We start from the raw sequence: 113,823 nt of genomic DNA, 5'->3' as shown, positions 1-113,823 counted from the left end.
GCAGCACCTCTTCGACGTAATGGGCAATCATTTCGGTCGGGGTGCCGGAAGGGTTTCCGGGAAAGCTGCGGTTGAGATTGCCATCGTCGATGGGCGAACAGCGGCGCCCGGCCTCGGCGGCGGGCGCGTTCAGTGCCGGGATAAGGATCAGCCGGCCACGGATGTCGGACGGGTCAAGCTCTCGCGCGAGGCGGGTGACCGCAATCTGACCTTCGTATTCGTCGCCGTGGGTGCCGCCGGTCATCAGCACTGTCGGCCCGGGGCCATTGGCAAGACAGACGATCGGCACGCCGATCCAGCCATAAGCGCTGTCATGGGTGGAATGCGGCACGCGCAGGTAGCCTGCCTGCCGGCCTTCGGCGTCCAGATCCACTTCGGCGGTGATATTGGTCACGTCCCGGCCCCTTTGCTGGGGCCGAGACTAGGCGGGCAGCGGCGCGGAGGCCAGCGTTCGGATATTCAGGTCAGATATTCAGGAAAGGCTGTGCCAGACGCGCGAGGCCCTTGAGCCGCAGCGGCGCATCGGTGACGGCCAGGCAGATGCAGTCCTGTGAGATGTCCGCGACCGGGGTATGGTGCAGGTCCGCATTGGCGATCTCGATATCACCGCGGGCGAAATAGCCTTCGTCGTCCTGGAAGGCCCCTTGCAGCACCAGCGTCAGTTCCAGCCCGCGGTGGCCGTGATCGGGCATGGCCGTTCCGGCGGGAATGTAGAGCAGCCGGGCGGTGGCATCGGGGGAGGTCTTGAGGATCGCCTGCTTGACGCCCATGCCCACGGGGCGCCATTTTACCGCGTCCAGAGAGCCGCCGATATAGTCCAAGAGCGGGCCCGGGGCGACCGGGTCCTGCGGCATCTGGATGTCGCGGGGCGCGGGGGTGTCCATCGCCCGGATCATCTCCAGCGTCGCGTCGAGGCAGCCCTCGTCCAGCTTTGCGGCCTCTGTCCCATCCAGCACGGCGCCGCCGAGGGCGTCATGCGCCTCGACCGCCGCGCGGCAGTCGTCGCAGAGCGAGACATGGGTGGCGATGATGAGATTGACGGCCTCGGGCAAGGTGCCCGCGGAATACCCTATGATAAGGCCGTCGGTCAGGTGGTGTCGGATCGTCGTCATCGAAGCATCACTTCCTGTCCATAGCGTGTCTGAGGCGCTGAAGCGCCAGTCTGATGCGGGACTTGATCGTGCCGAGCGGAAGCCCGGTGGCCTCGGCGATCTCGGTATGGGTGAGATCCCCGAAATAGGCCTTTTCGATCAGGTCCCGCTGTTTCGCGGGGAGAGAGGCGAGGGCCTCTCCCAGGTGTTTCGTTTCCTGTTGCAGGCCCAGCCGGTCTTCCTGGTGGGGCTCTGCCTCCGGGCCCCAGGGAAGATCCTCGGGCTCGGGCCGTTTCTGTCTGCGCAGGGCGTCGATCCGCCGGTTGCGCGCGATGGTGAAGATCCATGTCGCGGCCGAGGCGCGCGTGGGATCGAATTGTGCCGCCTTTTGCCAGACGGTGGCCATGACGTCCTGGACGCATTCCTCTGCCTGCGCGGCATCGGCGCCAGAGCGCATAAGAAAGGCCTTAACCCGGGGCGCGAAGTGCTGGAACAGCGCGACAAAGGCGGCCTCGTCGCGGTCGTCGCGGATGCGGATCAGCACCGCTGCCCAATCCGGGGCGTTTTCGTCTGCGGTCCCTGTGGTCACGGGTTTTGCCTTGTCACGATCATTGCCCCTCACATGCCGCGTGATCGGCGCCGTCGCAATGGGCGTAGCGTCGCGGGTGTCGAGAGGTTCAGTCGCGCCAAACATATACAGTTTACGCGGGCGGATCGGGATCGGATCACCCTGTTCGAAAAAAGTTTTACGGGACGTTTTTCATCCGCGCCGGGGTCCTGGCCGTATCAACCTTGAACGACCGCAAATCCAGGGGACAGGACAGACCATGCCATTCGAAGCCAGCACCACCACCGCACGCAGGATCGCCGTGATCGGTGGCGGGATCTCGGGCATGGGCGCGGCCCACATGCTGGGCGAACAGCACCGCGTCACCCTGATCGAGGCAGAACCGCGGCTGGGTGGCCATGCCCGGACGAAACTGGCGGGCAAACATGGCACCCAGCCCGTGGATACCGGGTTCATCGTCTTCAACTATGCCAATTATCCGCTGCTGACCTCGCTGTTCGACCGGCTGGAGGTCCCGGTGGCGAAATCGGACATGAGCTTTTCCGCCAGCCTGCGCGGCGGGGCGATGGAATACGGGCTGCGCGACCTGCGGGCTGTCTTTGCCCAGAAGCGCAACGCGCTGAACCCGCGGTTCCTGGCGATGATCCGGGACATCATGAAGTTCAACTCGCGGGCACTGGACGCGGCACGCGATCCCTCGGTCTCGCTGGGGGATTTCCTGGAGGGGATGGGGACGGGCGACTGGTTCCGGGACTATTACCTTCTGCCGCTGTCCGGCGCGATCTGGTCGACGCCGACCGACAAGATACTGGATTTCCCGGCCTATGCGCTGATCCGCTTTTTCGAGAACCACGCCCTGTTGAGCCATACCGGCCAGCACCAGTGGTACACGGTGCAGGGCGGGTCGGTGGAATATGTCCGCCGGCTGGGCGCGGCGCTGATGCGGCAGGGGGTGGACCTGCGGCTGGGCGCAGCGGTTGGCGGCGTGAGGCGGACCGCCGCCGGAGTCGAGGTGCGGCTTGAGGGCGGTGAGTGGGAAAGTTTTGACGAGGTGGTCTTTGCCACGCATTCGGACGACACGCTGCGGCTGTTGTCGGATGCGCGTCCGGCGGAACGGGCGGCCTTGGAAAAGGTTGCCTATCAGCCCAACCGCGTGGTGCTGCATTCCGATACCTCCCTGATGCCCCGGCGCCGGGCCTGCTGGTCGTCCTGGAATTATACCGAGGCGCCCAGGAAAGAGATGAACTGCATCGACCTGACCTATTGGATGAACTGCCTGCAGCCGATCCCGCAGGACGATCCTCTGTTCGTGACGCTCAACTCGACACGGCTGGTGCGCGACGAGCTGATCCATGACGAGGTCACGCTGCGGCACCCGGTGTTCGATCTGGGCGCCTTGCAGGCACAGCGCGAGATCGCGGCAATGAACGGCGAAAGCGGCACCTGGTTCTGCGGTGCCTGGATGAAGAACGGGTTTCACGAGGACGGGCTGGCCAGTGCCGCCGAGGTGGCAGATGCCATCCTTGCGCGGGGGCCGGTCAAGGAGGTGGCATGAGCACTGTCGACCTAATCCGGGGGCATTCCTACCACGGGCGCAAGGGGGATGTGGCCAATGCCTTTCGCTATTCGGTGGATTACGTTCTGCTGGATGCAGAGGCGCCGGTGGACGGCCCGCGTCTGTTCTCTCGCAACCGGGGCAACCTGACGTCGGTGCAGGATCGGGACCACGGCGGCCCGCCGGGCCAGGGACAAGGTCCCGTCTGGGCGCGCGAGGTTCTGGAGGCGCATGGGATCACTTTTGACGGGCCGCTGAGGCTATTGGCACAGCCGCGCCTTTTGGGCCATGTGTTCAATCCGGTCTCTTTCTGGCTGGCCTACGATGGGGGCGCCCTTCGCGCAGTGATCGCCGAGGTGACGAATACCTTTGGCGACCGGCATTCCTACCTTTGTGCCCATGCGGACGGGACACCGATCACCTCCAGCGACCGGATCGAGGCCAAAAAGCTGTTCCACGTCTCGCCGTTTCAGCCCATCGAGGGGGGCTATGTCTTTCGTTTCGACATCCGCGCGGATCGCCTCGGGGTCTGGATCGACTTTACCCATGACAAGGGCGGCGTGATTGCCACGCTCTGCGGACCGCGCGTGCCGCTGACCGACGGGGCCATTCTGCGGTCGGCCCTGCGGCGGCCGTTCGGTGCCCGGCGGGTGCTGGCGCTGATCCACTGGCAAGCCCTGAAACTGTGGTGGAAGGGCGCGCGCTATCGCACCCGCCCCAAGCCGCCGGAACAGGAGGTCAGCGCAGGCCCCGCACCCGAGGCCATCAGAAAGGCATCATGATGAGTGTATTTCTCTATACCCTTTTGGGCGCCGCGATCCTTCTGGGGCTGGTTCTGTTGCGCCAGCGCCGGTTCGGTTTCCTGGCGCAGAGCCCTGCGGACTATGCGGATGACACGGGCCCGCAGTTCGATGTGCGCACCCATCTGAACGGCCCGCTGATCTGCGAGGGCGTCATCTACGGTCCGACGGGGCGCGTCACCTCGCGCTTTGTCGGAGAGTTCGAGGCCCGGTGGGACGGCAACCAAGGCGTCATGGACGAGCATTTCCGGTATGAATCCGGTGCCGAACAACACCGGCAGTGGCAGCTGACGCTGGGCAACGATGGGCGCATCCGGGCCACTGCACCGGATGTCGTGGGCGAAGGCGAGGGCCACCAGAGCGGCGCCACCGTGCGCCTGTGCTATCGCATCCGTCTGCCCGAGGACGCGGGCGGGCATGTGCTGGATACGGTCGACTGGATGTACCTGGCGCCGAATGGAACCATCGTGAACCGCTCGCAGTTCCGTAAGTTCGGCTTCACCGTGGCCGAGCTGGTGGCGACGATGCGGCGCAAGGAGGCTGTGTGAGGGACTGGAACGGCAAACGTTACTGGCTGGTGGGGGCCAGCGAGGGGCTGGGCGCGGCCCTGGCGCAGCGGCTGAGCGAGGCGGGAGTCGAGCTGATCCTGAGCGCGCGCAGCGAGGACAGCCTGCGGGCGCTGGCGGACAAGCTGCCGTCGCCGGCGCAGGTTGAAACCGTCGACGTGACCGATGCCGAGGCGCTGGAGGCGGTGGCAGAGAAGATCGGAGAGGTCGACGGGGTGATCCAGGTGGCGGGCGCCTATTGGCCCTTTGGCGCGCAGGACTGGGACGCGGAGCGCGCCAACATCATGGCGGACGTGAATTTCACCGGGGCGATGCGGCTGGCGGGCGTGGTGGTGCCGCGCTTCGTGGCGCGCGACCGGGGGCATTTTGTGCTGACCGGATCGCTGTCGGGCTATCGGGGCCTGCCGGGAGCGGCGGCCTATGTCTCGTCCAAGGCGGGGGTCATGGTGCTGGCGCAATCGCTTTACGCCGACCTGCGCAAGACCGGGGTCGAGGTGCAACTGCTGGTGCCGGGCTATATCAAGACGCGCCTGACCGAGAAGAACGATTTCACCATGCCCTTCATCATGGAGCCGGAGAAAGCGGCGGAGATCTGTTTCCGGCACATGTCGGGGCGGGGGTTCCAGCGCGCCTTTCCGCGCGGCTTTTCCTGGCTGTTCCGGGGCAGCCGGTTTCTGCCGGACTGGCTGTACTATCGGCTGTTTGCGTAAGATCAAGGTTTGACTCCTCTTTTCGCGTCATCTCTTGTCGATGACAGAAGAGGAGACGCGAAATGCAGAACATCAGCCCAAGGAAGGTGGCCGCGGTCATCGTCATGGCGCGCGAGCTGAGCCGCGCCGAGGGTGAATTGCGCGGGTTGATCGACCGGATGGACGAAGAGGAACAGGCGGCCCTGGTGGCGGTCATGTGGGTCGGTCGCGGCGCTTTCGACGCCGAGGACTGGGACGAGGCCTATCAGACCGCTCGGGCCGAGGCGACGACGCCGACGGCGGATTACCTGATCGGCACGCCGCACTTGGCCGACAACCTGGAATCGGGACTGGAGGCCTTCGGGTTCGATGCCACTGGCGAAGAAGACGACCTGATGCGGCGCGGCGCGTGATGGGGCTGGGCGGCAAGGCGCTTGGAAGCGCCTTGTCCAAGCGATTTCCAAATCGCTTGGCCGCCCTTACCGCAGCGCGCGCCCCTTGAGGATGGCCCCGTCTCCGAACCGGGCCCGGATTGCATCCGTGGCCCGTTCGGCGCGGGCGCGGGTTTCGGCCTGCGGGTCCAGCAAATCGCCCGAGACATCCGCCTGCGCCTCTGGCACCAGGTCGGAAATTCCCGCCCCGATCAGCCGGTAAGGCTGTCCGGGCGGCATCTGGTCGAAAAGCCCGCGCGCGGTGCGATAGATCCGGTCGGCGATCTGGGTCGCACCCGGCAGGGCGGTGCGGCGGGTGACGATCCGAAAATCCGATTTGCGCAGTTTCAGCGTTACCACCCGGCCGGCCACGCCCTTGGCCTTGGCGCGGTCCGCGACCTTTTCCGCCATCCGCCAGAGATGCCCGTCCAGGATCTCGGCATCGGCGGTGTCCTCGTTGAAGGTGGTCTCGTTCGAGATGGATTTCATCGGCGCGTTGCGGGTCACGCGGCGTTTGTCCTCGCCCCGGGCGAGGTGCCAGAGCCGCTCTCCCATCGCCCCGAAACGGGCGGTCAGGTCCCGCTGTTCCCAGCGCAGCAGGTCTTCGAAGGTGCGGATTCCGGCCTTTTCCAACGCGCCCTGCGTGGCCTGTCCGACGCCCCAGATCAGGCGGATGGGCTTGGGCCGCAGGAAATCCTGCGTCTCTGCCGCACCGATCACCGCAAAGCCGCGCGGCTTGTCCAGATCCGAGGCGATCTTGGCGAGGAACTTGTTGTGGCTGAGGCCGATAGAGCCGGTCACGCCCAGTTCCGATTTCATCCGTTCCACCAACCGGGCCAGCATGACGGCGGGCGGCGCGCCGTGCAGGCGCGCGGTACCGCTCAGGTCGAGAAAGGCCTCGTCCAGCGACAGGGGTTCGATGGCGGGGGTCAGGTCCTCCATCATGGTGCGAATCTGCTTTGACACCTCGGCGTAGACCGCCATCCGTGGCTTGACGACCACTGCGTCGGGACAAAGGTCCAGCGCCTTGAACATAGGCATGGCGGACCGCACGCCGCGAATCCGGGCAACATAGCAGGCCGTCGAGACGACACCGCGGCGCCCGCCACCGATGATCACCGGTTTGTCGGCCAGTTCCGGGTTGTCGCGCTTTTCAACGCTTGCATAAAAGGCATCACAGTCCATGTGGGCAATGGAGAGATCCCAAAGCTCGGCATGGGAAATGACCCGCGGCCGCTCGCAGGCCGGGCAGCGGGGTCCGGTGTCGAACTGGGTCAGGCAATCGCGGCACAGGCTGGGCATGGGTCCAGTATAATGCGCCGCAGAAAGGGACGCCATGAGCGATCCGAGACAGGTGTTCACGGGCGCCAAGCTGATGCTTTTCGCGGGGGCGGACCTGGTTGTCCTGCGGCGCGACCGCAAACCCTCGATTCCCTGGCCGGGGTATCTGGATTTTCCGGGCGGTGAGCGTGACGGGCGGGAAACGCCCGAGGCCTGCGCCCTGCGCGAAACGCGTGAGGAACTGGGCCTGACGCTGGCGGTGAGCGACCTGAAGAAGGCGCATCTGCGCGACGACGCGGGCAAGGTCAGCTGGTTCTTCGCGGCGCATCTGCCGGGGGACATCGTCGATGACGTTGTCTTTGGCGACGAGGGCGAGGAATGGCTGGTGATGCCGCCCGCGGATTTCATCGCCACGGACGAGGCTATTCCGCATTTTCGCGACATCCTGAGAGATTACCTGGAAAAAAGGCCGGGACCCGCAGAATAACGCGGGCCCCGGCAGGACGCCGCCGCACCCGAGGGACAAGGGGGCGCGGCGGTGCGGCTCATACAGGCGTGTAAAGAGCCGAACCCTGGGGAAGGGGAAAGGGGCAGATCAGGCGGCGGTGGGCATCTCGACGGCAGGCAGGCGCAGTTGCAGCCGTTCGGGCGTGCCCAGCGACAGGCGGGCGCGCATCCAGAGCCCGCGCGCGGCCTCTTCGAAATCGGTGGTGACGGGCGCCGCGTATTGGCTGGCGACCCGCAGAAGGCCTTGGGGGGTGACGACGGTGACCAGGGCCTCGAAGCATTGTTCGGCGGCGTTGTAACGCACTTGGTCGATGCGGGGGGTCCACGTGCTCATATCGGTCTCCTAACCTCATGCCCTGTTTTTCGGGCTTACATCCAAGAGGTAGGGTCAGAATGACCGCGTTTCATCGGGGCGACAGGTCAGGAATACCCCCGTCGCAGGGGGTTTCTCGCGGTTTTTCGCCTGTTTCTGGGGCTTTGGGCATCAGTTTGCCGGCGCCCGGAGGGCGTGGGAACGGCGGACGGGGTCATGCGTTGATACAGGCTGCGGTGCGGTCCTTGCCTGAGCCGCATCAGCGGGCTTCCCTCTCTATCCGTGCTCTGCGATGCTGCGCGCAACGCATTTCCAGGAGAGACCTATCATGGACAATCAAGTGGCGATGGATTTTGCCGGCGCCAATATCGTCTGGCTGCTGCTGGCCGCTTTTGTCATTCTCTGCATCCTGCTGGGGGTGCGGATCGTGCCGCAGTCCGAGAAATTCGTGGTCGAACGCTTTGGCCGGCTGCGCACGGTGCTGGGGCCGGGGATCAACCTGATCGTGCCCTTCATCGACAAGGTGCGGCACAGGATCTCGATCCTCGAACGGCAGCTGCCCGACGCGACGCAGGATGCCATCACCTCGGACAACGTGCTGGTGCAGGTGGAAACCAGCGTGTTTTACCGCATCCTGGAGCCGGAAAAGACCGTCTACCGCATCCGGGACGTCGATGGCGCCATCGCCACCACGGTGGCCGGGATCGTCCGCGCCGCGATCGGGCGGATGGAACTGGACGAGGTGCAGTCGAACCGCAGTGAGCTGATCGGCGAAATAAAGAGCAACGTCGAAGACGCGGTGGACAACTGGGGGATCGAGGTGACGCGGGCCGAGATCCTGGACGTCAACCTGGACGAGGCCACCCGCCAGGCCATGCTGCAACAGCTGAACGCCGAGCGCGCCCGCCGTGCCCAGGTGACAGAGGCAGAGGGCCAGCGCCGCGCCGTCGAATTGCAGGCCGATGCCGAGCTTTACGCCGCCGAACAGGCCGCCAAGGCCCGCCGTATCACCGCCGATGCCGAAGCCTATGCCACGCAGGTCATCGCCAAGGCGATCCAGGACAACGGGATCGAGGCGGCGCAATTCCAGGTGGCTCTGAAACAGGTCGATGCGCTGACGGCGGTGGGCGCGGGTGAGGGCAAGCAGACGGTCATCCTGCCCGCCAATGCGCTGGATGCCTTTGCCGATGCCTTCAAGATGCTGAAAGGCGGGCGCTGATGGCCTGGGGCTGGAACATCTGGTGGATCTGGATCGCCGCGGGGATTGTCCTGGCGATCCTGGAACTGTTCGCGCCGGGGTTCATCTTTCTTGGCTTTGCGCTGGGCGCATTGGCGATGGGCGTGCTGTTCCTGCTGGCCGGTCCGGGCGGCCTGTTCATCGGCGGCTCTCTGTCGCTGGCGCTGCTGACCTTTGCCGTGCTGTCGGCGCTGGCCTGGCTGGCCATGCGCCGGTTGGTGGGGGTGCGCAAGGGTCAGACGCGGGTCTGGGATCGCGACATCAACGAGGATTGAGGCCGGGCTGCGCCCGTTCAGTTCGCGCGCTGCGCCTGGGGTGAGGCCATTTCAGACAGGATCGCCTGTGCCGCCGCGCGCGGATCGGGCGCGCGATGGATCGGGCGGCCGACAACGATGTGGTCGGCGCCGTCGCGGATGGCCTGTGCCGGGGTCGCGATGCGTTTCTGATCGCCCACATCGGCGCCCGCGGGCCGCACGCCCGGTGTCACGATCAGCCGTCCCTCGGACTGGGGCAGGGCGCGCACCAGCGCCGCCTCGTTCGGGGAGCAGATCACCCCGTCGGCCCCGGCCTCAAAGGCACGGCCCGCGCGGGTCTGCACCAGGCCGGGGATCGGCCCCTCGGCAATCATGGCCGCGTCCAGATCATTGCGGTCGAGCGAGGTCAGGATGGTGACGGCGAGGATCTTGGTGTTCGACCCAGCCGCGCCTTCCTTGGCGGCGCGCACCACATGCGGATCGCCGTGGACGGTCAGGAAATCCAGATCGAACTGGGCCACGCCGCGCACCGCGGCCTCGATCGTGGCGCCGATGTCGAACAGCTTGAGGTCAAGGAAGATGCGCTTGCCGTGCTCGCCTTTCAGCTCGTTCGCCAAGGCCAGCCCGCCGCCGGTGAGCATGCCCAGCCCGATCTTGTAGAAGTTCACGGAATCGCCAAGGCGGTCGACGAGGTCGAGCCCTTCGATCACGTTGGGGACGTCGAGGGCGACGATCAGGCGGTCATCGGACATTTGGCGGGCTCCTGCGCTGCGGTTCGGGATCACATGAAAGCCCTTGCGCACAAGGTCAAGATGCCGCGCGTTGCTATTTTGCAACGGCTCTCACTTGAACAGATCGCGACCCGCGACCATCTTGGAAGCGAGGCCCCGAAACGCCCGCGTGCTGCAAGGCCAGGCGCGATGCATTTGAAGGGGGCGCTTGATGGAAGGAGACAGATATGAACTTGGAGAAGTTCACGGAACGTGCGCGCGGATTCATCCAGGCCGCGCAGACGATTGCGATGCGGGAAAGCCACCAGAAGCTGGCGCCCGAACACCTGCTCAAGGCATTGCTGGACGATGAAGAGGGGCTGGCCACGAACCTGATCACCGCCTCTGGCGGCGAAGCTGCCCGCGTGGTGCAGGTGCTGGACACCAAGCTGGCCAAGATCCCGAAAGTGTCGGGCGACGCCGGGCAGGTTTACCTTGATTCCGCCACCGGCAAGGTGCTGGACGAGGCAGAGAAGCTGGCCAAGAAGGCCGGGGACAGTTACGTGCCCGTCGAACGGATGCTGACCGCGCTGGCGATGGTCAGCAGCCCCGCGAAAGAGGCGCTGGAGGCCGGCAAGGTCACGCCGCAAAAGCTGAACGAGGCGATCAACGATGTGCGCAAGGGGCGCACGGCGGATACCGCCAACGCCGAGGACAGCTATGAAGCGCTGAAGAAATACACGCTGGACCTGACCGAACGCGCCCGCGAAGGCAAGATCGACCCGATCATCGGGCGCGACGACGAGATCCGTCGCACGATGCAGGTTCTCAGCCGCCGGACCAAGAACAACCCGGTCCTGATCGGGGAACCCGGCGTGGGTAAGACCGCGATCGCCGAGGGTCTGGCCCTGCGGATCATCAATGGCGACGTACCCGAAAGCCTCAAGAACAAGCGCCTGCTGGCGCTGGACATGGGCGCGCTGATCGCCGGGGCCAAGTATCGCGGCGAGTTCGAGGAGCGGCTGAAATCCATCCTCTCCGAGGTGACCTCGGCCGCTGGCGAGATCGTGCTTTTCATCGACGAGATGCACACGCTGGTCGGTGCGGGCAAGGCGGATGGGGCGATGGATGCCTCGAACCTCTTGAAACCTGCGCTTGCGCGGGGTGAGCTGCATTGTGTGGGCGCCACCACGCTGGACGAGTACCGCAAGCACGTCGAGAAGGACGCGGCCCTTGCCCGGCGGTTCCAGCCGGTCATGGTCGAGGAACCGACGGTCGAGGATACGATTTCGATCCTGCGGGGCATCAAGGAAAAGTACGAGCTGCACCACGGTGTGCGGATCTCGGACTCGGCGCTTGTGACCGCGTCGACGCTGTCGCACCGCTATATCACCGACCGCTTCCTTCCGGACAAGGCCATCGACCTGATGGACGAGGCGGCCAGCCGCCTGCGGATGGAGGTCGACAGCAAGCCCGAGGAACTGGACGCGCTGGACCGTGACATCCTGCAAAAGCAGATCGAGGTCGAGGCACTGCGGAACGAGGATGACCAGGCCTCCAAGGACCGGCTGGCCAAGCTGGAAAAGGACCTGTCCGAGCTGCAGCAGAAGTCGGCCGAGATGACCTCGCGCTGGCAGGCTGAGCGTGACAAGCTGGCTTCGGCCCGCGACCTGAAGGAAGAACTGGACCACCTGCGCGCCGAGCTGGAATCGGCCAAGCGTGACGGCAATTTCGCAAAGGCCGGTGAGCTGCAGTACGGGCGCATTCCCGAGCTGGAGCGCAGGCTGAACGAAGCCGAAACCGAGGAATCGGACGTGATGGTCGAAGAGGCCGTCGGCCCCGAGCAGATCGCGGCGGTGGTCGAGCGCTGGACCGGTGTGCCGACCTCGAAGATGCTGGAAGGCGAACGCGAAAAGCTGTTGCGGATGGAAGACGAGCTGCACAGGCGGGTCATCGGCCAGAACCAGGCGGTGACGGCGGTGGCCAATGCGGTGCGCCGGGCGCGCGCGGGTCTGAACGACGAGAACCGCCCGCTGGGCTCTTTCCTCTTCCTTGGCCCGACCGGCGTCGGCAAGACCGAGCTGACCAAGGCGGTTGCGAACTATCTCTTTGACGATGACAACGCGATGGTGCGCATCGACATGTCTGAATTCATGGAGAAACACGCGGTTGCCCGTCTGATCGGGGCGCCTCCGGGCTATGTCGGCTACGACGAAGGCGGTGTGCTGACCGAAGCCGTGCGGCGCCGGCCCTACCAGGTGGTGCTGTTCGACGAGGTCGAGAAGGCGCATCCGGACGTGTTCAACGTGCTCTTGCAGGTGCTGGACGACGGTGTGCTGACCGATGGTCAGGGTCGGACCGTGGACTTCAAGCAGACGCTGATCGTGCTGACCTCGAACCTTGGGTCCCAGGCGCTGAGCCAACTGCCCGAAGGCGCGGATTCGAGCCAGGCGCGGCGGGACGTGATGGATGCGGTGCGCGCCCATTTCCGGCCCGAATTCCTGAACCGCCTGGATGAGACCATCATCTTTGACCGGCTCAAGCGCGAGGACATGTCGGGGATCGTGGACATCCAGATGGCGCGCCTGCTCAAGCGGCTGGCGGCCCGCAAGATCCGGCTGGAGCTGGACGACGATGCCAAGACCTGGCTGGCGGACGAAGGGTACGACCCGGTGTTCGGGGCGCGCCCGCTGAAACGGGTGATCCAGCGCGCGCTGCAGGATCCGTTGGCCGAGATGCTGCTGGCGGGCGACGTGGCGGACGGTGACGTTGTGACCGTCTCTGCCGGGGCCGACGGGCTGATCATCGGCGACCGGGTGGGGGCCTCGAACCGGCCCAAGCCGGACGATGCCGTGGTCCACTGACCCTTGGCGACGTAGATGAGGAAAGGCGGGGGAAACCCCGCCTTTTTTCGTGCCCGGGTGCACAGCACGGCCATCGTTTCAGGGGACCGGCCTGCACAGACAGGGTCACGCGGTTTCGGGGCACCGCCGACAGCCAAAGCCAGAGCGGTCGCGCCGTCAGGACGTTTCCATGTTGAGCGGGTTGTCCACCAGCTTGCGCCACCCGGCGACGATCGTCTTGCGGTCGGGCAGGCTGTCCTCCAGGTCGGCCAGGACCTTGTCCTGATAGGCCTCCATGGCTTTCATCACGTCCGCCTTGCTGCTGCCGGGCACCGGAATGTTCTTGCCGTCCTTGTCGTTGGTGTATTCGTACTTGATCCGGTTCAGGTGCTTGTCGGCGTCGACTGCCTCGTCGGCATAGTAGCCGACAGAATAATGATGGCGGAAGACCACGCCATGTTCGACGCCGTAGACCACGCGGCCTTTGCGCTTTTCGCGGATCTTTTTCCAAACGGCATCGGCATGGTCCGCGTATTGCTGGGCATATTTTGCGACCGAGCCGGTCTTGGGGACGCCATAGCTGGACTTCAGCGGATTGAAATCCTCATCCCTGTTGGTCGGATCGACATTGGCGATCTCCTGCAGGATCGACAGATGCATCCCCGCCCCGAGCAGGAAGACCGGGAAACAGGCCAATTGATAGTTCTCATCCGTCAGCGTTCCCAGCATTCCGTTCGTGCCGATGAAGAAGGTGTTGGAGTAATCGTGCAAATGGTAGTCGAACAGGTTCTTTCGGTCCTGCTGAACCCGAAGGTCCGATTGCAGGCGGGCTGGCGCGTAGACGTTGGTCAACTCATTGCGCAGCGCAACGAAGGTTCCGGCGATTTCGTCGATGGTCTGTTGCTTCAGCTCTTGTTGCATCAGCTTTTGCATCCCCTCGAAATAGGCGTCGAGGGTCGATTTCTTGTCGTCCGGGAACAGCGCCCCGAGAATGGTGTCGATGATCGCCCCGGCAATGGCCCCGGCGATCACGCCGCCTGCTATCTGGGTCAGGTTGCCGCTGATCGCCTTGAGCGCGTCCTTGGCCATCTGGTCGGCCAGCTTCTTTGCCACGTCCACGGCGATGCTGTGCGGCAGAGAGGCCGCGGCCAGCACCATCACGGGCGGCTCGTCCAGCCCAAGCAGTTCGTCAGTTGGCTCTGCCGCCGCCGCGCTGTCAAAGCGCAATGCCCCGGTCTGCGCATCCACGACGACATTCCGGAACACATACAGCAGCCGTGCCATCGACGTTTGGCGGTCGATAAAGACCGTTCCCGGCGGAAACACTTCCCAAGGATCGGACAGGAAAGCGAAACGTTCATGAACCAGCGTTTCACCGGGGAGCATCGGAGAGGCGGCGTTCAACTCGTCTATCGCGCAGCGCACGCGCAGTTTCAGCATCGTGTCATCGGAATGCGACAGCACCGGATGCTCATAGCTGAGCGGAACGTCTGAGGCGTCGACATAGGCCCCTTCGACCCCGACTATGGTTGCCGCAGGATCACCCAGAGCGTCGAACCCGGCCTTCAGTTTCTGGATGGTATAGGTTTCTCGGTCCACACCATTTTCGACGGAGGCAACCATTGTGCTGATTGATGCGCGCACGGGGGGGGCTGCAAACATGGGCATGGGAAATCCTGATCAAGGTATGTTCGGAATAGCGGCAAATTGGAAGCCTGCCCCATTGGGAGAGTTCGATCAACCGGTTTCTACCTTAGGTGTAAAAGCTTGGGCGCCTCCGCGAATTTGGGCAGATTGAAAACGATCACGGCGGCAGTCGTGCCATAAAGCCTTTCAGCGTGACCTGGCGCGCCCAAAGGTTGATTTGATGCGCAAATCGCGGGTGGTTCAGACATACATCCCATTCTTGCGCGTCCGGAAACCGCAAAAGGGTTTCGATTTTCGTGCCCCGCGTGGCGGGCCGAGGTCGGGCGCTCTAGACTGCCGGGGTAATGTACGGGTGAGACCATGCGTATTCTGGTACATGCCGGGTTCCACAAGACCGGCACAAGCAGCCTGCAGTCCTGCGCAGCCGCCAATGCAGAGCTGCTTTCGCCACGTCTGAACCTTTTGCTGCCCGGCGATCTGCGCCCAGTTGCCCAACTGGCGCGGAGCTATGAGATCCGACCGGCAAAGAGAAAGCTGAAAAGGATGCGGTCGGAACTGGATGCGGTCCTGCCGCCGCCCGGCAAGCCTTTGCTGATCACCTCCGAGGATCTTTCCGGGCTGGTTCCCGGGCGCAGGCCCGGGACGGGCTATGGCCATGCGCCCGATCTTTTGCACTGCGTCGGGACGACTCTGAAGACCCGCTATCCGGACGCCGAAATCACGATCTGGTTCACCACGCGCGAGGCAGAGGCCTGGATGAAAAGCATCTACTGGCAAAATCTCCGCGGGCATCGCATCACCGAGGATATCGACACCTACCGCGCGCGGCTGAGCGATGCGCTGCCGCTGGAGGATCGGGTCGACGCGGTGCGGGCCAGGCTGGGGGAACGTGCGCGGGTGGTGAGCACCGGGATCGAGACCTGTCGTGACAGGGCCGTCGGACCGCTTTCGGCGGCACTCGACCTGCTGGGGCTTCCTGACACGGAACTGAGGCCGGCACTTCCGGTAAACGTGCGCCCCAGGGATGGTATCGAGACCCTGTTGAGGCTGAACAGGTCGGATCTTGACGAGGACGCGCTGGCCCGCCGCAAGCGCCGCTACCTGCGGAGACATTCTTTGGGTCAGGCAAAGAGGCACCAGGGCTAGACGCGGCCAGGGTCACCTCGACAAAGGAGAACGGCCCGCACGATGTGCGGGCCGTCTTTGGTATTGGCTGACTGCCGATCACATGCCGGGCATGATCACCTTGTCGATGACGTGGATCACACCGTTCGAGGCTTCGATGTCGGCGGTCACGACGGTGGCGTCGTTGACCATCACCCCGTTGTCGAGGTCGATGGTGATTTCCGAGCCTTCGACGGTTTTCGCCATCATGCCATCGCTGAGGTCGGTCGACATGACCTTGCCCGCCACGACGTGATAGGTGAGGATCGCGGTCAGCTGGTCCTTGTTTTCAGGCTTCAGCAGGTCCTCGACCGTGCCTTCGGGCAGCGCGGCAAAGGCGGCGTCGGTCGGGGCGAAAACGGTCAGCGGACCTTCGCCCTTGAGCGTGTCGACCAGGCCCGCGGCAGTGGCTGCCGCCAGCAGGGTTTCAAAGCTGCCCGCCTCCTTGGCGGTATCGACGATGTCCATCGAATGACCGCCGGCAAAGGCCGGAGCGGCGAAGGCGAGTGCGGTCGTGGCGGCGAGGAAAGTTCTACGGATCATGGAAATCCTCCATTGGTTTCGCATTTGCGATGTGTCCGTCACATCGTAAAGGTCTACGGGAGGATCAGCGCGCTGGATGAGGCGGAATTTCTGCACGGGCGGCTTGACGATCGGGGGCCGGCAACTAAGCCGGAAGAAAAGAAATTTTCCAATTACATCTTTGTGAATGAACAGCAAGAAAACACCGGCCAACGACACTGGCCGGTCTGCCGTTTCCCGTGAGACCAAGAGGTCCCGGGACAAGCCCGGGACTGCGTTGTCGCGTGGCGGCTCAGTCCAGGCCGATGGCGGAGCGGGCGATGCCGTCCAGCAGCGCCTCGACCTTTTTCATCTCACCCTCGGGGAACTCGCGGAACCCGATGGTGGTGGTGTCGGGTGTCTCTGGCCGGACGATGACGAAGATGTCATAGGGGCAGAAGACCACGTTCATCGGGTCCGCTTCCATCACCTCGCGGCTGATCTTGGCAGAGCAGAAGCTGAAGATGTCCGCGTTGGTAAAGATGGTGACGTCAGACCCAACGTCCCCCTTGGTCCGTTCCAGCATTTCGCCGGTGTGGCTGACACTGTCGATGACGAGACCCTGATCGAGGATCGCGTTTTCCAGGCCGAAGACAACATCGTCAAAGCTCTGATCGGTGGCGTAGCTGACGATGCCCTGGGCCATTGCCCCGCTTGCCACGAGCGCAAGCGCGGCGGCGCCGATGAAATGTCTCATGCTCTCTCCCTTTCACGAAATGGGCAGACGGGCTGCCATTCGTCTGTGATGGTGGCAGAGTATCGATTCAATAACAGCATGACCTTGAGACAAATCAACACATTCGGGGGGTAGAATATGGAATACGCGATGGCCGCGCTGCAATATCTGGCGCTGTTCTTCGTCTTCATGATCGGGGTGGCGGTGGCGCTGGTCGTCGTGATGTACGTCATCGACAAGACGCAGACGGGGGATGCGATCCGCAGGAACTATCCGGTGATCGGGAGGTTCCGTGCCCTGTTCACCGAGTTGGGAGAGTTCTTTCGCCAATACTTCTTTGCGATGGACCGCGAGGAGATGCCGTTCAACCGGGCGCAGCGCAACTGGATCTACAATGCCAGTTCCAGCAAGGGGAACACGGTGGCCTTTGGCTCGACCCGGAACCTGAACGTGCCGGGGACGCCGATTTTCATGAACGCGGTCTTTCCTCCGCTGGACGATCAATATGCCTCGACAGAGCCGATGATGATCGGGCCCTACTGCCGCGAACCGTATCTTGCGCCCTCGATCTACAACATCTCGGGCATGTCCTACGGCGCGATCTCGAAACCGGCGGTGAAGGCGCTGAGCCGGGGGGCCAAGCAGGCGGGAGTCTGGCTGAACACCGGGGAAGGGGGGCTGTCGCCCTACCACCTGGAGGGCGGTTGCGACATCGTCTACCAGATCGGCACGGCCAAGTTCGGCGTGCGCGACCAGGACGGCAACCTGAGCGACGCCAAGCTGAAGGAGATCGCCGCCAATCCGAACATCAAGATGTTCGAGATCAAGCTGAGCCAGGGCGCCAAGCCGGGCAAGGGGGGTATCCTGCCGGCGGCCAAGATCGACGAGGAGGTCGCCACCATTCGCGGTGTGCCGATGGGCAAGGACGCGATTTCGCCCAACCGGCACCGCGAGGTGGATGATTTCGATGGGCTTCTGGACCTGATCGGCCACATTCGCGAGGTCACTGGCAAGCCGGTGGGGTTCAAGACCTGCATGGGCTCGGCCGATCCGTGGTTTTCCTTCTTCAAGAAGATCAAGGAGCGGGGGGAGGAAAGCGCGCCGGATTTCATCACCGTGGACGGGGGCGAGGGCGGCACCGGGGCGGCACCGCTTCCGCTGATCGACCTCGTCGGCCTGCCGCTGCGCGAGGCGCTGATCCGCATGGTCGACCTGCGCGATCTTGCCGGGCTGCATGACCGCATCCGCATCGTGGCCAGCGGCAAGCTGGTCAATCCCGGCGACGTGGCCTGGGCCATCTGCCTGGGCGCGGATTTCGTCACCTCGGCGCGGGGTTTCATGTTCAGCCTCGGCTGTATCCAGGCCCTGAAGTGCAACAAGAACACCTGCCCGACCGGGATCACCACGCATATCCCCTCTTTGCAAAAGGGGCTGGTGGTGTCCGAGAAGGACAAGCGCGTCGCGGCCTATGCCAAGGCGGTTGTCGGCGAGGTCGAGACGATTGCCCACTCCGTCGGCGTGGGTGAGCCGCGCCAGATGCGGCGGCGGCATGTGCGGGTGGTCAAGGATGATGGTTCGTCGGTGCAGATGAATGAGATCTACCCCTCGGTCCGGCTGGGTGACGACGGTGCCGCCGGAAACCGGGTTTTCGAAGAGGCCATTCGCCGGATGCAGGTGGACGTCAGGGCGCCCTGATCGCACAGGCGGGCGGCCTTCCCCCCGGCTGCCCGCGACAGCGCCAATTGTGGTATACAGCGTCCGGTGTCCGCGGTCCTTGGCCAAGTTCCTGTCGGCCATCGACTGCTCCACCCCTGGCGGCGGGAACACTGCCGCCGCTCCGATGGGCCGGCAGGTGGTGGACTGGCTGAAAACAGCCTGACAATGCCGTTGAGGTTGCGCCGCGTGATCCCAGGGAAGGGTTGGAGCCTTGCCCTGCTCTCATGCTGCCCTGCATCAAGGGCCTGGACGGTTTCCCGATCCTTCGTCCTTCATGACCCACTCACCAGCAGCTTCCCCCCGATCGGGCGTAGATCCGGTTCCTATCCTTCCGCCGCTGATACGAAATCCAGCCCGATATCCAGTGTCGGCGCGCTGTGCGTGATCCAGCCGAGAGAGATCAGGTCGACGCCGCTGGCTGCGACCGCAGCGGCGGTGTCGGGGGTGATGCCGCCAGAGGCTTCGGTGATGGCGCGGCCCGCGACCATGTCCACGGCCTCGCGCAGCGTCTTTGGGTCCATGTTGTCCAGCAGAACCGCGTCGGCGCCGATCTCCAGAACCTCGCGCAGCTGGTCCAGCGTATCGACCTCGATCTCGATCTTGACCATGTGGCCGGTCGCGGCGCGCGCCGCCTCCAGCGCCGGGCGGATGCCGCCCGCGATGGCGATGTGATTGTCCTTGATCAGCACCGCATCGGCCAGCGAATAACGATGGTTCATGCCGCCGCCCGCGCGGACGGCGTATTTTTCCAGAGCGCGCAGGCCCGGCGTGGTCTTGCGGGTGCAGACAATGTTTGCCCCTGTGCCTGCGACCGCCTGAACCAGGCCCGCCGTGACACTCGCGATCCCTGAAAGGTGCCCCATGAAGTTGAGCGCCGTGCGTTCGGCGGTCAGCAGGCTGCGGGAGGGGCCTTCAAATGTCGCGATGCGGGTGCCGGGCGTGACGGGCGCACCGTCCTGCAGGTGGCGCGTGACCACGATGGCCGGATCGACCAGCGCACAGGCCAGCTCGGCGCAGTCCAGCCCGGCGATCACGCCGGGCTTGCGGGCGACGGCGGTGACGACCGAGCGGTGCCCGGCAGGGATGACCACCGCCGAGGTGATGTCCCCGGCAAGGCCAAGATCCTCTTCCAGCGCGGTGCGCAGGGCGGGTTCGATCACCGGGCGGGGCAGGGGGACAAGCGTCATGTCAGGCACTCCGGGGCAGGGATTGGGCCGTCTGCTGTTCCGCAACGGCCATGATGTCGTCAAGGGTCATCCGGCGTGAGGCGCTGCCGGTCCGGGGCGCGGGACAATCGCTCCGCGCATGGGCGCCGCGCGATTCCTCGCGCAGCAGGGCAAAGACCGCAATGGCCAGGCCGATGATCGCCGGGTCGGCGGATGGCCCGTGGCCCTGGGCCAGTGGCGCCAGATCGGCCACCGCGCTGCGTAGCCCGTGGTCATCGCGACGCAGACCCAGCCTGTCCGATACGATCCGGCGGACGGCGGCGGTCTCTGCCACGGGCGGAAGCGGTGTGGGCACAGGGCGTTTCCCGCGTGGCCCCGTCGCCGCGTGGCCAGCGATGTCCCGCGCGGCGCGTTGCGCCATGACAACCGCCTCTAGCAGCGAGTTGCTGGCCAGCCGGTTCGCCCCGTGCAGGCCCGTCGCGGCGCATTCGCCGATGGCCCAGAGGCCGGAAAGACTGGTCCGGGCGTGACTATCCGTATGGATGCCGCCCATGTGGTAATGCGCGGCCGGGCGCACCGGGATGGGCTGTTGCGCCGGGTCGATCCCGGCGGCCTGACACAGCCGTGCGATGCCGGGAAAGCGATTGGCAAAACCTGCACCCAGCGCCGGACGCGCGTCCAGGAAGACGCGGTGGCCGCGCGCGATCTGGGTTGCGATGGCGCGGGCCACCACGTCGCGCGGGGCGAGCTCGGCGCCCGGGGTGCCCTCCATGAACCGCTCACCGTGTTCGTTGACCAGCACCGCGCCTTCGCCCCGGACCGCCTCGCTGACCAGGCCCAGCGGCCTGCCCCGCGCATTCAGCGCGGTGGGATGGAACTGCACGAATTCCATGTCCGACAGCTGCGCCCCGGCACGGGCGGCCAGCATCACGCCTTGGCCATAGTTGCCCACCGGGTTGGTGCTGGCATCATACAGCCCGCCCAACCCGCCGGTGGCCATCACGACTTGCGAGCTGGACAGCAGGCGACCGTCATTCAGCAGAACACCGCGCATCTGCCCGTCGCGCTGGACCAGCCGGACAGCTTCCGCCCCGGTCAGCACGGTGATCGAGGGGCAGCGGGTAACAGCCTCGGCCAGGGCACGGATGAGCGCCGCCCCGGTGCCGTCGCCATCGACATGCAGGATGCGCTTGCGGGAATGCGCCGCCTCCAGCCCACGGGCGAAGTCGCCGTCCGGGGTGCGGTCGAAGCGGACGCCATAGGCCTCCAGCGCGGCGATTGCCTCGGGCGCGCCGCTCAGGATCGTCTCTGCCACCTCGGGGTCGCAAAGACCTGCGCCTGCGGCCAATGTGTCGGCCAGGTGCAGTGCCACGCTGTCATCGGCGCCAAGACAGGCGGCGATGCCGCCCTGCGCCCACTGGCTGGAGCTTTCCTGCCCCAGCCCGGCGCGCGATATCAGCACCACGGGCCGAGGCGCCAGGTCCAGCGCGCAGACCATCCCGGCGATGCCGCCGCCGACAACCGTGATCCGGTCGCCGCACTGGCCAGGACGGGTCATTTGACCGCAAGCATCCGTTCAACGGCCCGCCGGGCATCCGCAGCGATGGAGGCATCCACCGTGACCTCGTGGTGGTTCTGTTCCAGCGCCTCGCGGATGTTGCCCAGGCTGATGCGTTTCATGTGCGGGCACAGGTTGCAGGGGCGCACGAATTCCACGTCCGGGTGATCCACCGCCACGTTGTCGCTCATCGAACATTCGGTCAGCAGGACCACGCGGCCCGGCTTTTTCTCACCGACATACCCGGACATGACGGCGGTCGAGCCGGAGAAATCCGCCTCTGCCACCACGTCGGGCGGGCATTCCGGGTGCGCCAGGATGGTCACGCCGGGATAGGCCTCGCGCATGCCGCGCACGTCATCCGCGGTGAACAGTTCGTGCACCTCGCAATGGCCGTTCCAGGCGATGATCTCGACGTCCGTTTCGCGGGCGACGTTCTGCGCCAGGTATTCGTCCGGGATCATCAGGACCTTGGGCACGCCCAGCGACTCGACCACTTCCTTGGCATTGCCGGAGGTGCAGCAGATGTCCGAAGCCGCCTTTACCGCGGCGGAGGTGTTCACATAGGTGATGACCGGCACGCCTGGATGCGCCTGCCGCAGCAGGGCGATGTCCTCGGGCGTGATCGAATCGGCCAGCGAACAGCCGGCGTCCATGTCGGGGATCAGCACGGTCTTTTCCGGGTTCAGCAGCTTGGCCGTTTCGGCCATGAAATGCACGCCCGCCAGGACGATCACGTCGGCCTCGACCTCGATCGCCTTGCGCGCCAGCGCCAGGCTGTCGCCCACGATATCGGCGACGCCGTGAAAGATTTCCGGCGTCTGGTAGTTGTGCGCCAGGATCACCGCGTTCTTTTCCCGTTTCAGGTCAAGGATGGCGGCAATGTCGTCCTCGTAGCGGATCCAGTCCGGTTCCGGGACGATCTTGCTGACCCGCTCATAGAGGTCGGGAAGGCGAAGGTAGGTCATGACGGCTCCTTATACTCTGGATGAGTACATCTGGAGCCGCTTGATATTCTCAACTAGAGTTTATGTCAATGCCGTGACACGGGCAGTCTGGGACCGGCCAATGCCTGGGCCTGCAGGACCGTCGGCCGGTACCTGTACAGCTTGGCCGGACGCCCCCCTGTTCCGCTGGACATCTCGCCGGTTTCCTCGACCAGTTCCTGCTGGTCGATCTGGCGGCGAAAGTTCGGCTTGTGCAGGCGCAGACCCGACAGCGCCTCGACCGTGCGTTGCAGGTGCAGCAGCGTGAAACTGTCCGGCATCAGTTCGAAGACCACCGGGTGATATTTGATCTTGGCGCGCAGCCGCGCGATCCCGGTGGCCAGGATGCGCCGATGATCCCCGGTCATGGGGCGCCCGAACCTCTCGATCGCGGGGCGCGAGGGGCTTTCGGCCAACCCGGCCTCGTACATCAGTTCATAGCGTTGCAGGGCGAGATCCTCGTTCCAGGGCAAGCCATTTTGCCCGAACAGGAAATCGACACGCTCGCGGCGCAGGGCGTCTGCCCCGGCCCAGCTGTCCAGCCGGTCCGTGATGCTGTCCAGCACCAAGGGGCGGCGGTCGCGGTGGTCCTCCCAGGGGAAATACTCGTACCAGCCATGCCACTGCGGCTGGCCGGTGCCCGGTGTGACCTGTTCCCGCACCAACCCGAGGTAGCCGATAGAGATCCGCCGGACCCCGCCCGCCTCGGTCGGGGCCTCGCGGTCGCGGTCGGCAAAGGTGTAGAGCTGTTCGAGGTAGCCGACCGGATGTCCTGTCTGGCTTTCGATCCAGTCACGCAGCCCGCTTTGCAGGCTGCGGTGCTGCGACTCGAAGGGGCCGGAGGGCAGGGCCTCACCCGCGCGCAGGGTCATCACGCGCGGTTCGTTGTCCGTCACGGCCACGAGGACGGCGATCAGATCGGCATTTGCCAGCCCCGCGCGCAGTTGGACGCCTGTCATGCTCAAGTCTTCCAGCCAGGATGAATACCCAGGTTCCTGTCAGAAGTCCCGGCGCGAGACAAGCCGCGAGGTCCCCAAAGCGGGCCTGTCGTCGTTCAGACCCGACGCAGCTGGCGCAGCCGGGCGCGGTGGGCGGCGGCGATATGGGCCCGCATCGCCTGTTCCGCCGCGTCTTGGTCGCGCGCCTGCAGGCCCTCAAGGATCGCCGCGTGTTCGCGCAGGGCGTCCTCGGCGCGGTCTTCCTCGCGCAGGGTGGTCGGGCCAAGGATCAGCAGCGTGGTATGGATCGAGGCGACCGCCTTCATCAGGAAGCGGTTGCGCGCGGCGTCCAGAAGCGCGGCGTGGAATTGCCGGTTGAGCACAAATGGATCGCCGTCCCCGGCTGCCATCGCGGCGTGTATATCGGCCAGTTCCGCCAATTCCACCTCTGACGCGGCGCGAGCGGCAAAGCGCGCCGCCGTGCCTTCCAGCACCGTGCGCATGTCGTAGAGTTCCGAGATTTCCGCATGGTCCAGCCTGCGGATCGCCGCGCCGACGCGCGGCACATGGGTCACGACACCGTCGCTTTCCAACTGGCGGATCGCCTCGCGCACGGGGGTCCGGGAAAAACCCAGCCGTTTGGCAAGCTCGACCTCCATCAGCCGGTCTCCCGGCATCAGGTGACCGGCGCGGATCTCGTCCAGGATCCGGCGATAAGCCTCTTGCCCCTGTGAAAGCTCCAGCGGTTTCTCGTCGGTCATGCGGCGCTCCTTGCATGAATTGAATACCCGTGTATACACAAGGATGCAAGACAGGAGTGCATCATGCCCGAGCGTCCCCGTACCGCCACCTCCCGCCGGATCGAAACCGCGTTGACCGCCGCGGTGGGGGTCGCGCTCTTCACGCTCCTTGGTCTGCCGTTGCCGTTTCTCTTTGGCCCGCTGGCCGCCTGTCTGCTGGCGGCACTGGCCCAGCGGCCCCTGAAGGGATTCGGGCAGGTTTCAAAGGGGTTCCGCACCATCCTGGGCGTTGCGGTGGGGGCTTCGCTGACGCCGGACGTCGTGGCGGCCCTGCCCAGCATGGCCGCCTCGCTGGCCTTCATCCCGCTGTATATCCTTGTCATCGGGCTGATCGGTGTTCCCTATTTCCACCGGGTCCACGGGTTCGACCGTGTCACTGCCTGGTATGCGGCCATGCCCGGGGGGCTTCAGGACATGATCATCTTTGGCACCGAGGCGGGCGGCGACCCCCGGGCGTTGTCGCTGATCCATGCCACCCGCGTGATGATCATCGTCACCGTGGCGCCGATGATCCTGACCTTCGGTTTCGGTTCGGCGCTGACCAACGACATCGGCGCCCCCGCCACCGAAATCCCGCTGCGCGAGCTGTTCCTGATGGCCGCCGCCGCGTTGATCGGCTGGAAAGGCGGCGAGCGGATCGGCCTGTTCGGGGCCTCGATCCTGGGGCCGATGATCGTGACGGCGGTGCTCAGCCTCACCGGCTTCATCCATGCGCGTCCCCCGGCAGAGGCGATCCTGGCGGCCCAGTTCTTTATCGGCGTCGGCATTGGCGTCGGCTATGTCGGGATCACCCTGGGGGAGCTGCGCCGGGTGGTTCTGGCGGGTGTTTTGTTCGTGCTGATCCTCGCCGTTCTGGCGGCGATCTTCTCGGAAATCGTTGTTTTGCTTGGCCTTGCGCCGCCGGTCGAAGGGTTCCTGGCCTTCGCTCCGGGCGGGCAGGCGGAAATGACCGTGCTGGCCATCGTCGCGGGGGCTGACCTTGGCTTTGTCATCGTGCATCATCTGACCCGCGTCTTCCTCGTGATCACCGGCGCGCCGCTGGCGGCCCGGTTCCTGATGAAACCCCGAAAGGATCGTCCATGAGCTTCACCACCCGCCCCGAACTGCAGGGCACCTTTGGTGTCTGTGCCTCGACCCACTGGATCGCCACGGCGGTCGGGATGCGTATGCTGGAAGCGGGCGGAAACGCCTTTGACGCCGGGGTGGCGATGGGCTTTGCCCTCAACGTGGTCGAGCCACACCTGAACGGCCCGCTGGGCGACATGCCCGCGCTGGTCTGGCCCGCAGGGGCCGAGGCGCCGCAGGTGATCTGCGGGCAGGGCACGGCGCCCGCCGGGGCGACGCTGGAGCACTACCGGGACGAGGGGCTGGAGCTGATCCCCGGCTCTGGCCTGCTGGCGACCGTGATACCGGGCGCCTTCGACGCCTGGATGGTCATGCTGCGCGACCACGGCACAATGACCCTGCGCGAGGTGCTGGAACCGGCGATCCATTATGCCGAAAAGGGCCACCCGGTGCTGGCCAGCGTTTCGGCGATGATCGGCCAGAATGCCGATCTGTTCCGCGACCATTGGCCGACCTCTGCCGAGACATGGCTGCCGGGAGGAGAGGCGCCCGCCCCCGGTGCAATGTTCCGCAACCCGGAACTTGCCGCGTTCTGGCGCCGCCTTCTGGACGAGGCCGAGACGGCAGAGGGCCGCGAGGCCCAGATCGAAGCGGCGCGCACAGCCTTCTACGAAGGCTTCGTTGCCGAGGCCATCGACGACTACCTGCGGGACGCCTGCGTGATCGACGGAACCGGGACCGCCCGCAAGGGCGTGCTGACGGGGCAGGACATGGCTGGATGGCGCGCCACCACCGAACCGGCCGTTTCCGTCGACTACCACGGCTGGCAGGTCTGGAAGGCGGGGGCCTGGTCGCAGGGGCCGTCGCTGCTGCAATCCCTGCGCCTGCTCGACGCGCTGGACTTTGGCAACGAAGATCCCTTTTCGGACGTTGCCGTGCACCGCATCACCGAGGTGCTGAAACTCTCGATGGCCGACCGCGAGGCCTATTACGGCGATCCCGACCACAGCGCCGTGCCGCTGGAAACGCTGCTGTCCGCCGACTATGCGCGCGTCCGGGCCGGGCTGATCGGCAGCATGGCCAGCCTCGACCAGCGCCCGGGGAGGATCGACGGGATGGACGGGCAGGCAGAGGCATTCATCGCGCGCGCGGCGCGGATGCGGGCAACCGATGCCGGGATCGGGGGGGGAGAGCCCACCTTCTCGCATCTGGCCCCCTCGCCGGAGGCGCCCAAGGGGCCGGACGAAGGCGATACCGTGCATATCGACGTCATCGACCGCTGGGGCAACATGATCTCGGCGACGCCTTCGGGCGGCTGGCTGCAGTCGAACCCGGTGGTGCCGGGTCTGGGCGTGCCGCTGAACAGCCGCGCACAGATGTTCTGGCTGGAGGATGGCTTGCCGACCTCGCTGGCGCCGGGGCGCCGCCCGCGTACCACGCTGACCCCCTCGATGGCGCTGCGGCCCGACGGCACGCGGCTGGCCTTTGGCACGCCGGGCGGCGATCAGCAGGACCAGTGGCAGCTGATCTTCCTGCTGCGCCTGGTCCACCAGCAAATGAACCTGCAGGAAGCCATCGACGGGCCGCTGTTCCACAGCCAGCACCTGCAGGCGAGCTTTTATCCCCGCGGGTGCAAGCCCGGCGTCCTGATGATCGAGCCGAATTTTCCGCGAACCACGCTGGAGGCGCTGCGCGCCCGCGGGCACCTGCTGACAGAGGCCGCGCCCTGGTCCATCGGGCGCCTGACCGCGACCAGCCGCAGCCCCGAGGGCCTGCTGAAGGCGGCGGCGACGCCACGGTTGATGCAGGCCTACGCGGCGGGGCGCTGACCCCGCTGGCTCTCAGCGCAGCAGCGGCAGGGTGAGGACGACGCCGAACCCGTCGTCTGACGGTTCCACGGTCAGCGTTCCGCCGTGCCGCAGGGCCACCGCCTCGGCAATCGACAGGCCCAGGCCGCTGCCGGGGCCGGAGCGGGCCTGACCGAAGCGCGACAGGATCTTGGGCACGTCGCTGGCGGCCACGCCGCGCCCGTCGTCCCGCACCGACAGCGTGATATCCTTGTCCGCCCGAAGGCTCAGGGTGACGCGGGTCAGGTCCTCGCCGCCGTGGACCAGCGTGTTGTCCAGCAGGTTGGCCAGCGCCTCGCCCAGCATCACCCGGTCGCCCAGCAACAGCACCGGACCGGGTGGCAGATCCGTGTCGAACCGCAGCCCCCGCGCCTGGGCGCGGGGGGCAAAGGCGTCGGCGGCGGCTGTGGCGAGCTCTTGAAGGTCCAACTGCTCAAACCCGCCTGTTCCGCTTTCGGCCCGGGCGCGTTCCAGTGTCAGCAGGCGATTGGCCAGTTGTCCGGCATTATTCGCCGCCTTGGCCATGTCGGCGGCCCGTTGATGTGCCGCCTCAAGCGTGGGCGCGGTCAGGATCGCCGCCGACAGCGCCTGCAGGCCCGCAATCGGGTTGCGCAGCTGATGCGCGGCGTCCGAGACGAAATTCGACTGCGCCTCCATTGTGGCGCCGAACTGGGTGAACAGGGTGTTTAGGCGCCCGACCAGGCCCTGCGTCTCGACGGGAACGGTGCGGCGGATCGGGCTGAGATCCTCTGGCGAGCGGCGCGAGATCGCCTCTTCGAGATCGGTCAGCGGTTTCAGCCCGTGCCGGACCCCGAACCAGACCAGCAGGGCCACCGCCAGGATCAGCGAGGCGATGACCACCCCCGCGCGCAACGCCAGTTGCAGGGCAAAGCGGTTGCGGGCCGCCATGCTTTGCCAGACCGTCGTGGTGAAGGTGCCGGAAATCGCCCCGATGGTCGCCTCTGTCTTGAGCCGCAGAACCCGCACCGGTGTGCCCTTGTACAGGGCGTCGGTGTACAGAAAGGCCACGTCCTGCGGCAGGCGCCGGGTGACGGGGATCGGCGGCACGGCATAGCCCACCACCAGCACCCCGTCCGGCGCGTAGACGTGATAGCGCACCGGACCGCCCGCGGTGTCGCCCAGCAGTTTCTCGGTTTCCGGAGAAATCGCGTCGCCGTCCAGCAGCGCCACGTCCCGCGACACGGCAAGGGCGGTGAACATCAGGTTGCGGTCAAAGAACTCTGCCGCCGTGCGCCGTGCCGCCTCGACCCGCCAGGTGCCCGCGACGATACCCAGCGCCACCAGCGGCGTCAGGATGATGAGCAGCAGGCGAAGCCGGAGAGACCGCCTCACGCCCGTTCCTGCAGACTGTAGCCCAGGCCGCGGCTGACCCGGATGTCCAGAGCCGCCGGGACCAGTTTCTTGCGCAGCCGCGAGACATGCGCTTCGACCGAGGATTCACCGACATCGGCCCCGGTGCCATAGACATGTTCCAGCAGGTCCGACTTGGACACCACCCCGCCACGCGCGCGCAGCAGCGCCTCAAGCACCGAGACCTCGCGCCGGGGCAGGGGCAGCGGCGTGCCGTCGATCTCGACCTGCCGTGTTTCCAGCATGAAGCGCAGGGGGCCGATCGACAGTTCGGTCTGGGCGGTCTGACCAAGGCGACGGGACAGCGCGCGCACCCGGGCCTCCAGCTCTTCCATCTCGAAAGGTTTGACGAGGTAATCGTCGGCGCCCGCGTCCAGCCCCTGCACCCGTTCCGCCGTTGTATCGCGGGCGGTCAGCAGCAGAACAGGGCGCTGATCGCCCCGGTTTCGCATCTCTCGCAGGATCTCCAACCCGTTGATCCCGGGCAGGTTGATGTCGAGGATCACGATGTCATTGGCGTCATCGCGCAGGAAATCGGCGGCGGCATTGCCGTCATGCAGAAGGTCGGTGGCATGGCCCCGATCCTGCAACCGCCAGGCGATTCCCTTGGCCAGTGCCTCGTTGTCGTCGACAATCGCGATCCGCATTTTTCCCGGTCCGTCAGCTTCACGCAAGCTTCGCAGCATAAATATTCATCATCAAGCGACGAATCATCGCTGGATGGAAAGGGCGCCCGGCCAAGGGCGCCGACATGGGAGGATACCAATATGACGATCAAGACCGCCATCGTCGCGGCCGGCTTTGCCGTGACTGCAACCCTGGGCGCCGCACAGGATCTCGACCTGTCGGGCAAGACCGTGGATTACGTGATCCCGTTCTCGGAATCCGGTGGTTCGGCCAAATGGGCCAACTTCTACGCCCCGCTGATCTCCGAGGCGCTGCCGGGCAATCCGACCGTCGTGGTGAAATACATGCCGGGCGCGGGGTCCACCAAGGGCGCCAACTGGTTCCAGGCCCAGACCTGGGAAGACACCGAAGGCACCGTGATCTTCGGCACCTCGGGGTCGACCCAGTTCCCCTACCTGCTGGGCGATCCGCGCGTGCGGTATGAATACAGCGACTGGAACGTCGTTCTGGCCTCCGGCACCGGCGGTGTCGCCTACCTGCCCCCCGCGATGGCCGAGAAACTGGATGGGCTGGATGCCTCCGGCCTGGCGGGCGAGGATTTCATCTGGGGCAGCCAGGGCGCCACGCGTCTTGACCTGGTGCCGCTGCTGGCATGGAAGATGCTGGGCATGAACGTCGAGCCGGTCTTTGGCATCAAGGGCCGCGGCGACGGCCGCCTGATGTTCGAGCGCGGCGAAGCCAACGTCGACTACCAGACCTCTTCTGCCTACCTGGCCAACGTCACGCCGCTGGTGGAAAACGGCAGCGCTGTGCCGTGGATGACCTGGGGTGCGCTGGACGACAACGGCGACATCGTGCGCGACCCGACCTTCCCCGACATCCCGACCTTCAAGGAAGTCTGCGAGGCAACCGAGGGCTGTAAAACCTCGGGCGAGGCCTGGGACGCCTGGAAGGCCTTCATGATCGCGGGTTTCCCGGCACAGAAGATGATCTTCCTGCCCAAGGGATCGCCGGACTGGGCCGTGGATGCCTATACCGAAGCGCTGAACAAGGTGCTGGCGCGTGACGATTTCGCCGAGATCTCCGAGGCACGCCTGGGCGTCTACCCGCAGATGACCGGCAAGGGCGCCAAGAACACGCTCAAGCTGGGCACACGGGTGCCGGCAGAGGCCAAGGCATTTGTCGTCGACTGGCTGCAAGAAGACTATGGCGTCACGCTGAAATAACCCAATTGGCGGCGGCTACCCGAAGCGTGGCCGCCGCCTTTCTGATCTGCCGACCCGCGCCTCACTGAGAGGCGGCGCGTCACGACCTCACGGAGAACATGATGGACCTTATTGCTACGGCGCTTCCGGCGCTGCAGGAGGCCTTTGCGCTCATCCTACAGCCGGAACAGTTGCTCTACCTCACGTTTGGTGTCCTTCTGGGATTGTCCGTCGGGGTCTTTCCCGGCCTTGGCGGGATCGCGGGCCTCAGCCTTGTGCTGCCTTTCATTTTTGGCATGGACCCGGTCTCGGGCTTGGCACTGATGGTTGGGTTGGTCGCGGTTGTGCCAACCTCTGATACCTTTGCCTCTGTCCTGATGGGGATACCCGGTTCCTCGGCCAGTCAGGCGACGGTGCTGGACGGCTTCCCGCTGGCCCGCAAGGGCGAGGCCGCGCGTGCGCTGGCCGCGGCCTTCATCTCGTCGCTTTTCGGTGGATTGCTGGGCGCGACGATCCTGACCTTCTTCATCCTGATCGCCCGGCCACTGGTTCTGGCCTTTGCGCTGCCCGAGATGCTGGCGGTCACGCTGCTGGGTCTGGCGATGGTGGCGATCCTGGCCGGGCGCATCGCGCTCAAAGGGGTCGCGGCGGCCTGCCTTGGTCTGCTGGTCGGCACCATTGGCGAGGCGGGGCACGGCGGGTCGCTGCGGATGGTGCCCGAGTCCTGGATGTTCGCGGCCACCGGTTCGACCACCTTCGAGAGCTATCAATACCTCGCCGACGGCATCAAGCTGGTGATCGTGGGCCTTGGCATCTTTGCCATCCCCGAGATCATCAGCCTGCTGCGGCAGAACCAGGCCATTGCACGCGGCGCGCAGCTTGGGGCCGGTTGGGCGCAGGGCCTGCGTGACTGGTGGGCCAATATCTGGTTGTCGGTGCGCTGTTCCGCGATCGGGGTGATCGTCGGGGTCATTCCCGGCCTCGGCGGGTCGGTCGTCGACTGGATCGCCTATGGCCACACGGTGCAGACCGCCAAGGACCGGTCGAAGTTCGGGTCGGGTGATATTCGCGGCGTGATCGGGCCGGAAAGCTCGAACAACGCCAAGGAGGGCGGCGGCCTCGTCCCCACCCTGATCTTCGGCATCCCCGGCTCCGGCTCGATGGCCGTCTTCATCGGCGGGCTTGCGCTGCTCGGCTACGAGGCCGGGCCGCAGCTGGTGCAGAACAACCTCGACATCACCTATACGGTGGTCTGGTCGCTGGCGCTGGCCAACGTGCTGGGCGCGGGCCTGTGCATCGGCCTGTCGGGCCCCATCGCGCGGCTGACCACGATCCGCTTTACCCTGCTGGCGCCGTTCCTCTTCATGATGATCGCCTTTGCGGCCTTCCAGTCGCGGCAGTCGCTGGGGGATCTGGTGGCGCTCTTTGCTGTCGGCCTGCTGGGGATCTTCCTGCGCCGGTTCGACTGGTCGCGCCCGGCCTTTCTGATCGGCTTTGTCCTCTCGACGCAGGCCGAGAACTTCTCGGCCAATGCCAACCAGATCGCCGGGTTCAAGTTCAAGCAGGGCTGGGCCGAGGGGCTGGGCTATGTCGCCACGCCCATCGTGATCGTGATCGTGCTGCTGACCGTGGTCTCTATCTACTTCGGCATCCGCCAGTCCAAGCAGATCCGGTCCGAGGGCGACGTCGCCACCGGTGCCAAGCGCGCGCCGCTGATCTTCCTGCTGGCGATTCTGGCCTATGTCGCGACCGCCTGGGTCAACGCCTTTTCCATCAACATGATTTCGGACAAGATCTTTCCGCTGGCGGTGGCAAGCGTCGGCCTGCTGGCGCTGGTCGCGCTGCTGGTGCGGATGATGATGGCCGGCGAAGGCGATGAGATCTTTGCCGACCGCGAGGCCTCGGGCGAGGATGCGGAGGCACCGCACTCGCTCTGGGGGACGCTGGCCTGGTTCGGGGCGCTGCTGCTGCTGACCTCGGTTCTGGGCTTCGTGTTGGCGCTGGCGCTGTTCATGGTCGCCTTCTTCCGGCTGCGCGCCGGGCTGAACTGGGTCTGGAGCCTGGGTCTGACGGCGGCGGGCATCGCCTTCATCTGCTTCCTCGCGGGCATGTTGAACCGTGACTTCCCGCCGGGCCTGCTGCAGAACTACGTCAATCTGCCGTGGCCACTGACATGACGTTGACCCTGCTGTGTCTTCCGGGTGACGGCATCGGCCCCGAGATCGTGGCATCGACGCAGGCTGTCGTCCGGGCGGCCTGCGCCCGGGCGGGGGTCCCGGTGGACCTGCCGGAGGCAGAGATCGGCTTTGCCGCACTGGCCCATGAGGGGACGACCATCCCCGAGGCCGTGATCGACCGGTCCCGTGCCGCCGATGGCGTCCTCCTTGGCCCGGTGTCGCACAATGCCTATCCGCCGGTGGCCGAGGGCGGGCGCAACCCCTCTGGTGTGCTGCGCCGGGCGCTGGAGCTTTATGCCAACATCCGGCCCGCGCGGTCTCACCCGGCGGTGCCGCGTCCGGTGGCGGCCGAGGTCGACATGGTGGTTGTGCGCGAGAACCTCGAAGGGTTCTACGCCGATCGCAACATGCACATGGGCCCGGGAGAGTTCATGCCGACCCCGGATGTGGCGCTGGCGATCCGGCGCATCACCAGAGAGAATTCGCGCCAGATTGCGCGGTCCGCCTTTGAGCTTGCCACCCGGCGCGGAGGCCGTGTTGCCGTCATCCATAAGGCCAACGTGCTGCGGGTTTCGGACGGGCTGTTCCTGGAAGAGGCCCGTGCCGTTGCCGCCGATCATCCCGAGATCGAGGTCGAGGAGATCCTGATCGACGCCGCCGCCGCGCATTTTGTGCGCGACCCGGCGCGGTTCGACGTGGTGCTGGCGACGAACATGTACGGTGATATCCTCAGCGATCTTGCCGCCGAACTGGCGGGCGGTCTGGGGCTGGGCGCCTCGCTCAACCACGGCGCCACGCATGCGGTGGCGCAGGCACAGCACGGATCGGCGCCAGACATCGCAGGACAGGATCGCGCCAATCCCGGCGCGCTGATCGGATCGGCCGCCATGCTGCTGGATCGCCTTGGCCAGCCCGGCGCGGCGGGTCTGATCCGCAACGCCCTGGACACCGCGCTGGCCGCGCCGGGGACGCGCACCGCCGACCTGGGCGGCGCGCTGGGCACCGCCGCCTTTACCGAAACCCTGACTCGCCTGATCGAGGACGCCGAGACATGAAACAGACCGCCATTCCCTATCTCTTTATCCGCGGCGGCACATCGCGCGGGCCCTATTTCAATGCGGCTGACTTACCCCGGGATCGTGATCAGTTGTCCCGGGTCCTGATCTCTGTCGTGGGCGCGGGCAATCCACGCAACATCGACGGGATCGGCGGGGGCAACGCGGTGACGACCAAGGTTGCGATGCTGTCGCCCTCGGACGATCCCAAGGCGGACGTGGACTATTTCTTTGCCCAGGTCGCGGTGGACGAGGAACTGGTGGATTATGCGCCCACCTGCGGCAACATCCTGGTGGGTGTCGGCCCCGCAGCGATCGAGATGGGGATGGTTCCGGCGCAGGACGGGGTGACGCCGGTGCGCATCCGGGCCGTCAACACCGGCGCACTGGTCGAGGCAGAGGTGCAGACCCCCGGTGGCGTGGTCAACTATGACGGGGACACCGCCATCGACGGCGTGCCGGGTACGGCCGCCCCGGTGGCGCTGAACTTTCTCGACGTGGTGGGATCGCGCACCGGCGCGCTGTTCCCGACCGGCAAGGCGCGCGAAGAGATTGACGGCGTCGAGGTCAGCCTCGTCGATGTGGCGATGCCGATGATGATCGCCCGCGCCGCCGATTTCGGCATCACCGGCTATGAGACCCAGGACGAACTTGACGCCATGCCGGACCTGTTCGCGCGCATGGAGGCGGTCCGGCTGGAAGCAGGCCGGCGCATGGGCTTTGGCGACGTGTCGAAATCCGTGACACCCAAGATCGGCCTTTTGGCCGCCCCGCAGGGCGAGGGGCATTTCTGCGCCCGCTATTTCATGCCCTGGACTAGCCACCCGACGCTGGCGGTGACCGGCTCGCAGTGTCTGGCCGCCTGCGCGTTGGCACCTGGCACTGTGGCCGAGGGTCTGACCCGGCCCTTTGTGGACAGCCCCGTGACCGTGCGGATCGAACACCCGATGGGCGTGATGGATGTCCGCGTGCGTTATGACCATGACGGTGGGTTCAATTTCCGCTCTGCCGGGGTGACGCGCACCGCCCGTCTGATCGCGCGCGGAGAGGTCATGGTGCCGGCATCGGTCTGGGGCGGCCTATGATCCACACCTACGACATCCTTGCCCGCACCATCGCGCAAGAGGATCCCGGCACCTGCTTTGCCTTGTTGGGGGACGCCAACATGGCGCTGGCGACGCGCCTGGCCGAAGAGGGCTGCGGGTTCATCTATGTCCGGCACGAACATTGCGCGGTGGCCGCGGCAATGGCCCATGCCCGTAAGACCGGCGGCGTCGGACTGGCGACCGTCACCTGCGGGCCGGGTGTCACCCAGTTGATGACGGCGCTGCCCGCAGCCGTGCGGGCGCATCTGCCCCTGGTGGTTCTTGCCGGAGAGGCGCCCTTGAAGGCGGGTTGGTACAATCAGGCCATCGATCAGGCGCCCTTTGTCACGGCTTGCGGTGCGGCCTATGTCGCCGCGCATTGGCCCGCGCGGATGCCCGTCGTGATCCGCGATGCCTTTGCCCAGGCGCGTCGGGAACTGCGTCCGGTTGTCGTGGGGCTGCCCTTTGACCTGCAGGAATTGCCCTGGGACGGTCCCGGCGACCTGCCCGCGCCCTCGGCCAGCCTGATCCCCGCCGCAGGCCCGATCCCGCCCAATCCCGATGACCTGTCCCGCGTCGCCCCCGTGGTGGCACAGGCAGGCAAGATCGTCGTCATGGCCGGCATGGGTGCGGTCGAGTCCGGGGCGGGTGAGTCCGTCCATGCGCTGGCCCAGCATCTGGACGCGCCCACGGCGACCACCTTGCCCGCGCGCGGGCTTTTGCATGAGGATCCCTGTTGCCTGGGCGTGGCGGGGGGCTTTTCCCCGGAAATCGCGCGCGAGGTGCTGGGTGAGGCCGACTTGATCATCGCCATTGGGTGTTCACTGGCGCGGCACAATGCCGACGCGGGCAAGCTCTGGCCCCGGGCGCGGGTGCTGCAGGTGGACATCGACCCGGTCAGCCAAAGCCAGGGGCGCTTGGCTGCCGACCTGCACCTGCGCGCCGATGCGCGCCTTGGGGCCGAGGCGCTGGTGGAGGCCGTGCCCGCTCGCCAGACCCGCCAAAGGGGGCAGACACTTGCCCGGCGCATCGCGACCGAACCCGCCGACAGCGCCAGATTCGACATCGCCCCGGGCCAGCACGATCCCCGCGACGTGGTCGCGGCGCTGGAGTCCGCGCTGCCGCAGGGCTGGCAGATGGTCAATTCTTCGGGGCACTGTTCCTATTACTTCGCCCAGATGAACCGGCCCTATGACCAGTTCCTGACGATCCGCGAATATGGCGCCATCGGAAATGGCACCAGTTTCGCGATGGGGGTCGCCGCCGCGTGCCGCGGAACGCCGGTTGTCCTGTTCGACGGGGACGGCAGCCTGTTGATGCATATGCAAGAGCTGGAAACCTATGTTCGCCACCGCTTGCCGATCCTGACCGTGGTCCTGAACGACGGCGCCTATGGCTCGGAGATCCACAAGCTGCGGGCCGAGGGGCTGTCGGATGCGGGCGCCGTCTTTGGCCAGACCGACCTGGCCGCCATCGCACGCGGGTTTGGCGCGGCGGGCACCCGCGTCACGGATCTTGCCGACCTGCCCGAGCTTGTCGCGGCATTTGGCGCCGATCCCCGGCCGACGGTCCTGGACTTTCCCGTGAGCGATCAGGTGGTGTCTCCGGTGATAAGGCGTTCACACGGGATCAAATGACTTGGCGGCTCGGGAAATTCGGTATACCGTGGCATACAAAAGTGGAGGATCCCATGTCGTACGAGACTCACCTGGCCAGTGCCCGAACCGCGCTGGAGGCTGCGCGCCAAGAGCTTGCCCGCGAAATCGCCACCTATCCCACGCCGATTTCCGGCTGTGACGCCCAGTTCACCCGCCTTTTGAGCGACAGGAGCCGCATCGCCGACACGCTGGCCGCGCTCGCCTCTGCCCCCTTTGTGCCGACACCGCGTGTCATGGCCCCCGGCCAGAGGGTGGAAAGCCGGTGAAGGTTCATATCCTCGACGACTGGTTCGACACCTTGCGCACCCTGCCGAGCTTTGACCGGCTGCAGGGCCATGACGTCACGGTCTGGACCGACCACACCGAAGACATCGACATCCTGGCCGACCGCCTGCAAGAGGCAGAGGCGCTGGTCCTGTTCCGAGAGCGGACCCCGGTCACCGCCGCCCTGCTGGAACGGCTGCCGGGCTTGAAGCTGATCTCGCAGCGCAGCGTCTATCCCCATGTGGATGTCCCGGCCTGTACCGAAAACGGCGTGCTGCTCTGCTCCAACATGCATTCCGACACGCCCTCGATCGCGGCGTCGGAACTGACATTCGCACTGATGCTGGCCTCGGCCCGGCAGATCCCGCAGCAGATGGCCAGCCTGCGCGCGGGCCAGTGGCAGATGGGGGTGGGCCAGACGCTCGCCGGGCGGCGGCTGGGCCTTTATGGCTATGGGCGGATCGCCAAACAGGTCGCCGTCTATGCACAGGCCTTCGGGATGAAGGTCTGGTGGTGGGGATCGGACGAGGGGCGTGCCCGGGTCCGGGCCGATGGCGCAGAGCTGGCCCCCGACCGCGCCAGTTTCTTCGCTGACAGCGACTTTGTCAGCCTGCATGTGCGCCTGAAACCCGCTACGCGCGGGATCATCACCGCCGAGGATCTGCTGGCCATGAAACCCTCGGCCAGTTTCATCAACACCTCGCGGTCGGGCCTTGTCGCGCCGGGCGCGCTGGAAAAGGCGCTGGAGGTGGGGCGCCCCGGGCGTCTGGGGCTGGACGTTTTCGACACGGAACCGCTGACCGATGCCAATGATCCGCTGGTCAATCATCCCTCGGTCATCGCGACCCCGCATATCGGCTACGTCACCGAGGATGAGCTGGATATGCAGTTCGCGGATATCTACGACCAGATCAACGCCTATGCCGAGGGCGCGCCGATCCACATGATCAACCCCGACGCCCGGGGCGCGGAGTGACAGAGCTTCTTTACGCCGGGCTTGAACCGGGGACGTTTTGGGTGCTTGTCGCGGTCAGTTTCGTGTCCTCCTTCATCACCGTCGCGCTGGGCATCGGCGGGGGCGCCCTGCTGTTGGCGGTCATGGCAAGCGTCATGCCTCCGGCGGCGCTGATCCCGGTGCACGGGGTGATCCAGGTGGGATCGAACGCGCTGCGTTTGGCGGTGCTGTTTCGCCACGTGCATTGGCCGCCGGTGCTGACCTTCCTGATCGGCACGGTGATCGGGGTGGCGCTGGGCGGGGCGCTGGTGGTCAACCTGCCGCCGGGGGCGATTCTGATTGGGGTCGGCGGTTTCGTGATCTGGTCGGTGCTCAGCCGCCCGCCCGCATGGTTGTCGCGCCTGCCGGTCGTGACCGGGCTGATTTCCAGTTTCCTGACCATGTTCTTTGGCGCCACCGGGGTTTTTGTCGCCAATTTCACCAAGTCCCTGAACCTGCCCCGACAGGCGCATGTCGCCAGCCACGCGGCCTTCATGACGGCGCAACACCTGGCCAAGGTGCTGGCCTTTGGCCTGCTGGGGTTTGCCTTCGGTCCCTGGCTGGGGTTCCTCGCGGCGATGATCCTGGCCGGGTTCCTGGGCACGCTGGGCGGGCGCCTGATCCTTGACCGGCTCAGCGATCACGGATTTCGCCGGGTGCTGGACGTGGTGCTGATCCTGATCTCGATCCGGCTGATCTGGACCGGCCTGTCCTCGCTCCTGTGACGCCGCCCGCTCGGGCGTCGACGGATCGGAATCGCTTCGCTAGGCTTGGATCAGGGCCGGGGCGTGCGGCCCGAGTCGGGGCAACGGCAAGGGGACAGAGACGATGAGAACAGCGGGACTGGCACTGGCGGGATTTCTGTCGGCGGCGCCGGCCTGGGCCGAGTTCACCACCGGCGATGCGCTGGTGATCGGGAACGCGCGCTATGGCGAGACCGTGACGGCCTTTGGCCCCGATGCGGTGCGGGCGGTGGCCAGGGCGCTGCGCCTGCGCGGGCAAGAGGTCGAACAGTTGGCCAATGGCGGTGCTGACGCGATGCGGCAGGCCCTGGACGGTTTCGTGGCCGCGATCGACGAGGGCGAGACGCCGCTGATCGTGGTGCTGTCGGGCCTGTTCGCCTTGGACGACGGCGGGCCAGTTCTGCGCCCGGCGGGCCGCGAGGCGTCCGAGGCTGCGGGTCTGTCGCTTGCGGCGGTGCTGGAGGTGCTGGCCCAAAGCCCGCGCCGGGCCTTTCTCGTGCTGGGCGAGGCCGGTGAGGGGGCGGGCCTTGAGGCGCTGAAGATCCCCGAGGGCGTGACCGTGATCCGTGGTCCCGCCGCCAAGGTGGCAGAGTTTGCCGCCCGTGAAATGGCGCAACCGGCCTTGCCGCTGGAGAAATCCGCCGACTGGTACGACTTGGCGCTGTCCGGCCATGTCAGCGAAGACCTGACGATCCTGACCCATACCGAGGTGCGACCGCCGAGCGAGGCGGAACAGGCTGCCGCCCGGGACCGGATCGCCCGGCTGGACGAGGCAGCCTGGCAGCGCGCCGTCGAACGCGGGGCGTTCCAGGCCTATCTGGACAGCTATCCTGAGGGCATTCACGCCGAGGCGGCCCTGCAAAGGCGTGACGGCGAACCCGCGGTCAGCCCGGCCCAGGCAGAGACGGCCCTGGCGTTGGACGCCGGTGCGCGCAGGGCAATCCAGCGCAACCTGGCGCGGCTGGGGCATAGGACACGCGGCATCGACGGGATCTTTGGCCCCGGCACGCGCGGCGCGATCACCGCGTGGCAACGGCAGATCGGGGCCGCTCCGACCGGCTATCTGGATGCGGCGCAGGTTGCGCGGTTGGCAAAGGAGGCGGGGCAGGCGCCTGCGCGCTCAGCGCCCCGGCCCCGGCGGGCGCGCAACGTCGTCTCGGCGCAGGAGGCCGCAACCTGGAACATGGCGCGGGGGCAACAGGGGTTGCGCGCCTATCTTGGCCAGTACCCCGACGGCGCCTTTGCGGCGCGCGCGCGGGTCAAGCTGAGCAACATGCAGCGCGGCGTGCGCCAATAAGCGGTCAGCGCGCCCGGGCCGCCTTGCGGGCCCGCTTGGCGGACAGCATCTCTTTCAGGACCTCGGGACGGGGGCGCCAGTCATAGCGGTCGTCCGCCCGGGTCTTTTGCCAATGCAGGGCGCCGCCGTTGCGCCAGGGGTCCAGCACCACGCCGTCATAGATCGTGCCGCCGCGCGGGCTGATGACCGCCGTGTGATGGATGATCCGGAAGGGTGAGCGGGGCGAGATCGCGCGCAGCGCCGACAGGGTGCGAAAGTTCTCTTGGCTGAGGCGGCGGTGCATGTCCTCGGCCCAGTGGTTGCACAGCCCGCGTTCGCGCTCGCCGCTGTGGACCTTGGCGTTATGGATCAACGGCGGGTCGGTGATGCCGTAGTCCTGCGTCAACTGGCGGGAATAGGTATAGGCGATCCGCGCGGCGCGGTCGGCCTCTCGCGGGTCGACGTTGGGGCCGAGCCCCCGGATTTCCGCCGCCAGAGCGTCGATGTCCCGCTGCCCGAATTCCGGGCTGACGGTGGTGCAGCCACCGACGGCCAGCATGGCCAGCGCCACCAGCATCATTGCGAAACGCTTTGTCATGGTTATCCCACCCGAAGTTCCCAGCAGCATCGCCCAAGGCCATAGCCCCGGCGCGCCGGATGTGCCAGACCTCGGGCGGGTTTTGCGCCCTGCGTGATGCAGCGACGGCGCGGAACGCTACAGGGCAAAGGCCTTTTGTGCCGCGGGCCGGGCCAGAAGGCGATCTACATAGGCCCTGAGGTTGGGCATCCCGGAATAATCGACGCCAAATCTCTCGCACATGATGCAGGCATGTCCGGTGATCGTGTCGGCGGCGGTGAACTCTCCGGCCAGGTAGTCACGGTCGGCCATGTGGGCATCCACCGTCTGCACCATGCGCGTCATCAGTTTCAGCGCCCGCTTGGCGTGTTCCTCGGACCGGCGTTCGGGTTTCAGGATGATGGTTTCCACGACGTAGTTGTTCATCGGTCCCATGATCATGCCTTCGCCGTAGTGCAACCATTGCAGGTACTGAGGAAAGGCCGGGGACTCGACCGGCGGCACCAGCTTGCCGTGCCCGTGGCGCGCCACCAGGTACTCGGCGATGGCGGGGGATTCAAAGATCCGCACGTCGCCGTCCTCCAGCACCGGGATACGGCCGTTGGGGCTGATTTCCAGGAACTCGGGCGCGCGCATGGCCGGATCGCCCAGTTTCTCGAAGCGGTGCAATTCGAAATCCAGCCCCAGTTCGTACATCAGCCAGGCGGTCCGCACGGCGCGGGTGTCGGGAGCGAAATAGAGTTTCATCAGGGTCTCCGGTTGATGGGGCGCGCGGGTCCCCTTTGGTGATGTCCGGGCCGGACGGTCGTCTTGCCGGTTTGCGCGTTATTGGGTAGCGGTTGGGGCAGGACAGTCAACCGGCAGGTACCGCCCATGATCGACGCCCATTTCTGGCCCACGCCCAACGGGTGGAAAATCTCCATCGCGCTGGAGGAAATGGGGCTCGACTATCGCGTGGTGCCGGTCAACATCCTGCGCGGCGAACAGTTCGACCCGGAGTTCCTGAAGATCAGCCCGAACAACAGGATGCCCGCCATCGTGGACCATGCGCCCGAAGGCGGCGGCGCGCCGATATCCGTGTTTGAGGGGGCCGCGATCCTGATCTACCTGGCCGAGAAGACGGGCCAGTTCCTGCCCGCCGACCTGCGCGGGCGGACCGAGGTGCTGGAATGGCTGATGTGGCAGGCCGCCGGGGTCGGGCCGATGTTCGGGCAGGCGGGCCATTTCAAGTTCTACGCGCCGGAGCCGAACCCCTACGGTCTGGAACGCTACACGACAGAGGCGCTGCGTCTCTACGGCGTGCTGGACCGGCGGCTGGAAGGGCGTGACTACATCTGCGACGCCTGTTCGATTGCCGATTTCGCGACTTGGCCCTGGGTCGTCACCTATCGCAAACAGGAAATCGACCTGGACCAGTTTCCCAATGTCCGCCGCTGGTATGACCTGATGAAGACCCGCCCGGGGCTGCGGCGCGGCTATGACCTGGGCAAGGACCTGGGCAAGCCGCAGGGCAAGTGGGACGAGGAGGCGCGAAAGCACCTGATGCCGCGCAGCACGCAGGAGAGGGGATAGCCGCGTATCACCCGGCGCGCAAATGGGCCAGCATGGTTTCGGCACCGGAAACCTGTACTGGCACGCCCGGTGGATTGTCCCTCAGTCCCGGTTCGGAAAAGAGCGCGGTGATCTCGCCGTCCTCGACCAGCATGGAATAGCGCCAGCTGCGCAGGCCCATGCCTTGTGCCGACCGGTCGACCAGCATGCCCATCTGCCGGGTGAAATCGCCATTTCCATCGGGCAGCATCATGACTTTTTCGATCCCCTGTGCGCGCGCCCATTGAAACATGACGAAGGCATCGTTGACCGACAGGCAGATCACGCGGTCGATCCCATGCTCGCGAAAGGCGTCGTAGTGGCCTTCGTAGCCGGGCAGATGGGTTTCGGAACAAGCGGGGGTAAAGGCCCCGGGCAGCGCGAAAAGCACCACGCGTTGACGGTCGAACAGTTGGGCGCTGGTCACGTCCCGCCATTCATAGGGATTGTCGCCGCCCGGGGCCTCGTTGCGTTGGCGGGTGTGAAAGACGGTTTCGGGGACGCGCTGCGGGGTCATGTCCGGGCTCCTGTTGCAGGTCGGTACGGCCTGACCCAAAGTAGTCTCTCCGGGCCGACGGTAAAGCGCCCAAGTTGACGAGAGAGACGATGCCCGACCTGCTGCCCGATCTTCCCGGCTATGGCGCGCTGCGCGCCTTCGCTCCTGCCGCGCGTGGCCCGCGCATGACCAAGCTTTTGCGAGACCTGGATGCGGCGATTTCCGCCTGTGACCTGCGCGACGGGGCCACGGTGTCGTTTCACCACCACCTGCGCAACGGTGACGATGTGCTGAACATGGTGATGGCAGCGCTGTCACGCCGGGGGCTGAAGGATCTGCACGTCGCGGCCAGTTCGATCTTTCCGGTGCATGCGCCCCTTGTCGATCACATCCGCAACGGCACTGTCTCACGCGTCTCTGCCGCCTTCATCTCGGGCCCGGTAGGAGAGGCGATCTCGACCGGTGTGCTGCCGAACCCGGCGGTCCTGATGACACATGGCGGACGGGCGCGGGCGCTGGATGCGGGGGAGATCGTGATAGACGCGGCTTTTGTCGCTGCGCCGGCCGCGGACGAGATGGGCAATGTCTCTGGCAGCACGGGACCGACCGCCTGTGGCACGATGGGCTATCCCATGACCGATGTTGCGGTCGCGCGCCGCACCGTGGCCATCACCGACACGCTGGTCCCCTACCCGGCGCCCGCCATCGACATCCCGCAAGGGCAGGTGGATCACGTGGTACAGGTGCCGCGCATCGGCGATCCCGGCGGCATCGCCTCTGGCACGACGCGCCCGGCAGAAGACCCCGTCAGCCTCTCCATTGCCGACAGCGCCGCGCGTACCATCACCGCCAGCGGGCTGCTGGCCGAGGGGTTTTCCTTTCAGACCGGGGCCGGGGGCGCCTCGCTGGCGACCGCTGCCGCGGTTGGCCGGCAGATGGCGGAGCTTGGCGTCGCGGGCAGTTTCTGTTCCGGGGGGATCACCGGCTTTCACGTCGAGATGCTGCGTGCGGGGCTCTTTCGCGGTTTGATGGACGTGCAGTGTTTCGACCTCGACGCGGTGCGGTCCTACCGCGACGATCCCCGGCACCAGGCCATGTCGGCAGCCACCTATGCGGCGTCCCATATTGGCGGGGCGGTGGTCGACCGGGTCGACGCGGTGGTGCTGGGCGCGGCCGAGGTCGATCTGGATTTCAACGTCAACGTGACCACGCGGGCGGGCGGCATTCTGATCGGCGGGTCCGGCGGGCATGCGGATACGGCTGCGGGCGCGCGGCTTTCCATCGTCACGACTCGCCTGACCGCCGCCGGTTTTGCCAAGATCGTGCCGCAGGTGGGCACGCTGACCACGCCGGGCCAGACCATCGACGTGGTGGTGACTGAGGCGGGGCTGGCGGTGAACCCGGCGCGGGACGAGCTGGCGGACCGGCTGCGCCGGGCGGGCCTGGCCGTGCGTCCGATCGAGGACCTAGCGCGCGAGGCCGCCGCCGCCGCGCGCCAGCCGGTTCCGCCCCGGGTCGACGGGCGGGTGGTCGCCATCAGCGAATACCGAGACGGCAGCGTGACCGACCTTGTCCGTCAAATCGGCCCGGACTGACACTTTGCCGTGACACGGCGCTGGTATTCCGTGCCGAAACCGCGACAATCGCGGCGGATGCGCTATGGTTCTTGGCGGGTTCAGGCCGCTGTCCGCACGACAAGACGGAATGCGGTGTTCAACAGGGAAAGAGGTTTCAGGATGACAACAGACATCCAGTTCAAGCGGTCCTGGCGTGTTTGGGCCGGGGCCTGTGCGCTGGCGCTGATGCTGCCGGTGGCTGGGTTTGCCCAGGATGCCGCACCGATCCAGGTCGATACGATGCGCCTGACGTCGGAACAGCCGGTCACGATGGATACCTTCTTTGGCACGGTTCAGGCCAGCGACATGCTGGGCCTGTCCTACGAGGCGGGCGGCTGCGTGGTCGAGGTCTCGGACAAGGCCAAGCGCGCGCGTGTCGCCTCTGCCGGGCAGGTGCTGGTGCGGCTGGATGACAAGCGGTCCATGCTGGCGCTGCGCACCGCAGAGTCGCGGGTTGCCGAACTGGCCGCCACCATCGAAGAGCGCGAGTTGGACATTCAGTCCGCCATTGCCGATGACAAGCGCCGTCAGCAGGAACTGGACCTGACCACCGCCGAATACGAACGCAACAGCACCATGCTGGGCCGTGGCCTGATCAACGAGACCACGATGGAAGGGGTCGAGCGCCGTTTCATGGAGGCGCAGTTTGCAGCCGACCGCGCGCAAGAGGCCATCGCCACCGCCCGCGCCGCCAAGCGCCGCGCCGAGATTGCCCATGAGATCGGGCAACTGGATCTGCAGACCGCGCAGCTCAACCACGAACAACTGGTGCTGACCGCGCCCATCGACGGGGTGCTGGTGGGCTTTGAAACCAACGTGGGCGATTGCGTCTCGGCCGGGGAGCGCGCCGCACAGATCTATGCGCCCAGCGAGAAATCCGTGGATGTCTTCATCCTTATCAGCCGCCTGTCCGCAAGCGGTCCGGCGGGGATTTCCGATGGGTCTGCCGTGCGCATCACCCGCGTGAATGGCCAGGTCTGCGCCGGGACGATCACCCGTTTCGACACCGAGGCGGACCTGGAAAACCAGTTCGTCAAGGCCACCATCGAGGTTGACGAGACCTGCGCCCCCGATCTGTTCCTGAACGAGGCGGTCGAGGTCGAGGCGATGCTGGACTCCAGTGACGATACCTTCGAGATTCCCACCGACGCGCTGACCAATGGGGACACGGTCTTTCTTGTGGACGAAGAGGGGGTGACGTTGCAGGAAGTCGCGGTCGAGATCCTCAAGACCGGACCGCGTGAAACCATTGCGCGCATTCCCGGCGGGGCCGGGCGGCTGATCGTCAGCGATGCCCTTGCCGGACTGGGCGAGGGGCAGACGGTGGCGCTGCGTTGATCCTTTTGCGGTGATCCCGCCCGGTCAGGGCGGGGTCAGCGTGCCCCGCATGGTCGCGGAATAAAGGAAATCCTCGAGATCCTCGGTGTTGATTGGCTTGGTCATCAGCACCGTCTGTGCCGCGTCGCACATCTGGCGCAACTCGGTCGAGCGGTTGGCCGACATCAGGCGCGCGGGCAGGGCCGGATCGCGTGCCCGCAACTGCCGGACCAGGGCCAACCCGTCCTGACCTTCGCCCAGGTGATAATCCGCCAAGAGCGCATCCGGCAGGATGCCGATGTCATGCAGCAGGGCGCGCGCCTCCTCGACGCTGCCCGCGTCCAGCACGCTGCCGCCCCAGCGTTCGATGAGCAGACCCAGCGCGCGGCGCAATTCCTCGTCGTTTTCGACCAGCAGCACGATCAGCCCGCTGTCACGCAGACGCTGCCGGGCTGCCGGGCTCTTGCGGGGGACGGGCATCTCGTTCGGGCCGCTCACCCGTTGCGCGCTGAAAAAGAACCGCGTGCCGCGCCCCAGCTCCGAACTCACGCCAAGCGGATGGCGCAGCTGCGCGCAGGCGCGTTCCACGATCGCCAGGCCAAGGCCCAGCCCCTCGTTCACGCTGCTCTTGCTGTCCAGCCGCTCGAACTCGCGGAAGATCCGTTCCTGGTCGGCCTCGGCGATGCCGGGCCCGGTGTCCCAGACCTCGAACCGGATCGTGTTGCCCTGTCGCCGGGCACCCACCAGCACACGGCCTTTTTCGGTATAGCGCACCGCGTTGGCGATCAGGTTTTGCAGGATGCGGCGCAGGAACCCCGGGTCGCTGGCCACGCTGCCCGAGGCCGGAACCACCCGCAGGTCCAGCCCCTTGAGCGCGGCGAGGGGGGCGAATTCGTCTTGCAGCCGCTGCAGGAGCTGGTTCACCGAAACGGAGGTGATGTCGAGGCTGGCGGCACCGGAATCGAGTTTCGAGATGTCCAGCAGCGCGTCGATGATCTTTTCGACGCTGTCCATCGCGCTCAGCGCCTTGGTGGCATGTTGCCGCGTGATGTCATCCCCGTCGCCCTCGGCGATCCCCGAGATATAGAGCTTTGCCGCCGACAGCGGTTGCAAAAGGTCGTGGCTGGCCGCCGCGACAAAGCGCGACTTGGAGGCATTGGCCCGTTCCGCCGTGACCAGCGCATCCTCCAGTTCCAGCGTGCGTTCCATCACCCGCCGTTCCAGCAGTTCATTGGCCTCTTCGAGTGCCCGCGCCGCCTGGCGTTCGACGGAAACGTCGGTAAAGGAGATCACGAACCCCCGGTCGGGCATTTCCTGCGCAAAGACGTCCAGGGTGATATCGCTCTCGGCCCGGATCTCGAACCGCAGGGCCTGGCGCCCGCGGTCCTGGTGGGCCCAGGCGCGCAGGTCCTCGGCGGTCATGACATCGGCGTCAAAGCGGGTTTCCAGCTGTTCTATCAGCCGATCGAAATCCACGCCCAGCCGCAGCGTGGCGATGGGCAGGGACAGCATCTCGCCGATCTTGTCGTTCCAGCCCACCAGCCGCGCGTCGCGGTCAAAGATGCAGACCCCCTGGTTGAGGTGATCCAGCGTCGCCCGCAGCATCCGCGCCTGGCTGTCCAGCAGCTTGCCGCGTTCCTGCCGTTCCAGCCGCATGATGTCGGTCACGTCGGTCTGCAGCACCACGGTGCCGCCGTCCGGCGTGCGGTGTTCGCTGACCTGCAACCAGCGGTCCCAGATCAGGCGCACGTTGAAGATCGCGTGCCGGTCCTTGTGCCGTTTCAGCCGCTGTTCCGCCCATTGCGCGGGGCTGACGACCTCCGGCAGTTGCAGGAACCGGCTTTCGCTGACCGCCTGAACGTAATCGGCAAAGGGCAGTCCCTCTGCCAGGCGCGGCTGCACGTCGTGCAGCGGCAGGCTGAACCGGCTGTTCCACATCACCAGCTTGTCGGCGCTGTCGAAAAGGCCAAACCCCTCCTGCACCGCCTCGATCGCGTTGGCCAGGTTCTTGCGGGCGTGTTCGGCCTCGTGCTTGGCGCGGGCCAGGGCGGCGTTTGACTGGTTCAGCAGGTCCAGCGTGTATTCCAGGTCGCGGGTGCGCTGGCGCACCTGGTCTTCCAGCATGGCGGCGCGTTCGAACTGGGCATAGGCGGCGCCGGACTGGTCTGTGTCCTGTTCGACCCGGCGCATCAGCGCCTCGCTGATCCGCAGCAGTTTTTCGTTCTGACGTTCCAGAGGGTCGTTGGGGTTGATCAGGAAATGCGTCATGTCTCCCTGCATGGACCCTCCGGGGCATAGATCGCGACTCCGGTCATGGTCTGGTTGACATGCATCCCGTTGACCTGCTCGCCATAGGTGGAAAACCCGGTGACCCTGTGCCGCGTCAGCACATCGTCAAGGGGCCGTTTCAACTGGCGTTTTTCTGCCTCTATCCGGCGCAGAACGCAATCGCAGGCCAGGATCGCCTGGGGTTTTTCACCCCGCGACAGCTCGCTCAACTGCTGGTCCAGGTGGTCGACGATATGGGCCGCTTCGGCCAGCGTCAGCACCAGTCCCTCGTCGATGGCCGAAAAGAATTCAAGCGCGCCGTCCTCTGTCACGCGCTTGATGGCGCGGACATGGTGGCTGCCGCCCAGGCGCACCACCATCGGGCTGTCGGCAAAGGTGAAGGTGTCGATCTGGTTCGGATCCTTGCCCAGGAGGCGCCCCAGTTCGCGCGCCGCCGGTTCGGCGTTGATCTCGTGCACCAGGCGGCGCGAAGGATCCGCGCGGGTCACCACCATGCGCAGGTCGGTGGGGGTGAAATGGTTGACGCTGAACACCCGCAGCCGGCAGGTGCTGCGCACCAGGGCCATGACGGCGGCCTTTTCGTGGCAGACCCCGTTCAGCGCGACGAAGGTATGTTCGAACCGCACCCCGTCCCCGGCAGAGCCGCCGAACAGCTGTGTCGGTCCCAGCCCGGCGGTGAGGGACGAGGCCAGCCTGTCCTCCTGCATCGACAGGCCATCGACCATGAGAAAGGCGAATTCCTCGGTCATCTCGGGGGCGCGGGCGCCCAGCTCGGCGCGGGCACGGATCGTGCGCTGGGTCATCTCGTTGCTGGGCAGGTTTTCCAGGTCCTCGTACAGCAGGACCTCGGCTTCGAAACAGCGTTGCGGCAGCGCCATCGCCACCACCTGTTCCTCGACATAGCCGGCGCCCATCGCGATCTCTCCGGCGGTGGTGCAGGCCATGACCGGGGCATCGCCCAACCGCGACTGCAGGCCCGTCACCAGCGTCTGGAAAGGCGTCGAGGGGCTGCAAAATATCATCACGACGGCAAAGGGGCCATCCCCCAGCCCTTCGGCAAGCCGGTTGATCAGGTCGGGTGCGTCGCAATCGGCGCGGGCTGTCCGCAGAACGGCGTCGTTATCGACACCCCCCTCGGACGGAGAGGCTCCTCCGTCCATCGGTTCTCCTCCCCAGGTGTTCTGTTTTTATTCGGAACAGACTACGGAGTGTCCGGCTGCTTTGGCAAGAGGTTCGAAAAGCTGGCCTCGCCCGCGATCAGGACGGCTTGCGTGCGGCTCTGGACGCCCAGCTTGCGCATGATGGCGGTCACATGGGCCTTGACGGTGGTTTCCGCGATAGAGAGGTCATAGGCGATCTGCTTGTTCAGCTTGCCCTCGCAGATCAGTTGCAGGATGCGTGCCTGCTGGTTGGTCAGCGTCGACAGGCGCGAGACCGCGTCGTCGCCCGCATCCGCCGGCTGCCCGGCATCGCCCACGTCGACGAACCCTTCGGGGACAAAGACCTCGTCGCGCGCCAGCGCATCGAAGGCCTGGCGAAAGACGCCGCGCTGGCTGTGCTTGGGGACAAAACCCTTGGCGCCCGCGCGCATCACCGACGTCACCATGCGGTTGTCCGCCATCGAAGAGACGACGACCACGGGAATTGCCCCGGCGGCGGTCTTGAGCCGGATCAGCCCGTCCAGCCCGTTCACGTCCGGCAGGTTGAGATCCAGCACGATGACATCCGGTTCGGCGCCTTCATCCAGGGCGTCCAGCGCATCCTCGAGCAGGCTGGCGGTCTCGATCTCCTCGATCCCGGCCACGGTCTTGAGCGTCATGGCCAGCGCATCGCAAAACAGCGGGTGATCGTCCACGATCAGCGCAGAGGCGAAATGCCGTTGATGGTCCGTTTCGGGCAACGTTCTCCTCCCCCTTTGAACGCCGGTTTCTTGGTATACCTTACGATCCTAGCAAAGCGCCAGAGCCACGGCACCTGTGCTAAGGTCTTAGGAGGAGGGGGCGTGCCGGCGGACATGCAAACGGCGTGACCGGGTCACGCCGCCTGTCGGACCTTTGGCTTTGGGTCAGCCGGTCCAGTTGGTCGCCTGGGCAAAGATCAGGAAGGCGATGGCGATCCCGATCCAGGTGACGAAGAGCGGCAGGAAAAAGCGGATCCAGCGGTCCCATCCCACGCCGGCCAACGCCAATGTCGCCATGAAGTAGCCGGAGGTCGGGTAGAAGATATTCGAGAGCCCGTCACCCAGCTGGTAGGCCAGCACCGCGTTCTGCCGTGTCACCCCGATCAGGTCCGAAAGCGGCGCCATGATCGGCATCGTCACAAGCGCCTGGCCGCTGCCCGACGGAATGACGAAGTTGAAGCCAAGCTGCGACAGGAACATGCCCACCGCCGAAAGCGTGTCGGGAAAGCTGCCGACGAGGCCGCCAAGCCCGTGCACCAGCGTATCCATCACTTGGCCTTGTTCGAACATCACCGCAACCGCCCGGGCCAGTCCGACGATGATCGCGCCCATCAGAACGTCGCGAAAGCCCTCGTTGAAGGCGTCGCAGATGCGCGCGGTGTTCAGCCCGGCGACCAGCCCGACAACAACGCCCATCAAGACGAAGAGGCCCGCCATTTCCAGCATGAACCAGCCGCGGGTCAACACGCCCCAGACCATGATCGCGAAAAAGCCCAGCGTGACCAGCCCGGCCCAGGCCTGGCGCTGGCTAAAGCGCATCGGCTCGGCCGAGAAATCGTGGCGGTAGGTGCCGCGCTTCGTCTCTTCGCGGGAATCCCCGACCATCAGGCTGTCATCGGGGTTGGCGCGGACGCGGCGGGCATAGCGGATCGTGTGCAGCACGGCCACAACCAGCAGCACGACAAAGAGCGTGGCGCGCAGACCGGCACCGGAATACAGCGGCAATTCGGCGATTGTCTGACCCAGCCCGGTATTGATCGGGTTCAGCACACCCGCCGTGAACCCGGCCGTTGTCGCCAAAAGCGCGGTTGCCGCGGCGGTGATCGAGTCGTAGCCCAGCGCAATCATCAGCGGCAGGATCACGGGCACGTAGACCAGGGCCAGTTCCTGGGTCCCGATCAAGGAGGCCACGACGGCAAAGAAGGTCATCAGCACCGGAAACATCAGCAGGCTGCGCGAGGAAAAGCGCCGTGCGAGTTTGTCCACCGCCACGTCGATCAGGCCGGTCCGGCGGACCACCATGAAGGTGCCGCCGATGATGAAGGTGAAAAAGACGACGGTCGCGGCATCCACCAGCCCGTTCGGGACCGCTAGCATGAACTGTTCCAGTCCCACGGGCGTGGCCGGAACCTCGCGGTAGCTGGCCGGGTCGATGGCGCTGCGGCCATTCGCCAGCGTCACCCGATCATACAGACCTGCCGGAATGACGTGGGTCAATGCGGCGGCAATGGCCGTAAAGACGAAAAGGATGACGTAGATATGCGGCATCCGGAATCCGGGTGCCTCTGTCTCGTCCACGTCGGTGTTCTCGGCGGTCATTGTCTGGTCCTCCCTCGACCTTGCTGCGCAACGGGGCGCGAAGATCGTCTGATGTTGCAATATCTGACATGTTAGTTAAAATATTTATTGATATGCCATAATTGCTTTCAGAAGGGTCTGTTTGCATATTTTTGAAAGTGGTGGGAAATATAAAGAAAACCGGAGGGAAACATGACAGAGGCAGGAGGTGAAGCGCAGAGCAGGCGCGCCTTTGGCGCCCTCATCGACGCGCTGAGAGGTGGAGAGTTGCCGTCGAGCAGCTTTCACTCGATGCAGCAACTGGTGAGCGTCCTGGGATTTCCGATCTCGTCGATTCGCGAGGCGGTCAAGCGGGCCGAGGCCCAGGGCCTGGTCGAGATCCTGCCAAAACGCGGCATCCAAGTGATGTCTGCGGACCTCGACTCGACGCGGAACTGCATGGATATGCGCGCGACGCTGGACAAGGAAGGCGCGCGCCGCCTGCTGGCACGCGGCAAGGGGCGTGACTGGTCCGGGTTGCGCGCGGCGCATGAGGCCCTTCTGGCCCGCGCGCAGGCCGGGATCGGCGCCGCAGAGGCTGTCGATGCCATCGACGTGGATCTCAGCCTGCATGACGCGCTCGCCGAAGAGCTGGACAATCCGCTGCTGCGGCGCTGCTACGAAGAGAACCGCACCCGCATCGCCATCATCCAGAACACGCGGCCCTTCCTCGCCGATCGCGTTGCCTCGGCGATGGAAGAGCACCTGGCCATTATTTCAGCCATCGAGGCCGGGGACGAACCGGCGGTGATGGAGGCGATCGACCTCCATTTCCTGCAAACGCTGCGCTGGTGGGGAATCCACGGCTGAGCGGTTCCGCGTGACGCGGTGCCGGGCCGTGACCGTGGATCACCTGTCGCCGAACATGTCCCCCAGTCCGCCCAGCACGGACCCTTCGCCCTTGCTGCCGCCCGGACCCGCGGCGCGCAGCACGCGGTCGGCCAGCCGCGAGAAGGGCAGGCTTTGCAGAAAGACGGTTCCCGGGCCGCGCAGCGTGGCCAGAAAGATCCCCTCGCCGCCGAACACCATGCTCTTGAGGTTGCCGGCCCGTTCGATGTCATAGTGCACGCCGCTGGTCATCGCCGCCAGACAGCCGGTATCGACGCGCAGAACCTCGCCCGCCTGCAATTGGCGCCGGATGACGGTGCCGCCGATATGGATAAAGGCCATGCCGTCGCCGTTCAGACGCTGCAGGATGAACCCTTCGCCGCCAAAGAACCCGGCCCCCAGCTTGCGCTGAAAGGCGATGTCGGTGGTCGTGCCGAAGGCGGCGCAGAGAAAGGCGTCTTTCTGGCAGATCAGTTCTTCGCCCATCTCGGCCATGTTCACGGGAATGATCTTGCCCGGATAGGGCGCGGCAAAGGCGACGCGCTTTTTGCCCTGCCCGTTGTTGGTGAAATGGGTCATGAAGATCGATTCGCCGGTCAGCACGCGCTTGCCGACGTTCAACAGGGAATCCATGAACCCGGCGGACGGGCGTCCGCCATCGCCCAGACGGGTTTCAAAGCCGATCCCGTCGTCCATGTAGTTCATGGCCCCGGCCTCGGCGATCACGACCTCGGAAGGGTCGAGTTCCACCTCGACGATCTGCATGTCATCGCCAAAAATCTCGTAGTCAACTTCATGACACCGCATTTCAAACTGCCTTTCAGGTATGGGCAAAGGGAATCCCCCGAAGGCTAGACTGGTGGTGCGCGCCCAGTCCAGTCCGGACATCCTTACGGTCTTGCAAGACCATCGGGGGGACTGGCGATGTGGTTGGCCAAGTCTCTTTGACAGGAGGAATCGAGAGTCCAGCTCCCCGTAAACGCGCTTGGTATGCTTATCTTCTGCGCCCAATTTCGAAATGCCCGCAATGCGGTTTCTATTGGCCCTTCACTTGATCTGCCTGCCCCCGGTGCGGATATGATCCGGCAAAAGGACATTCCTTTGTGGTTTGGGCCGTTCTGACACTCGGCCTGGTCTTGATGGTCTTCGTGGTGCCGGGTCTGCTCTTGCTGCTTGCCTGGATCGCAGATGTTCTGGACATTCCTCTGTCGTCCAGCAGTCCCATGTAGGTGTTCGGAACCTGCCCGAGGTTCAGGTTCTCGTGCTGACGAAAAAAGGGCGCCCCGCGGGACGCCCTTTTCCTCATGCCTTGTGCTGGCTTACTGCAGGCTGGCCAGTTCCTTGGGCAGCTTGAAGGTCCAGACGGTGCCACCCTGGTTGAGGTAGTTCACCTTCTTGGCAACCTCGCCACCCCAGAGCGGAACCGCGCCGCCCCAGCCGGAGACGATCGTGACATACTGCTCGCCGTCCATTTCCCAGGTGACGGGCTGACCCACGATGCCCGAGCCGGTCTGGAACTCCCAGAGAATCTCGCCGGTCTCGTCGTCCAGAGCGATGAACTTGCCCTCGGGCGTGCCGGTGAAGACGAGGCCGCCACCGGTGGTCATCACGCCACCCCAGAGCGGTGCGTCGTTCTTGTATTCCCAGACCAGGTCACCGGTGTCGGGGTCGATCGCCTTGAGCGACCCGATGTGGTCCTCGTAGTTCGGCTTGATGGTGAACCCGGCCCCCAGATAGGCGGCGCCCTTCTTGTAGGTGATCGGCTCGTTCCAGATATCCATGCCCCATTCGTTCGAGGGCACGTAGAAATTGCCGGTCTTCTGGCTGAAGGCCATCGGCATCCAGTTCTTGCCACCCAGGAAGGAGGGCGAGGCAAAGATCACGTCACCCTTCTTGCCATCGGCGGCCGCGGTGGGATCGCCGGGGCGGTTGTCCTCGTTGAAGATCGGGCGGCCGTTTTCATCAATGCCGTCGGCCCAGGTGATGTCCTTGACGAAGGGCGTGGCCGAGATGAACCCGCCATCCTCTGCGTCGAGCACGTAGAAAAAGCCGTTCCGGTCGGCGGTGGCCAGGCGCATGTTGCCGTCGCGGTCGTTGTAGGCGACCACTTCGTTCACGCCGTCATAGTCCCAGCCCTCGCGCGGGGTGGTCTGGAAGTGCCACTTGATCTCGCCGGTCTTGGGGTCGATGCCGATGCGGCTGGCAGCATAGAGGTTGTCGCCGGTGCCGTCGTTCTTTTGCCCCGCATCGCGCAGCCAGCTGTTCCAGGGCGCCGGGTTGCCCGCGCCAAAGATCAGCGTGTCGGTGCGTTCGTCGTAAGAGCCGCCCAGCCAGGTGGCGCCGCCGCCGGTCTTCCACATGTCGCCCGGCCAGGTCGCGTTCAGCGTGCCGGTCATGGTCGAGGGTTCGCCGTTCAGCATGCCCATGTGACCTTCGATCACCGGGCGTTCCCAGACCAGGTCGCCGTTTTCGATGTTGCGGGCCTGCACGGTGCCGACGATGCCGAATTCACCGCCTGAGTTGCCGGTGATGACCAGCCCGTCGACGATCAGCGGCGCGGCGGTATAGGAATAGCCGGCCTTGTAGTCCGCGATCTTGTCGCGCCAGACGACATCGCCGGTGTCCTTGTTCAGCGCAACGATGCGCGCGTCCAGCGTGCCGAAGATGATCTTGTCGCCGTAGATCGCGGCGCCGCGGTTGACCACGTCACAGCAGGGCAGGATACCTTCGGGCAGGCGGGCGTCGTACTGCCACAGTTCCTTGCCGGTTTTCAGGTCGATGGCGTAGAGCCGCGAGTAGGAGCCGGTGACATACATCACGCCGTCATAAATGATCGGCTGGGCTTCCTGCCCGCGTTGCTTTTCACCGCCAAAGCTGAAGGCCCAGGCGGCCTGAAGATACTTGATATTGTCCTTGTTCAGCGTGTCCAGCGGGCTGTACCGCTGCAGATGGCGGCCCATGCCGTTGGTCACGACCTGTGTCGTGATGGTCTGGTCGTCGGCCAGATCGGCCTCGGTTACTTGTGCCGTGGCAGCTGTGCCGGTCAGCAGGATGCTGGCAGCGGCTGCCAGAATGAATCGGTTCATGAGATTTCCTCCCTTCATCGCCCAGGCGACGTGGATACACGCGCCCCTCTCCCGGGCGCTGGAGACAGTATTCAGGGAAGCCGCGTGGCGAGGTATTGCACAATGGTCGTAAGACTGCCGCGCGCTTGACAAGCGGTGTCGGGCATGACGCGCGCGTGACTCGAACCAGGGGAGAGCGCGGCGCGGTCACAACGAAAAAAAGGGCAGCCCGGGGGCTGCCCTTTGCGTTGCGGTACCGGGGGCGATCAGTCGGAAATCGCGCCGTTGTCCTGGGTGGTGATGCTGACCAGGTAGGACAGGATGAAATCCTGCACAGTGCGGTCTTCGATACCCACGTGACGCATCTTGGTGCCGGGCATGAACCCGTCGTTGTCTTCCATCCAGGCGCGCAGGGCGGCGGGCGTCCAGACGATGCCAGAGGCCTCGAGCGCGATGGAATAGTCGTAGTCGGGATAGCTGCCCGCGGCGCGGCCGATGACGTTTTCCAGCGGCGGCCCGTAAGAGGCATGGTCGGCGTCGACCGCGTGGCAGCGGCGGCATTCGCTGTCGAACAGGGCCTTGCCGGCGGAAATCTTGATCTCCTCGAAAGTATCGGCGCAGGCCGGCCCGGCGATGAGGGCGGCGGCGAGAATAAGGGCGGTCTTCATGTCAGATCTCCAGTGAGGTGCGCGATTCCCTGGTCCTGGCGCGATCCTCTGCCGTTCACGGGCAAAAGCCATCCACTGCTTTGGTCGTATTCCTGCGCGCCGGGCGATTGATCATGATCATGGACGGTGTACCCGGCTGTGTTTGTCCGCACGCGGACCGGCCCTGTCCACCCGCAGAGTCCCGGCAAGGCGCCCGGACTCCCCGAGGGATCGTTGCCCGCGGCGGCAAGGGTCCCTTATCCAGGGCCTTGCGGGGTGGCCGGCGCAGACCCATCCTCTGCGCCGGTCTCTTTGCCCCCGCGGCGGGGTGTCCGACTAGAAGAGCGGCGCGTATTTCCAGTTGTCCGCGTCGGGTGTTACCTCGTCGAGGTCATATCCCGCGCCCTGCAGGCGCCGGGCGACCGGCAGGCCCGCCTTTGCGGCGCGGTCTACCATCGCGCGGCCCGCAGCCTCGTCCCGGGCGACGCCATGCCCCCGGATCAGCGCCAGCCCATAGTTGAACTGGCCGACCGGATCGCCCGCCTCGGCGGCGCGGCGGTCCCATTCGGCGGCGGCATCGGGGTCATAGTCACCACCCAGGCCGTTGTTCTGCAACTGGCCCATCCAGGTCATCGCTGCCGTGTAGCCGCCCTGTTCGGCGCAGAGCCGAAAGATCTCGCGCGCATCGGCGTGGTCGCCCTTCTTGGTGAAGTGATAACCCGAGGCGCAGGTGGTCATGTCGGTCTGACCACGCCGGATGTTGTCGATCACCCGGTCCATGCCCATTTCGGGCGGGTTGAGAGTGCCCAGGTCCTCCTCGGCCCAGGCGGCGGTGGCGAGTGTGGCGCAGATCGCCAGCGTCGTCATGCGCATCGCATCCTCCTTTCGCGGCTCACGGCGCGGTTTGCCGCCGCGATACAGTGTAACTTAGCGTGTCGGGCCGCAGTGACCATCACCCGACCCCGTGCAGGGCGATCAGGGGCGCAGCGCGGCGCCCCAGGGGAAGCGCCCAACCTTGATGGTCTTGATCGCCTCGCGCTTGGCCACGTCGATCACCGTCACGTCTCCCGAGATACCATTTGTGGTGAACAGCAGCGACTTGTCGCTGTTGAAGGCCATGTGCCAGACGCGGCGCCCGACGAGGATGTATTGTTCGACCTCGAAGGTCTCGGCGTTGACCACAGCAACGTGGTTGGACGGTCCCAGCGCGACAAAGGCGGTCTTTTCCTCGCCGTCGAATTCGAAGCCCACGGGTTGCACGCGGTCGGGGTGGACGCCCTTGACGGCAAAGTCGATCTTGGCCAGCTCTGCCTTGGTTTCGACGTCGAAGACGCTGACCGTGCCGCCGATTTCCGCAGACACCCAGAGCTGCGTCCCCCCGGCGGCGAATTCCGCGTGGCGGGGGCGCGAATCGACCAATGTATTGGCGACCAGTTCGCGGGTCTCGGTGTCGATCCAATGTGCCATGTTGGTGGTTTCCGACGTGGTGATTGCCAGCTTGCCATCGGGCGAGACGGCCATGCCCTCGGGTTCGATGCCCACGTCGATCTGGGCGACGACGGTGCGGCTGACCACGTCGACGACGGTGGTGATCGCGTCATCCTCATTGGCGATGTAGAGGTGCCGGTTGTCCGGATGCAGGACAAATTGTTCCGGGTCTTCGCCCGAGGGCAGGTCGAACAGGACCTCGCCGGTGTCCGGGTCCATGACCTGAACCGTGTCGCTGTCCGAGGCGCAGATGTAGACCACGCTGTGATCGTGGCTGAAGGTGATGCCACGCGGGCGATCCCCCGTGGGAATGGTGCGCACCACCTCGAGCGTGGCGACGTCGATCACGCTGATCGTGTCGTCCTTTTCGTTGGTGACCCAGATTTCCTCGGCGGCGACAGGCGCGCCCAGCAGGCAGGCGGCAAGGCAAGCGGTGAGGGTCTTGTGGGTGTTTTTGCCAAGAAGAAACATCATGTCGGTCCTCACTTTCCGAATGCCGGGCAATCGGATTCGGGGGCGTCGCGGCCCAATGTGTCGAGTTCGTTGACCTGGTGGAGGAAGCCCTCAAGCGGGGCCTGCGCCACCACGGCGCGGCGTGTGACCAGCGGAATCGGCTGGCGCAGCTGGCCGTTCCAGTCGCGGAACGACAGCGGGCGCCCCTTGAAGCCGGCCAGTTCGAAATCCGGGCCCAGCAGGTAGGCGCGCAGGGTCGCGGTGTCGGCGGCGCCGGTGCGGGTGACGGCCTCTCCGATTGCACGCACGGCGGCCCAGGCGGCATAGTCGCGCGACCGCATCGGGCGCGCGGCCAGGTCGGTGAAGCGGGACTGCAGCTGTGCCGCGCCCCATTGTTCCACCACCTGCGCCCAGGCCACGGGCACCAGCCCTTCGGAGCCGGCAACGGGGCGGGGCGTCCAGGTGTTGTAGGCGATGTAGCGGCCGAAATCATGGATCTCGTCCGCGATCAGCAGGACATCGTGATCCTTCAGGTCCTGGGTGAAGAGCGGCACTTCCTGGCTGGCGGTGCGCCGCATGTCGGCGTCGAAGGCCCATGTCTTTTCCGACTTCAGCCGCATGCCGAACTTGGTCAGGCTGTTGCGCAACGCTTCGGCAAAGGCGGTATCGTCCGGGTGCGTGCCGGTGATCATGGCCAGGTCGTCCCAGCGGCGGTTCAGCAGGAACTGGGCCAGGGCATCGGTGCGCATGGCATTGCTGGGCAGAGTGTGCAGCAGGTTGGCGCGGCAGTCCGCGCCGCGCAGGCGGTCATCGGGTGCGGCACTGTTGAAAATCAGGGCGCCCGCCGCCTCGGGCAGGTCGGCCAGGGCCAGGGCCGCATCGGCGGGGGCGTCCAGCACGATCAGGTCGGTGGTCGCCAGTGCCGCCCGTGCTGCCGCCGCGAGATCGCCGCCGACGGGCACCTCTGTCACCTCCAGCGCCCAGGTCTGGCCCAGAAACCGACCCGTCGTGGCATTGTCGGCCAGGCCCAGTTCGGCGCCTTTCAGGCCAAGGTCCCCGGGAATCGGGTCGAGGTTGGACAGGACGGGGGGCTGTTCGACCTCTTGCCGGAGGTAGTGAATCGTTACAGAGACATCGGCAACGGCCGCCGATGCGCTCAGGCACAGGGCCGTGGCCAGGCGCAGAAACATTGGTGAAGTCCTCCCTTGGCACGAAAGTATGCACCGCACCTGCGAGCGGAATAGGACCTTGGTCGTGGTTCCGCGTGGCTTGGGACTTAGGTCCAATAGCTTCGGTGCGAGACGGCCCCCTAAGAAAAGGGCAATCGCACCGAGGAGGAAACACGCACATGACCCGCAAGACCATTGCACTGAGCCTGGCCTTGATGTTCGGCGCCACGATTGCGCTGTCGCATGGGGACGTTGCCCCGCAGCCCGTCAATACCGACGCCCTGCCAGAGGTGGGCGACGAATGGCTGACCGAAAACCCCTACCGGGACCACGGAGACGAAGTCTACTGGACCGCTGTCGAGATCGGCTCTTCCGGTTACAACCAGAACTGCGCGCGCTGCCACGGGCTCCAGGTGATCTCGGGCGGGCTGGCGCCCGACCTGCGGTTCTTGGAGGCCGAGGAATACGGCGACGAATGGTACGTCGAGCGGTTCCGCCACGGCTATACCCAGAACGGCACTACCAAGATGCCCGCCTTCGGCGAGCTGCTGGGCCAGAAGGCGGCCTGGGCGATCCGCACCTATATCGAGGCGCGCCCGGACGATGAACAGGTGGCCGAACTGACGCCCGAGCTGAAGGTGCTGCGCGACCAGCTGGCCGCCTGGTCCGAGGATGCCTCTGGCGCGGATCCCGATGGCATGAAGGCCAAGCTGGACGAGATCGCAGCGGGCATCGAGACGCTCAGCGGCGCGCCCGTGGCCGACAGCGCGGCCTACCGCGCGTCTGCGCTGATCGACGGCACCTCCGAGGGGTATCGTCACGCGGCCGAGGCGCTGACCATCGGCCTGTCGGCGGCGCACTGACATGATCGCGGCGCGCCCCTTGCTGAAACTGTGCCTGTTGGCCGGCCTCTGGGCCGGTATCGCGGGCGCCGTCCAGGCGCGCTGCGAAGACTGGGTGCCACAGCCGAAACCCCAAAACGCCAGCCGCGACATCGTCGGTCAGGACATCGACCAGATCATGGAGCGCGGCTGGATCGAATTTGCCGTCTACGAGGATTACCCGCCCTATTCCTTCGAAGAAAATGGCAAAGCGCGCGGCGTCGACATCGAGATCGGGCGCCTGATCGCCGAGGATCTGGGGGTCGCGCCGCGCTTCAAGTTCGTGGCGGCGGGCGAGAATCTGGACGCCGACCTGCGCAACTACCTGTGGAAAGGGCCCTTGGTGGGCGGTGCCGTGTCCAACGTGATGCTGCGCGTGCCCTACGACAGCGCCTTTACCTGCCGGGTCGAACAGGTGGCCTTTACCGGCCAGTATCAGACCGAGGGGATCGCCATTGCCTATGACAAGGCGGCCTACCCAGAGGAAAAACCGGTTCCGGCCTATTTCCGCTTTGATACCGTCGCGGTGGAAAACGACTCGATTGCCGATTTCTACCTGACATCGCTGGCGGGGGGGCAGTTGAACGCCAATATCCGGCGATTCCCGACCACCGCGCAGGCGATGGCGGCGCTGGCAGAGGGCGAGGTGAAGGCGGCGATGGGGCCGCTGGCACAGCTGGAATACGGCCTGACCGAAAACCTGGCCGTGCACCAGCCGCCCTTGCCCGGCTTCTCGGTGGGCAAGTGGACCATCGGATTGGGTGTGAATTTCCGTTATCGTCCGCTAGGTTATGCCGTGGACGATGCGATCTATGCCGCGCTTGACGACGGGCGTATCGCGGCGATTTTCGAAAGCTACGGGTTGAGTTTCACGCCACCTGAGCGTTGAGTAATCCGTAGGGAGACAGGAGAACGGGGCTGCCTTGCGGCACCCGTCACAAGGAAGAGGGTTGAGAGATGCAGATGAGTGACAGCCGCGAGATCGCGGCCTCGCGCGACGTGGTGTGGCAGGCGATCCTCGATCCCGAGGTGCTCAAGGCCTGCGTGCCGGGCTGCACCGAGATGACCGGATCGGCCGAAGAAGGCTTCGAGGCGACCGTGGTGCAGAAAGTCGGCCCGGTGAAGGCGACCTTCAAGGGCCAGGTCACACTGGCCGACGTGGACAAGCCGAACTCGGTCACGCTGAACGGCGAGGGCAAGGGTGGGGCTGCCGGTTTCGCCAAAGGCGGGGCCAAGGTCGACCTGGCAGAGACCGCCGATGGCGGCACCCTGCTGACCTACGAGGTCGAGGCCAAGGTTGGTGGCAAGCTGGCGCAGCTGGGCAGCCGGATCATCGACGGCTTTGCCAAGAAGATGGCGGACCAGTTCTTTCAGAACTTCCAGGACGCGGTCGAGGGCCCGGCAGATCCGGACGCGGCGGAGCCCGGCGCGGATGGCGATGAAAACCACAAGAAAGGCTGGTTCAAACGGCTCGTGAAGGGCTGAACCGGCAGTATCCAGATACCCAGACAAGACATTTTATCCAGGGAGGATAGCGATGGCAGAAGTAACCATGACGGTGAACGGGAAATCCGTCACCAAGTCGGTCAAGGGCAACACGCTGATGACCGATTTCCTGCGCGACGAACTGCGGCTGACCGGCACCCACGTGGGCTGTGATACTTCGCAGTGCGGCGCCTGCAACATCCACGTCAACGGCAACCTCGTGAAAGCCTGCACCATGTTCGCGGGCGAAGCGGACGGCGCCGAGGTCTCGACCATCGAGGGTCAGGCCAATGCCGACGGGGCGCTGAACGTGATCCAGCAGGCCTTCCAGGATCATCACGGGCTGCAATGCGGATTCTGCACCCCGGGCATGGTCATGGCGGCGGCCTCGCTGCTCAAGGAAAACCCCAAGCCGACCGAGGCCGAGGTGCGTGACTACCTCGAAGGCAACATCTGCCGCTGCACCGGCTACCACAACATCGTCAAGGCGATCCTGGCCGCGTCCGGACAGGACGTCTCGGGCATCGCGGCCGAGTGAGGTGAGGCGGGCGCGTGCGATTTGTTGTCGAACTCGGTCTGATCGGCGGGATCTTCTTGGCGATCTCCTTCGGTTGGGATCGTGTCGTCGACTGGATCGACCCTGCGCCCCATTGGCTGAATCTCGTCGAGCTGCCGGGCCCGATTCTGCTTTTCGTCTTCGCATACGCTGCGGGGCGTTGGCTGAGGGCCCGGGATCGCAAGAAATGAGTTATCGGACCTCGGTCCGTCACCCCTAGGGAGGAATACCATGCCGAAGGATCATGGCATTGGCGCAAGCCCGAAGCGGCGCGAAGACGTCCGCTTTCTGACCGGCGCCGGCAATTACACCGACGACATCAACCTGCACGGACAGGCCTATGTCTACTTCCTGCGCTCGGATATGGCGCATGGCAAGATCAACAAGGTCGATACCGAAGAGGCGTCCCAGATGCCCGGCGTCGTGCGCATCTTTACCGGCGCCGATTTCGAAGGCGTCGGCGGTCTGCCCTGCGGCTGGCAGGTGACTGACAAGAACGGCGACCCGATGAAGGAACCGGCCCACCCGGTCCTTGCCCAGGGCAAGGTCCGTCACGTCGGTGACCCGGTTGCCGCCGTTGTGGCCGAGAGCCTCGAAGAGGCGCGCACCGCCGCCGAGGCCATCGAGCTGGACATCGAGGAACTGCCCGCCGTCGTCGACATGAAGGCCGCGCTGACCGATGGCGCCACCAAGGTGCACGACGATCTGTCGGACAACCTCTGCTATGACTGGCAGTTCGGCACCGACACGGAAACCACCGACAAGGCCTTTGCCGAAGCGGCGCATGTGACCACGCTGGAGCTGGTCAACAACCGCCTCGTGGCCAACCCGATGGAGCCGCGCGTGGCCGTGGGCGACTATTCCCGCGCCAACGATGAATCCACGCTCTACACCACCTCGCAGAACCCGCATGTGATCCGTCTGCTGATGGGCGCCTTTGTCCTCGGCATCCCGGAACACAAGCTGCGCGTCGTGGCGCCCGACGTGGGCGGCGGTTTCGGCACCAAGATCTTCCACTATGCCGAAGAGGCTTTTTGCACCTTCGCGGCGCGGCAGATCAACCGCCCGGTGAAATGGACGGCCAGCCGGTCCGAGGCTTTCATGTCGGACGCGCATGGCCGTGACCACGTGACCAAGATCGAACTGGCGCTGGACGCGGACAACAACTTTACTGCCGTGCGCACCGACACCTACGCCAACATGGGTGCCTACCTGTCGACCTTCTCGTCGTCGGTGCCGACCTGGCTGCACGGCACTCTGATGGCCGGCAATTACAAGACGCCCGCTGTACAGGTGAACGTCAAGGCGGTCTTTACCACCACGGTTCCGGTCGATGCCTATCGCGGCGCCGGCCGCCCCGAGGCGACTTTCCAGCTGGAGCGGGTGATCGACAAGGCCGCGCGCGAGCTGGGGGCCGATCCCATCGCGCTGCGCCGCCAGAACTTCATCACCGAGTTCCCCTACGAGACACCCGTCGCCGTGGCCTATGACACCGGCGATTACGGTGCCACGATGGACAAGATGGAAGAGCTGATGGACATCCCGGGCTTTGCCGCCCGCCGCGCCGAAAGCGAGGCCAAGGGCATGCTGCGGGGCCTGGGCGTCAACTGCTTCATCGAGGCCTGCGGCATCGCGCCGTCGAACCTCGTGGGTCAGCTGGGCGCGCGTGCGGGTCTGTATGACGCGGCGACCGTGCGGGTGAACGCCACCGGCTCGATCAGCGTCATGGTCGGCGCACACAGCCACGGCCAAGGTCATGAAACCGCCTTCCCGCAGGTGGTTGCAGAAATGCTGGGCATCGACGAATCGATGATCGACATCGTGCATGGCGATACCAGCAAGATCCCCTTCGGCATGGGCACCTATGGCTCGCGCTCGATCGCGGTCTGCGGCTCGGCCATGGTCCGCGCGACAGAGAAGATCATCAACAAGGCCAAGAAGATTGCCGCCCACCTGCTCGAAGCCGCGGAAACGGACATCGAGCTGAAGGACGGTCAGTTTTCGGTCGCGGGCACGGATAAATCCGTGGCTTGGGGGGATGTGACGCTCGCCGCTTACGTGCCGCACAACTACCCGCTCGAGGACATCGAACCGGGGCTGGAGGAAACCGCCTTCTACGATCCCTCGAACTTCACCTACCCGGCGGGCGCCTATGCCTGCGAGGTCGAGCTTGACCCCGAGACCGGCGAAGTGACCATCGAGAAGTTCGTTTCGGCGGATGATTTCGGCAACGTCATCAACCCGATGATCGTCGAAGGCCAGGTGCACGGCGGCATCGCCCAGGGCATCGGCCAGGCGCTGCTGGAAAACTGCGCCTACGACGAGAACGGCCAGCTGCTGAGCGCGTCCTACATGGACTACGCGATGCCGCGCGCCGACAACTTGCCGCACATGGCGAACTATACCGTGGACCACTCCTGCCAGACGCCTTGCACGCATAACCCGCTGGGTGTGAAGGGCTGTGGCGAGGCCGGAGCCATCGGCTCGCCGCCGACGGTCGTCAACGCGGTGATCGACGCGCTGCAGTCCGGCGGTCACAAGGTCGAGCACATCGATATGCCCGTGTCGCCCTCGCGCGTCTGGGCGGCGATGAACGGATAATCCCCGCCCCCGGCCCTGGATAATAGGGCCGGGGGAGATCAACAGGAGGATAAGAGATGTATTCTTTCGACATGGTACGGCCCAGCAGCGTGGCCGATGCGGTTTCGGCCCTGGGCCAGGACGAGGCGCAGGCCCTCAGCGGCGGCCAGACCCTGATCCCGACACTGAAACAGCGCCTGGCGATGCCGTCGGTGCTGGTCAGCCTGTCCGGCATCGAAGAGATGAAGGGCGTCTGCCGCGAGGACAACGGCGACCTGACCATCGGCGGCGGCACCACCCACGCCACCGTCGCGGCAGAGGCGGCGGCGCATTACCCGGGACTGGCCAAGCTGGCCGGCGGCATCGGCGATCCGGCGGTCCGCAATCGCGGCACCATCGGCGGCAGCCTTGCCAACAACGACCCGTCCGCCTGCTACCCGGCGGCGGCGCTGGGCTCGGGCGCGACCATCGTGACCAACAATCGCGAGATCGCGGCGGACGACTATTTCCAGGGCATGTTCACCACCGCGCTGGAAGAGGGTGAGATCATCACCTCGGTCCGTTTCCCGGTGCCGGAGGCGGCGGGCTACGCGAAGTTCGAACAGCCCGCCTCGCGTTTTGCGCTGACCGCTGTCTTCGTGGCGAAATACGCCGACGGCGTGCGGGTCGCGGTGACGGGGGCCTCTGAAAACGGCGTCTTCCGCTGGACCGAGGCGGAACAGGCGCTGTCGTCCAACTTCTCGCCCGACGCGGTGGCCGGTCTTTCGGTGCCCGCCGATGGCATGATCTCGGACCTGCACGGCACCGGCGCCTATCGCGCCCACCTTGTCGGCGTGATGACCAAGCGCGCGGTTGCTGCGGCCAGCTAAGCCAGCTTCAAGAACTTCGAACCCCCGGTCCCAAGCCGGGGGTTTTTCATGCCAAGTGTTTCTTTGGGCCAAAAATATCTCCGGGGGAGTCGACCGCAGGGAGACGGGGGCAGCGCCCCCTCTACACCGTCCGCAGATTGCCCTCGGCATCAACCAGCAGGACACGGATATCCCCGGGCGCCTCTGCCTTGATCCGTTTCACCTCGGCCAGGTCGGCAAAAACAAGCGCCGTGGACAACCCGTCCGCCAGCGCTGCGGACCCGGCTTCGACGCTGACGGTCGACCAGCGCGGCGCGCTTTCTTCAATCGGGTCCAGGATATGGCCATTGTCGCCCAGCATCAGGGCAGAGGGGCTTGAGGTCGCAATGGCCCGGCTGGTCAGATCCCGTGTCGTGACAAGGCCCGCCACAGGATCGGAAATGCCAACGGTCCAGGGCCCGCCCAAGCCGCGCATCTCTCCGACCTGTACCAGCGCGCGTTCAAAGCCGTGCGCCTCCAGCACCCCGGTCACGAGGTCGGTGGCAAAGCCCTGTACGATCCCGTTCAGTGTCAGGGCCTGTCCCGGCGCCAGTTCGATTCGGGCCACGGAGGTCCGGACACGGCGCCACCCGATGGACTGTCGCGCCGCCGCGACATCCCCGCCATTGGCCAGAGCCAGCCACAACGGTTGCACCGTCGGGTCAAAGCGGCCGAGGGTCATTCGGTTCAGCTCGCCCACCAGCCCGAGGAGAAAGTGCATGTTCGGCGAAGGCCGTGGCAGAATGCCGTCGCGGTTCAGTTGCGACAGGGCCGACGCGGGATCGTACAGGCTGAATTCTGCCTCGATCTCTTGCAGCAGGGCGGTACAGTCTTTCAGCGCCGCCACAGTCCGCTCTGCCGGGCCAAACAGCGCAATCGACACTTCGGCACCCAGCGCCTGCCCTGTCCAGCGGCGCTCTTCGGCGGCCAGCCCCTCGGGAACAAGCGCCATCGCCGCGCTGATTGTCAGAAATCGCCGCCGTTTCATGCCGCCCTCTTCCTGTCGCGTGCCTTCAGCACCAGTGGCACGCATTGCGCGGGATCATCGTGGATCTTCACGCAGTCGAGGCAGCCAAAGCACTCGGCATAGTCGACCCGGCCCGATCTGGGGATCGCCTGGTACTTGCACCGGACCGCGCACAGCTGGCAGGGGCTGCCGCATTCCGCGCGCCGCGCGATCCAGTCGCGCCCGCGCAGCAATCCACCCAACGCCATCAGCGCGCCCAGCGGGCAAAGGTAGCGGCAGAACCCCTTGAAGACGACCGCAGACAGCACCAGCAGCCCCACCGCATAGGCGACGTAGTACCACTCGCGGAGGAAATAGGTGGTGACCGCGGTCTTGAAGGGTTCGACCTCCACCGCCGTGTCCAGCGCGCCCGGGGCCACGAAGATCAGCGCCACCAGACCGGCCAGCACCAGGTATTTGAGCCGTTTCAGCCGCGTGTCCCAACGCGCGGGAACCGTCACCTCTGGCAGGCGCAGCAACCGGCCAACGTGATGGGCAAATTCCTGCATCGCTCCAAAGGGACACAGCCAGCCGCAGAACAGGGCGCGCCCCCAGAGGACAAACCCAAGGATCGCCGCGCCCCAGACCAGCAGTGAGAAGGGATCGTAAAGCAGGAAGGCATAGCTGCCCCCCTCCCAGGCGGTGCGGATCACCCCGATCACCGTCACGATGGACAGTTGTCCCTGTCCCCACCAGCCGACAAAGCCGGTCATGACCGCAAGGATGCCCAGACGGACCGGCGTGAACCCTGCCAGCCCCGCCAAGGCCGACTGCCGCCAGAACAGGACCGGCAAAAGCACCGTTAGCCCCAGCGCCAGGGCGATCATGTCCGCCTGCCGCTCGCGCAGCGCCGCCCGCCAGGGCGGCAGCGACCGTGGCGCCTTGGCCCGGGCAAAGAACCGCGCGTCGGTCGACTGGGTCGAGGACAGCGTCACGCTGCCGACCTGCGGCATGAAGGAGCCGTGCGCGCGCACCGCCTCGACATGCAATGTCCAGGGTTCTGTCGGGTCAAAGCCCAGCCGCCGGTCGGTGCGCAGGATCATCGCCGTGCCGTCTTGCAGGGCCTCCGGCAGGTCGTCGCGCAGCGAAAACAAGAGGTCGCTGTCGCGCAGGGCCACCGGCAGGCCGAACTGCTCCGCGCTGACGAGATCGGGCGCGGTGTTGCGCACGAACTCTTCGGTGATCAGCCCGTGTCGCCCGGTTTCGACCAGCAAGATCGGCTCTGCATGGTCCGAGATCGTCAAGAAGGCCTGCAGCTCGGCCAGCGACTCCGCGTCCAGAACCGCCCGTGCGATCGAGGGCGGGCCGATATCTACGATCCAGAGATCCAGGTAGGCACCGTCGGGGTCGGCCTCTGCGCCGGGATCGTCATCTTCCCAGAGCGTGCCGGCAAAGGCCTTGTTCACCTCGGCATTGCTGACCAGGTGCCGTGTCGCAAGCCCCTGTTCCACCAGATCTTGCCAGGTCAGGTCCTCATCCACTGCGGGATCTGGAAAGGCGGGCGGGCCGCTGGACACGCCCTGCATCTTTTCCCGGGCCACCTGCAGCGTTGCGGCCAGGATGGATTCATGTGCGATCCGCACGCTGGCCGTCGCCTTTGTCACCCCGTCCAGATAGACCAGTGCGCTGCTGCCCTGCGTCTCGCCATAGGGTGTGCCGACGACCAGCGGGGCAGAGATCGACTGCCCCCGGTACTGGGTAAAGAACTGTTCAAAGGCGGCCTGCCCAAGGCCCGAGACAAAAATCGGCTCATTATGGCCGATCAGCTGGACGTCGATGAACTGTCCTTCGAGGTCCAGCATGACCAGCACGTTGATCGGCGCGCCGGAAAAGCCGGGCAGGGGGGCCAGGGGTTCGGTCTCGAACACATAGCCCGCGGTCTGTCCGCCCGCATTCTCCAGTGTCCAGACACCTTTATCGTTGACGGGGTCCCCCAGCAGGAAAGGCGGAATGACCCGTTCGGCCAGCGCCTCTCGGCTCATCAGGTCGGCCCGGGCGGTGCCGGTCAGCAGGCAGAGACAGGTCAGAAAGGTGAGGATCACGCGCATGGCCGCGACCCTAGGCCCGCCCGAAACGCGCCCCTATGCGACCTTGGTCGGATTGGGGTGGCCTGACGCAAAGGTGATTGATCTACGACCTTAGGCGAAGTGATCCGCCCACGCCCGCCATGCTAGCCTTTGCGGCATGGTACGACAGGGAGGGTCCGCCATGTTCATCCGCACCGTGTTTGCCGCGCTGATTGCCGTTGCAGGCAGCGCCGCCGTCGCTCTCGACGATCCGCAGACCGTTCTGCAGGATCCGATGGGGTCCGGCATGTGGAATTACCACCAGAAGGGGCTGCTGGGCGATCCCGCCGACATCCGCTTTGACGACCGGGTGGTGCTGCGCGCGCCGGACTCTGCCGAGGACAGCCTGAACGTGCCCCTGCTGGTGGATGCCACCGCGATCCCCGACGTGAAACGCATCGTCATCAGCGCCGATTACGGCCCGATCCCGCATATCCTGACCTATTATCCCGAACAGGCGGAACCGAAACTGGCCCTGCGGTTCAAGATCGACCAGGCCACCGCCATCCGCGCCAGTGTCGAGACGCAGTCGGGCAGCTGGCATATCGGCTCGACCTATATCGACGCGGCGGGCGGCGGCTGTACCGCGCCCGCCAATGCCTATGCCTCTGACGACTGGGAAGAAAAGCTGGGAGAGGTTCACGGGCGGCTCTGGTCCGCCTCGGGGCGCGCGCGGCTGGTGGTGGATCACCCGATGGACACCGGACTTGCCGATGGCATCCCCGTCTTCATCATTCAGGATCTGTCCCTGCAGACAGAGGACGGCACCCCGCTGGCGCGGCTGGAACTGCACGAACCAGTGAACGAGGACCCGGCCTTTACCTTCTATTTCGATGCGGGCGCCTTGCCCGCTTCGGTCAAGGTCATGGGTCGCGACAACAACGGAAACCGCATTCGCGGTGTCCTCAGCGAGGGCGAACTGAACTGATGCTGACCCGCCGCACGACCCTTGGCCTGCTGGCAAGCCTGCCGCTGGCTCCCCGCGCCTTTGCCCAGGCGCGCCTCAGCTACGATCTGACCGCCAAACCGCTGGCCGATGGCATCTGGATGGTCGAAGGCGCGACCGAGTATTTCTCGATGGAAAACGGTGGTGCCATCGTCAACGTCACCCTGATGAAAGGCGACAGCGGGCTGATCCTTTTCGATACCGGGTCGTCCCGCCGCTATGGAGAGGCGCTGGCCAGCCTTGCCCGCAGCCTGGACATCCGCGGCATCTCGGCGGTGGTGAATACCCATCACCACCCGGACCATTTCTTTGGCAACCAGATCTTTGCCGACCGGCCCATTCACGCGCTGGGCGGCACCCGGCAGGCGGCGCTGGACGAAGGTGAGGCATTCGCCGACAACATGTACCGCCTGCTGGGCGACTGGATGCGCGGGACAGAGGTGGTGCCGCCCAGCGACGTGATCGCGGGCGGAGAGCTGGCACTGGACGGGCGCGATTTCCTGGCCCTTCCCCTGGGCGGGCACACAGGCGCGGACCTGGCCCTGATGGACCGTCGCACCGGCACGCTGGTGGCGGGGGACCTTGTCTTTTACAACCGCGCGCCCACCACCCCCAGCGCCGACATCCCGCGCTGGCAACAGGCGCTGGAGGCTCTGCAGGCCGAGAAACCGGCACTGGTCATCCCCGGCCACGGCCCGGCGGACCCGACCGGAGCGTCGATCACCCAGACCCGTGACTATCTCGGCTGGCTGGACGGAACCCTGCGCGCAGGCGCCCGCAGCGGGTTGGACATGGTGGAGCTGATGGAAACGCCCTTGCCAGACCGTTTTGCCGGGATGGGCGCCCAGCCGCAGGAATACCAGCGCTCCGTCGCGCACCTGTTCCCGGGGATCGAGCGCGAGGAGCTGCCGCGCGGAAACTGAAAGGTGCGGGTCCGCCCGCCTTAGTCCACGTCTACCGGCACCGGGTCCACCGGGGCCAATGTCTCTCCGATGTCCAGCCAGCCATCCGTGCCCAGCCGGAACCAGTAGACGCGGGAATAGCCAAGACCGGCGATCCGCTGGGCCGCGTTCCAGCTCATCCAGCAATCCGCCACGCAATAGACCAGCAGGGCCCGATCCCTGTTGCCCGCCGTGACCCGGGTCAGGTTATCCTCAAGGTAGCGCTGCATGATGTCGGACAGCCGTCCGCGCCCCACCTCGGGCAGCCAGACCGCCCCCGGCAGCGACAAACGCTGTTCCGACACCAGCCAAGTGCCCTCCAGCTCGTCGAACCGCGATTGCTGCGCGGCAAAGACATCCAGCGCCACGGCGCCCTCGGCCAGCAGTCCGCGCGCTTCGGCCGGAGAGACCAGAACCGCCGGGGCGGGAATGTCGTCGGGCGTCGGTGCCCGTTGCCGACCGATGCGATAGCCCGTCTCGGGGTCGAACAGCTCGGGCCGGCGGGCCTGATGCTCGGTGTAGGGCGCGGCGGCCAGCGGCGCCGCGCACAGAAGGGTCAGCAGGAAAAACAGGCGTTTCATGGTCGCAGGATAGGCCGGCTGCCGCCGCTGCGAAACCCGCCCTTGCCATCCGCGCCGCGAGACGGGAAAACACCCGCGCGCCCCGGCGCACACAGGCATTTGACAAGGCAAGGATAGACGAGATGGCCCCCAAATTCGGCACAAGCGGCCTGCGCGGCCTGGTGGTGGAGCTGACAGAGGACCTGGTGCGCGATTACGTTACCGCCTTTCTCTCGGCCTGCCCGCATGGGACCGCAGTGCATGTGGGCCGCGACCTGCGCCCCTCCTCTCCGCAGATCGCGGACTGGGTCATCGCCGCCGTGCGCGACGCGGGCGTCGATGCGGTCGATTGCGGCGTGGTGCCGACACCCGCCCTTGCCCTATCGTCGCTGGAGGCAGGGGCCGGCGCCGTCATGGTGACCGGCAGCCATATCCCCGCCGACCGCAACGGGCTGAAATTCTATGTGCCCACCGGTGAAATCTCGAAAGAGGACGAGGCCCGCATCAATAGCGCCCTGGGACAGGCCCCGACCGGGGCGACCGGCGCCTTGGTCACCGCCGATGCCCGCGCCGCCTATGTCGCCCGCTACACAGGGGCCTTTGGCGCAGGGGCGCTCAAGGGGCTGCGTGTCGGCGTCTACCAGCACAGTTCGGTCGCGCGTGACATCATGGTCGAGGTGGTCGAGGCGCTGGGCGCCACCGCGCTGCCCATCGCCCGCTCTGACACCTTCATCCCCGTCGACACCGAGGCGCTGGACCCGGAGACCAAGCAACTCTTCGCCGGGTGGTTCTCCGATCACCAACTGGATGTGCTGATCTCCACCGATGGCGACGCCGACCGCCCGATGCTGGTCGACGATGCGCAACAGGTGGTGCCCGGGGACGTGCTGGGTGCCGTGACGGCGCGGGCGCTGGGTGCCCGGGTGGTCTGTACCCCGGTCTCCTCGAACACCATGATCGAGGCCGAGGGCGGTTTTGATTTCGCCACGATCCACCGTACGAAAATCGGCTCGCCCTTCGTCATCGCCGCGATGGAAGAGACGCTTCGGGACGACCCTGCTGCCCGCGTTGTCGGCTACGAGGCCAACGGCGGCTTCCTGCTGGGGTTCGAGGCCGATGGCCCTGCCGGCAAGATGGCGCCGCTGATGACCCGTGACTGCCTGCTGCCGATCCTCGCCCCGCTCAGCGCCGCGCGCGCCGAGGGCAAACCGCTGTCGCAGTTGCTGGACGCGCTGCCGCCGCGCTTTACCGCCGCGGACCGGATCCAGGGGATCGAGAGCGCGACCTCCAAGGCCTTCATCGCGGAGCTTTCCGGCGATGCCGGCGCGCGCGCCGCCTTCTTTGCCGACAGCGGGGCCATCACGGAACTGGACGAAACCGACGGGTTGCGTGTCACCTTTTCCAGTGGCGATGTGGTCCACCTGCGCCCCTCGGGGAACGCGCCGGAATTCCGCTGCTACGCGGAGGCCGGGACGCGCGAGACCGCAACCGCGCTGGTAGAGAGCTACCTGGCGAAACTGGGCGAGACACTGTCCGCCTGAGCGGTGCGCCCGGCCGGACTGTCGTGGGGGATATTTAGACCAAGAAGAAACGCAAAGTCGTGCTTCTTCTTGGTGTCAAATACCCAATCCGGCTTGCCGCCCCTGACAGGCTTGGGGCTCAGGCGCCCTTGGTCAGCGCGTCCACCGCAGCCAGCCCCTTGAGCAGCCGGGCGAGGTCTGTGACCGGAACCATGTTCGGCCCGTCGCTGGGGGCGGTGTCGGGGTCCTCATGCGTCTCGATGAAGACCGCGGCGCAGCCCACGGCGACGGCGGCGCGGGCTAGCGGTTCGACGAACTGGCGCTGCCCGCCCGAGGAAGTGCCCTGTCCGCCGGGCAGCTGCACCGAATGGGTCGCGTCGAAGACCACCGGGTAGCCGGTTTCGGCCATGATCGGCAACGCGCGCATGTCCGAGACCAGCATGTTGTAGCCGAAGGAGGCGCCACGCTCGCAGAGCAGGATCTTTTCGTTTCCGGTCGAGGCGATCTTGGCGGCAACATTTGCCATGTCCCAGGGCGCGAGGAACTGCCCTTTCTTGACGTTGATTGCGGCGCCGGTTTCCCCCGCTGCCAGCAAGAGGTCGGTCTGGCGCGACAGGAAGGCGGGGATCTGCAGCACGTCCACCGCGGAGGCCACGACCGAGCATTGCTCTGGCCCGTGTACGTCAGTCAGCACCGGAACACCGAATTCCTTGCGGATGGTGGACAGGACGCTCAGCCCCTCTTCCATGCCGATCCCGCGCTTGCCCGAGAGGGACGACCGGTTCGCCTTGTCGTAGCTCGCCTTGAAGATCCAGTTCACGCCCGCCGCCGAGGCCGCCTCGGCGATCCGCTCCGCCAACATCCGGGCGTGATCCAGGCTTTCGATCTGGCAGGGACCCGCGATCAGGGTGAAGGGGGCGGCGTTGGAGACCGTGTAGTTGCCGATGGTGACATCCGTCATGTCATGCCTTCCTTTGCAAGGACGCCCTCGATCCGGGCTACGTCCACGGGGTTATTGAGTTCCCAGAACACCCGGCCTCGCGCTTCGACCGGGACGCAGGTCACGGGCATGCCGTTTTCGAGAAACCTCAGCTGTTCCAGCCCTTCGGCCTTTTCAAGCGGCCCCTCGTCCCAGCCCATGTAGGCGCTCAGCGCCGCCGGGCGATAGGCGTAGACGCCGACGTGGTGCCAGACCTCTGGCGGGCGCTCCAGCGAGCCGACAAAGGGCAGCACCTCTTTCGAGAAGTAGAGCGCGGTGCCATCGGCACGGGCCACGGCAGTGGTGCCGCCGACGCGTCCGTTCTGGCGGTCGGTCACGAAATTGGCCAGGGTCTCGGCATCGCAGCGCAGGATTGGCGTGGCCATCTGGACCGTAGGGTCGTCCATGCGCGCGATCAGCGCCTCGACGAACCAGGGCGGGGTCAGCGGCGCGTCGCCTTGCAGGTTGACCACGCAGCCGGGCGCCTGCGGCAATTGTGTCACGCCCTCGGCGCAGCGTTCTGTGCCATTGCGGGCTGTCTCGGAGGTCATCAGAACCTCGGCACCGAAACTGCGCGCAGCCTCGGCGATGCGGGCGTCATCGGTCAGGACATAGACCTCATCGGCCCCCTGGACCGATTTTGCCGCCTCCCAGCTGCGCCGGATCAGGGATTTCGCCTCGCCCGTGGCGCCCTTGAGGTCCACCAGCGGCTTGCCCGGATAGCGGGTCGAGGCATAGCGGGCGGGGATGAAGATGACCGCGCTCATGCCACGCCTGCCCGCAGCGCGTCGTGGATGTGCAGCAGGCCGACAAGCGCCTCGCCTTCGGTGACTAGCAGGACGGTGCGTTTCGTCGTGTTCATGATGCCCAAAGCCTCGATCAAGAGCGTGTCGGGGGCGGTGACCAGCGGTCCGCGCGTGGCGACCTCTCCGGCGCTGCGCTCCATCAACCCCGACATGTTGCGGCGCAGGTCGCCGTCGGTGATGATGCCGGTCAGGCGCCCGTCTTCGACCAGCGCGGCGACGCCGAACCCCTTCTGGCTCATCACCAGCAGGGCTTCGGACATCGGGGTATCGGCACCGACTACGGGCAGTTCCTCGCCCCGGTGCATGACGGCGGAGACCCGCAGCAATTGCGCCCCCAGCGTGCCGCCCGGGTGAAAGGCGGCAAAGCTCGCCCGATCGAACCCGCGGTGCTGCATCATTGCCACGGCCAGCGCATCGCCCAGGGCCATCGCCATCGTGGTCGACGTGGTGGGCGCCATGCCGATGGCGCAGGCCTCGGGCGCGTCGGGCATCAGCAGGGTGAAATCGGCGGCGCGGGCCAGCGTGCTGTCGGGGCCCTTTGTCATGGCCACCAGCGGCACAGAGAATCGCGCGCAATGGGCGATCATGTCGGCCAGTTCCCTGGTTTCGCCGGAGTTGGAGATCAGGATCACAGCGTCAGCCGGCGTGATCATGCCCAGGTCGCCGTGGCTCGCCTCGCCCGGGTGTACCCCCTGCGCCGGGGTTCCGGTCGAGGCAAAGGTGGCGGCGATCTTGTTGGCGACGTGGCCGGACTTGCCCATGCCGGAGACGATCACGCGCCCCTGCACCTGCAAAAGACGGGCCACGACGGCATCGAAACTCTCTGGCAGTTCGTCGCCCAGGCGCGCCAGCGCCGCGCTTTCAGTGGCAAGGACGGTGCGGGCGACCGCGGAAGGGCTGTCTGTCATGCGGCTCTGCTCGGGTAACATTGTGCCGCCTGCATTAGCGGCTCTGCCAAAGCTTGTCCAATCGCGCAACAGATTGCCGCTCTCAGGGTGGCCCGCGTTGACATTTCCCCGGACTCGCCCGCATGACGGCGGCATTGGATACCAGGCTAGGGATCGCCAAAATGAAGATTGCCATGATCGGAACGGGCTACGTCGGCCTCGTCTCCGGAGTTTGTTTTTCCGATTTCGGTCACGAAGTAGTTTGCGTCGACAAGGACCCCCGCAAGATCGAGATGCTGGAGCGTGGAGAGGTCCCGATCTACGAGCCGGGGCTGGACGTGCTGATGCACAAGAACGTCGAGGCGGGGCGCCTGAGCTTTACCCTGGATCTGGCCAGCGCGATCGATGGCGCCGACGCGGTCTTTATCGCGGTGGGCACACCGACGCGCCGGGGCGATGGCCACGCCGATCTGACCTACGTCATGGCCGCGGCCGAGGAAATCGCGAAGGCCGCCAAGGACTATGTGGTGATCGTGACCAAGTCGACCGTTCCGGTCGGCACCAACCGCAAGGTCAAGGACGTGGTCGCCGCCGCCAACCCGGCGCTGGATTTCGACGTCGCCTCGAACCCCGAATTCCTGCGCGAAGGCGCCGCCATCGACGATTTCATGAAACCCGACCGCGTGGTCGTGGGCGTGGAAACCGACCGGGCCGCCGCAGTGATGTCCGAGATTTATCGCCCGCTCTACCTGCGTGATTTCCCCATCGTTACCACCGACCTGGAGTCGGCGGAGATGATCAAATACGCGGCCAACGCGTTCCTTGCGACCAAGATCACCTTCATCAACGAGATCGCGGCGCTTTGCGAAAAGGTGGGCGCCGACGTCAAATCGGTGTCCAAGGGCATGGGCATGGACGGCCGCATCGGCAACAAGTTCCTGCACGCCGGTCCCGGCTATGGCGGCAGCTGTTTCCCCAAGGATACCAAGGCGCTTGCCCGAATCGGTCAGGAACACGCCAGCCCGATTTCGATCGTGGAAACGGTCATCAAGGTCAATGAGGACGTCAAGCGCCGCATGATCGACAAGCTGAGCGACCTCTGTGATGGCGGTTTCAACGGCAAGACGGTGGCCGTGCTGGGCGTGACCTTCAAACCCAATACGGACGACATGCGCGACGCGCCCTCGCTGACCATCGTGCCCGCCCTTGTGGGCGGTGGTGCCAATGTCCGCGTGGTCGATCCGCAGGGCAAACGCGAGGGTGAGCACCTGTTGCCCGGCGTCAGCTGGATGGAAGACCCATATGCCGCTGCCGAAGGCGCCGACCTGCTGGTGATCCTGACCGAATGGAATGAGTTCCGCGCGCTGGATCTGACGCGTATCGCAGGCAGCATGGCGCAGGCCCGCATGGCCGATCTGCGCAACATCTACGCCCTCGCCGATGCCGAGGCCGCCGGATTCACCGGCTACGAAAGCATCGGCCGTGCCGGCTATGGCAGCTGAGCCTTTCGTCAGGGATTGATCCGGGAACGCCGCTCCTCTCCGGGGCGGCGTTTTGCCTTGCACGTCAGGGTTGTCTTGCACTCGATACTTGTTGCCCGTGCACCACAGGCATGGGCCTAAGACGGGTCGCAGGGCCGTTCTGACGCGGCGCATGGCTTTGCGTAACCCGTGCTGTCGACTACGCTTTCCGAAAAACGACAAGAGGCAGAGCAGGCATGGGAACGGGCTATCGCGGCACGTTCGTCATCTCCTGGGCGCAGACGGAAATCGACGGGGTGCAGGATGCGCCCGAACCGGCATTGCAGGTCGGGGCCGCCTGGTCCTGGTTCGGAGAGCCGGTGCGGGTGGACGGTCCGGCGTCCCTCCTTCCGTTGGGCGAGAGGGCGGACCAGGGCGAAGACATCAGGCCCCGGGCGGCGCGCATGGTGCGTCGGCTGGTGGGCGCAGCATTGGCGGCGGAACGCCCACGGGGCGCCGACCTGCGCGCGGCTGGGCAAGATGTGCCAAGCGGTGACTCGACCTTTGTCGTCACCGACGGACGCAAGGGCTATACCGTGACGCTGCTTCCGGTGGGGCCGCATGTGCCGCCGCTGTTGATGTGCCTGGATGAACTGCCGCCCGCCGGTGTCGACCTCTGGGTGGTGCACCATGTCCGGTCGGCGCAGACAATGTCTGCCCAGGCGGATCCGGGCGGCGTGATCTGTTTTACGCCCAGGACACGCATCCTGACGCCGCGCGGGCCGGTGCCGGTCGGCCTTCTGCGCGAAGGCGACCTGGTGCAGACCAAGGACAGCGGCGCCCAGCCGATCTGCTGGATCGGCAGCCGCCGGATGTCCGGCGCCCGCCTGTTCGCCATGCCCGCCCTGCGCCCGATCCGGCTGCGGGCCGGGGCGCTGGGACTGGGCCAGCCCAACAGCGACATCCTCGTGTCGCCGGATCACCGCATGGTGGTGCGCGGTGCACCTGCACAGGCGCTGTTCAACACGCCCGAGGTTCTGGTCACGGCGCGCGACCTTGTCGATGGCAAGGGTGTGGTGCAGGACAGCACGGCCAAGGAGGTGACCTATGTTCACCTGCTCTTGCCCCGGCACGAGGTGCTCTTTGCCGATGGGGTCGAGACCGAGAGCTTTCACCCGGCGAACACGGCGCTTTCCTCGCTGGATGACGAGGACCGCAAGCGCCTGTTGCAGACCCTGCCGGGCGTGGCCTCGAACCCGCAGGGCTATGGTGCCTATGCGCGGCGCAACCTGTCGGCCTCGGAGGCGGCGATCCTGATGCACGAGGCGGCCTGAGACGGCCTGCGCGACGCTGTCCCGGGCCTGCCCCGGGACCTCTTGCCACCTATGGGCCGGACGGTCCGGCGCGCAGCGGTCAGTCGCGGATTTCGTCCAGTCCCACGCCCCAGAGCGCGGTCTTGTCGACCCAGCCCCGATAACCATCGGCGGTCAGGCGGCACCAGTCCGGCCCGCAATCGCCCAGTCGCGCGATCACCCCCAGTTCCAGCCGGGCCACCACCACGCTGTCCGGGTCGGGACGCCGGTACAGGCTCAGCATGTCCTGCTCCACGATCACCGTGCGGGCGCCTGACAAGAGCGAGTAATGCACCCAGCCGCCGGCCCCGTCGCGGTCGCGGACCCGGCGCCAGTGGCCGTGTTCGGCCGTGATCTCCAGCGGCATCCCGCGCCGTTTGTAGACCCAGTCGATCCGATGCGTCAGCGACGGCCCCCGGCGGACGTTGCCCTCCGAGGCCTTGAGCGAGACGTAGCGCGGCAGGGGCAGGTTCGTCACCGGCCCCCGGTCCTGTCCCGCCGGTCCCGGACCAGCCAGAAACAGCAGCGTCATCGCCGCGGCGATCGCTTGTTTGAACATGGTTTTCAAGTCCTGCTCAGTTTTTCCGGCGGGGTTCTTGTGCCCCGTCCTTTCCTGACGCAGTCTACCGCCCAAGGGACCCGCAGGGGAAGTTTGGGGAGAGGCTGAATGCCATCAAAACGTCTGAGTGTTGTCGTGACGCGACGCTTGCCCGAAGTGGTCGAGACGCGGCTCACCGAGCTGTTCAACGCGAAGCTGCGTGCCGACGACACGCCGATGACTCGCGGCGAGCTGATCGACGCGGTGCAGGAGGCCGACGTTCTGGTGCCGACGCTGACGGACCGGATCGACGCCGGGCTGATCGGTCAGGCCAGTGAGCGGCTGAAACTGATCGCCAATTTCGGCGCGGGATTCGATCACATCGACGTCTCTACAGCGCGATCGCGCGGGATTCTGGTGTCGAACACGCCCGGCGTGGTGACAGAGGATACCGCCGACATGGTCATGGCCTTGATGCTGGGCGTGACCCGTCGCATCCAGGAGGGACTGGCCGTCATGCAGGGCGGCGACTGGGCCGGCTGGGCGCCCACCGCCCTGTTGGGGCAACGGCTGGGCGGGCGCCGGTTGGGCATTCTCGGTATGGGCCGGATCGGGCAGGCGGTCGCGCGCCGCGCCGCGGCCTTCGGGATGCAGGTGCATTACCACAACCGTCACCGGCTGCGCCCCGAGATCGAAGAGGCGCTGGAGGCCACCTACTGGGAAAGCCTCGACCAGATGGTCGCACGGATGGACATGATCAGCGTCAACTGCCCCTCGACGCCCAGCACCTACCACCTGCTGAACGCCCGCCGTCTGCAGCTGATGAAACCCAGCGCGGTGATCGTGAACACCTCGCGCGGGGAGGTGATCGACGAGAACGCCCTGACCCGGATGCTCAAGACCGGGCAGCTGGCCGGCGCGGGCCTGGATGTCTACGAACATGGCATTCAGGGCAACCCCGAGCTACGCAACATGCCCAACGTGATGATGCTGCCGCACATGGGATCGGCCACCGAAGAGGGCCGGATCGAGATGGGCGAAAAGGTGATCATCAACATAAAGACCTTTGACGACGGCCACCGCCCGCCGGATCAGGTTGTGCCCGCGATGCTGTGACCCTCTGGGCAGGGGACAAGAGGAATTTCGATTCATGTCCTGTTGTCAGGGGCTTGTGACCCTGTCCGGTCGGTCCTAGACACTGTTGGTATGAAAGACATCATTTCGAATCGCGCCTTGGGGGCGCTCTTGTGCATCGCCGCCGTGGCAGGATGTGCCGCGCAGGTGCCCGGGCCTTCGGTGCCGTTCCGTGCGGGGGCGAACCTCGACGCGGCGCGTGGCGCCTTTGATGCCTGCACCGGGGCGGCTGCGAAGAGTGGGCAAAGCACCTTGGCCGGTCATTACGTCGGCAGCGTGCTTTGGGGCGGTGTGATCGTCGGGCCGATTGTCGTGGCGTCGAATGCGCCCAACCTGCGATACAATGGCGAAGTCTCGGGCATGGACCGATGCCTTGAGCAGCGCGGCTTTGTCCGGCGTGATCTGACACCGCAGGAAATCCGCGTGCTGGAATCGGCGGATCGGGCGACCCGGCGCGCGATGCTGGATCACCTGGTGGGTGGCGGCACGCTGGAGAGTTTTGGCCGAGGGTAGGCCCGCGACCCGAGCGATACGACGCATGGACAGAGGCGGCGCGCGGGTGTCTGAATCGGTCTACCAGACAGGAGACCGGATATGACCCAATGCGCGCTTTGCAAGGCCGAAGAGGCGACGCCCTATGCCGTGGCTCCGCACCCCGATGAGGTGGCCCTTTGCGCGACCTGCCGCGCGGGTGTGGAAAACGGGCCCGAGGATGGCCCTCACTGGCAATGCCTGAACGAGGCGATCTGGAGCACCGAACCCGCCGAACAGGTCCTGGCCTGGCGGTTGCTGAACCGGCTGAACGCGGCCTGGGCGCGTGACCTGCTGGACATCGCCTATCTGGAACCCGAGGTGCTGGACTGGGCAAAGGCCGAGGATGCACCCGGCGAGACCGTCGTTCACCGCGACTGCAACGGCGCCATCCTGTCGGACGGGGACACGGTGACGCTGATCAAGGCGCTGCCGGTTAAGGGCGCCGGGTTCACCGCCAAGCAGGGCACCGCCGTGCGCAAGATCTCTCTGGAGCCGGACAACGCAGACCATATCTCGGGCCGGGTCGAAGGACAGCGGATCGTGATCCTGACGAAGTTCGTCAAAAAGGCCTAGGGCCGCCCAAGCGCATATCAGGTCTATCCCCGACTCGGTTCTACTGATTGACTGTCAATCAGTAGACGCAACCAGGGAGTGTGTATGATGAGGATTGCGCGAATAGCCACGCTGTTGATGTTGACGGCGGGCGCGGGGTGGGCCCAGCAAAGCACGGATACAGTCGCCCCCGAGGCGGCCACGGTGGATGGCGGCGGCTTTGCCGCGCTGTCGCCAGAGGTCGCCGCGGCGCTGGAGGCCAAGGAGGCCGGGCAGCCGGTCAAGGCCCAGACATGGATGGTGGCGGCGGCCAACCCGCACGCGGTTCAGGCCGGGGCCGAGGTGCTGCGCGCCGGCGGCTCGGCCGCGGATGCCATGATCGCCGTGCAGACGGTTCTGGGGCTGGTCGAGCCGCAAAGCTCGGGCATCGGCGGCGGCGCCTTCCTGGTCTGGCACGATGGCGAAACGGGCGAGATCACCACGCTGGACGGGCGCGAAACCGCGCCTTTCGCGGCCACGCCGACCCTGTTCCAGACTGACGATGGCGAGCCGATGGGCTTTTGGGACGCGGTGATCGGGGGCCGGTCTGTCGGCGTGCCGGGCACGCCCGCGCTGATGCAGGCGGCGCATGACAAGTGGGGCAAATCCGATTGGGCGGGGCTGTTCGATGCGGCCACGCGGCTGGCGGACGAGGGGTTCGAGGTTTCGCCCCGCCTCAGCCAGCTGGTCCTGGCCAATGTCCCCGCGCTGACACGCTATGAACCTTCGGCCAATTATTTCCTGCCGGACGGGATGCCGCCCGTGGCCGGGACGGTGCTGAAGAACCCGGATTATGCCAATGTCATGCGGCGCATGGCGAGCGAAGGCGCGCAGGTGATCTATCAGGGCGAGATCGCGCAGGACATCGTCGAAACGGTGCGCGGATTCGATCCAAATCCCGGTGTCATGAGCCTGGCCGACCTGGCCGCCTATGAGGTCAAGGAACGTCCGGCGGTTTGCGCCCCGTTCCGGGGTCTGGAGGTCTGCGGCATGGGCCCGCCCTCCTCGGGCGCGCTGACCGTGGGGCAGATCCTGGGAATGCTGGATGCCTCCGAGCCTGGCGCCGCGGATGATCCGCAGACCTGGCGCCGGATCGGCGATGCCTCGCGCCTCGCCTTTGCCGACCGGGGCCGCTACATGGCCGACAGCGATTTTGTCCCGATGCCGACCGACGGGCTGGTCGACCCGGCCTACCTGGATGAACGCGCCCGCCTGCTGGACGGCGACGATGCCTTGCCAGAGGTGGCGCCGGGGATGCCGGCCTGGGACCACGCGATGCTCTTGGCCGATGACGAGAGTATCGAGTTCCCCTCGACCTCGCATATCTCGATCGTTGACCAGTACGGGAACGCGCTGTCGATGACGACGACCATCGAGAACGGCTTTGGCTCGCGCCTGATGACCAACGGGTTCCTCCTGAACAACGAGCTGACGGATTTCTCTTTCCGGTCGCATCAGGACGGGGTGCCCATTGCCAACGCGGTGGCACCGGGCAAGCGGCCGCGGTCGTCCATGTCGCCGACCATCGTGCGCGAAGAGGGCAAGCCGGTGCTAGTGATCGGATCGCCCGGCGGGTCTCGGATCATCGGCTATGTCGCGCAGGCGATCATCGCGCATGTGGACTGGGGGATGGATGTGCAGCAGGCGGTGGCCATGCCGCATGGCGTCAACCGGTTCGGCACCTTCGACCTTGAGGCCGGGACGTCAATGGCCGACATGGCGGCAGCCTTGGCCGAGATGGGGTTCAACACCGATGTGCGTGACCTGAATTCCGGCCTGCATGCCATCGCCATCGGGGCGGACGGTTTGCAGGGCGGTGCCGATCCGCGCCGCGAGGGGATCGCGCTGGGCGAGTGACACGGTTCAGCCGGACAGGCGCAGGCAAGCCCCGCTATGGCGGGACTTGTCTGCGTACATCCGCGCATCCGCCTTTTTCAGCAGCATGTCCACGTCGTTGCCGTCACGCGGGGCCGTGGCCCGGCCAAAGGCGGCATCGATGCGGGGCAGCACGATGTCGGCAGCGCCGGACCGTTCCAGGGTCATCGGTCGGGCCAGTGCCGCGCGCAACTCATTGACGCAGGCCAGCAAGGCCCTCTGGTCGGTGTCCGGGCGCCAGATGCCGAATTCATCGCCGCCCAGGCGCGCGGCGCCGACACCCTTTGGCAGGGTTTCGCGCAGCCGTCGGGCGACCCTGCTCAGCACCTCGTCGCCGACGGAATGGCCGTACTGGTCGTTGATCGGCTTGAACCCGTTGAGGTCGATGTAGATCAGGCCGACCGTGCCCTGCGGATTGTCCAGCAGAAACTGACCTTTCTGGCGGAAACTGCGGGCATTCATCAGGCCGGTCAGCGGATCGGTCATGGCGAGGCTGGACAGCCTGCGGGCCGTGTGCCGCAGCCGGTCGCGTTCCTCTTCGGTCTGGTTCAACCGGCGGCGGGTGCTGTCCTGCTTGCGTTCCAGCGAGGTGAGTCGAGCGGCGAAAAGGTTGGAAGGGTCGGATTGCAGCATCACCAGCGCCGTGTCCGTGCCGGGCAACGGGTCGATCCGCCAAGCCTGGAAGGTCATAGGATCCTCGGCAAAGGTCAGGCGCAGCGGAATGCCGCGAGAGGTGGAAATGGCCTGTTTCAGCCCCTTTTGCAGGGTTTCGGCGTCTTCACGCGCCAGGCTGGCCAGTTGCATACCGATCTCCAGCCCGGGAAGGCCGCGTGCGTGGCGGTTGGCCAACAGGACGTTCCACTGATCGTCCAGCAGCATCATCGCGCGCGGGGCCCGTTCGACCGCCTGGCCGATCACTGTCAGGGCCACGTCCAGCGCGGCGTCGGACCCGGTCATCCCGGCGACCTGTCCCAGGACGGACGCGGGGCCCGGATGGTGGCATGCAAGGGGGCGTTCATGCGAAGAACTCGTAGATGTCGCCATCCTCACTACGGGTGAGGTGGACCGTGACATGGCAGCGGGAATGCCCCAGGGACAGCGCCTCGTCGATCTGGACCGAAGCATAGCCATTGGCCTGAGCGGCAATGCGGCCAAAGACATTGGTGGTCATCATGCAAAGCGAGGGCCTTCCCTCGACTCGCGCTCCGAAAGGACAGGTGGAGGCGGTAAAGACCAGCTTGTCCGCTCCCGCCTCGACCAGTTCGAAATGCCCGCCGATCCTTTGCTTGAGATCGCAGAGGATGCGGCCGATCTCGGTCGGTTTGCCGGGCAGCACGCCTGCATCGTCCCGGTACAGGTCGGCGATGTTGCGCCCCATGTCGTCCCCGACGCGCGCCACGAAGGCCGAAGCCTCGTCCATGCCCACGACTTCCTGAAGGGTGCCGGACAAGGCTCCGACAATATCCGCGAAGAATCCCTTCGGGTTCAGATCGTCAATGTCGGGCTTCGGGGGCGTCGGGGCCATTGGGGCTTCCAGAAAATGGATAAACTAGGTTAACAGAACCTCAAAAAGGTTAATATGACGTAAACCTTTTGCCACCGTGCAGGGTCTCACGGAGTTGTCAACTCACCCTTTCCGGGGGGCTCCGCCGACAGGACCGCCGGCGGAGCATTGGTCCGGGCCTAGCCCAGTTCCTTGTAGGAAATCTCGCGCGTATCGGCACCCGGCCCCATCTTGGACCGGCGCACCATGAGCCGGTTCAGCGCCTGGATATAGGCCCGCACCGAGGCGACAACCGTATCGGTGTCCGCCGACTGGCCGGTGGCGATGATGCCATCCTCTTCAAGCCGCACCGAAACGGTGGCCTGGGCGTCGGTGCCCTCGGTCACGGCGTGCACCTGGTAGAGTTGCAGCAGCGCCTTGTTGGGGTGCAGCTCTCGTACCGCCTTGAAACAGGCATCGACCGGGCCATCACCCTGGCATGTCGCGCTCTGGTCCTGCCCGTCGACTTCCATCTCAAGCTGCGCCTCGGCGGGGCCGCCGGTGCCGCAGACCACCCGCAGGTTCACCAGTTCAAGGCGGTTGGCGTCGCCATCCGTCGTTGCCGTGACAAGGGCGAGAATGTCGTCGTCAAAGACCTCTTTCTTGCGGTCGGCAAGATCCTTGAACCGCACGAAGATGTCCTTGAGCTGGTTGTCCCCCACCTCGACGCCAAGCTCCTTGAGCTTCGCGCGCAGCGCGGCACGACCGGAATGCTTGCCAAGCGGCAAGGAGGTGCCCGCCAGCCCGACGTCCTCGGGGCGCATGATCTCGAAGGTCTCGGCGTTCTTCAGCATCCCGTCCTGGTGGATGCCGCTTTCGTGGGCAAAGGCGTTCTTGCCGACGATGGCCTTGTTGAACTGCACCGGGAAACCCGAAACGGTCGAGACGCGGCGCGAGATATGCATGATCTTCCTGGTGTCGATCTCGGTGTAGTAGGGCATGATATCACCCCGCACCTTGAGCGCCATGACCACCTCTTCGAGGGCGGTGTTGCCCGCGCGTTCGCCAAGCCCGTTGATCGTGCATTCGATCTGGCGCGCGCCGCCGGCGACAGCGGCCAGCGAGTTAGCCGTCGCCATGCCAAGGTCGTTGTGGCAATGGGTGGCAAAGACCACCTCGTCGCCGCCGGGCACGGTTTCGATCAGGCGCCGGATCAGGTCGGCGCTTTCCACCGGCGCGGTATAACCCACGGTGTCGGGGATGTTGATCGTGGTGGCGCCCGCCTTGATTGCGATCTCGACCACGCGGCAGAGGTAATCCCACTCTGTCCGCGTCGCGTCCATCGGCGACCATTGGACGTTGTCGCAAAGGTTGCGGGCGTGGGACACGGTCTCGTGGATTCGCTCGGCCATTTCGTCCTGGGTGAGGTTCGGAATGGCGCGGTGCAGGGGCGAGGTGCCGATAAAGGTGTGGATGCGCGGACGCTCGGACTGTTTCACGGCCTCCCAGCAGCGGTCGATGTCGGGCAGCTGCGCGCGGGCAAGGCCACAGATCACGGCCTGTTTGGACCGTTGGGCGATTTCGGACACGGCGCGGAAATCGCCCTCGGAGGCGATCGGGAAGCCGGCCTCGATGATGTCGACGCCCATGTCGTCGAGCAGCTCGGCGATCTCGAGCTTTTCGTCATGGGTCATGGTGGCGCCGGGCGATTGTTCGCCGTCGCGGAGAGTGGTGTCGAAGATGACGACGCGGTCTTTTTCGGTGCTCATGGTCTTTCCTCAGCTATGCGGGCGGAACGCCTTGGCGTTCCGGATTGTCTTGGGGGGATGACCTGCTGACACGCGCGAGGGTTCCGCAAAGGCGGAGGGATGACGGCCCCTGATCTGGCCTGATGTGTCTGTCATCGGAAAGGTCCCAACTCGTGTGCGTGCAGGTCCCGGCGCGTCACACATCTCCTCTGAGCACGCGCGCCGAGGGGGCCACGCTCAGAGGCGAGTTAGCAGTAGACCGGCGCCAAGCGCAAAGACCGCCGAAAGGCGGGTCTGAAGGGCGTTATGGCGGGTCCTGATCATGGCGGCCACTATACGGAGCAAATTCCAAATGAAAACCCGTTTTCGTCGGGAAAAATCGACATGGCCCAAAACAACCTATAGACGATTCTATCGCAAATTTCGCTATTTTAGATAGAAGTCAAGAATTCACCTGAAGGAGAATTTGCTGAACAATATGCTCTCGGAAATTGATTCCACGGGTTTGGAGGACCCTCACCATGAAACGAATTTTTCTTTTGTTGTCAGCTTTATGCCTATCGTCACCGGCGGTGGCGCAACCGATCTACAGCGATGGGGTGACGCAATACGCCAGCGTCCAGTCCCAGCAATGGGTGAATTGTGCGAAGGAGGGGAAGGACTGCGAACCCGGCACGAACGACCTGGTCATCACCCGCTACGGCATCAGCGAAGATTTCACTTTCTTCATCACAAAGGGCCTGGGCAAGGTGCCCTGCAAGAACTTCTGGGGCGACCCGTCGCGCGGAACAGACAAGGAATGCGCTTACATTCGCGAAAACCTGTTTGGGGTGCCGCCGGATGAAACCTTTTCCAAGGTCGCAAGCGAGGGCAAGGATTTCAAAAACCCGAACGGTGAATTCCGCTGGGTCCGCTACGGCAGCGGGAGCAAGTGGGTCTACACACTGATCGGCGGGTCCGACAGCCAGAAGATCGCCTGCACCAATGACTATTTCGGGTTCGACCCGGTCAAGGGCACCGACAAGGTCTGCCAGATGGGTGATGCCTATACCCTGGGCTATGGCGATGTCATCGAATGCGCCACCGAAGGTCGCGAATGCCAGATGAACGTGGGCGATGTCGTCATGGTCCGCTACGGGGCAAAGGATCGCTATGACATCCGGTTCATCCACCACACCGGCAATGCCTTCCCCTGCGAGAACAACTTTTTCGGGGTCGACCCGATCCACACCGGCAAGCGTTGCTATTACCAGGCGCAGAAACCGCTGTCGGTGAACACGGTCGGGCGCTGGGAAAAGGTGATTTCCTGCGATGGCAAGAACTGTCCGATTACCCACGAGATTTCCGTCGGAACGACCAAGACCAACAGCTGGACCACGACCCAGCAATGGGGGATCACGGTCACGGAATCGATGGAAGCGGGGCTGACCATCCTGGGCACCGGGGTCAAGGCGTCGGCTTCGATCTCGCAGTCCTACGCGGCCTCTTTCGCCTTTACCTCGGCGCTGTCGAAATCGGTGACGCAGAATTACACCGCCACCTGCGATCCCAGCGGTGAGTATTCCAGCCGCGCGCTCTGGCAATTCTCGACCGGGACCGGGGAAACCTGCCTGGAATCCGGGACCTGTGACGGGGCGACCTTCACGGCGGAATACCTCTGTGTCGGCGATGCGCCCGCGGATTTTGCGGGACCGGCCTGCATCCCGGGGTACTGCGCAAACGAACTCTGCACCGTCTGCACCTACGAGGACGCATCGGCAGAGTGATGCCAAGGGGCTAGGCACAGATCGTCGGGGCGCCTTCGGGCGCCCCGTTGGCCTGCAAAGCTGCGTTTGCCTTGTGAGGCACATCAGGCATACTTGCCCCGAGGCAAGACAATCGGGGCAGAGCCATGAAAAGAATTCTGGCGGCACTGCTGGTGCTGTATGCAGGGGCCGCATTGGCGCAGGGCCGGGATGAGGCGCGCGTCTACGTCTTTGGCAATTCGCTGGTCCATCACGAGAGCGAGACGTCGGACCATACCAACGTGCCCCACTGGTTGAACCAGATGGCCAAGGCCGATGGCCGGGGGCTGGCGCTGGATGGGCAATGGGGGTTCCTCAGGAATTTCGCCGACAGCCTGCCGCCGACGGCGAACTGGTCCTTTCCGGGGGTACAGGGTGCCTGGTCGCCGGGGCAGGGGCCGTTCCGCGACGGGAAATACGACGCGGTGATCGCGACGCCCGCGAACTTCATCCAGTACCAGCTGCCGGACGTGCCCTATGACGGCGACAATCCCGACGGTGAAAGCCCGCTGGGTGCGCTGCAGCGCCTGTTCGACTGGGTCGAGATCAACAGCCCGGACACGCGGCTTTTCATCTACGAGGGCTGGTCGGACATGGCCAGTTTCTCGCGCGGTTTCCCGCCTTCGAACCGGCAGTTGCGCCGCTACCACGATTTCAACGCGGGCGAATATCACCAGTGGTATCGCGACCTGCTGAATGTGCTGTCCGTCACCCGACCGGACACGCAGGTCGAGGTGATCCCGGTGGCGTCGATCCTGGCCGGGTTCTTTCAGCGAGGCGGCCTGCTGGAGGGGCTGCCGGCAGAGGCGCTGTATACCGACAATGCGCCGCACGGGACGCCGACGCTCTACATGTTGGCGGCGATGGTCACTTATGCCTGGGTCTACGATGCCCCTCCGCCGGACGGGTTTTCGCCCCCCGCGACGCTGCACCCGGATGTCGTGGCCAATTACGCCAAGCTGGCCGAGGCGATCTGGGAGCAGGTGCCGCAGCGAGAGGCCGCGGCCCCCGCGCCCGCCGATCCGCCAACCGAAGAGGCCCGTGCGCCCGACCTGCCTGAACGGCAGCCGATCTCGCTGCCGCCGCGCGGGGTCAGGCCGCAGGGTGCCCCGGCGCTGGGGCTAGGCCTGAACGGCATTTCCGACTGGTCGACGCAGCATCCCTTTCTGGACCTGATGAAATCCTCGCGCGGTTGGGTCGGCAATATCGGTGACCGATGGGGAGCCGTCAGCACAGAAGAACTGCGCGCCGGCGGCCACCTGGACGTAAACGACTGGCCGTTGCGGATGCCCGAGGGCGTGGACGCCATCGAGACGGTGATCCTGACGAACCAGCCCAAAGGCGCCGACTCGCTGCGCGGTGATTATGTGCTGACCTATGAGGGCAAGGCCGAGTTCAAACTGGTGGGCCGCGCCCGGCGGGTCCGGACCGAGCCGGGCCGCATGACCTTCAGCTACGAGCCGGGCGAGGGCCTGGTGGCGCTTTCGATCACGGCGATCGACCCCGACGATCCGATCCGCAACATCGTCATCCTGCGAGAAGAGCACGAGGCGCTGTATCGCGCCGGGGCGCTGTTCAACCCCGATTTCCTGTCCCGGATCGAGGACGTCCGCGTGCTGCGCTTCATGGACTGGATGATCACCAACGGCTCTCCGGTGACGGGCTGGGACACGCGGCCGACGATGGCCACGGCCAGCTGGTCGGAATGGGGGGTGCCGGTCGAGGTCATGGTGCGGCTGGCCAATGTGACCGGGGCCGATCCCTGGTTCAACATGCCCCACCTGGCCGACGACGACTACGTCCGGAGCTTTGCCGAGGTTGTGAAACGCGACCTCGACCCGCGCTTGAAAGCCTATGTCGAACTGTCAAACGAGGTGTGGAACCCCGGTTTCCCGCAGGCGGCCTGGGCACGCGGGCAGGCAGAGGCGCTCTGGGGCGCGACGGACCAGGGCTGGGCCCAGTTCTACGGTCTGCGCGCGGCGCAGGTCATGGACATCTGGACCGAGGTTTTCGGCGAAGAGACTGATCGCCTGGTGCGGGTGATGGCGACGCATACGGGCTGGCCCGGTCTGGAACAGGAGATCCTGCAGGCACCCTTGGCCTTTCTGCGGCTGGGGCGCATGCCGGTCGAGAGTTTCGACGCCTACGCGGTGACCGGCTATTTCGGCTACGAAATGGGCGGCGAGGAAATGGCGCAGCGCATGGACGGCTGGCTGGACGCCGCCGCCGACCTTGCCCGGGACGCGGGTGAGGCCGAGGGCCTGCAACGGGTCGCCCTGCGGGAATTCGTCAAGGACCGCCAGTTCGAGGCCGCCATCGCCCCCGTGGCCGAGGCGCTTGAGAAAGGCTCGCTGCGGCAACTGGTCGAAGAGATCTTTCCCTATCAGGCCGGGGTGGCCCGCAAACACGGGTTGCGGCTGATCATGTATGAGGGCGGCACGCATCTTGTCGGGCACGGGGCGCGGGTCAACGATGAAAGGCTCACCGCCTTTTTCGAGGAATTCAGCTATACCCCCGAAATGGCCCGCCTGTATGAACTTCTCCTGGCCGGCTGGGTCGACGCGGGCGGGGTGCTGTTCAACGCGTTCGTGGATGTGGCGCCCGCGTCGATGTGGGGCAGCTGGGGCGCGCTGCGCTACCTGGAGGACGAGAACCCGCGCTGGGACATGCTGATGGCCTACAATGCTTCAGGCCCGAATGGCTGGGAGCCCCGCGACGATCGCGTTTTCCTGAACGGAACCCGGGTCCTGGGCGGTGAGGGCCGGATCGAGGGGACACCGCAGGAAGACTACCTGACCGCCGGGCCGGGGGATGATGTTCTGGTCTCCGGCGGCGGGGCGGACGTGCTGCACGGCGGGCCGGGGCTGGACCGCGCGATCCTTGTCGGATCGCGGGAGAGTTATGAAATGACCCGGGAAAACGGCATTGTCCTGGCCCGCGCTGAAAACGGCGTGCTGCGCCTGGCCGGGATCGAGGAAGTGGTCTTTGACGCGGCGCCAGAGACCGTGGTCCCGATGGTCGACCTGTTGCCCTAAGGCGCGCGCCGCACAAGCTTGCGGTCACAGGCCGCCGGACATGCCCGCGACAGGCCTTTCCGAAACAGGGGGGGCGGCATGGCGGTTTGACCGGGTGGGATCCTGTTCACCGGGAAAACCGCGGGGTCAAATGACGATGGCACGAACGACCCGGAGGAATGATGTCCCTTGTCGCGATTCATCCGATCCCGGCGGACGAGGTCATTGTCTGACCCGTGCCTGATCTGGGCAGCCCGTCCATGACCACCTGCGCGGCCAGACCGGGCGGGCTGGCGCCGTTCTCGTCGCGGGGTCAGTTGCCAGAGGTGTGAGGGGCCAGAGGGCGGCGGGGTGAACCCCGCCCTACGCCTCGCGGCCGGGGTCGGAGTTTCGCAGGCGCTCGATTTCTTCGACCAGCACTTCTGCGCCCAGCGAGGCCCGGAAGTTCTCGACGATATGCTGGCGCCCGGCCTCTGACAGGCGCATGAGCGCGTCGGGATCGCCGACAAGGCTGCGGATCGTGCGGGCCAGCATCCCGGGGTTCTTGGGTTCCACCAGGTAACCGGTGGATCCGTCGGTGATCAGCTCCGCCACGCCGCCCGCATCCGTGCCGATGGTCGGCACGCCCATCGACATCGCCTCCATGTAGGCGACGCCCAGCGGTTCATGCCAACTGGCCAGGACGAACAAATGCGCCTCTTCCAGCTTGTCCTTGACCTCGCCCGCGTCGATGGCGCCCAAGAGCTTGACGTGATCCTGAAGGCGCAGCCGCTTCAGCGTCTCTTCCAGTTCGATCCGATAGCCGGTGCCGCCGTCGTCGTCCTCTCCGGCGATCTCGACCCGCACGTCGACGCCCTGGTCAAGCAGCTGGCGTGTGGCGGCCATCAGGTCCTGGTGGCCCTTGACCACGTTCAGGCGCCCGCAGGTGAAGATACGGATCGGACGGCCATGTTCGGGCGGCTGGTAGGGGGTGCGGCGCTGCAGCTTGTCGGTGTCGACGCCCATCGGGCGGATGACGCGCCTGTCCGGCAGCGATCCGGCCAGCGTCTCCTCGATCTCGGCCAGGATCTTGCGGGTGATGATGGTGGCGAAACTGGCGTGCCGCCATTTCACCCGCTGGCCGGGGCCATAGTCCGACAGTGGCCCGTGCAGCGTCAGCGAATAGCGCGGGCCGCCCATCAGATGCGCGAAACAGGCGATCAGCGCGACGCGGCCGCAGGAATGGGCGTGGATGTGATCCAGCCCGCGCGCCGCCGCCTCGCGCCGCAGCCGCTCGGCGGCGGCCATCGTGATCAGCGCGTCGCGGGCGAAGCCCGGTCCCTGTCGCAACATCCACAGCGGCAGGCCCTTGGCGCTTAGCTTGGCCAGCGCGACAGCGGCGGGCAGCGGATCGACACGGCCCAGGTAGGTGGTGCGCGCGATGGCCCGATCGGACCAGTCGTGCGAAATGAGACGGCGTGGCGGCTTGCGGGTCGAGAAGACATGGACCTCATGGCCCATCGCCTCCAGCGCGCGGATTTCGCGCCAGAAAAAGATGTGCGTCTGTCCCGGGAATTGCGGGACGATGTACCCTATACGCAAGCCTTGCGTCACCTGATAATCCTATGGATGGCAGCCGCGCCTCTTGTGGGGCGTTCGTCGTTATCAAACCTAATCGATTCCATGCTTTGGCCACAGTTCCGCAGCAGTTTCCAGAGCAAGGCGAGGTGTATTTTTTTCATGTGTGGCCCCAGTGGTACGGGTGTGAGTGCGGGATATGGATGCAACCATGCAGAGGCGGAACGCGGGCGTTTCGGTCATACTTCCGGCAAGCAACGAGGCAGCGCTGATCGGCGGCTGCCTTGAGGCGTTGCTGGCCTCTGACGGCCCCGCGGATCGCCCGGTCGAGGTGATCGTCGTGGCCAACGGTTGCCGGGACGACACGGCCGAAATCGCCCGTGGATACGCGGCGCAGATGGCGGCGCAGGGCTGGCGGCTGGAGGTGATCGAGCGCCAGGCGGGCGGCAAGCCCGGCGCGCTGAACGCCGGGGACGCGGCGGCCAGCGGGGCGGTTCGCGTCTACCTGGACGCGGATGTGACCGTCACGCCGGGGCTGCTGAACCAGCTGGTCACGGCGCTGGACGTGGATGCCCCGCGATACGCCAGCGGCCGGGTCGAAATCGCCGCCGAGGGGGCGATCAGCCGAGCCTATGCGCGGATCTGGCGACGGGTGCCCTTCATGCGGGACGTGGTTCCGGGCTGCGGCCTCTTTGCGGTGAACGCGGCGGGCCGGGCCCGCTGGGACACCTTCCCCGAGATCATTTCGGACGACATCTATGTCCGGCTTCAATTCCGCCCGGGCGAGCGGCAGGGCGTGCCGGCCCCGTATCGCTGGCCCATCGCCGAGGGCTGGCGCAACCTGGTCAAGGTGCGCAGACGGCAGAACGCCGGCGTGGACGAGATCGCCGCGCGTTACCCCGCGCTGACACGAAACGACGACAAGCCGCGCTTTCCGCTGCCGGAAAAACTGGGCCTCGCGCTGCGCGACCCGCTGGGGTTCGTGGTCTACGCGGGAGTTGCGCTTGCGGTCAAGCTGACCCCCCGGACCAGGCAGGACTGGAGCCGTGGCCGATGAGCGTGATGGACGCCTTCCGCAGCGGGTCCGTCACCGCGCGGGCGATGCGATCGTCCCTGTTCACGCTGGGCAGCTTTGGTTTCGGGCAGGTGGTGCGCCTGGGATCGAACCTGATCCTGACCCGGCTGCTGTTCCCCGAGGCCTTTGGCCTGATGGCGCTGGTCATGGTCTTTCTCATGGGGCTGGGCCAGTTTTCGGACGTCGGCGTGACACCCGCGATCATGCAGTCGAAACGCGGCGACGATCAGGATTTCCTGGACACGGCCTGGACGATCCAGGTGGCGCGGGGCATTGGCCTGTGGCTGTTGGCCTGCGGGTTGGCCTGGCCGATGGCCTGGGTCTACGACCAGCCCCTGCTGATTTATGTCCTGCCGGTTTCGGCGCTGACCTTGCTGATCACCGGGTTCAGGCCGACGCGGATGACCACGGCGAACAGGCACCTGTTGTTGGGGCGGGTCACGATCCTGGACATGGCCACGCAGCTGGCGGGCGTGGCTGTGGCGGTCGCGCTGGCCTGGTGGTGGGGATCGGTCTGGGCGCTGGTGATCTCGGGCGTGATCGGCGCGCTGATCGAGGTGGTGCTGAACTGGCGTTACCTGCCCGGTCCGGCCAACCGCCTGCGCTGGGAAGGCCCCGCCGCGCGAGAGCTGATTTCCTTTGGCAAATGGGTGTTCCTGGCCACGGTCTGCGGCTTTTTCTTTACCCAGGCCGACAAGATGCTGATCGGCAAGTTCATCGCGCTGGACGATTTCGGTGTCTACAACATCGGCTATTTCTGGGCCTCCTTCCCGCTGATGCTGGGCAACCTGCTGACCCACAAGATCCTGATTCCCGTTTACCGGGAAACTCCGCCGACCGAGAGCCGCGAGAATTTCCTGAAACTGCGCAAGATGCGCTTTGCCGTTTCCTTCGGGCTGATCGGCTTTGTCGGAATCTTTGCGCTGACGGGCGTTTGGCTGGTACAAACACTGTATGATGCGCGTTACGCCGCTGCGGGGGCGGTGGCGGTGGTTCTGGCCTGTGCGCAGATCCCGATGCTGATCGTCATGACCTACGATCAGGCGGCGCTCGCGGCGGGGGACTCGCGGCGGTACTTCTACCTGGCGCTGGCCCGTGCGGTGCTGATGGTGGGCTGTATCCTGATCGGGTTGCAGACCGCAGGGCTTATCGGGGCGCTTGTGGGGCAGGCCGCGGCCTTTACGCTGGCCTACCCGGTGGTGGTCTGGCTGGCGCGCCGAATGGGCGCCTGGGACGCGCTGCACGACGTTGTTTTTGCCTGTGCCGGGCTGTTTTTGGCAGGGCTCGCCATTTGGTTGAACTGGGGTCCGATTCTGCACCTGTCACAGCAGGGGGGATGAGGCCGGTGTCCCGAAAGGCGACAATTTCGAAAGGATAGGTTCATTGTTCAAACTCAATTCAGGCTATCCGCAAGCCCGGCCCGGATTCAGGCGGTCGTGGGCGCGTTTTCCTAAAAATCGCCGCAATTCCGCGTCACCTGTGACGGCGGGTGGCGGCGCAGGTGTTTTCGAGGTCCGGTATGACGGGTGAAACGGCGCAGCAATACGGTGAGACCGACATTGCCATCGTGGGCATGGCAGCCCATCTGCCGGGCGCCACCGATATTGCCGAATATTGGCGCAACCTGCGCGACGGTGTCTCCTCGATCCGGCGCCTGACAGAGGACGAGCTGCGCGAGGCGGGTGAAGACCCCGGGTTGATGCGTCACCGCGATTACGTACCTTTCGCCGCCCCGCTGGAGGATTTCGCCCATTTCGACGCCGAGTTCTTTGGGTTCAGCCCGAAGGAAGCGGCGGTCATGGATCCCCAGCACCGTCAGTTCCTGGAATGCGCCTGGGAGGCGCTGGAAAACGCGGGCCATGTGCCCGACAGCTTTGACGGGCAGGTGGGGGTCTTTGCCGGCTGTGGCATGGGCTCTTATTTCTATTTCAACGTCTGTTCCAACCCGGACCTGGTGGAAAACACCGGGATGTTCCTGTTGCGCCATACCGGGAACGACAAGGATTTCATGACCACGCGGCTCAGCCACGTGCTGGACCTGCACGGCCCGTCGATCAACCTGCAGACCGCCTGTTCGACGTCGCTGGTGGCGACGCATTACGCGGTGCAGGCGCTCTTGAACGACGAATGCGACATGGCCCTCGCCGGAGGCGTGACCATCGAACTGCCGCAGGGGCGGGGCTATCTCTACAAGGAGAACGAGATCCTCTCGCCAGACGGCGCGTGCCACGCCTTTGACCACCGCGCCAAGGGGACGGTCTTTGGCTCTGGCGCCGGGGTCGTGGTGCTGCGGCGGCTGGCGGATGCCCTGGCCGATGGAGACCACGTCTATGCGGTCATCAAGGGATCGGCGGTCAACAACGACGGCGCGCAAAAGGCCGGGTACCTGGCGCCCAGCGTCGAGGGGCAGGCAAGCGCCGTGGCCGAGGCGCAGGCCTTTGCCGGGATCAGCGCCGATACCGTGGACTATGTCGAATGCCACGGCACCGGCACCTACCTGGGCGATCCCATCGAGGTTGCCGCCCTGACCGAGGCCTTTGCCGAGACGTCGAGTGCCGTGGGCCACTGCCGCATCGGGTCGGTCAAGACCAACATCGGCCACCTGGACACGGCTGCCGGGGTGGCGTCGCTCATCAAGGCCTCTCTGGCGCTGCACAACCGGCAGATGCCGCCCTCTCTGGGCTACGAGGCGCCGAACCCTGCCATTGATTTCGAACACTCGCCGTTCCGCGTGAACGACCGGCTGACCGATTGGCCGCGCGCGGGGCATCCGCGCCGGGCGGGCGTGAACTCGCTGGGCGTGGGCGGGACCAACGCCCATGTGGTGCTGCAGGAGGCCCCCGAGCGCACCCCGAGCGACGAGAGCGACTGGCCGTTCCAGATCCTGACCGTCTCAGGGCGGAGCAAAGCGGCGCTGGAGGAGAATGCCGCGCGGCTGGCCGCGCATCTGCGCGCCCATCCCGAACAGAACCTGGCCGATGTGGCCTTTACCCTGAAGGAGGGCCGCCGGGCTTTTGAAAAACGCCGCGTGGTGGTGGCAGACAGCCACGAGGAGGCGGCGCGCCTGTTGAAAGGCGATGATGCGCGCCGGGTCTTTACCCATGACGCGCTGGACCGGCCCGAGGTGGTGTTCATGTTCCCCGGTGGCGGGGCGCAATACGCGGGCATGGCGCGCGACCTCTACGAAACCGAGCCGGTCTTTGCCGAGTGGATGGACCGGGGGCTCGCTCACCTCGACCGGATCGCGGGCAGCGAGGGCGCGGGGAGTATTTCTGGAGAGAAGAAGCCCGGGGTGCGCGCGCTGTGGCTGCCCGCGCGCGGGGCGGAGGGTGAGGCGGACAAGGCGCTGTTGAAGCCTTCGCTGCAACTGCCGCTGATCATGATCACGGAATACGCGCTGGCGCAGCTCTGGATGAGCTGGGGCGTGACGCCTGCCGCCCTGACCGGCCATTCGATGGGCGAGAACACCGCCGCCTGCGTCGCGGGTGTCATGGGCTTTGAGGATTGTATCGGTCTGGTGCATTTGCGCGGGCGGCTCTTTGACACGGTGCCGGCGGGGGGCATGTTGTCCGTGAGCCTGCCGGCCGAGGAGTTGCGGCCCCTGCTGGGCGAGGAGCTGGATCTTGGCGCGGTGAACGGGCCGGACCTGTCGGTGGCCTCGGGGCCGCAGGCGGCCCTGGACGTGTTGCAGGCGGACCTGGAACGGCGAGAGGTGCAGTGTTCGCGGATCGGCATCGACATCGCCGCGCACAGCCGGATGCTGGAGCCGATCCTGCAGGACTTCGGCGCCTACCTGCGGGGGATAGAGTTGCGCGCGCCCGAGCTGCCCCTGACCTCGAACCGGACCGGCGCGGTGATGACAGCGGAGCAGGCCACCGACCCTGACTACTGGGTCGCACATCTGCGCGGGACGGTGCTGTTCGCCGATTGCATCGGCACGCTGGACAAAGACAACCGTGTCTTCCTGGAGGTCGGGCCGGGCAAGGCGCTGACCTCTCTGGCGCGACAGCAGGCGGGGGGCAACCGGGTGCTGTCCTCGCTGCGGCATCCCGAGGAGGCGATTGCCGACGACAAGCACATGTTCGAGGTGCTGGGCCGGCTGGCGGCGCTGGGCGTCGACATCGACTGGACCCAGGTCTGGGGCGAGGCGCGGCGCAATCGCGTGGTCCTGCCCAGCTATGCCTTCCAGCGCAGCCGCTATTTCATCGAACCGGGAGAGGTGGCCGAGAAGGCGCCCAGCTTCCTGATGCGCAGCGACGAGATCGCGGAGTGGGGTTGGCAGCCGGTCTGGCGGCCACGCTCTGCCCCGGTCGAGGTCGACGTGATCGAAGGTCTGTCCGATGCCGCGCCGCAGGTCTGGCTGATGTTCATGGACGAGGCCGGCATTGCCGGGCGGGCGGCAGACCGGCTGCGCAGGGCGGGACACAGCATTGTCGAGGTGCGCCCCGGCGATGCCTTTGCCCGGGTGGGCGAGGGCTATGTGCTGGCGCCCGAACGCGGGCGCGAGGGGTATGACCTGCTGGTGCAGGACCTGGCGGCGCGCGGGCTGATCCCGACGCGGATCGGGCATTTCTGGCTGCTGACAGAGGGTGAGAGCCATCGCCCCGGGTCGAGCTTTTTCCACCGGGTGCAGGAACAGGGATTCTATGCACTGATGTTCCTGGCGCAGGCGATCGAGGGCGAGGGCCTGCCGCGTCCCCGGCAGATCACCGTGGTGACCAACGGGGCCGCGCAACTGCGGGACGAGGCGCTGCCTTACCCCGAAAAGGCGACCGTTGCCGGGCCCGCGCGAGTGATCCCGCGCGAACTGCCGGGCATGAGCGTGGCAACGCTGGATGTCGCATTGCCCGCGCCGCTGGAGGCGCATTTCTGGGGCCGGGCCAGAGCGCTGGCCGCGCATGAGAGCGCGATGGAGGCGCTGACGGCCCGCGTGCTGGAGGACCTTGTGAGCGAGCCCGGAGACCGGATCGCGGCGCTGCGCGGGGATCGCCGGTTCGAATGCGCGATGAAGCCGGTTGCGCTGGCCGAGGCCCCCGAGGGGGCAGAGGACGGCACCTACCTGATCACTGGCGGTTTTGGCGGGATCGGCCTGTCGCTGGCGCGGGATTTCGCGTCTCGCGGGGCGAAACTGGCGCTGATGGCGCGCAAATCCCTGCCCGACCGGGCGGAGTGGGACGACTACCTGCGCCGCCACGCGCCGCAGGACCCTGTGGCCCGGCGCATCCGGGCCGTCGCCGCGCTGGAAGAGGCGGGCGCCGAGGTCATGGTGGTGGCGGCGGATGTCTGCAACCTGGGCCAGGTGCAGGCGGCCCGGCGCGCGGTCGAAGAGCGCTTTGGCCCCATCACCGGTGTGATCCACGGTGCGGGGGTGATCGACGATGCGCCCCTTCTGGCCAAATCGCCGTCCAGCGTCGAGGATGTGTTCACGCCCAAGATCCATGGCACAGAAGTGCTGGGAGAGGTATTTCCGGACGGCAGCCTTGACTGGATGGTGCTGTTTTCGTCCTCTTCGACCGTCACGGCGCCCGCCGGACAGGTGGACTATGTCGCGGCCAACGAGTTCCTCAATGCCTTTGCCAAGGCGCGCAGCGGCAAGACGCGCGTGGTGGCGATCAACTGGGGAATCTGGAACGAGGTCGGCATGGCGGCCGAGGCGGTTGCCGCCCGGACCGGGGACCTGCCGAAACCGCCGGTCACGCCCGTCGCGCAAGAGATGCTGTCCGAGGCGACATTCGACAGCCACGGCAACCGGCTTTTCATCGCGCACTATGCGGAAACGGACTGGTTCATCGACCAACACCGGACGAGGGCCGGGGACGCCCTGCTGCCCGGCACCGGCTACCTGTCGCTGGCGGCGCAGGCGCTGCAGGCGCATGGCGAGAGCGGCGGGTTCGAGATCCGCGACCTGACCTTCCTGCGGCCCCTGCGGGTGGCCCAGGGGGGCGCGCGCGATCTGCGTCTGCGCCTGACGCGCGCCGACGATGGCTATGGGTTCGACGTTCTGGCCGACGCCACGCTGAACGGGCGGCAGGGATTTGCGCTGACCGCGCAGGGCGCGCTGTCGCTGATGCCCCTGGCACGGCCCGCGCCGCTGGACCTGGACGCGATCCGGGCGCGCTGCCCGGCGCGGGTGGATGGCAACGGTGCCAAGCTGACCTCGGCGCAGGAGGTGCACCTGGCCTTTGGCCCAAGCTGGAAGGTGCTGGATGCCCGGGCGCTGGGCAAGGGCGAGGGGATCGCAGAGCTGTCTTTGCCCGCAGGCGCCGCGGCGCCGGACATGCCGCTGCACCCGGCGCTGATGGACATTGCGACCGGCTGGGCGATGGAACTGATCGAAGGGTATCAGCCGACGCATCTTTGGGTGCCGGTGCGCTATGGCCGGGTAAAGGTCCATGCGCCGCTGGGGGCACAGGTGGTCAGCTGGGTGCGCAATGCCGCCGACAACCGGGCCGATGGGGAAACGGCCAGCTTTGACATAACGCTGTGCGATCGCTCGGGCGCGGTGCTGGTGGAAATCTCTGGCTTTACCATTCGCAAGCTGGCCGATGCCGACATGCTGAAGAGCGCGCCGCGCCTGACGGCGGCAGAGCTTGAGGTGGAGGACGGCGACGCCACGCAGCCCCTGTCGCCCGCTGAGGAACGGCTGGCGCACAACCTCAGCCAGGGCATCCTGCCCGCCGAGGGGGTCGAGGCGTTCCACCGTGCGCTGGCGCTGGGCGCGCGACAGGTCGTGGTCTCTTCGATGGATCTGGACGCGCTGACCGCGCAGACGGCGGCCTCGGTCGTCGAGGCGGCGTCGGGCCAGACCTTTGAACGCCCGCAACTGGAAAGCGATTATGTCGCCCCCGAGGGCGAGATCGAAACCCGGCTGGCCGGCTTCTGGCAGGATCTGCTGGGCGTGTCCGACGTGGGCGTCGAGGACAGTTTCTTTGACCTGGGCGGGCATTCCCTGATCGCCGTGCGTCTCTTCGCGATGGTCAAAAAGGCCTTCCGCGTCGATTTCCCGATTTCCATCCTGTTCGAGGCGCCGACGATCCGCGCCTGTGCCGCGCTGATCGAGGCGCAGATCGGCCCGGTCGAGGGCGACCCCGAGGCCGCGCCGAAAGCACCGCAGCGCAGGTTCACGCATCTTGTGCCCATGCATGACGGCGACGGCGGGGCGCGGCAGCCCTTCTTCCTGATCGCGGGCATGTTCGGCAACGTGCTGAACCTGCGCCACCTGGCCCACCTGCTGGGCAGCGACCGGCCCTTCTATGGCGTGCAGGCGCGCGGGCTATATGGCGGTGAGGCGCCGCATGACAGCATCGAAGAGGCGGCGCGCGACTACATCGCCGAAATGCGGCAGGTGCAGCCGCAGGGGCCCTACATGGTCGGCGGCTTTTCCGGCGGCGGGATCAGCGCCTATGAGGTCGCCCGCCAACTGGAAGTTGCAGGTGAAGAGGTGTCGCTGGTGGTGATGCTGGATACGCCCCTGCCGCAACGGCGCGCCCTGTCGCGCCGGGACCGGCTGATGATCCAGTGGCAGCAGGCGCGCGAAAAGGGGCCGCTCTACCCGTTTATCTGGGCGAAGAACCGCATCGCCTGGGAGTTTGCCAAGCGCCGTCAGGCGCATGAAACAGGCGCCGAACACGCCTTCCACAATGCCGAGATCGAAGGGGCCTTTTACCGGGCCATCGCGGCCTACCAGATGCGGCCCTGGGACGGGCGCGTGGTGCTGTATCGCCCGCCGCTCTCGGGCAAGTGGACGGTTTCGGGCGGGGCGCTGGTCAACAGCGAGCGCACCTATGTGACGCCTGACAACGACTGGGGCCTGATGGTGCCGGGGGTCGAGGTGCACGAGGTGCCGGGCGATCACGACAGCATGGTGCTGGAACCCAACGTGCGGGTGCTGGCCGGGCTGATGCGCGAGGCCATCGAAAGCGCCGAGGCAGAGAGCTTTGGCCATGGCGAAGTGGTGGCCTTTCCCGGCCACGCGGCGGAGTGAGCGGCATGGCGCGGGTCCTGGTGGTATCGCTGAACTATCGCACGGCAGAGATGACCCTGCGGTCCGTCCGCGCGGCCCTGCGGGCGATTCAGGGGATGGATGCGGAACTGGTCATCGTGGACAACGATTCCGGCGACGGATCGTTTGAGCGGATCGCGCAGGCGCTGAAGACCGAGGACTGGGCGCAGGGCGCGCCCATCCGGCTGGTCCAGTCGGGCGTGAACGGCGGGTTCGGTGCGGGCAACAACGCAGGGATTCGCACCGGGATGAGCGATGGCAGCGCGCCGGACTACGTCTATTTGCTGAACTCTGACGCCTTTCCCGCGCCGGACGCGATCCGGCGCCTCTACGATCACCTGGAAACGCACCCCAAGGCCGGGTTCGCAGGCAGCTATATCCACGGAGAGGACGGCGCGCCGCATGTGACCGCCTTCCGCTTTCCCTCGGCCTGGTCGGAACTGGAAGGCGCGATGCGCTTTGGCCCGGTGTCACGGGCCTTGCGGCACAAATCCGTGCCCATCGGCGTGCCGGGGGCCACGCAGCGCGTGGACTGGCTGGCGGGCGCCTCGATCATGATGCGGCAGAGCGTGCTGGACGAAATCGGGCTCTTTGACGAGACCTTTTTCCTCTATTTCGAGGAAACCGACCTGTGTCTGAGGGCCGCGCGCGCCGGGTATGAAACGCATTACGTCCGCGACAGCGAGGTGGCGCATATCGGCTCCGTCTCGACCGGCATGAAGAAATGGCAGCGTATCCCGGGGTTCTGGCTGGACAGCCGCTGGCATTATTTCTCCAAGAACCACGGACGTGGATACGCGGCGCTGGCGACGCTGATGCACGCGCTGGGCGGGCTGTTTTGGCGGCTGCGCGTGCTGGTGCAGCGCAAGCCGCCCGCCGATCCCGCGCATTTCCTGCGCGACCTGATCCTGCATGACACCAAGGCGTTGGTCCGGCCCCTGCCGGAACGGCGCGAGGCCGCGCGGCCCCCTGTCGGGGTTGCGGCCAAAGCACAAGCGGAGTGACCGAGATGGCTATGACCTGCGTCCTTTGGGGTAATGAATCGCTTTTGGTGCAATGTGCCGGTATGGCGCTGGACCGGGGCAACACCATCACGGCGGTCGTGACCGATAGCGCGGATGTGCGCGGCTGGGCCGAGGGGCTTGGCCTGCGGGTCGAGGCGCCGGGCGCGGAGCTTGCCACGCGGCTGGGCGGCGGGTTCGACTGGCTCCTCTCCATCGCCAACCTCTCGATCATCCCGGCGGATGTGCTGGCCCTGCCTGCCCGGGGCGCGGTCAATTTCCATGACGGCCCGCTGCCGCGCCATGCCGGGCTGAACGCGCCGGTCTGGGCCCTGATCGAGGGAGAGACGCGCCACGGCGTCACCTGGCACCTGATCGAGGGCGGCGTGGACGAGGGCGACATCCTGGTGCAGGCGGGGTTCGACGTGACGGCGCAGGACACGGCGCTGACCCTGAACACCAAGGCTTACGAGGCGGCGATGGGGTCTTTCCCGGCGCTGCTGGACCAGCTGGAAAGCGGCGCGCTGACCCGCGTCGCTCAGGACCTGACGCAGCGCAGCTATCACGCGCTGGCGGACCGGCCCGAGGGGTACGGCGTGCTGGATTTTAGCCGACCGGCGGTAGCGCTGGACCGGCTGGTGCGGGCGCTGGATCACGGACCCTACTGGAACCCGCTCTGCGCGGCCAAGATCCGGGCGCGCGGGGTGCTCTGGCTGGTTGGTCATGCGCGGCTGACAGAGGGGCACGGGGCGCCGGGCACGGTGCTGGACGTCTCTGACGACCGTCTGACGGTGGCCTGTGGCGAACATGCGCTGCTGCTCTCCGGGCTGACGCGGATCTGCGGCGCGCCGGTCGACTTGGCAGAGATCGCAAGCACCGGCGATGTGCTGACCCCTGCGCCAGCGGTCGACATGGCCCCGGTCGCTCGGTTTGACGGGGTGATGCGCCGCGGTCTGAGTGAGCTACAACCGGCCGAGCCGGGCGGGCTGACCGAGGGCGAAAGCGTGCTGGAAACCCGTGCCCTGACGCTGCCCCCAGAGGATGCATTGGCGCAGGTCATGCGCTGGGCACAGGCGCTCTGCGGGGGCGCGGCCGTGGATCTGGCCTGGGCCGACGGCGCGCTCGAGGCGCTGGCCATCAGCGGACTGGTCGCGCCCTGGGCGCCGTTGCGCTGTGGGTCGGTGGCCAAACCGAAACCCTGGGCCACGGACTTGCCTGCCCGCGCGCCAGAGCTGAGCTGGCCCGAGGTGCCGCAGATCGGGGTCGCGGTCGATGGCGCGGGCCATGTGCCGGGCACGGTGATGACCGTGATTCTGGGCGCGGCGCCGGTGCTGTCCTTTGACAGCGGGCGCCTGCCGCCCGCGCAGGCGGAACTTTTGGCCGCACGGCTGGAATTCTCCGGCACGGGCCTGCCCGAGGCAGAGCGCGACATGGTGCTGACCCGGTGGAATGCCACGGCAACCGATCATGACCGCAGCCTGACCATGCACCGCGCCTTTGAGGCGCAGGTGGCGAAGACGCCCGATGCCCTGGCGCTGATCTTCGAAGACCAGAAACTGACCTATGCCGAACTGAACGCCCGCGCCAACCGCGCCGCGCATCTGCTGCGCGAGATGGGCGTGGCGCCCGGCCAGGTCGTCGGCCTGTGTTGCCGCCGGTCGATCGACCTGATGGTGGGCGCGCTGGCGATCCTCAAGGCCGGGGGCGCCTACCTGCCGATGGACCCGTCCTACCCGGCGGACCGCCTGCAACATTTCGTTCAGGACAGCGGTGCGCAGGTGCTCGTCACGCAGGCCGCGGTGGACCCGATGCTGCCGCGCCATGAGGCACAGCTTCTGGTGCTGGATGCCGAGCCGCGCCTTGCCGCGCAACCCGCAGACAACCTGCCCGACACCAGCGGGCCAGAGGACCTTGCCTACCTGATCTACACCAGCGGTTCGACGGGCAAGCCCAAGGGCGTCATGGTCGAGCATCGCAATGTATGCAACTTTTATACAGGCATGGATGCCCATATTCCGCACGATCACGGAACCTGGCTGGCTGTCACCTCGCTGTCCTTCGACATATCCGTGCTGGAGCTGTTCTGGACCACCACGCGCGGCCTGACCGTTGTTCTGACGGGGGACGAGGATCGGGCGTTGATCTCCAAGGGCCCGATGCCGCGCGGCAAGGGTATGGAATTCTCGCTGTACTACTGGGGCAACGACGATGGCGCCGGTCGGGACAAATATGCCCTGCTGCTGGAAGGGGCGAAATTCGCCGATGAAAACGGCTTTGTCGCCGTCTGGACGCCGGAACGGCATTTCCATGCCTTCGGTGGTCCCTACCCGAACCCCAGCGTGACCGGTGCCGCCGTGGCCGGCGTGACGAAGAACATCGGCGTGCGCGCCGGATCGGTCGTCGCGCCCCTGCACCACCCGGCGCGGATCGCCGAGGAATGGGCGGTGATTGACAATCTCACCAACGGGCGTGCGGGTATGGCGATTGCCTCTGGCTGGCAGCCCGACGATTTTGTGCTGCGCCCCGAGAATACCCCGCCCGAAAACAAGCCCGCCATGATGCGCGACCTTGAGACGGTGCGAAAGCTGTGGCGTGGCGAGGCGGTGGGGTTCCCGCGCAAGGACGGCTCGATCCACGAAGTGGTGACGCAGCCGCGTCCGGTATCTCGCGAACTGCCGGTCTGGGTGACGACCGCCGGCAACCCGAAAACCTGGCAAGAGGCCGGGGCGGCGGGCTGTAACGTGCTGACCCACCTGTTGGGCCAGTCGGTCGAAGAGGTCGGTGAAAAGATCAAGCTGTACCACGCGGCCCTGCGCGAGGCGGGTCACGATCCGGCGGATTTCAAGGTCACGCTGATGCTGCACAGCTTTCTCAGCGACAGCCGCGACCATGCCCGGGAGGTCGCGCGCGAGCCGATGAAGGATTACCTGCGCTCTGCCGCCGGTCTCATCAAGCAATACGCCTGGGCCTTCCCGGCCTTCAAGCGGCCCGAGGGCGTGGCAAACGCATTCGACCTGCAGCTTGACGGGCTGGAGCCCGAGGAACTGGACGCGATCCTGGACTTTGCCTTTGAGCGGTACTTCAACGACAGCGGTCTGTTCGGCACGGTCGAGGACGCGTTGAAGCGCACCGAAGAGGTGCAGGCCATCGGCGTCACGGAAATCGCCTGCCTGATCGACTATGGCATCGACCGCGAGACCGTCTTGGAAGGGCTGAAGCCACTGGCGCAGGTCGTCGCGCAAACCGGCGGCGCGACGGAACTGGCGGCGGACGATTTCTCGATCGCGGCGCAGATCGTGCGCCACGGCGTGACGCATCTGCAATGCACGCCCTCGATGGCGCGGATGATCGCGATGAACGACGAGGCGCGCTATGCCCTCAAGGGTGTACAACATGTATACCTTGGAGGAGAGCCGCTGCCCGGCGCGCTGGTCAAGGAATTCTCCCAGATCACGCAGGCCACGGTCACCAACATGTACGGGCCGACGGAAACGACGATCTGGTCCTCTTGCACGCGCGCCGATCCGGGGGAGGCGGTGGTCAACATCGGCCTGCCGCTGGCCAACCAGCAGCTTTACGTCCTCGACGAGGACCGCGCGCCGGTGGGCGTGGGGCAGGAGGGCGAGTTGTGGATCGGCGGTGAGGGGGTGACGCGCGGGTACTGGAACCGGCAAGACCTGACCGCAGAGAGGTTTGTCGACAACCCGTTTCACGGCGGACGCATGTACCGCACCGGTGACCTCGTGCGGCGGCGCGCCGACGGGCGGATCGACTTTGTCGGTCGTGTCGATCACCAGGTCAAACTGCGCGGTCATCGGATCGAACTGGGCGAGATCGAGGCCTGTCTGGAGGCAATCGCCGGGATCACGCAGGGCGTGGTCATGGCGCGAGAGGACGTGCCGGGCGATGTGCGTCTGGTGGGATATTACACCGGCGCGGCCAAGGACGAGGCCGCGGTGAAGGCCGCAATGGCCCGCGACCTGCCCGCCATCATGGTGCCCGGGCGTTTCGTGCACCTGGATGCCTTCCCACTGACCCCGAACAAGAAGGTCGACCGCAAATCGCTGCCCGTCCCGCAGGCGGTGGTGGCAAAACCGGCGCCCGCGCCCGTCGCTCCGGTGGTCCCCTCGGCGGGGGACGATGCGGCACAGGTCGAGGCGGCGATTGCCGCGATCTGGCAGCGCACGCTGGGGGTTGCGGCTTCGGGGCGGGATAACTTCTTTGACCTTGGCGGGCATTCCTTGCTGGCGGTGCAGGCGCACCGGGCGATCCGCGAGGAACTGGGGGCCGCGAAACTGTCGATCACCGACATCTTCCGCTTTCCGGTTCTGGCGGATCTTGCCGCGCGGGTGGCCGGGTTGGCCGATGGAGCGGTGCGCGCGCCGGCGGCGCCCGTTGCTCCGAAACCCGAACCGGCGCCCGTTGTGGCCGCGCCGGACCGGGCCCAGTCACGCAGCGAGGCAATCGCGCGGCGGCGCGAGATGCGCGCCCGGCGCCGGGCCTGAATTTGTGACGGCGGCCCAGCTGGAACGCCTGGTTCGCCAGATCGGCCCCTTGCGCGGTCTGGGCTGGGGCGTCGCGGTTCCCGGCGAGGGGGACCTCTTTCCGGCAGAGGCGGCGGCCGTTGCCCGCGCCCGCCCGGCGCGCCGCGCCGAGTTTGCCGCGGGGCGCCTTGCGGCCCGCCGCGCGATGGCGCAGCTGGATGTGCCAACCGCCGCGATCCCGATGGGGGCCGATCGTGCGCCCGTTTGGCCCAAGGGGCTGGTCGGCAGTATCAGCCATGCCGAGGGGCTTTGCCTGGCCGTGGTCGCGGGGGCCAAGGATTATCGCAGCCTTGGCATCGACATCGAGGGGGATGGCCCCCTGGCCGAGGACCTGATCCCCGAGATTTGTCGGCCCGAAGAGATTGCACTTTTGCCCAAAGCCATCCGTGCCACCGAGGCCAAGCGCCAGTTTTCGGCCAAGGAAGCCGTCTACAAGGCGCATTATCCCCTGGCCGGTCAGGTCTTTGGCTTTCACGGGCTGCAGGTGGACCTCGCGCAAGGCCGTGCCCGGTTTACCGATCATCCCGAAGTTGCCTCAATTCCGCCCGAATCGCGGGCGGATCTGCCCATTCGCCAAGTCTTCGGAGGCGGGGTGATCCTGTCGCTCTGCGCGATTCCGGCGGACATCACAGCCCAATAGCCACAAAACTGCCACAATTGCCCGTTGAATACCTGCATCTCGCTGGAAATAGGGCGGAAACATGGCGCCGGTTCGCACAACGGACACGCATTGTTTCCGGCTTTTCCCGAGCCAAGTCATGGCGAAATTTAGGCAGATTTGCTAGATTGGGACCTGAAGATGGCGCGATCGGGGCAAACCCCCTTAGCGGTGTCTCCGCACCGGGGGCGGTTTTGCGGGAGTTTTGAAATGAGTCAGTTCCAGTCCGTCGGTGAAGTTTTCGCCGCCCTCAAGCGTCGCGCCCTGTTGATCCTCTTGGTCACGTTCCTCGGTTGCCTTGCCTCGCTGTATTACGCGATGGGGCAGACCAAGGTCTTTGAGGCGACGGCCGTTGTCCAGATCGAGGACGCGCAGGTGCCCGACCAACTGGTCGGGGCATTGGCGGCGACCAATGATGCCGCCCGCCGGGTACGCCTGATCGAACAGCGCCTGATGGCGCGGGACAACCTGGTGCGGATCATGGAAAAACACGCGCTGTTCGACGCCGACCCCACCATGACAATCAGCGAACGTGTCGGCCGGTTGCGGGATTCGGTGCGTATTCAACAGCTTGTCGGCCAGGCGCAAAGCTATGCACCCGGCGGCAACGCCCCCTCCGGCCTGATGATCTCTGTCCAGATGGACGATGCGCAAAAGGCGGCGGACGTGGCGAACGAGCTGATGCAATCGGTGATCGAGCAGTCGCGCGACCGCAGCGCAAGCCGCGCCCGCGACACGCTGGATTTCTTTGTCGCCGAAGAGGCGCGTGTTGGGGCCGAGATCGACGTGTTGGAGGCGCAGATCGCCGAGTTCAAGCGCCGGAACGCCGAGCAGCTGCCCTCGGGCGTGGCTGACCTGCGGTCGCAGCTGGGCAGCCTGCGGGACACGGACCTGGACCTGGATCAGCAGATCCTGACGATGCAAACCTCCAGCGACCGGACCCGGGACGAGGTGCGGGAACGCCAGATTGCCGCCCTGCAAGAACAGAAGGCCCTGATCGCCGCGCGGATCACCCAGATCCAGGCCCAGATCGAGGGCGCGCCCGAGGTCGAGCGCGAGCTGAACCGGCTGGACCGCGAGATGACCCGCCTGCAGGAACAATACGGGGTGGTCACCCGGCGCAAGGCCGAGGCCGAGCTGGGTCAGCTGCTGGAGGATCGCAAGGCGACCGACCGCTTCGAGGTTTTGGAAACCGCGCTTGTGCCCGAATTTCCGGTGTCGCGCAGCCGCAAGAAACTGGCGATCATGGGCGGTATGGCCAGCCTGCTGGGGGCGCTTGGCCTGGCTTTCCTGATCGAGACCATGAACCCGGTGATCCGCAGCGCCGCCCAGATGGAGCGAGCGCTGGGTGTCCAGCCCGTGGTGGCGATCCCGGTGGTAAAGACCCGGCGCGACCGGCGCAGCGGCGGGCTGAAACTGCTGGGCAAATTGCTGGCGATCTTCGCGATCCTGGGTCTGGGGCTGAAGCTGCTCTGGGACCGCTCTCCGGTGCTGGCCGGGTTCATGGAACGCTTCCTGCCTCGGACGGTCCGGGGCTAGGCGCGAAACCCGTCAAAGAGGTGCGGGCGCGCTTTCCTTGCAGCTGGAGGGCGCGCCTGTGGGCCGGGCACAGGGGCGCCCGGCCTCAATAGCTGTAGCGATCGAGTTCGGTGCCTTCGGCCTTGTTCAGGATCATCCCCAGGATCGGGGTGCTGTCGCCCAGGCGGCGTTCAACCTCGGCGATTTCCTTTTCCGTCGTCATTCCGCCGCCGATCACCAGCAGAACACCATCGAACAGGGGCCGCGCTGCGATCACGTCGTCATAGGACAGGGCCGGGGGCAGGTCGATCAGCACCACGTCGGGGGCGAAGTCGTCCTCGATCCGGCGCAGGCATTCTTCGGCGCGCGGGTCCTGCAGCAGTTCCGCCGCATAGGCCTCGGGCCGGCTGTTGAGGCCAAAGGCAATGTTGCGCCCGGCGTTGACGGGGTTGCGGCCCATGCGGAGCAGATGATCGCCCGGCGCGGTCACGCCGCGCAGCATGTCGCCAAGCGAACCGGGATCGTTGATGCCCAGGATCTTGTGCATGTTGGGCCGGCGCATGTCGAAATCCAGCAGCAGCGTCCGGCAGTTCTCTTGCCGTGACAGGCTGATGGCGAGGTTGGCAGCGGTAAAGGTCTTGCCGCATTCCTTGCCCGGCGAGGTGATGGCCACCCGGCGCCAGCCGTTCTCGTGAAGCGCCTGCAAGAGGCGGGTGCGCAGCACGTCAAAGGCCGCGTGGGCGGGGTCATCGCGGCTGGCAGTGATGATGCGGTTCCGGTCGAGATGTCCCTTGTCGACGGTCATTTCCGACAGTCCGGCCCAGGCGGCCTCTACCGTGTCCGGCTCTTGTGGTGACCGCGCAGAGGCGGGCGTGCTTTCGGGCTGTTTCGTGACAGGGACCATGTCCGTCAGCGCCAGCGGGGGCACGTCCTCCGGTGGCTCTTCGTCTTCCAGGTGCTCCTGCGCGAGGCGTTCTTGCTCGGCGCGGCGCGCGGCTTCTTCGGCGGCCCGGGCGTCTGCCAGGCGCTTTTCTTCGGCCAAGCGGTCCTGCTCGGCCAGTCTTTCCTCTTCGGCAAGGCGGTCCTGTTCGGCACGGTGTGCGGCCTCGGCTTGCTCTTTCTCGGCTTCGCGCCGGGCCTCGGCGGCGCGTTGCGCCTCGATGCGGCGGTCTTCGTCGTCCTTCTGGGCTTTTAGAGCCGCCTCAGCCTCTGCGCGTTCCGCAGCTTCGCGGGCCTCCGCTTCGCGCCGGGCGCGGGCGGCCTTGACCCGGCGCAGCGCCTCTGCGCGGGCCATTTCTTCGAGTTCGGCGCGGCGGCGGGCCTTTTCCTGGGCCTTGTCGCGGGCCTTTGCCTTGTCCGCAGCCTCGGCGATGCGCTGGGCCTCTGCCTCGGCCCGGGCTTGGTCGGCGGCCACATCGCGTTTCCGGGCGGCTTCTCGCGCGGTCTCGTCCAGCGGGCGCACAGGCTCAGGCGGGTCTGACACGGGACGTGCCGATCCCGTGCCGGATGTGCGTTTGCGCCGGAATTTTGGGCTGTCCATCATGTTCATGCCCCTTGCTCCGCAGCATTTCGGGCGGCGCGTGTCGCTCGCGCAGCCTTTGAGACCCTTGTGCCCCGCAAACGCGCGGGGCGCGATTCAGTTTTCCGTGTTCGGGGTCGCCAGAGGGACACCCGGTCGATTATCGTTAAACCAGCCAAATCTGGCCAGAATAAGGTGGAAACGCAGGGATTGTTGACCGTCCCGACCAGACCACAGGCCCCCGGTTCAAAAGCCAAAGAGGTTGGCCCTGGTGATCGCCTCTTCGACAAAACGGGCCTTGTCGGCCTCGGGTTGCCAGCCCAACACGTCCTTTGGGCGCGTGTTCACGAAGGGTGAGAAATGCGCGCGGCTCTTCCAGTCGGCCAGCGAGGCGCGGATGACGCCCTGCCGCCGCAGGGCATATTTCTTGAGCAGGTATTTCACTGCGTCCGAGGCGTAAAAGGCGTTCAAGTTGCCCGGCACCACGCGGATTTTTGCGCCCAGCGTGTCGTGGATGGCGTTGAAATAGCCTCGGGCCGAGAGCATCGGCTCTCCGATCAGGTTAAAGCTTTGCCCTTCGACGGGCGCGTCGATCATCCGCACCAGCCCGTCGACGACATCGTCGATCAGCACAAAGGGCAGGATGTTGCGCCCGTGGCCCCAGATCCGCACAGCCCCCGCACCGTGCCAGCGCCCGATGCCCCAGTGTTGCAGCGGGCCGCCGTGGCCGACCACGATGCCGGGGCGTGCGATGACCAGCGGCAGGCCCCGTTCCCGGTGCAGCTCCATCAGCTTGCGCTCGCATTCCGCCTTGGACCGGGCATAGAGGTTGCGATCACTCATGTCCTCGGCAAATCCGGTGTCCTCGGTGATCTGGCGGTTGGGGTCGGACATGTCGTAGCTGGCGATGGTGCCGGTGTAGATCAGCCGTTTCACCCCGGCCTTTTCACTGGCCATCGCGACCCGCAGCGCCACGCCGACATCGTTTTTCAGGCAGTCGGCCCAGGTGTCGTCCAGCGACTTGGCCAGGTTGAAGACCACCTCGATCCCCTGCATCGCCTCTGTCAGCGCGTCGAGATCGTGCAAGCTGGCCGAAACGGTTTCGACAGAGTCAGGCAAGTCGGGGAAAGGGCCGGATTTCCCGCGCGATAGCACGCGGACGTCGCGCCCGTCCGCCACCAGCCGGCGGGTCAGGGCGCGACCGATGAACCCGGTCCCGCCGATCACCATCGCCGTGGGTTTCGGGCTTCGGGTCTGCACGGCGGGCGCGGCGGTCTTCAGAACCTTGGGCGGCAGTTTCGCGATCATGGCGTCGATGGTGCGCATGACCTTGACCGCGCTTTCCCCGGAAAAGCGCGCATCCTGCGGCTTGCCCTCGGCCAACGCGCCGTAGATTGCGGCGTTCATGCCCCGGAACGACAGGCCGTAGGGATTGCGGGTGTTCAGCGACCGGAACTGGGTCCAGGCGTTCGACAGCCCCTCGCGCCGGTGCTGGCGCGACAGCTCCATCTGTTTCTTCAGCGGGTTGGCGACCAGGTCGGCGGCGTTTTCGCGTTCCACCACCAGTACGTCCTGCGCAAAGTCCAGCCGTGCCCGAGCCGAGGAGCCGCGCAGGGTGACGGAACGGTCGTCGACGGTTTCCACCATCGCCAGCGTAAAGGTGATCTCGACCTGTCCGGCGCGGGCCAGGATGCGGAACCCCTGCGGGCGCGGGTCCTCGCCCGGCAGCATCACCGGATGGGTCGCATGGGCGTGCAGGATCTCCATGTCGCCGAACAGATCCTGCGCAAAGGCCACCAGGTGCGGCCCCAGTTCCAGCAGCAGGTTTTTCGGCTGCCGCAGCAGCCACAGGTTGAACGGCCCCGACCGCAGCGGCGCCAGCGGCAGTGCCCAGGTGATCTCTGCCGAAGAGACGCGGCCATAGTCTCCGCCGGTCATCGCCTCTTTCATGCGGAGGTAAGAGGGCAGGCCAAGGAAGTTGTGACCGGGGTGGAATTTGCGGTTCGCTTCGAGCGCGGTTTTTTGGATCGAGTCGGTCTCGTCGCCGGATTCAGCCACAGGTTTTTCCACAAGCACGTGTAACCCGCCCGTGAGGCACTGAGTCGCGATATCCTTATGTATATTTGGCGGCGTCAAGATATGGACGGCGTCGCAGGCCTTCGAATCGATCAGCTCGGCGACAGTTGTGAACACCCGCGCGCCCAGTGGATCGGCCAGGGCGCGGGCGGCGCTTTCGCGCATGTCGCAGACCGCCGTGACCTCGACACCCGGGGTCGCGCGCAGGGCGTCGGCGTGCCAGTCTGCGATGTAACCGGCCCCGATCAGGCCGACGCGGATGGGGGTGGACATGGGCTAAATCCTCATTTTTATTCAATAATCCGCATATCGGCACCAGAGAGCCGCCGCGCGTGAAACCGGGCCATGCCGATCAGGTTCGGAAATTTCGACAGGGTCAGCAGCATGGCCAGACGGTGCGCCCGGCCGGGGTCCAGCCCGTCGGCGCGCAACCCCCGGATCGACCGGAAATGGCTGTAGCCAAAAAGCAACAAGACAAGCGCGCTGATCCAGGACGTGGTGAAAAAACCGGCCAGGAACAGCAGCGGCAGGATTAGCGCAAAGGTCAGGACGCGGCGCCGTTCTGTCCGGAAGTACTCCGGGTGCAGGTGACCCACCTGTGCAAAACCGTGGCCGGTGCGGATGGCGCGGCGCCACCATTGGCCAAAGGTCGACATGGCCGCATCGTGGCGCGTCATCTCCAGCGGCAGGCGTTCCAGCTGCCAGCCGGCCTTGCGCAACCGGGTGCAGAACTCGTCATCCTCGGCGGCGATCACGGAGGCGTTCATGCCGCCCACGGCCGCCCAGGCCTCTGCCCGCACCATCATGTCGCCGCCGCAGGCCTGGATCGGTCCGGCGGGACGGTGCCATTCCCAGTCGCAGATCGCGTTGTAGACCGAGGCATCGGGATGGATTTCGGACCGCCAGCCGGTGACGAGGCCCAATTGCGGGTGCGCCTCCAGATGGGCGCGGGCGGCGTCGAGGAAACCGGGGTGCAGGGCGCAATCGCCGTCGATGAACATGACGATGCGCGGTGCTTTCAGGGCGTCGAACCCGGCGTTGCGGGCGCGGGCGGCGGTAAAGGGTGTGGACATGTCCAGTTCGACGACCTTGGCACCGGCGGCGCGTGCCTCGGCCAGGCTGTCGTCGGTGGAGCCTGAATCGACATAGACGATCTCGCGCGCCTGCCCTTGGACAGAGGCCAGCGCTGCGACCAGCCGCATGCCCTCGTTGCGGCCGATCAGGACGACATCGACCGGGGTCATGGGCGTTTCCCCGGCGGTTTGCGCCCTGCGGCGTAGTCGCGGAACAGCGCCGACAGCCAGCCCGCCTCGCGGGTGATGTTGAATTCGGTCTCGACCTTGGCCCGGCCCTCCGCGCCCATGCGCAGGCGCCGCGCGGGGTCGTCGGCCAGGGCCTTGATCGCGTCCCGCAGGCCGGATGCGTCGCCCGGCGCCACCAGCAGGCCCGAGGTGCCTTGGGCCACCAGTTCCGGCACCCCGGCGATCCGGGTGGTGATGACCGGAACATAAGAGGCCATCGCCTCCATCAGGACCACGGGCACGCCTTCGGCGAAACTGGGCAGGACAAAAAGATCCGCCGTCGCCAGGGTCTCTGCGACCTCGGATTGCGATTGGTAGCCGGTAAAGGTGATGGGCAACCCCTGCGCCTGCGACTCCAGCGCGGCGCGGTCGGGGCCGTCGCCGATGATCGTCAGGCGCAGGTTGGGTGTGTCGGGGGCAAGCCCGCGCAGCGCCTCGATCAGGATCGGCACGCCCTTGACCCCGGCCAGCCGCCCGACGAAG

At 66.0% G+C, this 113,823-nt stretch carries 95 protein-coding genes (2 of these 95 only partly in view); 51 read left to right on the top strand and 44 right to left on the bottom strand.

Annotation, left to right across the window (positions count from 1 at the left end; all coding sequences use genetic code 11):
- The 3 genes from KZZ07_RS01800 to KZZ07_RS01790 all read right to left on the bottom strand — a co-directional run.
- A protein-coding gene (locus KZZ07_RS01800; RefSeq protein ID WP_219511848.1) for a M14 family metallopeptidase crosses the window boundary here: on the bottom strand, window positions 1-394 show its 5' portion. 362 nt of this gene lie to the left of the window's left edge; only the first 394 of its 756 coding nucleotides appear in the window; the start codon lies at window positions 392-394; its stop codon lies off the left edge, out of view.
- 70 nt (window positions 395-464) lie between these two features.
- Window positions 465-1,112 (bottom strand): ChrR family anti-sigma-E factor, encoded by a 648-nt coding sequence (locus KZZ07_RS01795; protein ID WP_219511845.1) that lies wholly within the window; start codon window positions 1,110-1,112, stop codon window positions 465-467.
- Window positions 1,113-1,119: 7 nt separating this feature from the next.
- Complete coding sequence (locus KZZ07_RS01790; RefSeq protein ID WP_219511843.1) at window positions 1,120-1,785, bottom strand: sigma-70 family RNA polymerase sigma factor; 666 nt, start codon at window positions 1,783-1,785, stop codon at window positions 1,120-1,122.
- Window positions 1,786-1,918: 133 nt separating this feature from the next.
- Between KZZ07_RS01790 and KZZ07_RS01785 the strand changes: the two genes are divergently transcribed.
- From KZZ07_RS01785 to KZZ07_RS01765, 5 genes are all read left to right on the top strand, one after another.
- Complete coding sequence (locus KZZ07_RS01785) at window positions 1,919-3,214, top strand: NAD(P)/FAD-dependent oxidoreductase (protein WP_219511840.1); 1,296 nt, start codon at window positions 1,919-1,921, stop codon at window positions 3,212-3,214.
- Complete coding sequence (locus KZZ07_RS01780) at window positions 3,211-3,996, top strand: DUF1365 domain-containing protein (protein ID WP_219511837.1); 786 nt, start codon at window positions 3,211-3,213, stop codon at window positions 3,994-3,996. The genes KZZ07_RS01785 and KZZ07_RS01780 overlap by 4 nt, the downstream gene beginning before the upstream one ends.
- Entirely contained in the window at window positions 3,996-4,562 is a 567-nt protein-coding gene (locus KZZ07_RS01775; RefSeq protein WP_219512241.1) for a DUF3833 domain-containing protein, read from the top strand. Before KZZ07_RS01780 ends, KZZ07_RS01775 begins: the two co-directional genes overlap by 1 nt.
- Window positions 4,559-5,290: an SDR family NAD(P)-dependent oxidoreductase gene (locus KZZ07_RS01770; RefSeq protein ID WP_219511834.1), complete on the top strand. Its 732-nt coding sequence runs from the start codon at window positions 4,559-4,561 to the stop codon at window positions 5,288-5,290. The genes KZZ07_RS01775 and KZZ07_RS01770 overlap by 4 nt, the downstream gene beginning before the upstream one ends.
- Window positions 5,291-5,352: 62 nt before the next feature.
- Window positions 5,353-5,682 (top strand): DUF3775 domain-containing protein, encoded by a 330-nt coding sequence (locus KZZ07_RS01765; RefSeq protein ID WP_219511831.1) that lies wholly within the window; start codon window positions 5,353-5,355, stop codon window positions 5,680-5,682.
- A gap of 66 nt (window positions 5,683-5,748) precedes the next feature.
- Here the strand turns inward: KZZ07_RS01765 and KZZ07_RS01760 are convergent, their stop codons facing one another.
- Window positions 5,749-7,002, bottom strand: coding sequence for a DNA polymerase IV (locus KZZ07_RS01760; protein ID WP_219512240.1), 1,254 nt, complete (start codon window positions 7,000-7,002; stop codon window positions 5,749-5,751).
- Between the two features lie 34 nt (window positions 7,003-7,036).
- Between KZZ07_RS01760 and KZZ07_RS01755 the strand changes: the two genes are divergently transcribed.
- Window positions 7,037-7,468 carry an NUDIX domain-containing protein gene (locus KZZ07_RS01755; protein WP_255564102.1) on the top strand — a complete coding sequence of 144 codons (432 nt, stop codon included), beginning with the start codon at window positions 7,037-7,039 and terminating at the stop codon, window positions 7,466-7,468.
- A 108-nt stretch (window positions 7,469-7,576) separates the two neighbouring features.
- Here the strand turns inward: KZZ07_RS01755 and KZZ07_RS01750 are convergent, their stop codons facing one another.
- On the bottom strand, window positions 7,577-7,822 hold the full coding sequence (locus KZZ07_RS01750) for a hypothetical protein (RefSeq protein WP_052244820.1): 246 nt from the start codon (window positions 7,820-7,822) through the stop codon (window positions 7,577-7,579).
- A 307-nt stretch (window positions 7,823-8,129) separates the two neighbouring features.
- Here KZZ07_RS01750 and KZZ07_RS01745 point away from each other — a divergent pair, with 307 nt between their 5' ends.
- Window positions 8,130-9,020, top strand: coding sequence for an SPFH domain-containing protein (locus tag KZZ07_RS01745; RefSeq protein ID WP_219511829.1), 891 nt, complete (start codon window positions 8,130-8,132; stop codon window positions 9,018-9,020).
- Window positions 9,020-9,313, top strand: a complete 294-nt coding sequence (locus KZZ07_RS01740) for an NfeD family protein (RefSeq protein WP_219511826.1) — start codon at window positions 9,020-9,022, stop codon at window positions 9,311-9,313. The genes KZZ07_RS01745 and KZZ07_RS01740 overlap by 1 nt, the downstream gene beginning before the upstream one ends.
- Window positions 9,314-9,330: 17 nt before the next feature.
- Here KZZ07_RS01740 and pyrF read toward each other — a convergent pair whose 3' ends face one another.
- A complete protein-coding gene (pyrF, locus tag KZZ07_RS01735; RefSeq protein WP_219511824.1) occupies window positions 9,331-10,044 on the bottom strand; it encodes an orotidine-5'-phosphate decarboxylase in 714 nt (237 codons plus the stop codon).
- 206 nt (window positions 10,045-10,250) lie between these two features.
- On the opposite strand from pyrF, the gene clpB reads away from it, so the two are divergent.
- Window positions 10,251-12,866 (top strand): ATP-dependent chaperone ClpB, encoded by a 2,616-nt coding sequence (clpB, locus tag KZZ07_RS01730; RefSeq protein ID WP_219511821.1) that lies wholly within the window; start codon window positions 10,251-10,253, stop codon window positions 12,864-12,866.
- A gap of 156 nt (window positions 12,867-13,022) precedes the next feature.
- Here the strand turns inward: clpB and KZZ07_RS28035 are convergent, their stop codons facing one another.
- A complete protein-coding gene (locus KZZ07_RS28035; RefSeq protein WP_219511819.1) occupies window positions 13,023-14,444 on the bottom strand; it encodes an insecticidal delta-endotoxin domain-containing protein in 1,422 nt (473 codons plus the stop codon).
- 408 nt (window positions 14,445-14,852) lie between these two features.
- On the opposite strand from KZZ07_RS28035, the gene KZZ07_RS01720 reads away from it, so the two are divergent.
- The gene (locus tag KZZ07_RS01720) at window positions 14,853-15,638 is read left to right on the top strand and encodes a hypothetical protein (RefSeq protein ID WP_219511816.1); all 786 of its coding nucleotides are present in this window, start codon (window positions 14,853-14,855) and stop codon (window positions 15,636-15,638) included.
- Window positions 15,639-15,716: 78 nt separating this feature from the next.
- On the opposite strand, the gene KZZ07_RS01715 is transcribed toward KZZ07_RS01720, so the two are convergent.
- Window positions 15,717-16,199, bottom strand: a complete 483-nt coding sequence (locus KZZ07_RS01715; protein WP_219511814.1) for a fasciclin domain-containing protein — start codon at window positions 16,197-16,199, stop codon at window positions 15,717-15,719.
- 271 nt (window positions 16,200-16,470) lie between these two features.
- Window positions 16,471-16,914, bottom strand: coding sequence for a DUF302 domain-containing protein (locus tag KZZ07_RS01710; RefSeq protein ID WP_219511809.1), 444 nt, complete (start codon window positions 16,912-16,914; stop codon window positions 16,471-16,473).
- Between the two features lie 117 nt (window positions 16,915-17,031).
- On the opposite strand from KZZ07_RS01710, the gene KZZ07_RS01705 reads away from it, so the two are divergent.
- The gene (locus KZZ07_RS01705) at window positions 17,032-18,588 is read left to right on the top strand and encodes an FMN-binding glutamate synthase family protein (RefSeq protein ID WP_219511807.1); all 1,557 of its coding nucleotides are present in this window, start codon (window positions 17,032-17,034) and stop codon (window positions 18,586-18,588) included.
- A 344-nt stretch (window positions 18,589-18,932) separates the two neighbouring features.
- Here the strand turns inward: KZZ07_RS01705 and nadC are convergent, their stop codons facing one another.
- From nadC to KZZ07_RS01680, 5 genes are all read right to left on the bottom strand, one after another.
- Window positions 18,933-19,796, bottom strand: coding sequence for a carboxylating nicotinate-nucleotide diphosphorylase (gene nadC / locus KZZ07_RS01700; protein WP_219511805.1), 864 nt, complete (start codon window positions 19,794-19,796; stop codon window positions 18,933-18,935).
- A 1-nt stretch (window position 19,797) separates the two neighbouring features.
- Entirely contained in the window at window positions 19,798-21,333 is a 1,536-nt protein-coding gene (locus KZZ07_RS01695) for an L-aspartate oxidase (protein WP_219511803.1), read from the bottom strand.
- Window positions 21,330-22,301: a quinolinate synthase NadA gene (gene nadA / locus KZZ07_RS01690; protein WP_219511801.1), complete on the bottom strand. Its 972-nt coding sequence runs from the start codon at window positions 22,299-22,301 to the stop codon at window positions 21,330-21,332. The genes KZZ07_RS01695 and nadA overlap by 4 nt, the downstream gene beginning before the upstream one ends.
- 65 nt (window positions 22,302-22,366) lie before the next feature.
- On the bottom strand, window positions 22,367-23,278 hold the full coding sequence (locus KZZ07_RS01685; RefSeq protein WP_219511799.1) for an NUDIX hydrolase: 912 nt from the start codon (window positions 23,276-23,278) through the stop codon (window positions 22,367-22,369).
- A gap of 95 nt (window positions 23,279-23,373) precedes the next feature.
- Window positions 23,374-24,018 carry a GntR family transcriptional regulator gene (locus KZZ07_RS01680; RefSeq protein ID WP_219511797.1) on the bottom strand — a complete coding sequence of 215 codons (645 nt, stop codon included), beginning with the start codon at window positions 24,016-24,018 and terminating at the stop codon, window positions 23,374-23,376.
- Between the two features lie 63 nt (window positions 24,019-24,081).
- Here KZZ07_RS01680 and KZZ07_RS01675 point away from each other — a divergent pair, with 63 nt between their 5' ends.
- A complete protein-coding gene (locus KZZ07_RS01675; RefSeq protein ID WP_219511795.1) occupies window positions 24,082-25,140 on the top strand; it encodes an AbrB family transcriptional regulator in 1,059 nt (352 codons plus the stop codon).
- Window positions 25,137-26,951: a gamma-glutamyltransferase family protein gene (locus KZZ07_RS01670; RefSeq protein WP_219511793.1), complete on the top strand. Its 1,815-nt coding sequence runs from the start codon at window positions 25,137-25,139 to the stop codon at window positions 26,949-26,951. Before KZZ07_RS01675 ends, KZZ07_RS01670 begins: the two co-directional genes overlap by 4 nt.
- Before the next feature lie 12 nt (window positions 26,952-26,963).
- On the opposite strand, the gene KZZ07_RS01665 is transcribed toward KZZ07_RS01670, so the two are convergent.
- A complete protein-coding gene (locus KZZ07_RS01665) occupies window positions 26,964-28,322 on the bottom strand; it encodes a sensor histidine kinase (RefSeq protein ID WP_219511792.1) in 1,359 nt (452 codons plus the stop codon).
- Window positions 28,319-28,987 carry a response regulator transcription factor gene (locus tag KZZ07_RS01660; RefSeq protein ID WP_219511790.1) on the bottom strand — a complete coding sequence of 223 codons (669 nt, stop codon included), beginning with the start codon at window positions 28,985-28,987 and terminating at the stop codon, window positions 28,319-28,321. Before KZZ07_RS01660 ends, KZZ07_RS01665 begins: the two co-directional genes overlap by 4 nt.
- 120 nt (window positions 28,988-29,107) lie before the next feature.
- On the opposite strand from KZZ07_RS01660, the gene KZZ07_RS01655 reads away from it, so the two are divergent.
- The 9 genes from KZZ07_RS01655 to KZZ07_RS01615 all read left to right on the top strand — a co-directional run bounded on the left by KZZ07_RS01655 (window position 29,108) and on the right by KZZ07_RS01615 (window position 39,445).
- The gene (locus tag KZZ07_RS01655) at window positions 29,108-30,193 is read left to right on the top strand and encodes a tricarboxylate transporter (RefSeq protein ID WP_255564101.1); all 1,086 of its coding nucleotides are present in this window, start codon (window positions 29,108-29,110) and stop codon (window positions 30,191-30,193) included.
- Window positions 30,194-30,294: 101 nt separating this feature from the next.
- The gene (locus KZZ07_RS01650) at window positions 30,295-32,349 is read left to right on the top strand and encodes a tripartite tricarboxylate transporter permease (protein WP_219511788.1); all 2,055 of its coding nucleotides are present in this window, start codon (window positions 30,295-30,297) and stop codon (window positions 32,347-32,349) included.
- Complete coding sequence (locus KZZ07_RS01645) at window positions 32,346-33,404, top strand: isocitrate/isopropylmalate dehydrogenase family protein (protein WP_255564100.1); 1,059 nt, start codon at window positions 32,346-32,348, stop codon at window positions 33,402-33,404. Before KZZ07_RS01650 ends, KZZ07_RS01645 begins: the two co-directional genes overlap by 4 nt.
- Window positions 33,401-34,489, top strand: a complete 1,089-nt coding sequence (locus KZZ07_RS01640) for a 4-oxalomesaconate tautomerase (RefSeq protein ID WP_219511785.1) — start codon at window positions 33,401-33,403, stop codon at window positions 34,487-34,489. The genes KZZ07_RS01645 and KZZ07_RS01640 overlap by 4 nt, the downstream gene beginning before the upstream one ends.
- A complete protein-coding gene (locus KZZ07_RS01635) occupies window positions 34,486-36,126 on the top strand; it encodes a thiamine pyrophosphate-binding protein (protein WP_219511783.1) in 1,641 nt (546 codons plus the stop codon). Before KZZ07_RS01640 ends, KZZ07_RS01635 begins: the two co-directional genes overlap by 4 nt.
- 53 nt (window positions 36,127-36,179) lie before the next feature.
- Window positions 36,180-36,413 carry a hypothetical protein gene (locus KZZ07_RS01630; RefSeq protein WP_219511780.1) on the top strand — a complete coding sequence of 78 codons (234 nt, stop codon included), beginning with the start codon at window positions 36,180-36,182 and terminating at the stop codon, window positions 36,411-36,413.
- Window positions 36,410-37,387, top strand: coding sequence for a D-2-hydroxyacid dehydrogenase family protein (locus tag KZZ07_RS01625; protein WP_219511777.1), 978 nt, complete (start codon window positions 36,410-36,412; stop codon window positions 37,385-37,387). The genes KZZ07_RS01630 and KZZ07_RS01625 overlap by 4 nt, the downstream gene beginning before the upstream one ends.
- A complete protein-coding gene (locus KZZ07_RS01620) occupies window positions 37,384-38,130 on the top strand; it encodes a sulfite exporter TauE/SafE family protein (RefSeq protein WP_219511775.1) in 747 nt (248 codons plus the stop codon). Before KZZ07_RS01625 ends, KZZ07_RS01620 begins: the two co-directional genes overlap by 4 nt.
- A 103-nt stretch (window positions 38,131-38,233) precedes the next feature.
- Window positions 38,234-39,445 carry a peptidoglycan-binding domain-containing protein gene (locus tag KZZ07_RS01615; protein WP_219511773.1) on the top strand — a complete coding sequence of 404 codons (1,212 nt, stop codon included), beginning with the start codon at window positions 38,234-38,236 and terminating at the stop codon, window positions 39,443-39,445.
- A 4-nt stretch (window positions 39,446-39,449) separates the two neighbouring features.
- Here KZZ07_RS01615 and KZZ07_RS01610 read toward each other — a convergent pair whose 3' ends face one another.
- Entirely contained in the window at window positions 39,450-40,022 is a 573-nt protein-coding gene (locus KZZ07_RS01610) for a hypothetical protein (RefSeq protein WP_219511770.1), read from the bottom strand.
- Window positions 40,023-40,139: 117 nt separating this feature from the next.
- A complete protein-coding gene (locus KZZ07_RS01605) occupies window positions 40,140-40,748 on the bottom strand; it encodes a glutathione S-transferase family protein (RefSeq protein ID WP_219511767.1) in 609 nt (202 codons plus the stop codon).
- Window positions 40,749-40,874: 126 nt separating this feature from the next.
- On the opposite strand from KZZ07_RS01605, the gene KZZ07_RS01600 reads away from it, so the two are divergent.
- On the top strand, window positions 40,875-41,573 hold the full coding sequence (locus KZZ07_RS01600; protein WP_219511764.1) for a glutathione S-transferase N-terminal domain-containing protein: 699 nt from the start codon (window positions 40,875-40,877) through the stop codon (window positions 41,571-41,573).
- A gap of 7 nt (window positions 41,574-41,580) precedes the next feature.
- Here the strand turns inward: KZZ07_RS01600 and KZZ07_RS01595 are convergent, their stop codons facing one another.
- The gene (locus KZZ07_RS01595) at window positions 41,581-42,108 is read right to left on the bottom strand and encodes a peroxiredoxin (protein ID WP_219511760.1); all 528 of its coding nucleotides are present in this window, start codon (window positions 42,106-42,108) and stop codon (window positions 41,581-41,583) included.
- 89 nt (window positions 42,109-42,197) lie between these two features.
- Between KZZ07_RS01595 and citF the strand changes: the two genes are divergently transcribed.
- Both citF and KZZ07_RS01585 read left to right on the top strand, forming a co-directional pair.
- Window positions 42,198-43,682 carry a citrate lyase subunit alpha gene (gene citF / locus KZZ07_RS01590; RefSeq protein ID WP_219511727.1) on the top strand — a complete coding sequence of 495 codons (1,485 nt, stop codon included), beginning with the start codon at window positions 42,198-42,200 and terminating at the stop codon, window positions 43,680-43,682.
- A gap of 141 nt (window positions 43,683-43,823) precedes the next feature.
- Window positions 43,824-45,041, top strand: a complete 1,218-nt coding sequence (locus KZZ07_RS01585) for an efflux RND transporter periplasmic adaptor subunit (protein ID WP_219511714.1) — start codon at window positions 43,824-43,826, stop codon at window positions 45,039-45,041.
- Between the two features lie 24 nt (window positions 45,042-45,065).
- Here KZZ07_RS01585 and KZZ07_RS01580 read toward each other — a convergent pair whose 3' ends face one another.
- The 4 genes from KZZ07_RS01580 to KZZ07_RS01565 all read right to left on the bottom strand — a co-directional run bounded on the left by KZZ07_RS01580 (window position 45,066) and on the right by KZZ07_RS01565 (window position 50,808).
- A complete protein-coding gene (locus KZZ07_RS01580; protein ID WP_219512237.1) occupies window positions 45,066-47,288 on the bottom strand; it encodes a hybrid sensor histidine kinase/response regulator in 2,223 nt (740 codons plus the stop codon).
- Complete coding sequence (locus KZZ07_RS01575; RefSeq protein ID WP_219511712.1) at window positions 47,285-48,469, bottom strand: FIST N-terminal domain-containing protein; 1,185 nt, start codon at window positions 48,467-48,469, stop codon at window positions 47,285-47,287. The genes KZZ07_RS01580 and KZZ07_RS01575 overlap by 4 nt, the downstream gene beginning before the upstream one ends.
- 41 nt (window positions 48,470-48,510) lie before the next feature.
- Window positions 48,511-49,209: a response regulator gene (locus KZZ07_RS01570; protein ID WP_255564099.1), complete on the bottom strand. Its 699-nt coding sequence runs from the start codon at window positions 49,207-49,209 to the stop codon at window positions 48,511-48,513.
- Between the two features lie 165 nt (window positions 49,210-49,374).
- On the bottom strand, window positions 49,375-50,808 hold the full coding sequence (locus tag KZZ07_RS01565) for a YfcC family protein (protein ID WP_219511690.1): 1,434 nt from the start codon (window positions 50,806-50,808) through the stop codon (window positions 49,375-49,377).
- Window positions 50,809-50,979: 171 nt separating this feature from the next.
- Here KZZ07_RS01565 and KZZ07_RS01560 point away from each other — a divergent pair, with 171 nt between their 5' ends.
- The gene (locus KZZ07_RS01560) at window positions 50,980-51,636 is read left to right on the top strand and encodes a GntR family transcriptional regulator (RefSeq protein ID WP_219511688.1); all 657 of its coding nucleotides are present in this window, start codon (window positions 50,980-50,982) and stop codon (window positions 51,634-51,636) included.
- 39 nt (window positions 51,637-51,675) lie between these two features.
- Here the strand turns inward: KZZ07_RS01560 and KZZ07_RS01555 are convergent, their stop codons facing one another.
- The 6 genes from KZZ07_RS01555 to KZZ07_RS01530 form a co-directional block, all read right to left on the bottom strand.
- Window positions 51,676-52,461: a TIGR00266 family protein gene (locus KZZ07_RS01555; protein WP_219511686.1), complete on the bottom strand. Its 786-nt coding sequence runs from the start codon at window positions 52,459-52,461 to the stop codon at window positions 51,676-51,678.
- Between the two features lie 512 nt (window positions 52,462-52,973).
- Window positions 52,974-54,740 (bottom strand): PQQ-dependent methanol/ethanol family dehydrogenase, encoded by a 1,767-nt coding sequence (locus KZZ07_RS01550; protein WP_219511678.1) that lies wholly within the window; start codon window positions 54,738-54,740, stop codon window positions 52,974-52,976.
- Between the two features lie 245 nt (window positions 54,741-54,985).
- Window positions 54,986-55,387 (bottom strand): c-type cytochrome, encoded by a 402-nt coding sequence (locus KZZ07_RS01545; protein ID WP_219511676.1) that lies wholly within the window; start codon window positions 55,385-55,387, stop codon window positions 54,986-54,988.
- Window positions 55,388-55,702: 315 nt separating this feature from the next.
- Window positions 55,703-56,239 carry a tetratricopeptide repeat protein gene (locus tag KZZ07_RS01540; protein ID WP_219511673.1) on the bottom strand — a complete coding sequence of 179 codons (537 nt, stop codon included), beginning with the start codon at window positions 56,237-56,239 and terminating at the stop codon, window positions 55,703-55,705.
- Window positions 56,240-56,341: 102 nt separating this feature from the next.
- Window positions 56,342-57,328: a YVTN family beta-propeller repeat protein gene (locus tag KZZ07_RS01535; RefSeq protein ID WP_255564098.1), complete on the bottom strand. Its 987-nt coding sequence runs from the start codon at window positions 57,326-57,328 to the stop codon at window positions 56,342-56,344.
- Between the two features lie 8 nt (window positions 57,329-57,336).
- Entirely contained in the window at window positions 57,337-58,497 is a 1,161-nt protein-coding gene (locus tag KZZ07_RS01530) for an ABC transporter substrate-binding protein (protein ID WP_219511658.1), read from the bottom strand.
- 158 nt (window positions 58,498-58,655) lie between these two features.
- On the opposite strand from KZZ07_RS01530, the gene pedF reads away from it, so the two are divergent.
- The 7 genes from pedF to KZZ07_RS01495 all read left to right on the top strand — a co-directional run bounded on the left by pedF (window position 58,656) and on the right by KZZ07_RS01495 (window position 64,847).
- Window positions 58,656-59,339 carry a cytochrome c-550 PedF gene (gene pedF / locus KZZ07_RS01525; protein WP_219511654.1) on the top strand — a complete coding sequence of 228 codons (684 nt, stop codon included), beginning with the start codon at window positions 58,656-58,658 and terminating at the stop codon, window positions 59,337-59,339.
- Between the two features lies 1 nt (window position 59,340).
- Window positions 59,341-60,246, top strand: coding sequence for a substrate-binding periplasmic protein (locus KZZ07_RS01520; protein WP_219511641.1), 906 nt, complete (start codon window positions 59,341-59,343; stop codon window positions 60,244-60,246).
- 68 nt (window positions 60,247-60,314) lie between these two features.
- A complete protein-coding gene (locus KZZ07_RS01515) occupies window positions 60,315-60,842 on the top strand; it encodes an SRPBCC family protein (RefSeq protein ID WP_219511639.1) in 528 nt (175 codons plus the stop codon).
- Between the two features lie 52 nt (window positions 60,843-60,894).
- A complete protein-coding gene (locus tag KZZ07_RS01510) occupies window positions 60,895-61,380 on the top strand; it encodes a (2Fe-2S)-binding protein (protein WP_219511636.1) in 486 nt (161 codons plus the stop codon).
- A gap of 14 nt (window positions 61,381-61,394) precedes the next feature.
- Window positions 61,395-61,589: a hypothetical protein gene (locus KZZ07_RS01505; RefSeq protein ID WP_219511635.1), complete on the top strand. Its 195-nt coding sequence runs from the start codon at window positions 61,395-61,397 to the stop codon at window positions 61,587-61,589.
- A gap of 40 nt (window positions 61,590-61,629) precedes the next feature.
- Window positions 61,630-63,999, top strand: a complete 2,370-nt coding sequence (locus KZZ07_RS01500) for a xanthine dehydrogenase family protein molybdopterin-binding subunit (protein ID WP_219511632.1) — start codon at window positions 61,630-61,632, stop codon at window positions 63,997-63,999.
- 56 nt (window positions 64,000-64,055) lie between these two features.
- The gene (locus tag KZZ07_RS01495; RefSeq protein ID WP_219511621.1) at window positions 64,056-64,847 is read left to right on the top strand and encodes an FAD binding domain-containing protein; all 792 of its coding nucleotides are present in this window, start codon (window positions 64,056-64,058) and stop codon (window positions 64,845-64,847) included.
- 121 nt (window positions 64,848-64,968) lie between these two features.
- Here KZZ07_RS01495 and KZZ07_RS01490 read toward each other — a convergent pair whose 3' ends face one another.
- Window positions 64,969-65,853 carry an FAD:protein FMN transferase gene (locus tag KZZ07_RS01490; protein WP_219511618.1) on the bottom strand — a complete coding sequence of 295 codons (885 nt, stop codon included), beginning with the start codon at window positions 65,851-65,853 and terminating at the stop codon, window positions 64,969-64,971.
- The gene (locus KZZ07_RS01485) at window positions 65,850-67,919 is read right to left on the bottom strand and encodes a 4Fe-4S binding protein (RefSeq protein ID WP_219511604.1); all 2,070 of its coding nucleotides are present in this window, start codon (window positions 67,917-67,919) and stop codon (window positions 65,850-65,852) included. Before KZZ07_RS01485 ends, KZZ07_RS01490 begins: the two co-directional genes overlap by 4 nt.
- 160 nt (window positions 67,920-68,079) lie before the next feature.
- Between KZZ07_RS01485 and KZZ07_RS01480 the strand changes: the two genes are divergently transcribed.
- Together KZZ07_RS01480 and KZZ07_RS01475 are read left to right on the top strand one after the other, a co-directional pair.
- Window positions 68,080-68,865 (top strand): quinoprotein dehydrogenase-associated SoxYZ-like carrier, encoded by a 786-nt coding sequence (locus KZZ07_RS01480; protein ID WP_219511603.1) that lies wholly within the window; start codon window positions 68,080-68,082, stop codon window positions 68,863-68,865.
- Window positions 68,865-69,806 (top strand): quinoprotein relay system zinc metallohydrolase 1, encoded by a 942-nt coding sequence (locus KZZ07_RS01475; RefSeq protein WP_219511586.1) that lies wholly within the window; start codon window positions 68,865-68,867, stop codon window positions 69,804-69,806. Before KZZ07_RS01480 ends, KZZ07_RS01475 begins: the two co-directional genes overlap by 1 nt.
- 20 nt (window positions 69,807-69,826) lie before the next feature.
- On the opposite strand, the gene KZZ07_RS01470 is transcribed toward KZZ07_RS01475, so the two are convergent.
- On the bottom strand, window positions 69,827-70,405 hold the full coding sequence (locus KZZ07_RS01470; RefSeq protein ID WP_219511577.1) for a rhodanese-like domain-containing protein: 579 nt from the start codon (window positions 70,403-70,405) through the stop codon (window positions 69,827-69,829).
- 122 nt (window positions 70,406-70,527) lie between these two features.
- Between KZZ07_RS01470 and KZZ07_RS01465 the strand changes: the two genes are divergently transcribed.
- On the top strand, window positions 70,528-71,925 hold the full coding sequence (locus KZZ07_RS01465; protein ID WP_219511575.1) for a phosphomannomutase: 1,398 nt from the start codon (window positions 70,528-70,530) through the stop codon (window positions 71,923-71,925).
- A 118-nt stretch (window positions 71,926-72,043) separates the two neighbouring features.
- Here the strand turns inward: KZZ07_RS01465 and kdsA are convergent, their stop codons facing one another.
- Genes kdsA through KZZ07_RS01450 form a run of 3 tightly spaced genes read right to left on the bottom strand, consistent with a single transcriptional unit; the run spans window position 72,044 to window position 74,597 of the window.
- Complete coding sequence (kdsA, locus tag KZZ07_RS01460; protein ID WP_219511573.1) at window positions 72,044-72,865, bottom strand: 3-deoxy-8-phosphooctulonate synthase; 822 nt, start codon at window positions 72,863-72,865, stop codon at window positions 72,044-72,046.
- On the bottom strand, window positions 72,862-73,650 hold the full coding sequence (locus KZZ07_RS01455) for a 3-deoxy-manno-octulosonate cytidylyltransferase (RefSeq protein ID WP_219511565.1): 789 nt from the start codon (window positions 73,648-73,650) through the stop codon (window positions 72,862-72,864). Before KZZ07_RS01455 ends, kdsA begins: the two co-directional genes overlap by 4 nt.
- Window positions 73,647-74,597 (bottom strand): KpsF/GutQ family sugar-phosphate isomerase, encoded by a 951-nt coding sequence (locus KZZ07_RS01450; RefSeq protein WP_219511548.1) that lies wholly within the window; start codon window positions 74,595-74,597, stop codon window positions 73,647-73,649. The genes KZZ07_RS01455 and KZZ07_RS01450 overlap by 4 nt, the downstream gene beginning before the upstream one ends.
- A gap of 161 nt (window positions 74,598-74,758) precedes the next feature.
- Here KZZ07_RS01450 and KZZ07_RS01445 point away from each other — a divergent pair, with 161 nt between their 5' ends.
- Both KZZ07_RS01445 and KZZ07_RS01440 read left to right on the top strand, forming a co-directional pair.
- Window positions 74,759-76,078, top strand: coding sequence for a UDP-glucose dehydrogenase family protein (locus KZZ07_RS01445; RefSeq protein WP_219511547.1), 1,320 nt, complete (start codon window positions 74,759-74,761; stop codon window positions 76,076-76,078).
- Window positions 76,079-76,293: 215 nt separating this feature from the next.
- On the top strand, window positions 76,294-77,370 hold the full coding sequence (locus KZZ07_RS01440; protein ID WP_219511545.1) for a Hint domain-containing protein: 1,077 nt from the start codon (window positions 76,294-76,296) through the stop codon (window positions 77,368-77,370).
- Window positions 77,371-77,449: 79 nt separating this feature from the next.
- Here the strand turns inward: KZZ07_RS01440 and KZZ07_RS01435 are convergent, their stop codons facing one another.
- Entirely contained in the window at window positions 77,450-77,947 is a 498-nt protein-coding gene (locus KZZ07_RS01435) for an SH3 domain-containing protein (protein ID WP_219511542.1), read from the bottom strand.
- 108 nt (window positions 77,948-78,055) lie between these two features.
- On the opposite strand from KZZ07_RS01435, the gene KZZ07_RS01430 reads away from it, so the two are divergent.
- From KZZ07_RS01430 to ggt, 4 genes are all read left to right on the top strand, one after another.
- Entirely contained in the window at window positions 78,056-79,042 is a 987-nt protein-coding gene (locus KZZ07_RS01430; protein ID WP_219511532.1) for a 2-hydroxyacid dehydrogenase, read from the top strand.
- A 90-nt stretch (window positions 79,043-79,132) separates the two neighbouring features.
- The gene (locus KZZ07_RS01425; RefSeq protein WP_219511516.1) at window positions 79,133-79,573 is read left to right on the top strand and encodes a Slp family lipoprotein; all 441 of its coding nucleotides are present in this window, start codon (window positions 79,133-79,135) and stop codon (window positions 79,571-79,573) included.
- 81 nt (window positions 79,574-79,654) lie between these two features.
- Entirely contained in the window at window positions 79,655-80,167 is a 513-nt protein-coding gene (locus tag KZZ07_RS01420) for a PhnA domain-containing protein (protein WP_219511511.1), read from the top strand.
- Window positions 80,168-80,254: 87 nt separating this feature from the next.
- The gene (ggt, locus tag KZZ07_RS01415; protein WP_219512233.1) at window positions 80,255-82,042 is read left to right on the top strand and encodes a gamma-glutamyltransferase; all 1,788 of its coding nucleotides are present in this window, start codon (window positions 80,255-80,257) and stop codon (window positions 82,040-82,042) included.
- A gap of 6 nt (window positions 82,043-82,048) precedes the next feature.
- Here ggt and KZZ07_RS01410 read toward each other — a convergent pair whose 3' ends face one another.
- The 3 genes from KZZ07_RS01410 to KZZ07_RS01400 form a co-directional block, all read right to left on the bottom strand.
- Window positions 82,049-83,017 carry a GGDEF domain-containing protein gene (locus tag KZZ07_RS01410; protein WP_219511507.1) on the bottom strand — a complete coding sequence of 323 codons (969 nt, stop codon included), beginning with the start codon at window positions 83,015-83,017 and terminating at the stop codon, window positions 82,049-82,051.
- Between the two features lie 58 nt (window positions 83,018-83,075).
- Window positions 83,076-83,585, bottom strand: a complete 510-nt coding sequence (locus tag KZZ07_RS01405) for a methanogen output domain 1-containing protein (RefSeq protein ID WP_219511494.1) — start codon at window positions 83,583-83,585, stop codon at window positions 83,076-83,078.
- 158 nt (window positions 83,586-83,743) lie between these two features.
- Window positions 83,744-85,312, bottom strand: a complete 1,569-nt coding sequence (locus KZZ07_RS01400; RefSeq protein WP_219511463.1) for a 2-isopropylmalate synthase — start codon at window positions 85,310-85,312, stop codon at window positions 83,744-83,746.
- A 500-nt stretch (window positions 85,313-85,812) separates the two neighbouring features.
- On the opposite strand from KZZ07_RS01400, the gene KZZ07_RS01395 reads away from it, so the two are divergent.
- Window positions 85,813-87,057, top strand: a complete 1,245-nt coding sequence (locus KZZ07_RS01395; protein ID WP_219511426.1) for a hypothetical protein — start codon at window positions 85,813-85,815, stop codon at window positions 87,055-87,057.
- A gap of 125 nt (window positions 87,058-87,182) precedes the next feature.
- Entirely contained in the window at window positions 87,183-90,110 is a 2,928-nt protein-coding gene (locus KZZ07_RS01390; RefSeq protein ID WP_219511423.1) for a calcium-binding protein, read from the top strand.
- Between the two features lie 342 nt (window positions 90,111-90,452).
- Here the strand turns inward: KZZ07_RS01390 and epsE are convergent, their stop codons facing one another.
- Entirely contained in the window at window positions 90,453-91,670 is a 1,218-nt protein-coding gene (epsE, locus tag KZZ07_RS01385; RefSeq protein ID WP_219511420.1) for an exopolysaccharide biosynthesis GT4 family glycosyltransferase EpsE, read from the bottom strand.
- Between the two features lie 187 nt (window positions 91,671-91,857).
- On the opposite strand from epsE, the gene KZZ07_RS01380 reads away from it, so the two are divergent.
- From KZZ07_RS01380 to KZZ07_RS01350, 7 genes are all read left to right on the top strand, one after another.
- Entirely contained in the window at window positions 91,858-92,703 is an 846-nt protein-coding gene (locus tag KZZ07_RS01380) for a glycosyltransferase family 2 protein (protein WP_219511418.1), read from the top strand.
- Entirely contained in the window at window positions 92,700-94,061 is a 1,362-nt protein-coding gene (locus KZZ07_RS01375) for an oligosaccharide flippase family protein (protein ID WP_219511415.1), read from the top strand. Before KZZ07_RS01380 ends, KZZ07_RS01375 begins: the two co-directional genes overlap by 4 nt.
- 179 nt (window positions 94,062-94,240) lie before the next feature.
- Window positions 94,241-100,705 carry a type I polyketide synthase gene (locus KZZ07_RS01370; RefSeq protein ID WP_219511388.1) on the top strand — a complete coding sequence of 2,155 codons (6,465 nt, stop codon included), beginning with the start codon at window positions 94,241-94,243 and terminating at the stop codon, window positions 100,703-100,705.
- A gap of 5 nt (window positions 100,706-100,710) precedes the next feature.
- On the top strand, window positions 100,711-101,727 hold the full coding sequence (locus KZZ07_RS01365; protein ID WP_219511360.1) for a glycosyltransferase: 1,017 nt from the start codon (window positions 100,711-100,713) through the stop codon (window positions 101,725-101,727).
- Between the two features lie 5 nt (window positions 101,728-101,732).
- Complete coding sequence (locus tag KZZ07_RS01360) at window positions 101,733-106,229, top strand: MupA/Atu3671 family FMN-dependent luciferase-like monooxygenase (RefSeq protein WP_219511357.1); 4,497 nt, start codon at window positions 101,733-101,735, stop codon at window positions 106,227-106,229.
- A gap of 4 nt (window positions 106,230-106,233) precedes the next feature.
- Complete coding sequence (locus KZZ07_RS01355; protein ID WP_219511341.1) at window positions 106,234-106,908, top strand: 4'-phosphopantetheinyl transferase family protein; 675 nt, start codon at window positions 106,234-106,236, stop codon at window positions 106,906-106,908.
- A 228-nt stretch (window positions 106,909-107,136) separates the two neighbouring features.
- Entirely contained in the window at window positions 107,137-108,465 is a 1,329-nt protein-coding gene (locus tag KZZ07_RS01350; RefSeq protein WP_219511323.1) for a Wzz/FepE/Etk N-terminal domain-containing protein, read from the top strand.
- An 85-nt stretch (window positions 108,466-108,550) separates the two neighbouring features.
- On the opposite strand, the gene KZZ07_RS01345 is transcribed toward KZZ07_RS01350, so the two are convergent.
- The 4 genes from KZZ07_RS01345 to KZZ07_RS01330 all read right to left on the bottom strand — a co-directional run.
- The gene (locus KZZ07_RS01345) at window positions 108,551-109,987 is read right to left on the bottom strand and encodes a CpsD/CapB family tyrosine-protein kinase (RefSeq protein WP_255564096.1); all 1,437 of its coding nucleotides are present in this window, start codon (window positions 109,985-109,987) and stop codon (window positions 108,551-108,553) included.
- A gap of 222 nt (window positions 109,988-110,209) precedes the next feature.
- On the bottom strand, window positions 110,210-112,312 hold the full coding sequence (locus tag KZZ07_RS01340) for an NAD-dependent epimerase/dehydratase family protein (protein ID WP_219511319.1): 2,103 nt from the start codon (window positions 112,310-112,312) through the stop codon (window positions 110,210-110,212).
- A 17-nt stretch (window positions 112,313-112,329) separates the two neighbouring features.
- Window positions 112,330-113,283: a glycosyltransferase family 2 protein gene (locus KZZ07_RS01335; protein ID WP_219511292.1), complete on the bottom strand. Its 954-nt coding sequence runs from the start codon at window positions 113,281-113,283 to the stop codon at window positions 112,330-112,332.
- Window positions 113,280-113,823: the 3' portion of a glycosyltransferase family 4 protein gene (locus KZZ07_RS01330; RefSeq protein WP_219511289.1), read on the bottom strand. 686 nt of this gene lie beyond the right edge of the window; the window shows 544 of its 1,230 coding nt (coding positions 687-1,230); its start codon lies beyond the right edge, outside the window; it ends in the stop codon at window positions 113,280-113,282. Before KZZ07_RS01330 ends, KZZ07_RS01335 begins: the two co-directional genes overlap by 4 nt.

This window comes from Mameliella sp. CS4, assembly GCF_019392335.1.
Classification (GTDB): Bacteria; Pseudomonadota; Alphaproteobacteria; order Rhodobacterales; family Rhodobacteraceae; genus Antarctobacter.
Note: the sequence above shows the minus strand (reverse complement) of the source record. Positions and strands in the feature narration are given on the sequence as shown.

What these genes read in the sequence shown, in the direction of transcription:
- KZZ07_RS01795 (WP_219511845.1), bottom strand. Translation starts at nt 1,112, where the DNA reads ATGACGACGATCCGACACCACCTGACCGACGGCCTTATCATAGGGTAT.
- KZZ07_RS01790 (WP_219511843.1), bottom strand. Translation starts at nt 1,785, where the DNA reads ATGTTTGGCGCGACTGAACCTCTCGACACCCGCGACGCTACGCCCATT.
- KZZ07_RS01785 (WP_219511840.1), top strand. Translation starts at nt 1,919, where the DNA reads ATGCCATTCGAAGCCAGCACCACCACCGCACGCAGGATCGCCGTGATC.
- KZZ07_RS01780 (WP_219511837.1), top strand. Translation starts at nt 3,211, where the DNA reads ATGAGCACTGTCGACCTAATCCGGGGGCATTCCTACCACGGGCGCAAG.
- KZZ07_RS01775 (WP_219512241.1), top strand. Translation starts at nt 3,996, where the DNA reads ATGAGTGTATTTCTCTATACCCTTTTGGGCGCCGCGATCCTTCTGGGG.
- KZZ07_RS01765 (WP_219511831.1), top strand. Translation starts at nt 5,353, where the DNA reads ATGCAGAACATCAGCCCAAGGAAGGTGGCCGCGGTCATCGTCATGGCG.
- KZZ07_RS01760 (WP_219512240.1), bottom strand. Translation starts at nt 7,002, where the DNA reads ATGCCCAGCCTGTGCCGCGATTGCCTGACCCAGTTCGACACCGGACCC.
- KZZ07_RS01755 (WP_255564102.1), top strand. Translation starts at nt 7,037, where the DNA reads ATGAGCGATCCGAGACAGGTGTTCACGGGCGCCAAGCTGATGCTTTTC.
- KZZ07_RS01750 (WP_052244820.1), bottom strand. Translation starts at nt 7,822, where the DNA reads ATGAGCACGTGGACCCCCCGCATCGACCAAGTGCGTTACAACGCCGCC.
- KZZ07_RS01745 (WP_219511829.1), top strand. Translation starts at nt 8,130, where the DNA reads ATGGACAATCAAGTGGCGATGGATTTTGCCGGCGCCAATATCGTCTGG.
- KZZ07_RS01740 (WP_219511826.1), top strand. Translation starts at nt 9,020, where the DNA reads ATGGCCTGGGGCTGGAACATCTGGTGGATCTGGATCGCCGCGGGGATT.
- pyrF (WP_219511824.1), bottom strand. Translation starts at nt 10,044, where the DNA reads ATGTCCGATGACCGCCTGATCGTCGCCCTCGACGTCCCCAACGTGATC.
- clpB (WP_219511821.1), top strand. Translation starts at nt 10,251, where the DNA reads ATGAACTTGGAGAAGTTCACGGAACGTGCGCGCGGATTCATCCAGGCC.
- KZZ07_RS01720 (WP_219511816.1), top strand. Translation starts at nt 14,853, where the DNA reads ATGCGTATTCTGGTACATGCCGGGTTCCACAAGACCGGCACAAGCAGC.
- KZZ07_RS01715 (WP_219511814.1), bottom strand. Translation starts at nt 16,199, where the DNA reads ATGATCCGTAGAACTTTCCTCGCCGCCACGACCGCACTCGCCTTCGCC.
- KZZ07_RS01710 (WP_219511809.1), bottom strand. Translation starts at nt 16,914, where the DNA reads ATGAGACATTTCATCGGCGCCGCCGCGCTTGCGCTCGTGGCAAGCGGG.
- KZZ07_RS01705 (WP_219511807.1), top strand. Translation starts at nt 17,032, where the DNA reads ATGGAATACGCGATGGCCGCGCTGCAATATCTGGCGCTGTTCTTCGTC.
- nadC (WP_219511805.1), bottom strand. Translation starts at nt 19,796, where the DNA reads ATGACGCTTGTCCCCCTGCCCCGCCCGGTGATCGAACCCGCCCTGCGC.
- KZZ07_RS01695 (WP_219511803.1), bottom strand. Translation starts at nt 21,333, where the DNA reads ATGACCCGTCCTGGCCAGTGCGGCGACCGGATCACGGTTGTCGGCGGC.
- nadA (WP_219511801.1), bottom strand. Translation starts at nt 22,301, where the DNA reads ATGACCTACCTTCGCCTTCCCGACCTCTATGAGCGGGTCAGCAAGATC.
- KZZ07_RS01685 (WP_219511799.1), bottom strand. Translation starts at nt 23,278, where the DNA reads ATGACAGGCGTCCAACTGCGCGCGGGGCTGGCAAATGCCGATCTGATC.
- KZZ07_RS01680 (WP_219511797.1), bottom strand. Translation starts at nt 24,018, where the DNA reads ATGACCGACGAGAAACCGCTGGAGCTTTCACAGGGGCAAGAGGCTTAT.
- KZZ07_RS01675 (WP_219511795.1), top strand. Translation starts at nt 24,082, where the DNA reads ATGCCCGAGCGTCCCCGTACCGCCACCTCCCGCCGGATCGAAACCGCG.
- KZZ07_RS01670 (WP_219511793.1), top strand. Translation starts at nt 25,137, where the DNA reads ATGAGCTTCACCACCCGCCCCGAACTGCAGGGCACCTTTGGTGTCTGT.
- KZZ07_RS01660 (WP_219511790.1), bottom strand. Translation starts at nt 28,987, where the DNA reads ATGCGGATCGCGATTGTCGACGACAACGAGGCACTGGCCAAGGGAATC.
- KZZ07_RS01655 (WP_255564101.1), top strand. Translation starts at nt 29,108, where the DNA reads ATGACGATCAAGACCGCCATCGTCGCGGCCGGCTTTGCCGTGACTGCA.
- KZZ07_RS01650 (WP_219511788.1), top strand. Translation starts at nt 30,295, where the DNA reads ATGGACCTTATTGCTACGGCGCTTCCGGCGCTGCAGGAGGCCTTTGCG.
- KZZ07_RS01645 (WP_255564100.1), top strand. Translation starts at nt 32,346, where the DNA reads ATGACGTTGACCCTGCTGTGTCTTCCGGGTGACGGCATCGGCCCCGAG.
- KZZ07_RS01640 (WP_219511785.1), top strand. Translation starts at nt 33,401, where the DNA reads ATGAAACAGACCGCCATTCCCTATCTCTTTATCCGCGGCGGCACATCG.
- KZZ07_RS01635 (WP_219511783.1), top strand. Translation starts at nt 34,486, where the DNA reads ATGATCCACACCTACGACATCCTTGCCCGCACCATCGCGCAAGAGGAT.
- KZZ07_RS01630 (WP_219511780.1), top strand. Translation starts at nt 36,180, where the DNA reads ATGTCGTACGAGACTCACCTGGCCAGTGCCCGAACCGCGCTGGAGGCT.
- KZZ07_RS01615 (WP_219511773.1), top strand. Translation starts at nt 38,234, where the DNA reads ATGAGAACAGCGGGACTGGCACTGGCGGGATTTCTGTCGGCGGCGCCG.
- KZZ07_RS01610 (WP_219511770.1), bottom strand. Translation starts at nt 40,022, where the DNA reads ATGACAAAGCGTTTCGCAATGATGCTGGTGGCGCTGGCCATGCTGGCC.
- KZZ07_RS01605 (WP_219511767.1), bottom strand. Translation starts at nt 40,748, where the DNA reads ATGAAACTCTATTTCGCTCCCGACACCCGCGCCGTGCGGACCGCCTGG.
- KZZ07_RS01600 (WP_219511764.1), top strand. Translation starts at nt 40,875, where the DNA reads ATGATCGACGCCCATTTCTGGCCCACGCCCAACGGGTGGAAAATCTCC.
- KZZ07_RS01595 (WP_219511760.1), bottom strand. Translation starts at nt 42,108, where the DNA reads ATGACCCCGCAGCGCGTCCCCGAAACCGTCTTTCACACCCGCCAACGC.
- citF (WP_219511727.1), top strand. Translation starts at nt 42,198, where the DNA reads ATGCCCGACCTGCTGCCCGATCTTCCCGGCTATGGCGCGCTGCGCGCC.
- KZZ07_RS01585 (WP_219511714.1), top strand. Translation starts at nt 43,824, where the DNA reads ATGACAACAGACATCCAGTTCAAGCGGTCCTGGCGTGTTTGGGCCGGG.
- KZZ07_RS01580 (WP_219512237.1), bottom strand. Translation starts at nt 47,288, where the DNA reads ATGACGCATTTCCTGATCAACCCCAACGACCCTCTGGAACGTCAGAAC.
- KZZ07_RS01575 (WP_219511712.1), bottom strand. Translation starts at nt 48,469, where the DNA reads ATGGACGGAGGAGCCTCTCCGTCCGAGGGGGGTGTCGATAACGACGCC.
- KZZ07_RS01565 (WP_219511690.1), bottom strand. Translation starts at nt 50,808, where the DNA reads ATGACCGCCGAGAACACCGACGTGGACGAGACAGAGGCACCCGGATTC.
- KZZ07_RS01560 (WP_219511688.1), top strand. Translation starts at nt 50,980, where the DNA reads ATGACAGAGGCAGGAGGTGAAGCGCAGAGCAGGCGCGCCTTTGGCGCC.
- KZZ07_RS01555 (WP_219511686.1), bottom strand. Translation starts at nt 52,461, where the DNA reads ATGCGGTGTCATGAAGTTGACTACGAGATTTTTGGCGATGACATGCAG.
- KZZ07_RS01550 (WP_219511678.1), bottom strand. Translation starts at nt 54,740, where the DNA reads ATGAACCGATTCATTCTGGCAGCCGCTGCCAGCATCCTGCTGACCGGC.
- KZZ07_RS01545 (WP_219511676.1), bottom strand. Translation starts at nt 55,387, where the DNA reads ATGAAGACCGCCCTTATTCTCGCCGCCGCCCTCATCGCCGGGCCGGCC.
- KZZ07_RS01540 (WP_219511673.1), bottom strand. Translation starts at nt 56,239, where the DNA reads ATGCGCATGACGACGCTGGCGATCTGCGCCACACTCGCCACCGCCGCC.
- KZZ07_RS01535 (WP_255564098.1), bottom strand. Translation starts at nt 57,328, where the DNA reads ATGATGTTTCTTCTTGGCAAAAACACCCACAAGACCCTCACCGCTTGC.
- KZZ07_RS01530 (WP_219511658.1), bottom strand. Translation starts at nt 58,497, where the DNA reads ATGTTTCTGCGCCTGGCCACGGCCCTGTGCCTGAGCGCATCGGCGGCC.
- pedF (WP_219511654.1), top strand. Translation starts at nt 58,656, where the DNA reads ATGACCCGCAAGACCATTGCACTGAGCCTGGCCTTGATGTTCGGCGCC.
- KZZ07_RS01520 (WP_219511641.1), top strand. Translation starts at nt 59,341, where the DNA reads ATGATCGCGGCGCGCCCCTTGCTGAAACTGTGCCTGTTGGCCGGCCTC.
- KZZ07_RS01515 (WP_219511639.1), top strand. Translation starts at nt 60,315, where the DNA reads ATGCAGATGAGTGACAGCCGCGAGATCGCGGCCTCGCGCGACGTGGTG.
- KZZ07_RS01510 (WP_219511636.1), top strand. Translation starts at nt 60,895, where the DNA reads ATGGCAGAAGTAACCATGACGGTGAACGGGAAATCCGTCACCAAGTCG.
- KZZ07_RS01500 (WP_219511632.1), top strand. Translation starts at nt 61,630, where the DNA reads ATGCCGAAGGATCATGGCATTGGCGCAAGCCCGAAGCGGCGCGAAGAC.
- KZZ07_RS01495 (WP_219511621.1), top strand. Translation starts at nt 64,056, where the DNA reads ATGTATTCTTTCGACATGGTACGGCCCAGCAGCGTGGCCGATGCGGTT.
- KZZ07_RS01490 (WP_219511618.1), bottom strand. Translation starts at nt 65,853, where the DNA reads ATGAAACGGCGGCGATTTCTGACAATCAGCGCGGCGATGGCGCTTGTT.
- KZZ07_RS01485 (WP_219511604.1), bottom strand. Translation starts at nt 67,919, where the DNA reads ATGCGCGTGATCCTCACCTTTCTGACCTGTCTCTGCCTGCTGACCGGC.
- KZZ07_RS01480 (WP_219511603.1), top strand. Translation starts at nt 68,080, where the DNA reads ATGTTCATCCGCACCGTGTTTGCCGCGCTGATTGCCGTTGCAGGCAGC.
- KZZ07_RS01475 (WP_219511586.1), top strand. Translation starts at nt 68,865, where the DNA reads ATGCTGACCCGCCGCACGACCCTTGGCCTGCTGGCAAGCCTGCCGCTG.
- KZZ07_RS01470 (WP_219511577.1), bottom strand. Translation starts at nt 70,405, where the DNA reads ATGAAACGCCTGTTTTTCCTGCTGACCCTTCTGTGCGCGGCGCCGCTG.
- KZZ07_RS01465 (WP_219511575.1), top strand. Translation starts at nt 70,528, where the DNA reads ATGGCCCCCAAATTCGGCACAAGCGGCCTGCGCGGCCTGGTGGTGGAG.
- kdsA (WP_219511573.1), bottom strand. Translation starts at nt 72,865, where the DNA reads ATGACGGATGTCACCATCGGCAACTACACGGTCTCCAACGCCGCCCCC.
- KZZ07_RS01455 (WP_219511565.1), bottom strand. Translation starts at nt 73,650, where the DNA reads ATGAGCGCGGTCATCTTCATCCCCGCCCGCTATGCCTCGACCCGCTAT.
- KZZ07_RS01450 (WP_219511548.1), bottom strand. Translation starts at nt 74,597, where the DNA reads ATGACAGACAGCCCTTCCGCGGTCGCCCGCACCGTCCTTGCCACTGAA.
- KZZ07_RS01445 (WP_219511547.1), top strand. Translation starts at nt 74,759, where the DNA reads ATGAAGATTGCCATGATCGGAACGGGCTACGTCGGCCTCGTCTCCGGA.
- KZZ07_RS01440 (WP_219511545.1), top strand. Translation starts at nt 76,294, where the DNA reads ATGGGAACGGGCTATCGCGGCACGTTCGTCATCTCCTGGGCGCAGACG.
- KZZ07_RS01435 (WP_219511542.1), bottom strand. Translation starts at nt 77,947, where the DNA reads ATGTTCAAACAAGCGATCGCCGCGGCGATGACGCTGCTGTTTCTGGCT.
- KZZ07_RS01430 (WP_219511532.1), top strand. Translation starts at nt 78,056, where the DNA reads ATGCCATCAAAACGTCTGAGTGTTGTCGTGACGCGACGCTTGCCCGAA.
- KZZ07_RS01425 (WP_219511516.1), top strand. Translation starts at nt 79,133, where the DNA reads ATGAAAGACATCATTTCGAATCGCGCCTTGGGGGCGCTCTTGTGCATC.
- KZZ07_RS01420 (WP_219511511.1), top strand. Translation starts at nt 79,655, where the DNA reads ATGACCCAATGCGCGCTTTGCAAGGCCGAAGAGGCGACGCCCTATGCC.
- ggt (WP_219512233.1), top strand. Translation starts at nt 80,255, where the DNA reads ATGAGGATTGCGCGAATAGCCACGCTGTTGATGTTGACGGCGGGCGCG.
- KZZ07_RS01410 (WP_219511507.1), bottom strand. Translation starts at nt 83,017, where the DNA reads ATGACCGGGTCCGACGCCGCGCTGGACGTGGCCCTGACAGTGATCGGC.
- KZZ07_RS01405 (WP_219511494.1), bottom strand. Translation starts at nt 83,585, where the DNA reads ATGGCCCCGACGCCCCCGAAGCCCGACATTGACGATCTGAACCCGAAG.
- KZZ07_RS01400 (WP_219511463.1), bottom strand. Translation starts at nt 85,312, where the DNA reads ATGAGCACCGAAAAAGACCGCGTCGTCATCTTCGACACCACTCTCCGC.
- KZZ07_RS01395 (WP_219511426.1), top strand. Translation starts at nt 85,813, where the DNA reads ATGAAACGAATTTTTCTTTTGTTGTCAGCTTTATGCCTATCGTCACCG.
- KZZ07_RS01390 (WP_219511423.1), top strand. Translation starts at nt 87,183, where the DNA reads ATGAAAAGAATTCTGGCGGCACTGCTGGTGCTGTATGCAGGGGCCGCA.
- KZZ07_RS01380 (WP_219511418.1), top strand. Translation starts at nt 91,858, where the DNA reads ATGCAGAGGCGGAACGCGGGCGTTTCGGTCATACTTCCGGCAAGCAAC.
- KZZ07_RS01375 (WP_219511415.1), top strand. Translation starts at nt 92,700, where the DNA reads ATGAGCGTGATGGACGCCTTCCGCAGCGGGTCCGTCACCGCGCGGGCG.
- KZZ07_RS01370 (WP_219511388.1), top strand. Translation starts at nt 94,241, where the DNA reads ATGACGGGTGAAACGGCGCAGCAATACGGTGAGACCGACATTGCCATC.
- KZZ07_RS01365 (WP_219511360.1), top strand. Translation starts at nt 100,711, where the DNA reads ATGGCGCGGGTCCTGGTGGTATCGCTGAACTATCGCACGGCAGAGATG.
- KZZ07_RS01360 (WP_219511357.1), top strand. Translation starts at nt 101,733, where the DNA reads ATGGCTATGACCTGCGTCCTTTGGGGTAATGAATCGCTTTTGGTGCAA.
- KZZ07_RS01350 (WP_219511323.1), top strand. Translation starts at nt 107,137, where the DNA reads ATGAGTCAGTTCCAGTCCGTCGGTGAAGTTTTCGCCGCCCTCAAGCGT.
- KZZ07_RS01345 (WP_255564096.1), bottom strand. Translation starts at nt 109,987, where the DNA reads ATGATGGACAGCCCAAAATTCCGGCGCAAACGCACATCCGGCACGGGA.
- KZZ07_RS01340 (WP_219511319.1), bottom strand. Translation starts at nt 112,312, where the DNA reads ATGTCCACCCCCATCCGCGTCGGCCTGATCGGGGCCGGTTACATCGCA.
- KZZ07_RS01335 (WP_219511292.1), bottom strand. Translation starts at nt 113,283, where the DNA reads ATGACCCCGGTCGATGTCGTCCTGATCGGCCGCAACGAGGGCATGCGG.